This window comes from Xanthomonas albilineans (genome assembly GCF_002939705.1).
In the GTDB taxonomy this organism is placed as follows: Bacteria; Pseudomonadota; Gammaproteobacteria; order Xanthomonadales; family Xanthomonadaceae; genus Xanthomonas_A; species Xanthomonas_A albilineans.
In genome coordinates this window covers 228,593-340,340 of the sequence record NZ_MDCB01000003.1, presented here as the reverse complement: position 1 = coordinate 340,340, position 111,748 = coordinate 228,593, and the positions used below count along the sequence as shown (strand labels likewise).

The 111,748-nt window shown below is 62.9% G+C and carries 98 protein-coding genes and 5 pseudogenes (1 of these 103 only partly in view); 52 read left to right on the top strand and 51 right to left on the bottom strand.

From position 1 onward, the window contains the following. Positions 1-153: 153 nt before the first annotated feature. A complete protein-coding gene (locus XalbCFBP2523_RS04570; protein ID WP_045766418.1) occupies positions 154-771 on the bottom strand; it encodes a hypothetical protein in 618 nt (205 codons plus the stop codon). 470 nt (positions 772-1,241) lie between these two features. On the opposite strand from XalbCFBP2523_RS04570, the gene XalbCFBP2523_RS04565 reads away from it, so the two are divergent. Next, entirely contained in the window at positions 1,242-4,223 is a 2,982-nt protein-coding gene (locus tag XalbCFBP2523_RS04565) for a bifunctional diguanylate cyclase/phosphodiesterase (RefSeq protein ID WP_080928158.1), read from the top strand. Between the two features lie 163 nt (positions 4,224-4,386). Here XalbCFBP2523_RS04565 and XalbCFBP2523_RS04560 read toward each other — a convergent pair whose 3' ends face one another. From XalbCFBP2523_RS04560 to XalbCFBP2523_RS04540, 5 genes are all read right to left on the bottom strand, one after another. Further along, complete coding sequence (locus XalbCFBP2523_RS04560; protein WP_230595980.1) at positions 4,387-5,538, bottom strand: GGDEF domain-containing protein; 1,152 nt, start codon at positions 5,536-5,538, stop codon at positions 4,387-4,389. Between the two features lie 214 nt (positions 5,539-5,752). Next, entirely contained in the window at positions 5,753-6,454 is a 702-nt protein-coding gene (locus XalbCFBP2523_RS04555) for a glycosyltransferase (RefSeq protein ID WP_045766415.1), read from the bottom strand. Positions 6,455-6,481: 27 nt separating this feature from the next. Continuing rightward, positions 6,482-7,477: an aldo/keto reductase gene (locus XalbCFBP2523_RS04550; RefSeq protein ID WP_045766839.1), complete on the bottom strand. Its 996-nt coding sequence runs from the start codon at positions 7,475-7,477 to the stop codon at positions 6,482-6,484. A gap of 191 nt (positions 7,478-7,668) precedes the next feature. Continuing rightward, a complete protein-coding gene (locus XalbCFBP2523_RS04545; RefSeq protein WP_045761087.1) occupies positions 7,669-8,238 on the bottom strand; it encodes a flavodoxin family protein in 570 nt (189 codons plus the stop codon). A 106-nt stretch (positions 8,239-8,344) separates the two neighbouring features. Beyond that, entirely contained in the window at positions 8,345-9,253 is a 909-nt protein-coding gene (locus XalbCFBP2523_RS04540; protein WP_045766414.1) for a LysR family transcriptional regulator, read from the bottom strand. Positions 9,254-9,397: 144 nt separating this feature from the next. Between XalbCFBP2523_RS04540 and XalbCFBP2523_RS04535 the strand changes: the two genes are divergently transcribed. Beyond that, positions 9,398-10,192: a DODA-type extradiol aromatic ring-opening family dioxygenase gene (locus tag XalbCFBP2523_RS04535; RefSeq protein WP_045766413.1), complete on the top strand. Its 795-nt coding sequence runs from the start codon at positions 9,398-9,400 to the stop codon at positions 10,190-10,192. 372 nt (positions 10,193-10,564) lie between these two features. Here XalbCFBP2523_RS04535 and XalbCFBP2523_RS04530 read toward each other — a convergent pair whose 3' ends face one another. Continuing rightward, positions 10,565-11,233: a class I SAM-dependent methyltransferase gene (locus tag XalbCFBP2523_RS04530; protein WP_045761084.1), complete on the bottom strand. Its 669-nt coding sequence runs from the start codon at positions 11,231-11,233 to the stop codon at positions 10,565-10,567. A gap of 334 nt (positions 11,234-11,567) precedes the next feature. On the opposite strand from XalbCFBP2523_RS04530, the gene XalbCFBP2523_RS04525 reads away from it, so the two are divergent. Further along, positions 11,568-13,205, top strand: coding sequence for a Na+/H+ antiporter (locus tag XalbCFBP2523_RS04525; protein ID WP_012917422.1), 1,638 nt, complete (start codon positions 11,568-11,570; stop codon positions 13,203-13,205). Positions 13,206-13,342: 137 nt separating this feature from the next. Here XalbCFBP2523_RS04525 and XalbCFBP2523_RS17030 read toward each other — a convergent pair whose 3' ends face one another. Beyond that, entirely contained in the window at positions 13,343-13,396 is a 54-nt protein-coding gene (locus XalbCFBP2523_RS17030) for a hypothetical protein (protein ID WP_230596034.1), read from the bottom strand. A gap of 31 nt (positions 13,397-13,427) precedes the next feature. On the opposite strand from XalbCFBP2523_RS17030, the pseudogene XalbCFBP2523_RS04515 reads away from it, so the two are divergent. Then, positions 13,428-13,762, top strand: a pseudogene (locus XalbCFBP2523_RS04515) (DUF6630 family protein); the annotation flags it as partial. Between the two features lie 62 nt (positions 13,763-13,824). Here XalbCFBP2523_RS04515 and XalbCFBP2523_RS04510 read toward each other — a convergent pair. Together XalbCFBP2523_RS04510 and XalbCFBP2523_RS04505 are read right to left on the bottom strand one after the other, a co-directional pair. Next, positions 13,825-15,918, bottom strand: a complete 2,094-nt coding sequence (locus XalbCFBP2523_RS04510; protein WP_045766412.1) for a protease pro-enzyme activation domain-containing protein — start codon at positions 15,916-15,918, stop codon at positions 13,825-13,827. 597 nt (positions 15,919-16,515) lie between these two features. Beyond that, on the bottom strand, positions 16,516-16,758 hold the full coding sequence (locus XalbCFBP2523_RS04505; protein ID WP_045758891.1) for a DUF3297 family protein: 243 nt from the start codon (positions 16,756-16,758) through the stop codon (positions 16,516-16,518). Between the two features lie 147 nt (positions 16,759-16,905). On the opposite strand from XalbCFBP2523_RS04505, the gene XalbCFBP2523_RS04500 reads away from it, so the two are divergent. Further along, a complete protein-coding gene (locus XalbCFBP2523_RS04500) occupies positions 16,906-17,451 on the top strand; it encodes a DUF6630 family protein (RefSeq protein ID WP_045761082.1) in 546 nt (181 codons plus the stop codon). A 53-nt stretch (positions 17,452-17,504) separates the two neighbouring features. On the opposite strand, the gene XalbCFBP2523_RS04495 is transcribed toward XalbCFBP2523_RS04500, so the two are convergent. The 7 genes from XalbCFBP2523_RS04495 to msrB all read right to left on the bottom strand — a co-directional run bounded on the left by XalbCFBP2523_RS04495 (position 17,505) and on the right by msrB (position 23,913). After that, the gene (locus tag XalbCFBP2523_RS04495; RefSeq protein WP_045766411.1) at positions 17,505-19,622 is read right to left on the bottom strand and encodes a protease pro-enzyme activation domain-containing protein; all 2,118 of its coding nucleotides are present in this window, start codon (positions 19,620-19,622) and stop codon (positions 17,505-17,507) included. A gap of 312 nt (positions 19,623-19,934) precedes the next feature. After that, the gene (locus XalbCFBP2523_RS04490; protein WP_045766410.1) at positions 19,935-20,219 is read right to left on the bottom strand and encodes a DUF4031 domain-containing protein; all 285 of its coding nucleotides are present in this window, start codon (positions 20,217-20,219) and stop codon (positions 19,935-19,937) included. 9 nt (positions 20,220-20,228) lie between these two features. Beyond that, positions 20,229-20,741 (bottom strand): hypothetical protein, encoded by a 513-nt coding sequence (locus XalbCFBP2523_RS04485; RefSeq protein ID WP_045766838.1) that lies wholly within the window; start codon positions 20,739-20,741, stop codon positions 20,229-20,231. 104 nt (positions 20,742-20,845) lie between these two features. After that, a complete protein-coding gene (gene motB / locus XalbCFBP2523_RS04480; protein WP_012917413.1) occupies positions 20,846-21,997 on the bottom strand; it encodes a flagellar motor protein MotB in 1,152 nt (383 codons plus the stop codon). Between the two features lie 7 nt (positions 21,998-22,004). Then, the gene (gene motA / locus XalbCFBP2523_RS04475) at positions 22,005-22,859 is read right to left on the bottom strand and encodes a flagellar motor stator protein MotA (protein WP_012917412.1); all 855 of its coding nucleotides are present in this window, start codon (positions 22,857-22,859) and stop codon (positions 22,005-22,007) included. 145 nt (positions 22,860-23,004) lie between these two features. Continuing rightward, positions 23,005-23,415, bottom strand: coding sequence for a hypothetical protein (locus tag XalbCFBP2523_RS04470; protein WP_052687965.1), 411 nt, complete (start codon positions 23,413-23,415; stop codon positions 23,005-23,007). 33 nt (positions 23,416-23,448) lie between these two features. Beyond that, positions 23,449-23,913 (bottom strand): peptide-methionine (R)-S-oxide reductase MsrB, encoded by a 465-nt coding sequence (msrB, locus tag XalbCFBP2523_RS04465; protein ID WP_045766409.1) that lies wholly within the window; start codon positions 23,911-23,913, stop codon positions 23,449-23,451. 451 nt (positions 23,914-24,364) lie between these two features. Between msrB and XalbCFBP2523_RS16270 the strand changes: the two genes are divergently transcribed. The 7 genes and pseudogenes from XalbCFBP2523_RS16270 (at position 24,365) to alr (ending at position 31,554) form a co-directional block, all read left to right on the top strand. After that, positions 24,365-24,679, top strand: a complete 315-nt coding sequence (locus XalbCFBP2523_RS16270; protein ID WP_146084033.1) for a hypothetical protein — start codon at positions 24,365-24,367, stop codon at positions 24,677-24,679. 37 nt (positions 24,680-24,716) lie between these two features. Then, the gene (locus tag XalbCFBP2523_RS16265) at positions 24,717-26,489 is read left to right on the top strand and encodes a protein adenylyltransferase SelO family protein (RefSeq protein WP_146084032.1); all 1,773 of its coding nucleotides are present in this window, start codon (positions 24,717-24,719) and stop codon (positions 26,487-26,489) included. Beyond that, positions 26,479-26,961, top strand: a complete 483-nt coding sequence (locus tag XalbCFBP2523_RS04455; protein ID WP_080928157.1) for a toxin-activating lysine-acyltransferase — start codon at positions 26,479-26,481, stop codon at positions 26,959-26,961. Before XalbCFBP2523_RS16265 ends, XalbCFBP2523_RS04455 begins: the two co-directional genes overlap by 11 nt. After that, on the top strand, positions 26,958-28,532 hold the full coding sequence (locus XalbCFBP2523_RS04450; protein WP_080928156.1) for a S41 family peptidase: 1,575 nt from the start codon (positions 26,958-26,960) through the stop codon (positions 28,530-28,532). The genes XalbCFBP2523_RS04455 and XalbCFBP2523_RS04450 overlap by 4 nt, the downstream gene beginning before the upstream one ends. Continuing rightward, positions 28,528-29,061, top strand: a pseudogene (locus XalbCFBP2523_RS04445) (IS3 family transposase); the annotation flags it as partial. The gene XalbCFBP2523_RS04450 and the pseudogene XalbCFBP2523_RS04445, both read left to right, overlap by 5 nt. A 133-nt stretch (positions 29,062-29,194) precedes the next feature. Continuing rightward, positions 29,195-30,502: a D-amino acid dehydrogenase gene (locus XalbCFBP2523_RS04440; protein ID WP_045766407.1), complete on the top strand. Its 1,308-nt coding sequence runs from the start codon at positions 29,195-29,197 to the stop codon at positions 30,500-30,502. Then, positions 30,481-31,554: an alanine racemase gene (gene alr / locus XalbCFBP2523_RS04435; RefSeq protein ID WP_045766406.1), complete on the top strand. Its 1,074-nt coding sequence runs from the start codon at positions 30,481-30,483 to the stop codon at positions 31,552-31,554. Before XalbCFBP2523_RS04440 ends, alr begins: the two co-directional genes overlap by 22 nt. Positions 31,555-31,578: 24 nt before the next feature. Here alr and XalbCFBP2523_RS04430 read toward each other — a convergent pair whose 3' ends face one another. From XalbCFBP2523_RS04430 to XalbCFBP2523_RS17385, 3 genes and pseudogenes are all read right to left on the bottom strand, one after another. Further along, entirely contained in the window at positions 31,579-32,148 is a 570-nt protein-coding gene (locus XalbCFBP2523_RS04430; RefSeq protein ID WP_012917403.1) for a DUF3016 domain-containing protein, read from the bottom strand. Between the two features lie 96 nt (positions 32,149-32,244). Beyond that, positions 32,245-32,955, bottom strand: a pseudogene (locus XalbCFBP2523_RS04425) (transposase); the annotation flags it as partial. Between the two features lie 83 nt (positions 32,956-33,038). Then, positions 33,039-33,161: pseudogene (locus XalbCFBP2523_RS17385) on the bottom strand (transposase); the annotation flags it as partial. A 390-nt stretch (positions 33,162-33,551) separates the two neighbouring features. Here XalbCFBP2523_RS17385 and XalbCFBP2523_RS16260 point away from each other — a divergent pair. From XalbCFBP2523_RS16260 to XalbCFBP2523_RS04415, 3 genes are all read left to right on the top strand, one after another. Then, a complete protein-coding gene (locus XalbCFBP2523_RS16260; protein WP_146084031.1) occupies positions 33,552-33,971 on the top strand; it encodes a hypothetical protein in 420 nt (139 codons plus the stop codon). A gap of 385 nt (positions 33,972-34,356) precedes the next feature. Then, positions 34,357-36,357, top strand: a complete 2,001-nt coding sequence (locus XalbCFBP2523_RS04420) for a hybrid sensor histidine kinase/response regulator (RefSeq protein ID WP_045766405.1) — start codon at positions 34,357-34,359, stop codon at positions 36,355-36,357. Between the two features lie 323 nt (positions 36,358-36,680). Further along, on the top strand, positions 36,681-38,015 hold the full coding sequence (locus tag XalbCFBP2523_RS04415) for a PQQ-dependent sugar dehydrogenase (RefSeq protein WP_012917398.1): 1,335 nt from the start codon (positions 36,681-36,683) through the stop codon (positions 38,013-38,015). Positions 38,016-38,173: 158 nt separating this feature from the next. Here XalbCFBP2523_RS04415 and XalbCFBP2523_RS04410 read toward each other — a convergent pair whose 3' ends face one another. Further along, on the bottom strand, positions 38,174-38,437 hold the full coding sequence (locus XalbCFBP2523_RS04410; protein WP_045766404.1) for a hypothetical protein: 264 nt from the start codon (positions 38,435-38,437) through the stop codon (positions 38,174-38,176). Between the two features lie 142 nt (positions 38,438-38,579). On the opposite strand from XalbCFBP2523_RS04410, the gene XalbCFBP2523_RS04405 reads away from it, so the two are divergent. Both XalbCFBP2523_RS04405 and XalbCFBP2523_RS04400 read left to right on the top strand, forming a co-directional pair. Then, positions 38,580-39,653 (top strand): class I SAM-dependent methyltransferase, encoded by a 1,074-nt coding sequence (locus XalbCFBP2523_RS04405; protein ID WP_045766403.1) that lies wholly within the window; start codon positions 38,580-38,582, stop codon positions 39,651-39,653. After that, positions 39,650-40,348 carry a pseudouridine synthase gene (locus tag XalbCFBP2523_RS04400; RefSeq protein ID WP_045766402.1) on the top strand — a complete coding sequence of 233 codons (699 nt, stop codon included), beginning with the start codon at positions 39,650-39,652 and terminating at the stop codon, positions 40,346-40,348. Before XalbCFBP2523_RS04405 ends, XalbCFBP2523_RS04400 begins: the two co-directional genes overlap by 4 nt. Before the next feature lie 194 nt (positions 40,349-40,542). Here the strand turns inward: XalbCFBP2523_RS04400 and XalbCFBP2523_RS04395 are convergent, their stop codons facing one another. Beyond that, on the bottom strand, positions 40,543-41,097 hold the full coding sequence (locus XalbCFBP2523_RS04395; RefSeq protein WP_045766401.1) for a DUF1415 domain-containing protein: 555 nt from the start codon (positions 41,095-41,097) through the stop codon (positions 40,543-40,545). Between the two features lie 141 nt (positions 41,098-41,238). On the opposite strand from XalbCFBP2523_RS04395, the gene XalbCFBP2523_RS04390 reads away from it, so the two are divergent. The 5 genes from XalbCFBP2523_RS04390 to XalbCFBP2523_RS04370 all read left to right on the top strand — a co-directional run bounded on the left by XalbCFBP2523_RS04390 (position 41,239) and on the right by XalbCFBP2523_RS04370 (position 45,470). Further along, positions 41,239-41,721, top strand: coding sequence for a YajQ family cyclic di-GMP-binding protein (locus XalbCFBP2523_RS04390; protein WP_012917393.1), 483 nt, complete (start codon positions 41,239-41,241; stop codon positions 41,719-41,721). Positions 41,722-41,792: 71 nt separating this feature from the next. Further along, the gene (locus XalbCFBP2523_RS04385) at positions 41,793-42,689 is read left to right on the top strand and encodes a DMT family transporter (RefSeq protein WP_045766400.1); all 897 of its coding nucleotides are present in this window, start codon (positions 41,793-41,795) and stop codon (positions 42,687-42,689) included. 105 nt (positions 42,690-42,794) lie between these two features. Then, the gene (locus tag XalbCFBP2523_RS04380; RefSeq protein WP_045766836.1) at positions 42,795-43,802 is read left to right on the top strand and encodes a methionine ABC transporter ATP-binding protein; all 1,008 of its coding nucleotides are present in this window, start codon (positions 42,795-42,797) and stop codon (positions 43,800-43,802) included. Beyond that, on the top strand, positions 43,799-44,494 hold the full coding sequence (locus tag XalbCFBP2523_RS04375) for a methionine ABC transporter permease (RefSeq protein WP_045766399.1): 696 nt from the start codon (positions 43,799-43,801) through the stop codon (positions 44,492-44,494). Before XalbCFBP2523_RS04380 ends, XalbCFBP2523_RS04375 begins: the two co-directional genes overlap by 4 nt. A gap of 169 nt (positions 44,495-44,663) precedes the next feature. Then, positions 44,664-45,470, top strand: coding sequence for a MetQ/NlpA family ABC transporter substrate-binding protein (locus XalbCFBP2523_RS04370; protein WP_012917389.1), 807 nt, complete (start codon positions 44,664-44,666; stop codon positions 45,468-45,470). A gap of 112 nt (positions 45,471-45,582) precedes the next feature. Here XalbCFBP2523_RS04370 and XalbCFBP2523_RS04365 read toward each other — a convergent pair whose 3' ends face one another. Further along, entirely contained in the window at positions 45,583-46,215 is a 633-nt protein-coding gene (locus tag XalbCFBP2523_RS04365) for an OmpW/AlkL family protein (protein WP_012917388.1), read from the bottom strand. A gap of 152 nt (positions 46,216-46,367) precedes the next feature. Between XalbCFBP2523_RS04365 and XalbCFBP2523_RS04360 the strand changes: the two genes are divergently transcribed. Beyond that, complete coding sequence (locus XalbCFBP2523_RS04360; protein WP_045766398.1) at positions 46,368-46,934, top strand: DNA-deoxyinosine glycosylase; 567 nt, start codon at positions 46,368-46,370, stop codon at positions 46,932-46,934. Positions 46,935-46,937: 3 nt separating this feature from the next. On the opposite strand, the gene XalbCFBP2523_RS04355 is transcribed toward XalbCFBP2523_RS04360, so the two are convergent. Further along, positions 46,938-47,669: a hypothetical protein gene (locus XalbCFBP2523_RS04355; RefSeq protein ID WP_045766835.1), complete on the bottom strand. Its 732-nt coding sequence runs from the start codon at positions 47,667-47,669 to the stop codon at positions 46,938-46,940. Positions 47,670-47,901: 232 nt separating this feature from the next. Here XalbCFBP2523_RS04355 and aceF point away from each other — a divergent pair, with 232 nt between their 5' ends. The 12 genes from aceF to XalbCFBP2523_RS04295 all read left to right on the top strand — a co-directional run bounded on the left by aceF (position 47,902) and on the right by XalbCFBP2523_RS04295 (position 60,485). Then, positions 47,902-49,596, top strand: coding sequence for a dihydrolipoyllysine-residue acetyltransferase (gene aceF, locus XalbCFBP2523_RS04350; RefSeq protein ID WP_045766397.1), 1,695 nt, complete (start codon positions 47,902-47,904; stop codon positions 49,594-49,596). A 133-nt stretch (positions 49,597-49,729) separates the two neighbouring features. Continuing rightward, on the top strand, positions 49,730-51,529 hold the full coding sequence (lpdA, locus tag XalbCFBP2523_RS04345; RefSeq protein ID WP_045766396.1) for a dihydrolipoyl dehydrogenase: 1,800 nt from the start codon (positions 49,730-49,732) through the stop codon (positions 51,527-51,529). Between the two features lie 559 nt (positions 51,530-52,088). Next, positions 52,089-52,454, top strand: a complete 366-nt coding sequence (locus tag XalbCFBP2523_RS04340) for a hypothetical protein (protein ID WP_196297600.1) — start codon at positions 52,089-52,091, stop codon at positions 52,452-52,454. Positions 52,455-52,480: 26 nt separating this feature from the next. Beyond that, positions 52,481-53,275, top strand: coding sequence for a F0F1 ATP synthase subunit A (gene atpB / locus XalbCFBP2523_RS04335; protein WP_012917382.1), 795 nt, complete (start codon positions 52,481-52,483; stop codon positions 53,273-53,275). 82 nt (positions 53,276-53,357) lie between these two features. Next, on the top strand, positions 53,358-53,657 hold the full coding sequence (atpE, locus tag XalbCFBP2523_RS04330; protein ID WP_012917381.1) for a F0F1 ATP synthase subunit C: 300 nt from the start codon (positions 53,358-53,360) through the stop codon (positions 53,655-53,657). Positions 53,658-53,771: 114 nt separating this feature from the next. Further along, complete coding sequence (locus XalbCFBP2523_RS04325) at positions 53,772-54,242, top strand: F0F1 ATP synthase subunit B (RefSeq protein WP_012917380.1); 471 nt, start codon at positions 53,772-53,774, stop codon at positions 54,240-54,242. A 1-nt stretch (position 54,243) separates the two neighbouring features. After that, positions 54,244-54,771, top strand: a complete 528-nt coding sequence (locus XalbCFBP2523_RS04320; RefSeq protein ID WP_012917379.1) for a F0F1 ATP synthase subunit delta — start codon at positions 54,244-54,246, stop codon at positions 54,769-54,771. 147 nt (positions 54,772-54,918) lie between these two features. Then, positions 54,919-56,466 carry a F0F1 ATP synthase subunit alpha gene (atpA, locus tag XalbCFBP2523_RS04315; RefSeq protein WP_045766834.1) on the top strand — a complete coding sequence of 516 codons (1,548 nt, stop codon included), beginning with the start codon at positions 54,919-54,921 and terminating at the stop codon, positions 56,464-56,466. Positions 56,467-56,612: 146 nt separating this feature from the next. Continuing rightward, positions 56,613-57,476 (top strand): F0F1 ATP synthase subunit gamma, encoded by an 864-nt coding sequence (gene atpG, locus XalbCFBP2523_RS04310; RefSeq protein ID WP_045764772.1) that lies wholly within the window; start codon positions 56,613-56,615, stop codon positions 57,474-57,476. Positions 57,477-57,594: 118 nt separating this feature from the next. After that, entirely contained in the window at positions 57,595-59,001 is a 1,407-nt protein-coding gene (gene atpD / locus XalbCFBP2523_RS04305; protein WP_045766395.1) for a F0F1 ATP synthase subunit beta, read from the top strand. Between the two features lie 170 nt (positions 59,002-59,171). Then, positions 59,172-59,594, top strand: a complete 423-nt coding sequence (locus XalbCFBP2523_RS04300) for a F0F1 ATP synthase subunit epsilon (RefSeq protein WP_012917375.1) — start codon at positions 59,172-59,174, stop codon at positions 59,592-59,594. Positions 59,595-59,912: 318 nt separating this feature from the next. Next, positions 59,913-60,485: a chorismate mutase gene (locus XalbCFBP2523_RS04295; protein WP_045766394.1), complete on the top strand. Its 573-nt coding sequence runs from the start codon at positions 59,913-59,915 to the stop codon at positions 60,483-60,485. A gap of 86 nt (positions 60,486-60,571) precedes the next feature. On the opposite strand, the gene XalbCFBP2523_RS04290 is transcribed toward XalbCFBP2523_RS04295, so the two are convergent. After that, positions 60,572-60,955, bottom strand: coding sequence for a GtrA family protein (locus tag XalbCFBP2523_RS04290; RefSeq protein WP_045766393.1), 384 nt, complete (start codon positions 60,953-60,955; stop codon positions 60,572-60,574). A 135-nt stretch (positions 60,956-61,090) separates the two neighbouring features. Between XalbCFBP2523_RS04290 and glmU the strand changes: the two genes are divergently transcribed. Further along, a complete protein-coding gene (gene glmU / locus XalbCFBP2523_RS04285) occupies positions 61,091-62,458 on the top strand; it encodes a bifunctional UDP-N-acetylglucosamine diphosphorylase/glucosamine-1-phosphate N-acetyltransferase GlmU (RefSeq protein WP_045766392.1) in 1,368 nt (455 codons plus the stop codon). 31 nt (positions 62,459-62,489) lie between these two features. On the opposite strand, the gene XalbCFBP2523_RS04280 is transcribed toward glmU, so the two are convergent. From XalbCFBP2523_RS04280 to XalbCFBP2523_RS04245, 8 genes are all read right to left on the bottom strand, one after another. Further along, positions 62,490-63,857 carry a sensor histidine kinase gene (locus XalbCFBP2523_RS04280; protein ID WP_045766391.1) on the bottom strand — a complete coding sequence of 456 codons (1,368 nt, stop codon included), beginning with the start codon at positions 63,855-63,857 and terminating at the stop codon, positions 62,490-62,492. Next, positions 63,854-65,191 carry a sigma-54-dependent transcriptional regulator gene (locus tag XalbCFBP2523_RS04275; protein WP_045766390.1) on the bottom strand — a complete coding sequence of 446 codons (1,338 nt, stop codon included), beginning with the start codon at positions 65,189-65,191 and terminating at the stop codon, positions 63,854-63,856. Before XalbCFBP2523_RS04275 ends, XalbCFBP2523_RS04280 begins: the two co-directional genes overlap by 4 nt. 99 nt (positions 65,192-65,290) lie before the next feature. Beyond that, the gene (locus XalbCFBP2523_RS04270; protein ID WP_045766389.1) at positions 65,291-66,532 is read right to left on the bottom strand and encodes an ABC transporter permease; all 1,242 of its coding nucleotides are present in this window, start codon (positions 66,530-66,532) and stop codon (positions 65,291-65,293) included. A gap of 7 nt (positions 66,533-66,539) precedes the next feature. After that, entirely contained in the window at positions 66,540-67,871 is a 1,332-nt protein-coding gene (locus XalbCFBP2523_RS04265) for an ABC transporter permease (protein ID WP_045766388.1), read from the bottom strand. Between the two features lie 47 nt (positions 67,872-67,918). Continuing rightward, positions 67,919-69,133, bottom strand: coding sequence for an ABC transporter permease (locus XalbCFBP2523_RS04260; protein WP_045766387.1), 1,215 nt, complete (start codon positions 69,131-69,133; stop codon positions 67,919-67,921). 15 nt (positions 69,134-69,148) lie between these two features. Beyond that, complete coding sequence (locus XalbCFBP2523_RS04255) at positions 69,149-70,471, bottom strand: ABC transporter permease (protein WP_045766386.1); 1,323 nt, start codon at positions 70,469-70,471, stop codon at positions 69,149-69,151. A 30-nt stretch (positions 70,472-70,501) separates the two neighbouring features. Continuing rightward, positions 70,502-71,218 (bottom strand): ABC transporter ATP-binding protein, encoded by a 717-nt coding sequence (locus tag XalbCFBP2523_RS04250; RefSeq protein WP_045766385.1) that lies wholly within the window; start codon positions 71,216-71,218, stop codon positions 70,502-70,504. A 118-nt stretch (positions 71,219-71,336) separates the two neighbouring features. Further along, on the bottom strand, positions 71,337-72,605 hold the full coding sequence (locus tag XalbCFBP2523_RS04245; RefSeq protein WP_045761074.1) for an efflux RND transporter periplasmic adaptor subunit: 1,269 nt from the start codon (positions 72,603-72,605) through the stop codon (positions 71,337-71,339). A gap of 212 nt (positions 72,606-72,817) precedes the next feature. On the opposite strand from XalbCFBP2523_RS04245, the gene glmS reads away from it, so the two are divergent. Next, the gene (glmS, locus tag XalbCFBP2523_RS04240) at positions 72,818-74,650 is read left to right on the top strand and encodes a glutamine--fructose-6-phosphate transaminase (isomerizing) (RefSeq protein WP_045766384.1); all 1,833 of its coding nucleotides are present in this window, start codon (positions 72,818-72,820) and stop codon (positions 74,648-74,650) included. Positions 74,651-74,802: 152 nt separating this feature from the next. Here the strand turns inward: glmS and XalbCFBP2523_RS04235 are convergent, their stop codons facing one another. From XalbCFBP2523_RS04235 to XalbCFBP2523_RS04220, 4 genes and pseudogenes are all read right to left on the bottom strand, one after another. Then, the gene (locus tag XalbCFBP2523_RS04235; RefSeq protein ID WP_045766383.1) at positions 74,803-76,581 is read right to left on the bottom strand and encodes an ATP-binding protein; all 1,779 of its coding nucleotides are present in this window, start codon (positions 76,579-76,581) and stop codon (positions 74,803-74,805) included. Then, positions 76,578-77,720: an SIR2 family protein gene (locus tag XalbCFBP2523_RS04230; RefSeq protein WP_045766382.1), complete on the bottom strand. Its 1,143-nt coding sequence runs from the start codon at positions 77,718-77,720 to the stop codon at positions 76,578-76,580. Before XalbCFBP2523_RS04230 ends, XalbCFBP2523_RS04235 begins: the two co-directional genes overlap by 4 nt. A 167-nt stretch (positions 77,721-77,887) precedes the next feature. After that, positions 77,888-78,103: pseudogene (locus XalbCFBP2523_RS04225) on the bottom strand (HD domain-containing protein); the annotation flags it as partial. A 180-nt stretch (positions 78,104-78,283) separates the two neighbouring features. Continuing rightward, positions 78,284-78,784: a hypothetical protein gene (locus XalbCFBP2523_RS04220; protein WP_052687964.1), complete on the bottom strand. Its 501-nt coding sequence runs from the start codon at positions 78,782-78,784 to the stop codon at positions 78,284-78,286. A 156-nt stretch (positions 78,785-78,940) separates the two neighbouring features. Between XalbCFBP2523_RS04220 and XalbCFBP2523_RS04215 the strand changes: the two genes are divergently transcribed. Further along, positions 78,941-81,172, top strand: coding sequence for an NADP-dependent isocitrate dehydrogenase (locus XalbCFBP2523_RS04215; protein WP_045766379.1), 2,232 nt, complete (start codon positions 78,941-78,943; stop codon positions 81,170-81,172). Positions 81,173-81,371: 199 nt separating this feature from the next. On the opposite strand, the gene rho is transcribed toward XalbCFBP2523_RS04215, so the two are convergent. Together rho and trxA are read right to left on the bottom strand one after the other, a co-directional pair. Continuing rightward, positions 81,372-83,117: a transcription termination factor Rho gene (gene rho / locus XalbCFBP2523_RS04210; protein ID WP_045766378.1), complete on the bottom strand. Its 1,746-nt coding sequence runs from the start codon at positions 83,115-83,117 to the stop codon at positions 81,372-81,374. A 241-nt stretch (positions 83,118-83,358) separates the two neighbouring features. Then, positions 83,359-83,700, bottom strand: a complete 342-nt coding sequence (trxA, locus tag XalbCFBP2523_RS04205; protein ID WP_012917351.1) for a thioredoxin TrxA — start codon at positions 83,698-83,700, stop codon at positions 83,359-83,361. Positions 83,701-83,903: 203 nt separating this feature from the next. Here trxA and rhlB point away from each other — a divergent pair, with 203 nt between their 5' ends. From rhlB to rpoH, 6 genes are all read left to right on the top strand, one after another. Then, positions 83,904-85,607 (top strand): ATP-dependent RNA helicase RhlB, encoded by a 1,704-nt coding sequence (gene rhlB / locus XalbCFBP2523_RS04200; protein WP_045766377.1) that lies wholly within the window; start codon positions 83,904-83,906, stop codon positions 85,605-85,607. Between the two features lie 75 nt (positions 85,608-85,682). Then, complete coding sequence (ftsE, locus tag XalbCFBP2523_RS04195; RefSeq protein ID WP_012917349.1) at positions 85,683-86,369, top strand: cell division ATP-binding protein FtsE; 687 nt, start codon at positions 85,683-85,685, stop codon at positions 86,367-86,369. After that, complete coding sequence (gene ftsX, locus XalbCFBP2523_RS04190; RefSeq protein ID WP_045766376.1) at positions 86,366-87,310, top strand: permease-like cell division protein FtsX; 945 nt, start codon at positions 86,366-86,368, stop codon at positions 87,308-87,310. The genes ftsE and ftsX overlap by 4 nt, the downstream gene beginning before the upstream one ends. A 7-nt stretch (positions 87,311-87,317) precedes the next feature. Then, positions 87,318-88,142 (top strand): response regulator, encoded by an 825-nt coding sequence (locus XalbCFBP2523_RS04185; RefSeq protein WP_045766833.1) that lies wholly within the window; start codon positions 87,318-87,320, stop codon positions 88,140-88,142. 43 nt (positions 88,143-88,185) lie between these two features. Continuing rightward, complete coding sequence (gene ung / locus XalbCFBP2523_RS04180; RefSeq protein ID WP_012917346.1) at positions 88,186-88,926, top strand: uracil-DNA glycosylase; 741 nt, start codon at positions 88,186-88,188, stop codon at positions 88,924-88,926. A 213-nt stretch (positions 88,927-89,139) separates the two neighbouring features. Next, positions 89,140-90,018 carry an RNA polymerase sigma factor RpoH gene (rpoH, locus tag XalbCFBP2523_RS04175; RefSeq protein ID WP_012917345.1) on the top strand — a complete coding sequence of 293 codons (879 nt, stop codon included), beginning with the start codon at positions 89,140-89,142 and terminating at the stop codon, positions 90,016-90,018. Between the two features lie 284 nt (positions 90,019-90,302). Here the strand turns inward: rpoH and XalbCFBP2523_RS17020 are convergent, their stop codons facing one another. Continuing rightward, positions 90,303-90,479 (bottom strand): hypothetical protein, encoded by a 177-nt coding sequence (locus tag XalbCFBP2523_RS17020; RefSeq protein WP_249027710.1) that lies wholly within the window; start codon positions 90,477-90,479, stop codon positions 90,303-90,305. 75 nt (positions 90,480-90,554) lie between these two features. Here XalbCFBP2523_RS17020 and XalbCFBP2523_RS17015 point away from each other — a divergent pair, with 75 nt between their 5' ends. Continuing rightward, positions 90,555-90,815 (top strand): hypothetical protein, encoded by a 261-nt coding sequence (locus tag XalbCFBP2523_RS17015; protein WP_045766374.1) that lies wholly within the window; start codon positions 90,555-90,557, stop codon positions 90,813-90,815. A gap of 16 nt (positions 90,816-90,831) precedes the next feature. Here XalbCFBP2523_RS17015 and XalbCFBP2523_RS04165 read toward each other — a convergent pair whose 3' ends face one another. Beyond that, entirely contained in the window at positions 90,832-93,021 is a 2,190-nt protein-coding gene (locus XalbCFBP2523_RS04165; RefSeq protein ID WP_045766373.1) for a primosomal protein N', read from the bottom strand. Positions 93,022-93,447: 426 nt separating this feature from the next. Between XalbCFBP2523_RS04165 and XalbCFBP2523_RS17010 the strand changes: the two genes are divergently transcribed. The 3 genes from XalbCFBP2523_RS17010 (at position 93,448) to sppA (ending at position 98,359) form a co-directional block, all read left to right on the top strand. Then, a complete protein-coding gene (locus tag XalbCFBP2523_RS17010) occupies positions 93,448-94,866 on the top strand; it encodes a hypothetical protein (protein WP_052687963.1) in 1,419 nt (472 codons plus the stop codon). Positions 94,867-95,031: 165 nt separating this feature from the next. Beyond that, complete coding sequence (locus XalbCFBP2523_RS04155; protein ID WP_012917341.1) at positions 95,032-96,390, top strand: MATE family efflux transporter; 1,359 nt, start codon at positions 95,032-95,034, stop codon at positions 96,388-96,390. A gap of 76 nt (positions 96,391-96,466) precedes the next feature. Beyond that, a complete protein-coding gene (sppA, locus tag XalbCFBP2523_RS04150; RefSeq protein WP_045766372.1) occupies positions 96,467-98,359 on the top strand; it encodes a signal peptide peptidase SppA in 1,893 nt (630 codons plus the stop codon). Between the two features lie 82 nt (positions 98,360-98,441). Here sppA and XalbCFBP2523_RS04145 read toward each other — a convergent pair whose 3' ends face one another. Beyond that, positions 98,442-98,669, bottom strand: coding sequence for a hypothetical protein (locus tag XalbCFBP2523_RS04145; protein WP_012917339.1), 228 nt, complete (start codon positions 98,667-98,669; stop codon positions 98,442-98,444). A 66-nt stretch (positions 98,670-98,735) separates the two neighbouring features. Between XalbCFBP2523_RS04145 and XalbCFBP2523_RS04140 the strand changes: the two genes are divergently transcribed. Both XalbCFBP2523_RS04140 and XalbCFBP2523_RS04135 read left to right on the top strand, forming a co-directional pair. Beyond that, a complete protein-coding gene (locus XalbCFBP2523_RS04140; protein WP_045762023.1) occupies positions 98,736-99,509 on the top strand; it encodes an SDR family oxidoreductase in 774 nt (257 codons plus the stop codon). 148 nt (positions 99,510-99,657) lie between these two features. Then, complete coding sequence (locus XalbCFBP2523_RS04135) at positions 99,658-100,839, top strand: hypothetical protein (RefSeq protein ID WP_045766371.1); 1,182 nt, start codon at positions 99,658-99,660, stop codon at positions 100,837-100,839. Positions 100,840-100,937: 98 nt separating this feature from the next. On the opposite strand, the gene XalbCFBP2523_RS04130 is transcribed toward XalbCFBP2523_RS04135, so the two are convergent. The 9 genes from XalbCFBP2523_RS04130 to XalbCFBP2523_RS04090 form a co-directional block, all read right to left on the bottom strand. Then, positions 100,938-101,564, bottom strand: coding sequence for a hypothetical protein (locus tag XalbCFBP2523_RS04130; protein ID WP_045766370.1), 627 nt, complete (start codon positions 101,562-101,564; stop codon positions 100,938-100,940). Next, positions 101,564-102,316, bottom strand: coding sequence for a hypothetical protein (locus tag XalbCFBP2523_RS04125; RefSeq protein ID WP_045766369.1), 753 nt, complete (start codon positions 102,314-102,316; stop codon positions 101,564-101,566). The genes XalbCFBP2523_RS04130 and XalbCFBP2523_RS04125 overlap by 1 nt, the downstream gene beginning before the upstream one ends. 94 nt (positions 102,317-102,410) lie before the next feature. After that, positions 102,411-102,971 (bottom strand): L-threonylcarbamoyladenylate synthase type 1 TsaC, encoded by a 561-nt coding sequence (tsaC, locus tag XalbCFBP2523_RS04120; protein WP_012917335.1) that lies wholly within the window; start codon positions 102,969-102,971, stop codon positions 102,411-102,413. Positions 102,972-103,095: 124 nt separating this feature from the next. Next, positions 103,096-105,591 carry a DNA topoisomerase I gene (locus XalbCFBP2523_RS04115; protein ID WP_045766368.1) on the bottom strand — a complete coding sequence of 832 codons (2,496 nt, stop codon included), beginning with the start codon at positions 105,589-105,591 and terminating at the stop codon, positions 103,096-103,098. Positions 105,592-105,838: 247 nt separating this feature from the next. Then, entirely contained in the window at positions 105,839-106,642 is an 804-nt protein-coding gene (locus tag XalbCFBP2523_RS04110; protein WP_045766831.1) for an RDD family protein, read from the bottom strand. Positions 106,643-106,679: 37 nt separating this feature from the next. Further along, positions 106,680-107,396: a pilin gene (locus tag XalbCFBP2523_RS04105; RefSeq protein ID WP_045766367.1), complete on the bottom strand. Its 717-nt coding sequence runs from the start codon at positions 107,394-107,396 to the stop codon at positions 106,680-106,682. Positions 107,397-107,418: 22 nt separating this feature from the next. Next, positions 107,419-107,892 carry a DUF494 family protein gene (locus XalbCFBP2523_RS04100; protein ID WP_012917331.1) on the bottom strand — a complete coding sequence of 158 codons (474 nt, stop codon included), beginning with the start codon at positions 107,890-107,892 and terminating at the stop codon, positions 107,419-107,421. Between the two features lie 43 nt (positions 107,893-107,935). Next, positions 107,936-109,090 carry a DNA-processing protein DprA gene (gene dprA, locus XalbCFBP2523_RS04095; protein ID WP_012917330.1) on the bottom strand — a complete coding sequence of 385 codons (1,155 nt, stop codon included), beginning with the start codon at positions 109,088-109,090 and terminating at the stop codon, positions 107,936-107,938. Positions 109,091-109,171: 81 nt separating this feature from the next. Beyond that, positions 109,172-110,305, bottom strand: a complete 1,134-nt coding sequence (locus XalbCFBP2523_RS04090) for a LysM peptidoglycan-binding domain-containing protein (protein ID WP_012917329.1) — start codon at positions 110,303-110,305, stop codon at positions 109,172-109,174. Between the two features lie 138 nt (positions 110,306-110,443). Between XalbCFBP2523_RS04090 and def the strand changes: the two genes are divergently transcribed. Together def and fmt are read left to right on the top strand one after the other, a co-directional pair. Next, a complete protein-coding gene (def, locus tag XalbCFBP2523_RS04085; protein WP_045766366.1) occupies positions 110,444-110,956 on the top strand; it encodes a peptide deformylase in 513 nt (170 codons plus the stop codon). A gap of 104 nt (positions 110,957-111,060) precedes the next feature. Beyond that, positions 111,061-111,748, top strand: the 5' portion of a protein-coding gene (fmt, locus tag XalbCFBP2523_RS04080; protein ID WP_045766365.1) for a methionyl-tRNA formyltransferase. Its footprint extends 236 nt past the window's final position; the window shows 688 of its 924 coding nt (coding positions 1-688); the start codon lies at positions 111,061-111,063; its stop codon lies off the right edge, out of view.

The following is a 111,748-nucleotide window of genomic DNA, read 5'->3' as shown; positions in this document are numbered from 1 at the left end:
GGTTTGCTATCGAGACGCCTTGCGTGCGGCTACGGCGTCTGCGGTGACCGTCGCGATGGCCGGTCGTACGTCATCATCCAGCGCGATGGCCTACGCAGCGTGTCAAGCTGCGTAGGCCGGTTGTTGACTGCTGCACTAGGTCTTGCGACCAGGTTAGCTGGCGACGCGGAACACGCCGCTGTGGCCGCCGGGCGGCGTGCCTTCGAACTGGATCAACGAGGCGACCAATTCGGCATGCAAGCGGATACGGCCCATCTCGCGCATGATGCGGATGTCCTCATGGCGTAATTCGCGACGGGCCACCACCTCGCGCTTGTAGTCCAGGATTTCCGGATACTTGCGCGCCATGTTCAGTGCATCGGCGACGCACTCTACGGTGTCGGCGTCGGCGGAGAGCCGCTCGCGGCTATTGAACGCGGTGAGCCAGCGCTCGAAACCGGCCGTGCGGTCGAACATGTTGGCGATGAACCAGATCACGAACAGGATCGCGACCCACGAGGAGAAGACGATGACGATGCGCGAGAAGGTCAAGTGATAGTCGTGCTGCCACAACTGCGCGGTGATCACGCCGAGGAGGATCAGCGAGATCGCCTGCCAGCCGATGATCGATGCCACCAGCCACTGTTGCTTGGCCTTGGCCAGCAGCGCGACTTCCTCTTTTAGCTGTGCCTCGCTCTTGTGCTGCCAGTGCGCGACTTGTTCGGGAAACGAGCGCTGGTGCAGCGCATTGTCTTCGAGCAGCAAACCCAACCCTTTGAACAAAGCGATCATGACAGGCTCCTTGGTAGATGCGGTGACGGAGGCGGAATGTCGTTTTCGATCTTCAAGCACCTTCTTTCTAGCACAGTGGCCGGCAAACGCATGCTGCGACCGCACATGGGCGCGGCGCCTGGTCGCTGGTGAGACGCGTCATCACAGAGCGTCGATCCCTATTGAGACAGATCGCCGCATTGCGACGGTTAACTTGCTGCTTCGCCCACCCGACCCTTAGATCCGGTGCAGGTCCGCAGCGCATTCTCGGGCACGACGACGAGGGGTGGTCGTGCCGCTGAGGTCTTGAGTGCCGGTGTAGCGCTGTTGTCGCCGTATCGGTATCGGGCCACGGGGATTGGCACATCGGTCGCCGTGATCGGACAGGTCGTGATGCCTTTTTTACATGGCTGAACAAAGCCGTATTGCGCACAGTCAAGATACGTAATTTCAGGCCGTTGTATGCCATACCAATTCAGCGTCCAATCTTAATGCCGCACACTCTGATCGCTGACAGGAAGCAAGACATTCGCTTTGGGCACAGCCTGCGGCGTATCGTGCGTGCGCCATTGCGTGCGATCGTGGTCTGGGGGGCGTTACTGGCCGTGCTATTGGCATGCGCAATGGTGCTGGTATTGGCGCAGGATCACCATAACCGGCTGGCTACGGCGCAGCGGCAGAGCCTCGCCTTGGCGACCAGCGCCGACGGTCTGTTGCAGCTGGAATTGGCCAATCTCAGTCGGTCGCTGCGCGGCCAGGGTGTGAGCGCACAGACATTTCTGGCCGATGCTCCGACGCGTGCACCGGGCTTGATCGAGGCTTCGCTGCGCGGATTGCTGACACGGCATCCGGAGTTGCGCGCGGTGGCGGTGCTCGATGCTCAGGGACAGCGACGTTTCGGAGGCGCTGGCGATCGGCAACTTCCTACGTGGACCACGGGCGCGCACTGCGGCGGCAGCCGGGTGTGCGTCGGGCCGACGCAACGGTTGGCCGACAGCGAGGTCGTGCTGCCCATCGCGGTATCGTCGGCAGGCGGAAACTGGATTGTGGCGCAACTGCGTGTCGCTGCGCTGCAACACATCGTGCGCGATGTCGACATCGGACCCGATGGGGTGGTCGCATTGATCGACGCACAGGGCATGCCGCTGGTCACGAACCGTCCACGCGCCGACATGCAGGAACGGCTGCGACCGTTACTGCATGGGCGACTGACGCCGCGCGCCGCGCTGGGGGTGCGCGAGGAGGTGTTCGACGCCGAACCCAGGATGCTGGCGATCAGTGGAGGGCAGGCATATCCATTACGGGTGGTGGCTGGGTTGGGAGTGCGCGAGGCGCTGGTGCGTTGGCGTTGGTTCGTCGCTGCGGCCGCATCGGCCTATTTACTCTACTTGCTCGGTTTCGCTTACCTGCTGGGGAGCCTGCGTCGCGCTGAACGTCGTCAGCGGCACTTACTGCAGCGGCTGAGTCGTGGCGACGAAGAGCTGCGCCTGGCATGCGACATGGGCGGCATCGGCACCTGGCGCATCGATACGGAACGCCGTCTAATGTCGCTGTCCGAACCCACGGGAGCCATGTTCGGCCTGCAGCGGATGCAGCTGAGCGTGGATGAATTTCTCGCACAGGTACACGACGAAGATCGCATGCGGGTGGCGCAACTGTATGAAGATGCGGTGCATGGCCGTGGCGAATACAACGCCGTGTATCGCATCCACATGCCCGATGGCCGGGTGCGCTGGTTGGCCGCGCGAGGCGCGCTGGTGCAAACGCAAGACGGTCTGCGCATGACCGGTGCGGTACAGGACGTCACCGAGCGGCTCGCGGTGCAGGCACGCCTGCTCGATGCCGAGCGTCAGTTTCGTTTGATGTTCGATCGCAATCCGCTGCCATATTGTGTATTTGCAGTGGACAGTCTGCGCTTCCTGGAAGTGAATCGGGCCGCCGTCGGCCACTATGGCTACAGTCGCGATGAATTTTTGGGAATGAGCCTGCTCGATTTGCATCCGCGCGAGGATGCAGTGCGGTTGCTGTGCGATGTGCGGACGTCGCGGGTGGGCTTTAGCGCACCGGACGTATGGACGCATCGGCGCAAGGACGGCAGTTTGTTGTCGGTGTGCGTCCACAGTGCCGATCTGGAGTTCGCCGGCATGCCTGCGCGGCTGATTCTGGCAGAAGAGGTCACGCAGCGCCTGGAACATGAGCGCGAACTGGCGTTCCGCGCCAGTCACGATGTCGCTACCGGGCTGTTCAATCCGCACGCATTGGCCGAAGCCTTGCGTGCGCATAAGTGCCACGCCTATGCGATCGCCTACGTGCAGTTGCGCGGGTTGGCGCTGATCGGAGATACCCTGGGTCGGGCGACCGGCGACGCGGTACGCGGCGCGGTGGCCGAACGTCTGCGCGGCCTGGGGGAGCGCTTTGGCCTGGCCGCGCACCAGCCCGCAGAGTATTTCGTGCTGGCGGTACTGGAGCCGCAGGCGCTGGAGCAGGCGTTGCAGGCGCTGTTGGAGGCAATGTCGGCACCGGTGCAGGGCGGCGATTTTAGCTTGCAACTGCAGGCTCATATCGGCGTGGCATTGTGCCCGGAGGATGCCGTCGATGCCGAAGAAGCCATCGGTTGCGCCGCGCAGGCCGCACATGCGGCGCAGGCCGATGGGTGTGGCCTGGTGCGCTTCGACCGGTCCATGTCCGTGCGCATCGGCGAACGTCTGCGCTTGGCAGGACGTTTGCACGAAGCGATCGAGCGTGAGGAATTCGTGCTGTACTTCCAGCCGATCATGGATGCCGACAGCGGCGCGCCGCGTGTGCTTGAAGCCCTGATCCGCTGGCCGCAGGCCGATGGCAGCTTCATTCCGCCGGACCAGTTCATCCAGGTGTGCGAGGACACCGGCTTGATCCTGCCGCTGGGGCGCTGGGTGATGCGGACGGCGGCGCAGGCGCGCCGCGAGCTGGCGCGGCATGGCTGGTCGGATTTGCCAGTGGCGGTGAATGTGTCGGCACTGCAATTTTTCGATGGCGATCTGGTGGCGGACTTGGTACAGGCGTGCGCCGATGCCGAGTTGGGCATAGACGGCTTGCATCTGGAGTTGACCGAGAGCAGCCTGATGCGTCAGCCGCAGCAGGCGCGCGAAGTGTTGCAGCGGTTGCGCGCGCTGGGCGTGCGAGTGGCGTTGGATGATGTCGGTACCGGATTTTCCAGCATGGCCTATCTGCGCGATTTGCCCCTGGATACGCTGAAGATCGACCGCAGCTTTATCGACGGCGTGGATGGCGATGCGCGCAATGCGTCCATTTGCGATGCGTTGCTGACTCTAGGCAGCAGCCTGGGGCTTGAAGTGGTTGCCGAAGGTGTAGAAACCCAAGCGCAACTGCAGTGGCTGCGCGCACACGGGTGCGGCAGCGTGCAGGGTTACCTGCTCGGTCGTCCAGCACCGCTGGAGCAGGTGCTGCAAATGCTCGGTGCGGTTGCCGCATGAGGTTGATGCGGTGGTGGTCGGGGAGCGACAGCAATTCCGCCGGTCTATTAGCGGCGTGGCGGCTTGCAGAGTAGATCCACGGTGGTCGAAGCCCCGGGCATGCCGAGATAGCGTGGTAAATAGGACGATTGCCGTGCGCGCATGTGTCGATCTTGTTCGCCGCTCAGCTGAGGACCGTCCCCGTCACGCGATTGCGTCCGTTGCGCTTGGACGTGTATAGCGCCTGGTCGGCGGCCACGACCAGCGTTTGCCATTCGGCCTGCGCTTGGATGGAAATGCAGTAGCCGATGCTCACGGTACACGTCAGCGTGTCGCCAGATGGTTCGGGAACCGGCTGTGATTCGATGGTGCGCCGCAGGCGCTCGGCCAATGCGTGCACAGCCGCTTCGTCGCCATGGGGAACCAGGATCATGAATTCCTCGCCGCCGACCCGAGCCAACAGGTCTGGGCGATGGATCTGCTGTGACATTAAATTGGCGATCGTCACCAGGGCGATGTCGCCTACGGCATGGCCGTGGCGATCGTTGATGGCTTTGAAATTGTCGATGTCGACCATCAGTACCGCCACGGGCTCACTTTTGCGTCGGGCTTCCTGAGCGCTGGATTCGCCGTGTTGCCACATGACGCGCCGATTGGCGACCCCGGTGAGAGCATCTTGCGAGGCATGACGAATCAATTCGTCGTTCATCTTATGGGTCAGCATCCACAGAAAGCCGGGCGTGATGATGGAGGTCAGCACCATGCGCGAGAGCAGTCCGAAGGTGGAGGTAGGATCGTAGTCAATATCCGCATCGGGATGGGTCGACCACCAGCCGATGCGCGACAACAGCATCAGTGCCCAGAGAAAATGGAAGATGGCGGTGAAACGTGCTGCCATGCATGAGATCTTTCTGCCGTGGTGCCAGAGCATGATCCCGGTGGCGATAGTCAGCAGGCCGCGCAGGCTGCAGCCGAAGATCACCATGATGAAATAGTCTTTGTCCGATTTTTGCAGTAAGTAAACCTCGGCGACGCCGATTGCCGCGACGGGAAGCAGCACCCACCATTGCAGTAGCGGCCGGCGTAAGTAGGCGCTGACCGCGAACAGGGCCAGTATGGTGGCCATGTCTAGGGTGAGGTTGCCCACTATGTTCACATGCGGGAAGTCGATGCCGAACGCCGGCAGCATAATCACTCCGAAGCCGGCGGCGTATGCGGCATAACTCAAGCTGAGTATGAGTAGCCCCCTGACTCGTTGTACCTTGCGACCGGTCATGTACAGGGCAAGGAACATCAGGGACGAGACCGCCGCTAGCAACGCGTTGACAATAAACAACGTGTCATTGCTGACTAAATGCGTAATCCATTCCACAGGTGTCCCAGTCCGCGGCTGCGAGAAGATTCAGAATGAGGTCGATTATAGGGCAGTTTAGAGGCCCCAAAGGCTTGACTTGCCTGGTGTTTAGGGGGGTGGCTGGTCCCTCGGCATCACCTGTTCGTCACTGTCGCTGTGGCAGGGCATATCTGTCTCGACAGCCGTGGCTGTGCGCTCAGCGCCTGCGGCGAGGCCCGTACCAGAAGTCGAGTCCATCGCGTGAACGCAGCATGCCGCGGCCGTTGCGTAGCAGTTGCAGCAGTAATGCCATGTGTTCGCTCTTGCTGAAGCTGCGCAGTTTGCGATCGGAGCTGTACACCTGTTCGCGCAGGATTACGAAGCGTCCCTGCCGTGCCAATGTGCGGCTCAATGCCACGTCCTCGCCAGCGTAATAGCGCTCGTCGAAGCCCCCGGCGGCGAAGAACGCGCGACGCGTGCAGAACAGGAAGCAGCCGGGTGCGATGCCTGTGCAACGGAACAGCCAACCGAATGCGGCTAGCCCCATGCGCTCGTGCCAGGCGATGTCGCCGAGCATGCGTACCCGGGCGCCGCCGCCGACCGCACCGCTGTGCAGGGCACGCAACGCGGCCGCCAGCAGTGGCGTATTGACCTGGGTATCGGCGTCGACGAACACCAGGTGGTGGCCGTGGCTGGCTGCGGCGCCGGCATTGCGTGTTGCAGCGATATGCCGTAACTGCACCTCCAGCACCTGCGCGCCGTGCCGGCGGGCGATCTGTGCGGTGTCGTCGGAGCAGGCATCGGCGACGACCAGCGTCTCGTACTCCAGCCGCAACGCCTGCGCGGCGATGTGGAGCGAGGCGAGGGTGTCGCCGATCAAGGCGGCTTCGTCGTGGGCGGGGACGATGAACGAAATCACGTCGGTATGATGCGATTCGGCGACGCTTCAGCCCTGCAGCGTGGCCATCATGGCCGTCGGGTAGCGGGTGCCGGCGGCGGCGTCGGCCGGGAAGATCGTCTCGATCTGAGCCAGTTCTTCGGCGTCGAGTGTCACCTGCAGCGCTCCCAAGTTTTCCTCCAGGTAGGCCAGGCGCTTGGTCCCCGGGATCGGCACCAAATCCTCGCCTTGCGCCAGTACCCAGGCCAGCGCCAACTGGCCTGGGGACACGCCCTTGGCTATGGCCAGGGAGCGTACCTGTTCCACCAGTTGCAGGTTGCGGGCGAAGTTTTCGCCTTGAAAGCGTGGCGAATGACGGCGGTAATCGTCGGCCTCGAAATCTTCCGGCGTGCGAATCGCGCCGGTCAGGAAGCCACGGCCCAGCGGCGAGTAGGGCACGAAGCCGATGCCCAGTTCGCGCACGGTGTCGAACACGCCATCGTGTTCTGGATCGCGCGACCACAGCGAGTATTCGCTTTGGACGGCGGTGATCGGGTGCACTGCATGGGCGCGGCGGATGGTCGCGGCGGCGGCTTCGGACAGGCCCAGGAAGCGCACCTTGCCTTGTTCTACCAACCGCGCCATGGCGCCCACGGTGTCCTCGATCGGCACGTTCGGATCCACCCGGTGCTGGTAGTACAGGTCGATGTGGTCCACGCCCAGGCGGCGCAGGCTGGCTTCGCAGGCGGATTGTACGTACTGCGGACGGCCCTCGATGCTGCGCGTGGCGGGATTGGCCGGATCCAGCTTGATACCGAACTTGGTCGCCACGACGGCCTGCTCGCGGCGTCCGGTCAGCGCCTTGCCGACCAGCACTTCGTTGGTGTGTGGGCCGTACATGTCGGCGGTGTCGATCAGGCTGACGCCGCGTTCGAGCGCGGCATGGATCACTGCGATCGCGGCATTGTCGTCGCTGCGACCACCGTAAAAAGCACTCATGCCCATACAGCCGAGGCCGAGGGCGGAAACGCGAGGGCCGTTGCGGCCAAGGGCACGGGTTTGCATGCGGACGTACTCCTTTAGAGCAGGGGCGTGGTGTTGTGCTTGGATAATGCGCGAACGGCGGGTGGCGAGGTTGCGCATGCACTGGGCTTACCCGAGCATGGTCAATACGCAGGCCGCCGTGCCGCTGCAGCCGGCATGCCGCCGCGACGTGACCGTGCCGCGGCGGCGTGATGCGCGATCGGCCTTGTGGCTCAGTGCTTGAGCTTGGCCGCAAACTCCGCTACCCGCTTGCCCAGCAGGCGGGCGGTTTCCAGATCGCCGCGGCGTGGCGCCTCGTCCGGCGACGCGTCGGCTGGCGAGATCGCCAGTGCACCGCCGGAGCCGGCGGTCCAGTTCACATCGTCGGGACCGTGCGCCTTGGTGTTGGATGGCATTACGCCGGTACCGACCCAGAGTTGGCCGTGTTGCTGCGACAGCGTCCAGAAATAGGCGATGGTGGAGAACTTATCGCCGTTGACCGAGGCCGAGTTGGTGAAGCCGGCGGCGATCTTGTTCTTCCATGCCTGCGCGTACCAGGGTTTGGAGCTGGCGTCGGCGAATTTCTTGAACTGCCAGGCAGGGCCGCCCATGTAGGTTGGGCTGCCGTAGACGATGGCGTCGGCCTGGCCGATCGCCTCCCAGGCGCCATCGGGCAGGTTGCCGTCCTGGTCGATCCGATACAGCGTCGCCTCGCCGACGCTGGCGGCGCCGGCGTGCACGGCCTCGGCTTGTTTGATCGTGTGGCCGTAGCCGCTGAAATAGACGATTGCGATCTTGCTCATGGGGGGCTCCTGAGAGTGAAGGCGATATGCGCGCGCATTGTGCGCAACCGCAGTGGCCGCCATCATTGCTATCGGCGGAATATTGTGTTCGACCGGGGCGTGCGGTTCATGCACCTTGTGCGATGCGCATGTCGCGCTCGATGCCGACGTCGATCAGATAGTCGATGAAACTGCGTACTTTCGGTGCCAAATGGCTGCGGTTGGCGTAGACAGCGTACACCCCGGTTGGTCCGAGCTGGTGGTCTGGCAGCACCCGCACCAGACGTCCATCTTCCAGTGCGGCTTCGGCCATGAAGTCCGGTTGCGCCACGATGCCCATGCCTGCGATGGCCGCTTCGCGGAGTACGTCGCCGTTGTTGGCGCGTAGGCTCCCGTGTACCCGCACCTGGGTATCGCCGTCCGGGCCGTGCAGAATCAGGGTATCCAGCGGCATGTAACTGTAGTTGAGGAACGCGTGGTCGGCGATCTCGGTGGGCATGCGCGGTGTACCGGCACGCGCCAGATAGGATGGCGCTGCGCACAGGTACACCTGCGCTTCGCCGAGCTTGCGCGCGATCAGTGTCGGCGCCACGTGGCGGGTGATGCGAATTGCCAGATCGAAGCCCTCTTCGACGATGTCCACCACCCGGTCCGACAGCGACAGGTCCAATGCGACCTGCGGATAGCGCGCGCTGTAGCCGGCCAGACGCGGCCCCAGCCGGGCGATGCTGAAGCTGAAGGGGGCGTTGATCCGTAACGTGCCGGATGGGGTCAGCGCCTGCTCGCCGACCGCCGCTTCCATATCGTCGAACTCGGCCAGCAGCAGTTGGCAGCGCTGGTAGTACGCGGCGCCGACGCTGCTCGGGCTGACCCGCCGAGTGGTGCGGTTGAGCAGGCGCGATCCCAGCCGCTGCTCCAGCCATGCGATCTGGCGAGTGACGCTGGCGGTGGAGATGCCTAGCGCGTCGGCGGCGGCATTGAAGCTGTTGCGATCGACCACGGCGACGAACACCCGCATCGACTCGAGCGTATCCATTGTTACTGTTCCTGAGATAGATCGTTAGCCTGAGGGTAATTTATTTCCGCATAAGCCAGGGAATACTCTGCGTTCCTGCATGGGCGCACCGATGCTGCACTCCTGCGTTGCGCGTGTGGTGTCCCATCGCTTGGAAGCCTGTCCATGGTCCGTTTGCCTTCGCTGTACATTTCGCATGGTTCGCCGATGACCGCCTTGCAGCCCGGCCTGGTCGGGATCCGGCTGGCGGAACTGGCCGCGACCCTGCCGCGACCACGCGCGATCGTGGTTGCCTCGGCGCACTGGATGGAGAGGCAGCCGATGGTCGGCGCCGCGGCGCGGCCGCGGACCATCCACGATTTCGGCGGTTTTCCCGACGCACTGTATGCGATGCGGTATCCGGCGCCGGGCGCGCCGGCACTGGCGCAGACCGTCGCCAGGTTACTCGAACGCGCGGGTCTGCATCCTGGCATGGACGAGAGCCGTGGCTTGGATCACGGCGTGTGGGTGCCGCTGTCGCTGCTGTATCCGCAGGCCGACATCCCGGTGGTGTCGCTGTCGATCCAGCCGCAGTTGGGCCCGGCCCATCATCTGGCCCTGGGGCGCGCGCTGGCGCCGTTGCGTGCCGATGGCGTGCTGGTGATCGGCTCGGGCAGCATCACCCACAACCTGCACGACCTCGGTCGTTACGCCGAGGGAAAAGAGGCGCACTACGTGCGTCCGTTCATCGAATGGACCGAGCAGGCGTTGCGCCGCGACGACCTGGCGGCGCTGCTGGACTACCGCCGTCAGGCACCATTCGCCGAGCGCGCGCATCCCACCGACGAACATTGGTTGCCGATCTATGTGGCGATGGGGGCGGCCGGCACCGTCGGTCTGGGCGCGCAGCGCATCGATGCCGGCATCGATGTCGGGTTGTTGGCGATGGACATCTATCGCTTCGACGGCGCCTCGGCCTGAACGCGTCTCCAGCAACGTGCGTCGTGTGCGTGCCACCTCAGCCGGACTGGTCAAGCTGACGATGGAGTTCTACACGCGGTAGGACATCAAGGATTTGTTCTTCTCCAACAGTGGCATCATCCGCAACAGCGCTTATGCCCTGGAACAGATGTTGGAGGTGGTGAGGCAGTTGCGCCAGACGCATCGCTTCGCTTCCCGGTGCCGTGTTGGCATGGTTGGCTGCCGTCGACCGTCAGCGCGTGTCGAGGGCGGTGTGCGTGCTTATTGTGGTTTCGTCGAGGACTTGAACGCTGGTGCGGCCGGCGCAAACGCCATGCGTCGCGGTTGCACCGGAGCACCGCTGATCGCGACCGCGCGTCGTCGCACCATACCTCACAGGCGCTGCAGCACGTAGCTATTCTCGAACCCATGCACGCAGCCCAGCACGTGGAAGCCGTTGAAGTAGCCGGTCGCGCGCAGCAGGTCCACGGCGGGGCCGACTTCCGGCGAATATTCGTGGTCGCCGTAGTCGTCGAACACCACGAACCCACCGGTCACCACGCTAGGGCCATACAGCAGAAAATCCAGCAACACATTGCGTCCGGTGTGCCCACCGTCGATATGCAGCAACGCCACCTGCGGCGTCATGTTGTAGAAGTGTTGTGCGCAAAACTCCGAGTAGCCACGGATAAACAGTGCGTTGGGTAGCAGCAGCTGACGATAGTGGTTGAATTCCTCGAACTGGTTAGGCAGCGCGAACGGATCCAGGCCGATGATCCGGCGCTGGCGATTGCAGACCTCGTTCATCAGCGCCAGCGACTTACCTTTCCACACGCCGATTTCCACCAGATCGCCGGGTACGCCCTCCAGCAGCAGGCACAGGTAGGCCAGCAGTTGCACGTGGTCATGGAACGACAGTTCGCGTCGCTGCATCGCCTGTTCGGCCGGGAGGCTGGCCTGGGCGTGCTCGAAATTCTCGCCGATCAATTTCCAGATCTGCGTAATGCTGCCCTTTGCCGCCTGGGCGTCGATGAAACCATTGAGTTCTTGGATGGTCAGCATGTGGTTTCCGGTGGAGAGGCATTCGGCGCGCGGAGTTGGGCGTAGCAGCCCCATACTAGACGAAGCGTAAAAGACAGTGCATGCGCGGCGCGATTGGCTGCATGCGGGCAAGTGTGCATGTGCATTGCCGAGTTGCGCGACCACCGTCGCCGATACGGTGTCGTGTCCGCGCCGTGCGTGCGCAGGCCTCCGGTGCCACGACCAACCCGAATTCAGCACGCCACCTGACTCCACGCCGCCCCGCCACTGGACAGCGCGCCTGCGGTGCGCTTTGCTTGCATGCTCACTCATGTATGGACAGTGCTGTTGGCGCAGTGCTGATGTCTGGACGAGCATGCATTCGATCGAAGTAGTCTTGGCGATGCTGCTGGCGGTGGTGGCCAGCGGCTATCTGGTGCGTGTGTTGCCGTTTTCTTTGCCGTTGCCGCTGGTGCAGATCGGCTTGGGCGCGATCATCGCCGGCGTGTTCAAGAAGGGCTACGCGCTCGAGCCGGAACTGTTCTTCCTGTTGTTCCTGCCGCCGCTGCTGTTCCTGGACGGCTGGCGCATTCCCAAGCAGGGTCTGTTCCGCGACAAGGGGGCGATCCTGGAACTGGCGCTGGGGTTGGTCGTCTTCACCGTGGTCGGTGTGGGTTGCCTGATCCACTGGATGATCCCGACCATGCCGCTGGCAGTGGCTTTCGCGCTGGCTGCGGTGGTGGCGCCGACCGATCCGACGGCGGTGTCCTCGATCGCCTCGCGCGCGCCGATCCCCAGGCGGCTGATGCACATCCTGGAAGGCGAATCGCTGCTCAACGATGCCTCCGGCTTGGTTTGCTTCCAGTTCGCGGTGGCCGCGGCGACCACCGGCACGTTCTCGCTCGCCGCTGCTTCGCTGATGTTCCTGTGGGTGGCCTTGGTCGGCGTGGCGGCTGGTGTTGTGGTGGTCCTGGGCACTAGCTTGGCGCAGCGCTGGATCTGGCGGCAGGTTGGCGAGGAGCCGGGCGCGGCGATCCTGGTCAACTTGCTGCTGCCATTCGCCGCGTACTTGTTGGCAGAGTCGATCAACGCCTCCGGCATTCTCGCCGCGGTCGCCGCCGGCATCAGCATGAGTTACGTGGAATTGAGCGGCCGTGCCCCGGGTAGCATGCGTGTGCAGCGCTCTGCGGTGTGGGACATGGTCCAGTTCACCCTCAAGGGCATCATGTTTGTGCTGCTCGGCGAGCAGTTGCCGGGCATCGTGCAGGGGGCCATGCACAACATCGACGAAGCCGGGCACCTGAATCCATGGTGGTTGCTCGGCTATGCGCTGGCGATCTACATCGGCCTGTTGCTGTTGCGCTTCTTGTGGGTATGGTTGTCGCTGCGCTGGAATTTGCTCAAGGCGCGGCGTCGTGGCGAGCATCGGCGCAGTCCGCCGTGGCGTGTGGTGGTGGCGACATCTCTGGCTGGGGTGCGCGGTGCGATTACCCTGGCCGGCGTGCTGACGTTGCCGTTGGCCTTGCCCAGTGGTGCCGCGTTCCCGACGCGCGATTTGGCGATCTTCCTGGCCAGCACGGTGATCGTCACCTCGTTGTTGGTCGCCAGCTTGGCGTTGCCGCGGCTACTACGCGGCCTGGAATTGCCTGAAGAATCCAGCGACCGTCTGGAGGAGGATCTGGCCCGGCGCGAATCCTCGCGTGCGGCGTTGGCGGCGGTGGAAAAACTGCGTCAGCGGCTGGTGCAGGACAGCGAACATGCCGATCTCTACAACGAAGCGGCCAATCGGGTCAGCATGCTGTATCAGCGCCATCTCGACCATGGCGATGCGATGGAGAGCGATCCGGAAGAAGCGCGACGCCTGGACAACGTGCTGCGTCAGTTGCGCAATGCCGGCCTGCAGGCCGAACGTCAGGAATTGTTCAAGCTCACACGTCAACGCAAGATTTCCGACGAAATCGCGCGACGCTTGATCCGCAACCTGGATCTGCTGGAAGCCCGGCGCAAGAGTTGAACGGCCGGGGTATGCGGAAGCGGTAAACCGCACGAACGGATTGGTGGCGAACGTGGCCTGGATATCGGTTGCACGCCAACGCGGTTCGCCGGCCAGGCCGGTGGGTTTTTCCGCGTCCGCATCGCTCGGCCAGGCGCTTACTTGATTTCGAGCCAATACGCTTCGACGGTCCCCTTGATCTTCATCTTCATCGGATTGCCGCGGCGATCGCGCGATTTTCCTAAGGGCGCGATTGACTGGAGCGCAGGTTTCTACGTGGACTGCAACGATCGCGAGGCGCTGATCGGGGCGATCGATGAATTGGCCGCGCGCTGGAACCTGCGCATCGATTGGGAGGCGACGTCGACGACGAGGACTTGTCCGCGGGCCAGGATGCCGTGTCGCTGTTGACGCTGGCCGATGACCGCCTGCGCGGATACGGCGACAGCGTCTGGTGCTGGGACACAGGCAGTGAGTTCCGTGCCGGTTGGATGGCACGCAGCTGCGACGATCAGGAGATGCAGCGGCTGGCCGCGATGCTTGGAATCGACCTGTGCCCATGCAGCGAGCCGTTTTGATGGATCGAATGTGTTGGATCAGGTCCGGGCCGCGAACGGCCCGGACCGCCTCTGCCGAGGCCTCAGTTCTTGGCCGTCTTGGCGATCACCTTCGAACTTACCTTCGCCCCGCCCTTGTTGATGGACACGACCAGGAATTGGTAGGTCGTGTCCGGTGTGAAGCCTTGCAGCATGGATTGCGTGTCGCGGGTGACCGCATACGAGACGATTTGGCTGGTGGGGCTATAGGCGAGTATCAGGTAGCCGGTCGCGTTGGCCGCCGCGCTCCATTGCACCGTGCTGGTCGTCTTGGTGGTGCTGACGCTGACGCCGCGCACCTGACCGGGCGGTGGCGTGTTGCGGTCGTTGCCATGCAGCAGTGAGTTGAACAATAGCGACCAAGATGCCATCGAGCCCAGACCGGTCGTGTTGTCGTAGCCCAAACCGGCGGAAAAGCCGGCGACGCCGTTGAACAGGCTGGCGATGCCGTTGCTGCCTTCGAGGATATCGTGGGTGCCCGTGGAGACGGTACCCTTGACGTTGCTGTAGAGGAACGGATTGGCGAAGCCGATCCCGTCCAGGCCCGCGTACCGACGTGCCTGATTGGCGATGGTCATGAAACTTGCCCAGATCGGCGCCGAGAGACTGGTGCCGCCCACGATCCTCCAGCCGCCCTCCAGTTCGGAGTAGATTGCAATCGCCGTGGCTGGGTTGCCAGTGGCGGCCACGTCGGGGAAATTGCGCCGCGTGGACGAACCACCGTTAGGCGCGGCGATCGACACCTGCTTGCCGTTGCTGTCGGGGATCAGTTGGTAACCGGGAATCGGCCAGTAGCTGCTGACGCCGCCGCCGGTCGCGCCTAATTGCTCGCCGAGCAGATTCCAAGTTTCCTCGGCCAGATAGCTGCCGTCCTGTTGAGTGAACAGCGTGGTACCGCCCACCGAGGTGACCAGCGGTTGGGTGCCCGGATCCGCGCCGTGCAAGCCGTTGCCGGTGCGCCCGTAAGCGCCATGGTCGCCGGAACTGGCATAGACGCCCTGGCCTTGCGCCACCATCTGTGTCAGCACCTGGCCTTCCGCGGCCAGTGCCTGAGTGCCCATCAGCTCCTCATCCTGGCCGTAGGAAATGCTGACCGTCTGCGCCGTATTGTCGTCGGCCATCGCGCCTAATGCCGCCAGCAACGCCACCGGGTACGCGTCGTCGCCTTCCTCGTAGACCAGGATCTGCTGCAACTGCGGATTCACCGCGATCGCCGTGTCGATGTCTAGTGCTGTCTCGCCGGCCACGATTTCATAGCTGACCGCGCCGTTATAGCCGTTGACATTGCGCACCTTCACCGGCACGTTCGGCAGCCCGAAGGTCTTTTCGTAAGTGGCGATGTCGCTGCTCAGGAAGCCGCCTTGCGCGAAGATCGCCAGAGTCTCCGACTTGCCCGGCGCAAGTTGATTGGGGATGGTATAGGCCTTGCGGATGTCCTGCGGGCTGAAGCCGCCATTGGGGCCATGCCCTATGTTCTCGGGAACTGCCCGCAGGCCGTGCGCGGTGCGTTCCTGGTTCATGGCCGCGCGCGCCGCCGGATCGGTCGGTGCGTGGATGGCTAGCGTTCCCAAACGGTTGGCGTCGTGCAGTCCGACGATGCCGCCGACGTGGCCGACCAGTTCGCTGGGTAACTGTGGTTGCTGATCGGCTGAGAAGAAGGCCTTGCCGTCCTGATCCTGATAGCGGTTGAAGTTCACCCCGAGCTGCTTGGAGAAAGCGTCGGCGGGTGCGCTCACGGTGATCAGCGTACCTGCGGCACCGATACTCTTGATCCGCATGCCATGGGCTTGCGTGTAAGCTTTGACCGCATCGATGTCGTTCTGGCGCGCGCCGAAGCGCTTGGCGAATTGGCTGTTGGTGAGGTAATGCCCATAGAGCGGATCGCCTGGTTGCGAGACGTGCATCGCGTAGTCGTAGGCACCTGCGCCGTCCTTCAACGGCAGGGTCATCACCACGTTGATCGGCGTGCTTGGCGCCAGTGCGCCGAGTTTCTTCGCGCTCTGCAATTGCTTCGGCAGATGGGCCAACTCGGGCGTAATGGTCTGGTTTTGCTGTGATGCAGCGATCGCGTTCGTGGAAAGAATGGCCAGGAAGGCGATGTACAGGGGGAGGTGGCGTAACAGTGCAACATCTTTCATGCAAAAGTACCTTCGTGATGAGAGGGACTGCGAATCGCATTGCTGGAACGACATGCACAGGCACGCCGCAGCGCCGGCAGTACGGGATGCGAGGAGATGTATGGAGCGTGAAGAGTCGCGGTGACTCTGTTCCGAGTATAGGTATACGCCCGTCGCTAAAGTAGACAAATAGCGGGTGCGTTTGGACAGCGCATGCACAGCGAAATACTGCCCGAATGCACGCGTGGCTGGCATTTGATGTTGCGCATCGGATGTCGGCCTGTTGCTGTTGCGCTTTTTGTGGGCATGGCTGTCGCAGCCATTGACGCTGTTTAAGGCACGGCCGTGTGTTGTGCAATGCCGGCTTGCAGGCCGAACGTCAGGAATTGTTCAAGCTCACCCGTCAACGCAAGATTTCCGACGAAATCGCGCGCGCTTGATCCGCAACCTGGATCTGCTGGCAGCCCGGCGCAAGAGTTGAACGACCGCGGTGTGCGGGAGCGGTAAACCACACGAACGGATTGGTGGCGAACATGGCCTGGATATCGGTTGCACGTCGACGGGATTCGTCGGCGTGGCCGGTGAGTTTTTCCGCGTCCGCATCCCTCAGCCAGGCGCTTACTTGGTTTGGAGCCAGTACGCTTCGACGGCGCCCTTGATCTTCATCGTCATCGGGTTGCCGCGGCGGTCGCGCGATTTTCCGACTTGCACGCGGATCCAGCCCTCGCTGATCGAATACTCTTCCACGTTGTCACGCTCCACACCGTTGAAACGGATGCCGACACCACGCGATAGCGCCTCGGTATCGTGGAATGGGCTGTGCGGGCTGATGGCCAGGTGATCGGGGGGCGTCTCGGACATCGGGTCAGGTGGCGTGTGGCGGCGGACAGCGCCGTCTTCCGGTGGCGAAGCATAAACGCTCGCGGCGCGGTTGCCGAGTTCCGCCGCGCTTCCGTCGCCGCGCCAGGCACGGCACACTGGTGGTCCCGTGATGCCGATTGCACCGCCATGCCCGATAACAGTGTCGACTACGACGACCCCGAGGACGGGTTCGGCGATGTGGACGAGGACGACCCGGACACCCAGCAGGGGCTGATATGGAACTTGCTGTTGCTGATCAATCCTGGCGATGAGGAAAGCGCCCTGCGTCAGTTCGCTGCCTACCGCGAACTTGCTGGCGAGACTGAGCGCGAGGGCCAGGATTGGCTATGGGCGCTGAAGGACGCGATCGACTGGAGCGCTGGTTTCTACGTGGACGGCAACGATCGCGAGGCGCTGATCGGGGCGGTCGATGAATTGGCCGCGCGCTGGAACCTGCACATCGATTGGGGTGGCGACGTCGACGACGAGGACTTCTTCGAGGGCCATGATGCCGTGTCGCTGTTGACGTTGGCCGATGACCGCCTGCGCGAATACGGTTACAGCATCTGGTGCTGGGACACCGGCAACGCGTTCCGTGCCGGCTGGATGGCACGCAGCCGCGACGATCAGGATATGCAGCGGCTGGCCGCGATCCTTGGGATCGACCTGCGCCCGGGCAGCGACCCGTTTTGATGGAATGCGCTGGATCGGGTCCGGGCCGCGAACGGCCCGGACCGCCTTGCTTGTCAGTTCTTTGCCGTCTTTGCGATCGCCGCTTCGCTCACCCTCGAGCCGCCCTTGTTCACGGAGACGACCACGAATTGGTAGATCGTGTTGGGCGTGAGGTCCTGTATCGTGTATTGCGTGCCACGGGTGACGCCGTAGGAGGCGATGTCACCGGTGGTGTAGTTCTGCGCGACCACCACGTAGCCTGTCGCGTTGGCCGCAGTGACCCATTTCAGCGTGCTGCTCGCCTTGGTGGTGCTGATGTTGATGCCGCGCACCTCACTTGGCGGTGTCGTGCTCCTGTCTTTGCCATCCAGCAGCGCGCTGAATAATATCGGCGAGGACGCAATCGAACCCAGGCCGGTCGTGTTGTCGTAGCCTATGCCGGCGGAGAAGCCGGCGACGCCGTTGAACAGGCTGGCGTTGCCGTTGCTGCCATCGAGGATATCGCGGTTGATCGTGGAAGTATTGCCGTTGACGTTGCTGTAAAGGAACGGATTGGCGAAGCCGATCTGGTCCAGTCCAACGGTCTGGCGCGCCTGGCTGGCGATTGTCATGAAGCTGGCCCAGATCGGCGCCGAGACACTGGTGCCGCCAACGATGATCCAGCCGCCTTCCAGTTCGGAGTAGACCGCAACCCCCGTGCTGGGGCTAGCGATGGCGGCCACGTCGGGGAAATTGCGCAGCGTGGACGAACCGCCGTTGGGTAGGGCGATCGAGACCTTGTTGATTTTGCCGGGCATCCCGCCGTTGCTGCTGGGGACCATTTGGTAATCGGGGATTGGCCAGTAGTTGCTGAAGCCGCCGCCGGTCGCACCATATCCGATGCCAAGCAGATTCCAGGTTTCTTCGCCCTGATAGCTGCCGTCATGTCGAGTGAACAGCGTGGTGCCGCCGACCGAGGTAACTAGCGGTTGGCTGCCCATATCTTCGCCGCGCAAGCCAATACCGAGTTTACCGTAGGCGCCCGAGTCGCCGGCACTGGCGTAGACGCCCTGACCTTGCGCCACCATCTGTGTCAGTACCTGGCCTTCCGCAGCCAGGGCTTGAGTGCCCAGCAGCCCCTCATCCAGACCGTAAGAGATGCTGACCGTCTGCGCCGTATTGTCGTCGGCCATCGCGCCCAATGCCGCGAGCAGCGACGTCGGGTACGCGTCGTCGCCTTCCTCGTAGACCTGGATCTGCCGCAACTGCGGATTCACTCCGATCGCCATGTCGATGTCCAGTGCTGCCTCGCCAGCTATGCCTGGATTATTGACCGCACCGCCATAGCCGTTGACGCTGCGGACCTTCACCGGCACGTTCGGTAGCCCGAACGTCTTTTCGTAAGTGGCGATGTCGCTGCTCAGGAAGCCACCTTGCGCGAATATCGCCAGGGTCTGCGACTTGTCCGGCGCCAGTTGTTTGGGAATTTGATAGGCCTTGCGGATGTCCTGTGGGCTCAAGCCGCCATTGGGGCCATGCCCGGCGTCCTGAAGAACGGCTCGCAGGCCATGCGCGGCACGATCCTGAGCGATGGCTGCGCGTGCCGCTGGATCGGTGGGCGCTTTGATGGCCAGTGGTGCGAAGCGGTTGGCGTCGTGCAGTCCGACGATGCCGGCGACGTGGCCGACGAGTTCGCTGGGCAACTGCGGTTGCTGATTGGCCGAGAAGAATGTCTTGCCGTCCTGATCCTGATAACGGTCGAAGTTCACCCCGAGCTGCTTGGTGAAGGTGCCGACGGGCGCATTGAGGGTGATCAGCGAGCCGGCACCACCGATACTCTTGATCTGCATGCCATGGGTTTGCGCGTAAGCTTTGACCGCATCGATGTCGCTCTGGCGCGCGCCGAAGCGTGCGGTGAATTGGCTGGTGGTGAGGTAATGCCCGTAGAGCGGATCGCCTGGCTGTGAGACGTGCATCGCGTAGTCGTAGGCGCCAGCGCCGTCCTTCAACGGCAGGGTCATGACCACGTTGATCGGCGTGCTGGGCGCCAGTGCGCCGAGTTTCTTCGCGCTCTGCAACTGCGTGGGTAGATGGGTCAACTCGGGCGTGGCGGTCTGGTTGCCCTGTGGCGCGGCGATCGCGTTGGCGGAAAGTGCCGCCAGGAAGGAAAGGTATAGAGGGAAGTGGCGGAACAGGGCGACATCTTTTTTCATGCGGAAGTACCTTACTCAGGAGGGACTACGAATCGCATTGCCGGAATCGCATGCACAGGCACGCCGCAGCGCCGGCAAACCGGGATGCGAGGACATGGATATAAAACGTGAAGAGTCTCGGCGACTCTGTTTCGAGTATATGTCTACGCCTATTGATGCCGTAGACAAATGGTGAATTTGCTTGGATAGCGCATGCGCAGCGGAATACTGCCGGAATGTGCGCGTGGCTGGTGTTTGTGTTGCGCGCCGGCTGTCGGCCATGTTGCTGTGCGGTGCTTGGAGCGCGTTATGGCACTGTTGTCATGGCGATTTTCAATTGGCCTCGCCGCGGGCTTGCGCGCGGGCTTGGTGGATCAGTGCCTTCATCTGTTTGCGATGGGTGTGTCGCGACACCGGGATCGCGCCCAGGCGGATTACTTCCTCGCGCAGCGGGGCGGGGATGTCGTAGTGCGCGCCGCTGCGTTTGTTCTGGAAGGCGCGGCGGGGAATACCGAGTTGCGCCGCCATTGTGTGGAGTTCGTCCAGCGTATCGGCGAGAAGATGCCCCCAGCGCTGACCGCGCCAGGGATGCACCGCATCGTCGATGTAGACCGCCATCGCGTCCGCTCAGGTGTGGGGTTGCGTGTCGTCTGCATGCAATGCGTCGGTGGCGTTGCTCGCTGTTGCGTCTGCCCCTGCAATCGCATTCGCATTGTGCTCGGCACCAGCGTGGTCGTCATCGCTGCGCTGTGTGTTGTCTTGTTCGGCGAACTCGGCGACCAATGCGTCGAGGTACTCTGCTGCGGTCTTGCTTTCCGCGGCGGCCAGGACGTCGATCATCTGTTGCAATTGCGCTGAATAGTCGAGCGTGATGGTGTTGCCTTCCTGTTCCTGCAGGTTGGCTAGATGCTTGAGCATCGCCAGCATCGGCACCGGGTTGTCGGCGTTACCCATACTCTGACCACCGACCGCAAGCAGCCACTGCCGCCCCTGCAGGCCGATTGCGGCCAGCACGCGACCGTTCTCGTCCTGCAGCACGGCGTGGTTGGCGATGGGTTGCTCGCGATCCAGACGGGTGAAGGCGCGCTGCGGCTGCTGCTTCTTGCGCTTGTCGCGCTTGGCTTTGGAGGTTTTGGACACGGTGGTCTCGTCTGCGAAGTCGCGTCCATTGTAAACGCCGTTGCGCGGACGATCTCCACGTAGTGGCGACCGATCACGACGCCGTCGATGCAATTGCAGCGGGGTCAGCGTTGTGCGGTGGTCTCTGCGCTGGGGGTCTTTGTCACCGTGACGGTGCCGTTGATCGTGCGCAGCGCGTCGCGGGCGGCCGCAGCGGCGACTTCCGGCGAGGTGGTGCGCGGCGGCGCGGTTTGCACTTCCGGCTTGGCCGCCGTCGTGGGTGCTGCCGCAGGTGTGGCTGTCGGCGGCGTTGCGGGCACTGTGGCGGGGATGGCCGGGGCCGTACTCAGGTCCGGTACCTTGGTGTCGGCATCGGGTTGCAGTTTGCCAAGGGCGACGCTGTGGTCGGCGTCGGTGCTCGCGGCTTCTTCCGCATCTTTGGTCATCACCACGATGCTGATGCGGCGGTTGATGGGATTATTCGGCACCTGCTTGTCGAACAGCACCGAGGATGACAATCCGACTACGCGCGAGACTTTGTCTTCGCTCATGCCGCCGGCAACCAGTTCGCGTCGCGCCGCGTTTGCGCGGTCGGCGCTGAGTTCCCAGTTGCTGTAGCCGTTCTTGCCGCTGTATTGAGTGACGTCGGTGTGGCCGGTGATGCTGATGTGGTTGGGGACCTGATTGATAAACCCGGAAAGCTCGTGGAGGATGCCGCGTGTATAGGGCTTGAGCACCGCACTGCCGAGATCGAACATCGGGCGGTTTTCCTTGTCCACGATCTGGATGCGCAACCCGTCCGGGGTCAGGTCCAGCAGCAACTGGTCTTTGAATGGTTCCAGTGCTTGACTCTTGTCGATGGCTTCCTTCATCTCCTGCATCAGCGATTCCAGACGCTGTTTTTCTTTTTCGCGTTGCGAGATCTTGCTGTCGTCCCCCTTCAGACTCTTGCTGCCGAACGGATCCTTGTTGTTGCCACGTTGCAACTCCCCGGAGCCGCCGAGCTTAATCATCGAGGTGCTGGCGCCGCCGGGCCCGGCCATGCCGGGGCTTGGCGCTGGGCTCTTGCCGGCCAATGGGCTGGGATTGCGAAAATACTCGGCGATGGCCGCCCGCTGTTCCTTGGTGGTGGCCGCGACCAGCCACAGCACCAGGAAGAACGCCATCATCGCGGTCACGAAGTCGGCATAGGCCACTTTCCACGCGCCACCGTGGTGACCGCCGCCCTGGACCTTTTTGACCCGACGGATGATGACGGTGGATTTGGTCTCGGCCATGACCGCGTTACTTGATCGTCTTCAGGTGCGACTCGAAGTCGGCGAAGCTCGGACGCACGTTGGTCGGCAGGGTTTTGCGCGCGAATTCCAGTGCGATCTTCGGGTTGTAGCCGCGCAGGCAGGCCAGCAGCGCGGTCTTCACCGATTCGTAGATGCGCCCGTCTTGTTCGGCGCGCGCTTCCATCGCCGCCGACAGCGGCGAAACGAAACCATACGCCATCAAGATACCCAGGAAGGTACCGACCAGCGCAGCGCCGACGTGGTGGCCGATCTCCTCGATCGGGCCGCCGATCGAACCCATGGTGATGACGATGCCCAGCACCGCAGCGACGATGCCGAAGCCCGGTAGACCATCGGATACCTTGCTCAGTGCGTGCGCCGGCGCCAGTGCTTCGTGGTGGTGCTTTTCCAGTTCCAGTTCCAGCAACGGTTCGAGTTCGTGCGGTTCGATATTGCTGCCGATCATCAGCCGCAGACAGTCGGTGATGAAGTCGAGCAGGTGATGGTCGGCCAGCACTTTCGGATAATTGCCGAAGATCGCGCTGGAGGCAGGATTCTCGACATGGTCTTCCAGCGCCATGAAGCCATCGCGCCGAGCCTTGTTCAGCAGTTCGTAGATGAGGGTGAGGGTGCCGCGGTAGTCGTCGGCTTTGTACTGCGGTCCTTTGAACACGCCGATGATGCCGCTAATGGTTTCCTTGACGATCTTGCCCGGGGTGCTGACCAGGAACGCGCCCAACGCCGAACCGCCGATGATCATCAGCTCGTAAGGCTGCCACAGCGCGCCGAGTTTGCCGTGCGAGAGCACGTAACCACCGGCGACGCTGACGAGGACGACGATGAAGCCAACGATAATGAGCATGGCAGGGGGGCCTGCGGGCCGAAACGGGGATACTCTGATGTCGGCCCGGCGGCCTGTTTCTGAAGGTGCGACCGATGGCCGAAGCGGCGGCCGACCTTGGATGCGGGGCGGCGTTGGCCCCGTGTGTGCTCGCCGAGGCGGTGGTTCAGCCGATCGCGCCGCTGCCGCGGCGGACGCATTTGAGCGTTTCCCCCTGCCCGGATAAGGTCAGCGTGGCCTGGTCAGACAGGGGCTGCCAGAACGTGTTGCCGAGTGCATCGGCATAGCGTGCTCCCGGTTCGGTACCGGTCCCGGCACGGTGCAGGTCCAGGGTGATGCCACGCACCCGTAGGGTCAGGCGCTCGCCGGTTGCGTCGAGCGCGGCGGGGACGAGCTCCTCGCCGCAACGCCATTGCACGGGCAGGACGTCGGCCTGCCGTTCGACCGCCGTAGCCGGTGGCGGCGTGGTCGCTGCGGGCCCTGCCGGTTTGGCCTGCGGCGATGTCGGTGTGCGCTGGCAGGCGCTCAGCGTCAGCAACAGGGCAAGGTAGAGAGTGAAACGGAGTAACCCACGCATGCTGGTTCTCCCATGGGGTGGAGGTGTCGCGGATCAGGCAGGTTCGGTCTCCCCGCCGCTGCGGCGCAACGGATTGGGCAGCGCTTGGCCCAGCTCGGTGAATTGCAGCGAGACCGAATTCAGGCAGTGGCGTTCGCCGCTGGGGGGCGGACCGTCCGGAAACACATGCCCGAGATGGCTGTCACAGCGTGCGCAGACGATCTCGGTGCGGATCATGCCGTGGCTGGTGTCGCGCACCTCGCGCACGTGGTCCGGGTGGTAAGGCGCGAAGAAGCTGGGCCAGCCCGTGCCGGAGTCGAACTTGGCGCTGGAGCGGAACAGCGGCAATCCGCATAGCCGGCAGGTGTAGACGCCATCGCGCTTGTTGTCCAGGAACGCGCCGCAGAACGGTGCCTCGGTGCCATGCTGCAACAGGACCCACCGTGCTTCGGCATCGAGTCCGGCGATCAGACGCTCGCGTTCGGCGGCGCTGAGGGGCGTGAGGTCGAATTGGCGCATGGCATGGCCCGTGGCAGCGTGTGAGTGCAAAAGATGAGGGCTGTCGGCAGGGGATCAAGCCGTTGCCGGTGGCACCGACGCAGTGCCCAGCGGCGACGGGCACCGCATTCAGATGCTGGATCAGTCCGGGCGTGGACTGGCGCAGGACGATGGCCATCTGCAACGCGGTGCAGACCAGCTCGGCGGGCATGGTCGCATCCACACCCCACGACGATCTTGCGCGAATACAGGTCCAGTACGGCGGGCAGATACAGCTGGCCGCGTTCGGTGCGGATGTAGGGAGGAGGTCACCGAGTTCTTCAGGGTCGACCAAGTAGGGGGACGACGTGTGTGCTGGGCACACGTGTGTGTGCAAGTCGCTAATTTCTATGTCAAGGAGCAAATTTTTAGCTCTATGATCAATCGTCCCGTCGATAGTCGGCGGGACATAGCAGAAATATGGAGATCTCAAATGCGTGAGCTTACTGCAGTCGAGCTTGACCTGATTTCAGGCGGGGACGATATGTCCGGAGAACCTTATCCTTGGTATAGTAATCTTGGTAATTGGGCCAGGGATTTTTATAACAGCATAACCACCGAAACAGCGCACTCAACACCACCGACATACACCTCTGGTGATGTTAGTGGGTTTATGAATCAATGTCTAGCAGCAGGTGGTTCGGTGTCGTTAGAGCAAGTCAATGGCGAGATTAGTGGAGCCGGCATTGTTAGAGAGATAACAGCTGGCGGATCATTTAACTATTTTAAGCTGACGTGCAGTAGGTGAAAAACTCACCTGCAGAGAAGTCTGCAGGTGATTTAATATGAATGATATATGTAAAAATATCACCCCGAGCTTGGCTGAGCTGCATCAGTTGAGCAAGCATTTGCTCGTGCCATTTTTTACGAAAAAGCTGACCCGTGCGCGCGTAGTGTGGATGAATCACAGTTGGATGCGCATGCAAGGGCTAGATTTATCCAATCTCTCAGTAAAGGAAGAAGTGAAAGACTGGATACTCAGTGAATATGCAGTCTCATCAAATGGCATAGATCTAGGCGGCAATGAAAATGTGGTGGGAACAGTATTTTATGCGGACCGTTATGGTGCAAGCGAGGGATCCCTCCACGGAGGGAGCGGTCGTTGTGGCACCAGTGGGATGTTCAATGCCAAGGGCATAGGGAGAACGCCCCTGGTTTCTGCTGGAGTCGATTGGTCGCATTCGCATGGATTACTGACGCTTTGTGACGCGATCCGTGAGGTAATCGCCAGCGAGATTCTCTCTAGGGAAATGCCTCATGGCGCAATGCCTGTTGTTGCGATCATCGATACCGGCTTTGATCTCCCGATGGGCGAGAGTGAGTCACCAGTACGCTGCGCTATTCTCGTTCGGCCCAATTTTTTGAGAGTGGCCCACTTTGAGCGTAGCGTTTTTTTTGGAACTCGTGGATTTGAAGGTTCCGACCAATATTCTGACGAGAATAGGGTGCGGGAGATGTATTCCAATATAGAGCGCGCATATTGCAAAGAAGCCATAAGTGCTGAATGCGCGCTTGCCGAAACTTTTTCACGAATAGTATCTCAAGTTGGGCACAGCCAAGCGCACCGGATTTGGAATGGACGGCCGGGTAGCGATAGTTTTGCGATTGACGGATCGCTTCTTGATTTTGGAAATTTCAGGGCTTTGCCAGACTGGCGTAGCGCAGACGATGGAAATGGACAGATTTTTGGTCGCGATTTGTTCGAATTGATAAAAATAAGCGACTCGCTAGGTCATTATTTGTCTAAACATCGTGGTGGTGGTGCAATACGCCCACTTCAATCACCGCAAGTTATAAATGAAAATCTGAAGGCTGCTTTTATTCGCGGATGTCTTGTTGGGATAGGGTTGCCTTCATTCAGTCAGGGAGCGATTGCCATGGCTGGAGCTCTTTATGATGTATTTCGTGCCCAGCAAAGAATTAGGCATAGACTGGATTTGACCTTGGAGTCTCCTAGTGATGCCACTGTACAGAGCTCGTTTCGTCATTATATTGACTTGGTTTCAGCGCCCTTCATCGATGCTGTAGTTGAAGATCTAGCAGACGTGGCTCGTAAAGACTCTTGGCGCCACTCCCGCGCTACAAATTTCAGGAATGTTCTCAACGCTCAACTTGGCAGATGGCTAGAGCCAAGGGAGGATCTGTTTTTCATGAAATGCAAGTTTGCGATTCAAGCAGCAACCAAAGAAGCGATGACTTCTGATAATGCAGAGGATATATTAAGTGATTTCATTGCCCGCAAGGTGACGTCAGGCAGAAGAATATGGCCTGATCTTGCGAACGATAAAATACTTATTGGCTACTCTGTAACCAGGGACAGCGAACTGCAGTGCTCTTTCGATCTGAAGGAAGGATGTTTCATTACCACGCTAACGGCCAATAGCTCCACGCAGGAGATGGAATTTTTTGGGGCTAACCAAGATGATCGGCTGGAGGATGGAAGTTTTCAAATAAGAACAGTGCTCTGTCCGATCGGGGGAGCAAATCTAGCACGAGGCGCAAGTCCCAAGATATTTTTCGAGGCCGCTGAAGCAGTGGGGAAGTTAAATGCGCAATGAAGAGGAGGCAATCAGTGAGAAGTGCGGCGATGAAAAACTATGTCGCACTCAAGACGAATACATGACGGATGTTGGCAAGGCTATCCAGTTGTTGATGCGTACAGATAGAAAAAAGTTCAGTATTGCGGCCACCTACATGTGGTTATGGCCTGCGATTCGCTTGGGCCAGATAATGACATTGCAGACAAGTAGAGGGCTATGGGTTGCTTATGCTACCTGGGCTTATTTATCGCCCGAAATCGCTTCAAGACGTTGGAGTTGCGATCCGCCCTACTTACATATGAGCGAATGGAACGAAGGCAATGAGCTTTGGCTAATTGATTTTGTAGCTCCTTTCGGCAATGCGAAGGAGCTGGGTAAACTATTAAAGAGAAAGTTCGCTACGGAACATGAGCGAGTGAATTATGTTGCCCGACATTCTGCCGGCATAATCATGCAGTCGCGGTCGCTTGATTTTGGGAGGCGCAAATGACTAAATATGCATTTAAATGGCGACATCTTTTTGTTCTTATGGTGGTTGCCGTTTCATTTCTCGGAATTGCCATCTGGATTAATTACAGAATAAACCTCCATATGTTCGGGGCGGCTTGGTCGGCAGTCAATAATCTGTATTATGACGACCACTTTAATGGATACAATTGGAGTGAAGTTCGTGAGACCTACAAGAAGAAAATCCCGATAATGGATTTCAATCACGATAAAACAATAGATGTCGTTAAAGAAATGTTGGAGTTATTGGAGTCCTCGCATCTGACATATTTTACGCCTTCTGAGGCTGCCGTTAGCCTTCCCAAGAAGGCGGATATGGTGGGGCTGCTATGGCCGGATGTCTCGGTAGGAGCAGGGATGCTGATGTCAGAGCCTCGCTCAGCGCGATTTTCGGTTGTTAAGAACATAGAGCCAGCCTCTCCTCTCTATTTGCAAGGGGTGCGCGAAGGATGGCACATTTTGCTCGGCCCAGTAGCTGGTTCAGATTATAAAAAAGGAAGTGTGGATATAGGTGTTGACGCAATATCGCTGGACGGCGCAAAAAAATACTTTATCGTTTCCATTCCGATTGCTCCAAGTCTTCCCGATGACATTGAGAGGGAGCGGGGCGTAATTAAATTAAATAGATTCAACTCGGCTGTATTCGCGGAATTGATAAGAATGATAAAAAATAATGATGCTGCATTCGATGAAATTTTGTATCGGCCGTTGAAATTGACGATCACGAATTCCGATATTGGTAAGGATATAGGGGTAATAGACGTTCTTAACAGATCTAGCGCAGAGCGAGCAGGTGTTGAGCCCGGTGATGAGGTAATAGGAATCAAGCCCGCATCAGGATCGGGACAGAAATCACAAGCGCTGAATTTTAGTGTTAAAAATGCCAAGGGAGATATTATCAATCTAGTGGCAGAACCCAATGATTCCGATGTATCCAAGCGGCTGAATTTAAGGATTACTGAGCAAATCGCTTATGAGTTCAAGGGGTCATGGGTTATCAAATTCAACAGATTCAACACGAGTAACGCAACTTGGTTTATACAGCAAGTGCGCTCCCATCCAGGGAAGCCTGTCATTATTGATCTCCGATTCAATAACGGAGGTGTGGAAAGTTCTATAGGGCGTATAGCAGGAAACTTCCTGTCGCCTGGAATTTTGATTGGAACCAAGCAAGGGCGTGCGCCGTACAGTGATCTACGCATACCTACAGGGACACAGGCCACGCAAGCTCCCGTAGAAATACTCGTTAGTGAGGCGACAGCTAGCGCCGCGGAGGTTCTTGCTGCGACTTTGCAACACTATGGCCGGGCCCGAATTGTTGGCACAAGAACGTCGGGGCAGGTTCTGATCGCACGCTTGTACGATTTAGGAAGTGGGGCCTTCATTCATATACCCGTTGCTTCTTTTAAGGATCCGTCCGGAATTTCTTTAGAACGAAGAGGCGTGATGCCGGATTATAGCGTAATGAATTCATTGGCTGATATTCGAAGCGATCGCGACGCTGCCCTCGAATGCGCCGCTGCGCTGAATAATGGGATGGATTGTTCAAGGTGAACGTTGCAGTCGCCATCGGGTGCATCGGCTCATGCGCACGCAGGGGCTGTGTGCCCAGGTGGGCTATGGTCGCAAACCACGCTTCCATGCTGGAACGCCGTGCAAATCGGCGGCCAACCTGCTTGATCGGCAGTTCGAGGTGACTGAGCCGGACACCGCCTGTGCGAGCGATTTCACCTTCATCCGCACGCATGAAGGCAGGATGTACCTGGTGGTTGTGATCGACCTGTTTTCCCAGGCAAGTCGTCGGCTGGGCGATGCGCGATCGGGCCGATACCGAGTTGGTCGTGCAGGCCGTGTTGTTGGCGGTCTGGCGGCGCAAACCCGCATCCGGTTGTCTGGTTTACTCGGACCAAGGATCGGTCTACACGAGCAATGACTGGCGCAGTTTCCTGGCATCCCATGGGTTGATCTGCCGCATGAGTCGGCGCGGCAACTGCCACGAGCGCGAAGCCTGCCCTTGGGGCACAACGCCCCGGTGGAAAGCTTCTTCGGCCTGCTCAAACGCGAGCGGATCAGGGGCCATGTGTGTGAGTCTCAGTGTTTTAACCTACCGTGCGAGCCAAAATTGGGGGAAAATCCCGGGGGCGGCTGCCTAGACTGCGGCTAAACCCATCCATGGCGCTATTCAGCCAGGGATTTGATCCAGACGAGGTAGATGCATGCGGGTCTTGATTCTCGGCAGTGGTGTGATCGGTACGGCCACGGCGTGGTATCTGGTCCGCAGCGGTTGCGATGTGACCGTGGTCGACCGCCAGCCAGCGGCCGGGCTGGAGACCAGCTATGCCAATGCCGGGCAGGTCTCGCCTGGCTATGCCTCGCCCTGGGCTGCACCCGGTGTGCCGCTGAAAGCGTTGAAGTGGTTGTTTCAGCGCCACGCGCCGCTGGCGATCACCCCCACCGCCGATCTCAAGCAGTACCTGTGGCTGGCGCAGATGTTGCGCAATTGCACGGCTGAGCGCTATGCGATCAATAAGGCGCGCATGGTGCGCCTGTCCGAGTACAGCCGCGATTGCCTGGATCAGTTGCGCGCCGAGACCGGTATCGCCTACGAAGGGCGTCAGCTCGGCACCACCCAGTTGTTCCGTACCCAGGCCCAGTTGGACAGCGCGGCCAAGGACATCGCGGTGCTGCGCGAGTACGGCGTGCCCTACGAGTTGCTGGACCGCGCCGGCATTGCCCGGGTCGAGCCGGCTCTGGCCGACGCGCCCGCGACGCTGGTCGGTGCGTTGCGCCTGCCCAACGATCAGACCGGCGATTGCCACCTGTTCACCCAGCGTCTGGCCGCGCTGGCGGCGGCGGCGGGCGTGCAGTTTCGCCATGGCGAGACGATCCAGGCGTTGCTGGCTGATGGCGACCGCCTCGATGGCGTGCGCATTGGTGGCCGTGTGGAGCGTGCCGACCGCTATGTGGTCGCGCTGGGCAGCTATTCCCCGGCGTTGCTCGCGCCGTTGGGGATCCGCTTGCCGGTGTATCCGTTGAAGGGCTACTCGCTGACCCTGCCGATCCGCGATCCTGCACGGGCGCCCATCTCCACCATCCAGGACGAAACCTACAAGGTAGCGATCACTCGCTTCGATCAGCGCATTCGCGTCGGTGGCATGGCCGAACTGGCCGGCTTCGACCTGTCGCGGCCGGCGCGGCGCCGCGCCACTCTGGAGAAGGTAGTGCGCGAGTTGTATCCGTACGGAGGCGATCTGGCCGCCGCCGAATTCTGGACCGGGCTGCGCCCGGCCACCCCGGACGGCACCCCGGTGGTCGGCGCCACCAGCTACCGCAACCTGTTCCTCAATACCGGCCACGGCACCCTTGGCTGGACCATGGCCTGCGGTTCCGGCCGCTATCTGGCCGACTTGATTGCCTCGCGTCAGCCGCAGATCGACGGCGAAGGTCTGGATCTGTTCCGTTATTCACGTGCTGCCAGCGCACTTGCTGCGGAGGCTGCTGCGTGCGCCCAGCTCGTGCGCTGATCGATCTCGACGCGCTGCGCCATAACTATCGTCTGGCTCGGCGGCTCGGGGGCGGCAAGGCGCTGGCGGTGGTCAAGGCCGATGCCTATGGGCATGGCGCGGTGGCATGCGCGCGCGCGCTGGAGGCCGAGGCGGACGGGTTCGCGGTGGCCTGCATCGAGGAGGCGCTGGAACTGCGTCAGGCCGGCATCGCGGCGCCGATCCTGCTGCTGGAAGGTATCTTCGAGGCCGACGAATTGCCGCTGGTCGCCGCGCATCGGCTGTGGTGCGTGGTGGCCTCGCCCTGGCAGGTGGAGGCGATCGCCGCCTTCGACGCACCGCAGCCGCTGTGCCTGTGGCTGAAGCTGGACAGCGGCATGCACCGGCTCGGCCTGGCCCCGGACGCATTCCGTGCCGCGCATGCGCGGCTGAGCGCGTTGCCGCAGGTCGAGCGGCTGGTGCTGATGAGCCATTTCGCCCGTGCCGACGAATTGGAGAGCGCACGCACACTGGAACAGGTCGAGGTGTTCCGACAGGCCACCGCCGACCTGGCCGGAGAGATCAGTCTGTGCAATTCGCCAGCCTTGCTGGGCTGGCCGCAGGTGCACAGCGATTGGGCGCGTCCCGGTCTGATGTTGTACGGCGCCGACCCGTTCGCGGCGGCAGCGGCGCAACCGGGCGAACTGCGTCCGGTGATGACCCTGCAATCCAAGGTCATCGCGGTGCGCGATCTGGCGCCCGGCGAGCCGGTTGGCTACGGTGCGCGCTTCGTCGCGCCGCGGCCGACCCGGGTGGGGGTGGTCGCGATCGGCTATGCCGACGGTTATCCGCAGTTCGCGTCGAACGGCACGCCGGTGCTGATCGACGGGATGCCGGGCGAGCTGATCGGACGCGTGTCCATGGACATGCTGACCGTGGATCTGACCGAGCATCCGCAGGCCGGGCTTGGCAGCGTGGTGCAGTTGTGGGGCGCACAACCGCGGATCGATGCGCTGGCCGCACGCTGTGCTTCCAGTGCCTATCGCCTGCTGTGCGGGCTCAAGCGCGCGCCGCGCCACTACCTGGGCGGTTAGGGGGCGGCTCGCGCTCCCGCCGCATCAGCGCTCTGCAACGGTGGCATCCTTGCGCAACTCGCGATGCAGCCAGTCGTCGAGCATGCGCTTTTCGTAGCGCAGGGGATCGGTGTTCAGGCCGAGCGAGCTATTGAGCAGATAGCTGCCGTCCAACAGCTTGCGCTCGCCCTGTTCCACGACTTGGCCATTGGCACCATACAGGGTGAAGGTCAAATTGATCCGGGGCGGGTAGATGTCGCGCATCACCCGGACATCGCTCCATTGCAGGCCGTGCCAGGGCTCGTAGTCGCCAGCGCGCTTGATGTCGGTCAGCTCGATGTCCAGGCGTTGCCCGGGCTGCAATTGCTTGCTTGCCTGCTTCTGCAGGTATGCGGCCAGATCGTGTACCCAGTCGCCGCGCTCGGCGTCCCAGCGGTTGCGGCTCTGGCGCAGTTCGCTGAAGGTGGCCGGGTCGGCCCAGCCGACATGCACCGGGCTGTCGCCGGCGATGCTGCGCGCGGCCTGCGGATCGGTGACGTTGCGGACCTCGGCGCAGGCCCCGCCCGCCCACAGGCAGGCGATAGCCAGCGCCATCCAGGCAGAACGGATCGTCATGGCGGATCTCCAAGCACGTGTCGATCAAGTGTGCGCGCGTGCCGCCATGTCTGCAATCGCGGTGGCCGGTGCATGTAAAGGTAGTTTTCGCCTGTCTCATGCGGCAATTGGAGTCTGCGTCGTTGCCGCGACGACCGTATCTTTTTCAGGATTGAGCGTGACCGCCTGGATCCGTTCCCAGCTTCGCGTTGGGCCACTCCAACGCAAGGGATGGGCATGACGGGCCTGTTGATACAGTGCATGGCGTGCTTGCAGCAGGTCCACGTCCTGGCCGGTATGGCGTTGTTGTGGACTCACATACCCGATGCCGCTGTGCCGATGCGCGTGGTTGTACCACTGCACGAAGCTGGCCGCCCATTGGCGCGCAGCCTCCAGGTCAGCAAAGCCCTTGTTCGCAAACTCAGGCGGGTACTTGGCGGTGCGGAACAACGATTCGACGAAGGCGTTATCGTCGCTCACACGCGGGCGCGAGTACGAGGGCTTGATGCCCAGCCAGTGCAGCATCGTCAGCGCGCTGGTGGCCTTGAGCGCGGCGCCATTGTCGCCGTGCAGCACGGGGCGTTGGTCTGGTGCCTTGAGCGCGATCTGCTCGGCCAAGGCGGTGCGCCGGACCAGTTGGGTGGCGTGGTCGGCGCGGTCGCGCTCATAGACCTCCCAGCCGATGATCTTGCGGCTGTACACGTCCATGATCAGGAACAGGTAATACCAGTGCCCTACCACGTCGGTGGGCAGATAGGTCATGTCTCAGCACCAGACCTGGCCCGGCGCGGTGGCGATGTGCGTGCTCGGCGCTCGGCTTGGACGTGGCTCGCCGTCGTCAACACCGCATCAAACCGCGCCGCCGCCGTCCACACGCCGGCTCGCGGTGGCTCGGCCAACGATTGGCTCAGCCAGCGTTCCAGCGTCGCTTCCGAGACTCCAATCTCCCGCGAAAGCGCATCCACCGACGTACTCTCTGGCGACAGCAACCGCGCCACCGCCTTGTCCTTGAACTGCTGTCCGTATCGTGCCACGTCAACCTCTCGTTATCGCCCCCGCTGTAAATCCTATCCGGGCGACAACTACTCTGACATGGGGGGGCGTCGATGGCACGGCGGATTGTTCGCTGATTCATCTGTGCGCCGTCCGCACCCGTTTGGCGGCTGCGTAGTAGTTTTGTTAGCCGCTCTAAATGGTGTCCCCTGGCCCATATCCTGACAGGGCGGGGCGATGCGATCGTGTCTGGAAGCGTCGCGCTCAGTCCACTGTAAATATTTTGTGATACGAAACTCATTTCGTCGTTGCTTCATGGCGAACTACTACGAAGCCTGCCTAATAATGGCGAGTGTCTTGCATTAACAACCGGTCCCCCAACGGTTGGTCAGTGCATCGCATCCCCCGCCACATTATCAAGAGGCATCCTCATGTACACACATTCGACCATTCGGAATTTCCGCAAAGCCGCGATATGCACGGTGCTCGCACTGGCTGCCGGTGCTTCCACATCCGGTAGCGCACAAGTAAAAATCGTGTCTGCTATTACGAAAAATTATGACGTCGGGGCGAAATCACTGATGATACAAGTCACCGGTCATCATAGTAACACGCCGGGGTGTGTCCAGCTGGTTCCGCCGACAAATAATCAGCCCGGCTACGGCCGCGTTCCGATTCTATTAGTCGGTTCCACTTACGACGTGTATGCGATGCGAGATGATGCCTGTAATTCATATGTAATCGGATCATACGTGACTGGGTATAACGTGAATAGTACGCGCAATCTACTGATTACTATTTCGAAAGAATTATATGATGCAGGGACTTTAACGATCGAACCGTTGAAATAAACAATTAACAGCCGTTGATGTACGCGGCGGCCCACCGTGCTACGGGCCGTCGCGTTGCCGATGTCAGCGCTGCCGCGCACAATCCATCCAGCGGCGCGCATGATGTTCGTATCTCAGTCAAGGCGTTGCACACGCGCTGCCATACGCCCGACCCGCATGCCACAGATGGATTGCCGAAGGTGCCGAAGCGTTCGTGCAGAGCGTGTCGCTGCGTCTGCTAAGGCATGTGGCGCTTCTGGCCGGTTGCGGCCAAGGCTTGACGGCAGCCGGGCCGTTTCAACAAGATGGAGGTTCATCCTTGGTGTCCTGGCGTGCTGTCTGTGCTGGGGAGGCTGATCGCATCGCCCATTCGCCAACGCAGGCCGCGTCTAGAACAATTGCCGTCATGTATGCCAGTTCCGATTCTTCCTCGTCTCCACTCGCGCAGGCGAAGGATCTGCATTACCGCGAGATTTTCGACAAGATCGATTACGGCTTTTCGGTGGTCCAGGTGTTGTTCGATGGCCCGCGTGCGGTGGATTACGTGTTCCTGGAGGTCAATGCGGCGTTCGAACGCCAAACCGGCATGCACGACGTGGTCGGCCGACGCATGCGCGAGTTGTCGCCGGCTCATGAGGAGCTCTGGTTCCAGCGTTACGGCGAAGTTGCGCTGAGCGGCCGTTCGGCCAAGTTCGAGAGCTTTGCCGCCGAGCAGGGCCGTTGGTGGGCGGTGGATGCGTTTCGTATCGGCGCGCCAGAGCTGTGCCAAATCGCCGTGCAGTTTCTCGACATCACCGAGCGCAAACGGGTGGAGCGCGATCTTGCCGAAAGCGAGGCGCGCTTCAGCGCGCTCGCCGAGGGCTTGCCCATGCCGGTGTGGGTGCTGGATGTCAGCGGCGAATTGCGTTTCACCAATACCGCCTACGCGGAATTCTTCGGCATCGATATGCAGGCCGACGATGCACGTCCGAGTTGGAGCAATGTGCTGCATCCTGAGGATGCAGGCGTGTTCGCTTTCGAATTGCGGAATGCGTTGTGCGATCAACGCAACCTGCGTGCGCTGGTGCGTGCGCGCCGCCATGACGGCCAATGGCGATGGGTCGAGATGACCGCAGTGCCGCGTTACTCCGCCGAGGGTCAGTTCATCGGTCTGGCCGGCAGCAGTCCGGACGTCACCGAACGCCGCGATATTGAACTGGCGCGTGAGCAACTGCTGGAATCCGAGCGTACTGCGCGTAACGCTGCCGAGAGCATGGCACGGCTGAAAGACGAATTTCTGGCCACCTTGTCGCACGAGCTACGTACGCCGCTGACCACCATCCTCGGCTGGAGCGACTTGCTGTTGCAGCGATTGCCGCCGGATGATCCCAGCAGCAAGGGGCTGTCGGTCATCGCCAGTAGCGCGCGTGCGCAGCAGCGGTTGATCTCGGACATGCTCGATCTCAGCAGTATGCTGCTGGGCAAGGTGCAGTTGGAAGTAGAAGCGCTGGATCTGGCCGAGCAGGTGCGCGAGGCGATGCGCGCGCAGGAGCCTGTGGCCGATGGCAAGGACCAGGCATTGACCCTGCAGGCACCATCGCAGCCGTGCATGGTGCTGGGCGACGCCACGCGTTTGCAGCAGGTGTTCTGGAATCTGTTGTCCAATGCGATCAAATTCACGCCTGCGCATGGGCGCATTGCCTTGACGATCGAGGTGGATGCAGACGGCGAGCACGTCAACATCGCGGTGCGCGATTCCGGCGATGGCATTTCTGCCGATTTCCTGCCGCATCTGTTCGGTCGGTTTCGCCAAGCCGACAGCACCACCACGCGCCTGCATGGCGGGCTGGGTCTTGGCTTGGCGATCGTGCAGCAATTGGTGGAGATGCACGGGGGACAGATCAGCGCGGCCAGCGAGGGTCGCGGTTGCGGCGCGGTGTTCACCGTGCGCCTGCCGTTGCACCGCGATGTATCGTGCAAGCGTCCGTTGCGCGAGGTGCGTGCGTTCGCGACGTCCGAGAAGGTGGTCGAGGCTTATGCGCTCAAGGGCATGCGTCTGCTGGCGGTGGAAGATCAGCCGGATATGCTCGATTACCTGCGGCGCTTGCTTGAAGCGCAGGGGGCGGAGGTCGTCGTGGCCGGTTCCGCCAGCGAAGCGCTGGAGGTGCTCGATGATGGTGGCCATACCGCCATCGACGTCTTGGTCACCGATATCGGCATGCCGGGCATGGACGGCTATGGCCTGATTCGCACCGTGCGCGAGATCATGTGCCTGGGTGCGGCCGAACTGCCGGCGGTGGCGGTGACCGCGCTGGCGCGCGACGACGATCGTCGCCGCGCGTTGCAGTCCGGGTTTCAGGAGCATCTGGCCAAGCCGTACAGCGTGGCGCAGTTGGTGTCGGCGGTGCGCTTCGCGCGGCAAGCTTGAGTCGCGTTGCAGGTCGATGTGCGTCGCGGGTGCGATGATGGGGGCGTGTGCCCCGGCACGCTCTCGATTGTGCATGGGATACAGGCGTTGCGTGGCGCAGACGGTGGTGAAGGTGGTGCTGCTCAGGGGCGCATTGAACCTGGGCGATCCCGTCGATGCGGCATGAATTTTCTGGTTGCACGAATCCGCATGGTGTGCCGATGGTCGTGGCGGTTCTGGTGCCGTGATCGTCGCGCCGCCGCTTCTTGACATGGCTTTCACTTTTTCTGTGGCGGGGCTGTGCATCATCGTCGTCCGCCCGATTTCCTGGATCTCTACGACGCATGTCCATGTTTTCGTCGATTCGTGCCCGCTGGGTGGTGTGCTCCCTTGCGGTTGCGCTGCTCGCCGCTTGCGGCGACACCGCCAAATATTCCATCGAGGATGGCATGGGGCCGGATCCAGTATTGCCCGATCCGGTGAAGCAGATGATTCCCACTGTGAAGATCGCCGAGGTCAAGGGCTGGGTCGACGGTGCCATGCCGGTACCGGCCGCTGGCCTGGCGGTGCATGCATTCGCGCGCGATCTGGATCATCCACGCTGGCTGTATGTCCTGCCCAACGGCGATGTGTTGGTGGCCGAGACCGCGGCACCTCCAGCGCCGGATACGCAAGGCGGTGGCCTGCGCGACAAGATTCAGAGTGCGATGATGGCCAAGGCAGGTGCCGCGGTATCCAGTGCCAATCGCATTACCTTGCTGCGCGATGCCGACGGCGATGGCGTGGCCGAAGTGCGCACGCAGTTTCTGAAGGGCCTGTATTCCCCGTTCGGGATGGCCCTGGTTGGCGATCGCCTGTACGTTGCCAATGCCGATGCGCTCGTCAGCTTCCCCTACAATGATGGCGATACCCAAATCAGTGCTGCACCCAGTTTCGTCGCCAACCTGCCCGGCGGCATCAATCACCACTGGACCAAGAGTCTGTTGGCCAGTCGCGATGGTAAGAAGCTCTACGTTGGCGTGGGTTCCAATAGCAACGTTGCCGAGAATGGCATGGAACAGGAGCTCAACCGCGCGGCGATCCTGGAAGTGGATGTGACCAGCGGCGCCACCCGGGTATTCGCCAGTGGCCTGCGTAATCCGGTGGGGTTGGCTTGGCAGCCCGGCACCGACACGCTGTGGACGGTGGTCAACGAGCGCGACGAACTCGGCAGCGATCTGGTCCCGGACTATATGACCTCGGTGCGCGAGGGTGGTTTTTACGGCTGGCCCTATAGCTATTACGGCCAGCATGTGGACGAGCGGGTGCAGCCGCAAAATCCGCAGTTGGTAGCGAGCGCGATCAAGCCAGACTATGCGCTTGGCGCACATACGGCGTCGCTGGGCCTGGTCTTTTACGAAGGTACGTTGTTGCCGCCGGCTTATCGTGGTGGCGCCTTCGTCGGCCAGCACGGCTCCTGGAATCGCGATCCGCCCTCCGGTTACAAGGTCATCTACGTCCCCTTTGTCGGTGGCAAGCCCATTGGCAAGCCGCAGGATGTGCTGACCGGTTTTCTCGACGTCGAAGGCCGCGCGCAAGGCCGCCCGGTGGGTGTGGCGGTGGACAAGCCGGGCGCGTTGCTGGTTGCCGACGATGTCGGCAACGTGGTCTGGCGGGTCACGCCGAAGATGGGCAGATAGGCATGAGCGGTTGCCGCACTCCCACGCGGAGTAACTAACAAAACGACTGCGTCGCCGCTGGACGGACGCTGACAGTGCTCGGAATTTTCATGTCCTCCGCGCTGCCCGCCACTGCCCGACAGCAACTCGCGACGTTTTGTGAGCCACCTTTAGAGCGCTCAATGCGCCACCAGCGCCGGTTCCACTCCGAAGCGGCGCGCATAGCCGCGTTCGTTGAACACGCGCTTGACCTCGGTGCCGTCCAGTCCTGGTGCGGCGTAAATGGCGTAGACCACTCGGCCGTCGTCGCGCTCTCCACGCTGGTGCAGACGATAGCGCAGGCGTTGACTGTCGGCGCTGTCCGGATAGTGCAACGGCGGTTGGTTGCCATCCAGTTCCACTTCGCTGTTGTCGACGACGCCACCGATGAAGACTGCGCGCATGTTGCTTCTCCAAGCATTGGGTGCATCCCACACTAGGCGCGCGCATGTTGCCGGCGCATCAAAGCGACGTTGGATTCGCGCAAAGTCCAGTCAACTGTCGCACTCCCGGTAGAATGCGCGTCCCACCCGAGTGCGATTCCCGATGCCGGCTGTGCAAGATGCTCCCCTCGACACGCTGTTCCTGCCGTTCGCCCAGGGCAGCCTGCGTTGGCCGGACGGCAAGGTGCTGTTCTTGCGCGCGCGCGAGGGTTGGGCGCTGCGCCAGCATGCGCAGGCGACGCAACTGGTCTGCGAACAGGATTACCGCCCATTTGCCACGGCTTTGCAGCAGGGTGGCTGGGAGGTTCGTGCGGAGCAGGTTGATAGCCACGACGATCCTGGCGGTTATGCGCTGGTGCTGGTGTTACCGCCACGCCAGCGCGAGGAGGCGCGGGCCCTGCTGGCACGTGCGTTGGCGCTGGCCGCGCCCGGTGGCGTGGTGGTCGCCTGCCAAGCGAATAATGAGGGCGCGCGCTCCGGCGAGGACGACCTGCGGCAATTGGCTGGCCTCGGCGGCAAGCTGACCAAGCACCACTGCCGGGTGTATTGGACCGCGCCCCTGCACCAGACGCACGACGCCGCTTTGCAGCAGCGCTGGGCGGCCCTGGACGCGCCGCGGCCGATCCTCGACGGGCGCTTCCGCAGCCGTCCCGGTGTGTTCGCCTGGGACCGCATCGACCCGGCTTCGGCGCTCTTGGCCGCGCATCTGCCGGCGGACTTGCGCGGCCGTGCCGCCGATCTCGGTGCTGGCTACGGTTATCTGTCGGCCGAATTGCTGGCGCGCTGTCCACAGATCACGGCGTTGGATCTGTTCGAAGCCGATGCGCGCGCGTTGGCGTTGGCGCGCCACAACCTGGCACAGACCGCGGCCACGGTGGCGTTGGGTTTCCACTGGCACGATGTGACCGTGGGATTGCCTGCGCACTACGACGTCATCGTCAGCAATCCGCCGTTCCACGCGCCCGGGCGGATGGAACGGCCGGACATCGGTCGCCGCTTTATCGCGGTGGCCGCGCAGGCGCTGACGCCCGGCGGGCGCCTGTATTTGGTCGCCAACCGACACCTGCCCTACGAAGCGGTGCTGGATGCCAGCTTCGGCGCGACCGAGGTGGTCGCCACCCGCGACGGTTTCAAGCTGATCTGTGCAGTGCGCAGTCGCATGACGGAACGTCGATGAAGCTGGTCAAACACCTGGCCAACCTGGGCTACGGCAGCCGCAAGCAAGTGGCGCTGATGTTCCGTGAGGGACGCATCACCGATGCCGATGGCGATGTCCTGTATGCCGACGATCAGGTCCCGCACGCGGCGATCCGGGTCGATGGCGAGGTGCTGGATCCGCCGCCGGGGCTGATCCTGGCGTTGCACAAGCCGGTCGGCTACACCTGTTCGACCAAGGACCCTGGACGTATCGTCTACGACTTGTTGCCAGCGCGGTTTCGCCTGCGGTCGCCGCTGCTGTCCACGGTCGGACGCCTGGACCGCGATACCAGCGGTCTGCTGTTGATGACCGACGATGGCGCCTTGCTGCATCGCATCGTCTCGCCGAAGTCGCGTCTGGCCAAGATCTACGAGGCGACCCTGGCCGAGGATCTGCGTGGCGATGAGGCCGCGCAGTTCGCCAGTGGCACGTTGTTGCTGGATGGCGAAACCACGCCCTTGCTGCCGGTGCAATTGGAGGTGCTGGGGCTGCGTCAGGTGCGCGTTGTCTTGCACGAGGGCCGTTACCACCAGGTGCGACGCATGTTCGCCGCGTTCGGCAACCATGTGCTCGCGCTGCACCGTAGCCGTATCGGTGGCCTGGCGTTGGACGCACTACCGGCCGGGCAGTGGCGTGCGCTGGAGCCAATGGAGCTGGCGCAGGTATTCGAGTAGCCGTCTGGATTGCGCAAAGTGCGCATGCCTTGCGCCGGGAACATCCTGGGTTCAGGAAAACCACGATACGCGATGTGCGCTGAGAGTGGCAGACGTGACGGGATAAGCTGTCGCGATTGGTCCTGCTCCTGCAATGGTCGATCCTTGCCGGAGGAAAACGCCCGGATCGGCGGCAGACCTGGATGATCGACGGCTTATCCGAACAATGTTTTCCAGCCGTCCACGCCCAGTGTCTCCAGCGTCTGCAGATTGCGTTCCACGATCACGTCCGCGTCCGGGAACGCGGCCACGGCACGTTCCACGCTGTCCTCGCGCAGCAGGTGCAGGGTGGGGAAGGGGGCGCGATTGGTGTAGTTGCCGATGTCGTCCGCTGCGGTGCCGGCGAATTGATAGTGCGGGTGGAAACTGGCGACTTGCAGGATACCCAGCAGTTCCAGTGCGTCGACCGCCGCGTCGGCGTTGTCGAGGAAGTCGTTGTAGTCCAGGAAATCCTGCAGCACTTGCGGATGCACGATCAGCGTGGTGTCGATCTGTTCGGCTGGGGTATCGCGCAGCAGCAGCAGTTCCTCGGCCAATTCTTCGAGCAGGGCCTCGGGCGTGGTCGCATCGCTGAGCACGTAGCGCACTTGCTGCTTGACGTACACCGCCTTGGCGAACGGACACAGGTTCAGACCGATCACCGCGCGTTCCAGCCACTGGCGGGTCAGTGCGATGGGATCGGCGGTGTGGGGGGCGGGCGTGGGGTCCATGGCGGCGGCGACGTTGTGTAGAGCGCGGGCGGGCAAGTGTATGCCGGATGCGGGGTGTCCCGATGCGGCGGCTGGCACGGTGCGGGCAGCAGCGCGGCAACGACATCGGTAGGATAGACGTTCTTTTTTCGAGGAATTGCCATGCCGTCCTTCGACGTCGTTTCCGAAGTGGACAAGCACGAATTGACCAATGCGGTGGACCAGGCCAATCGGGAACTGGCCACGCGCTTCGACTTCAAGGGCGTGCAGGCCGCGTTCGAACTGGACGATCAGGTCATCGCCCAGTCCGCGCCCAGCGACTTCCAACTCAAGCAGATGACCGACATTTTGCGCGCGCGCCTGCTTGCTCGCGGCATCGACGTGCGCTGCCTGGAGTTTGGCGATGTGGAGACCAATCTGGCTGGCGCGCGGCAGAAAGTCACCGTCAAGCAAGGCATCGAGCAGAAGCTGGCCAAGAAGATCGTCGCCACGCTCAAGGAGGCCAAGCTCAAGGTGGAAGCCCAGATCAACGGCGAAAAACTGCGTGTCAGCGGCAAAAAGCGCGACGATCTGCAGGATGCGATCGCCTTGCTGAAAAAGAGCGATTTCGAACTGCCGTTGCAGTTCGACAACTTCCGCGATTGATCCCAAGGCGGTGCGTGGGCAACGCCGCATGCGCATAGGCATCCGGCGTCGATTGCGGCGATAATCCGCGCATGCCCCGTTCCCGTACCAATGCTGTAGCTGCAGCGTGGATGATCGCTGCGGTCGCGTTTTTCTCGCTGATGGACGTGGCGATGAAGTTGCTCGGCGCGCATTATCCGGCGCTGCAGATTGCAACGCTGCGCGGCGCCGCCTCGCTACCGTTCGTGTTGCTGTGGGTGCTGCTCAGCGCCGGGCCACGGGCGATCATGCCGGTGCGCTGGGGACTGCATCTGCTGCGCGGTATGCTTGGTATCGCGATGATCGCCTGCTTCGCCTGGGCTTTGCGCCACCTGTCGCTGTCCACCGCGTATACCATCTACTTCGTTTCGCCGCTGCTGGTGGCGGCGCTGTCGGTGCCGTTGCTTGGCGAACATGTCGGCCCGCGGCGCTGGGCCGCGATCGGCATCGGCTTGGTGGGCGTGTTGGTGGTGCTGCGGCCGGGTGTGGGAGGGCTGGTCTCGCTGCCAGGTCTGATGGTACTGCTGGCGGCCGGTGCCTATGCGGTGGCGACGATCCTGGTCAGCCTGCTGGCGCGCAGCGATACGCCGCAGTCGCTGGTGGTCTGGTTTTTATTGCTCATGGCATTAGGCGCTGGCGCGTTGGCGCTGCCGGAATGGACGCCGCTGTATCCTCGCGATGCGGGCTGGATCGCCACCATGGGCCTGGCCGGGGCGCTGGGCCAAGTCGCGCTGACCCAGGCATTCCGCCGCGGCGACGCCTCCCTGATCGCGCCGCTGGAATACAGCGGCCTGCTGTGGGTGATCCCATGGGATTGGCTGCTGTGGCGCACGCTGCCCGATATCTGGACCTGGGTGGGCGGTGCGATCATCGTCGCCAGTGGCCTGTACCTGCTGCATCGCGAACGGGTACGCGCCGTACCCCATCCGCCGCCGCAGATGCACCCATGACCTGGTCGGTGCCGGCCACGCGATGCGGGGGTTAGAATCCGATGGAATAACACCCGCCATCCTGGCCTGTTAGGCTTTGTCCCCCTTTGCTGATGGCACCGTGTGGTGATCCAGTTCGAGCGCCTGCATAAGTCCTATTGCGTTGCCGGTCAGCCGGTCGTGGCGCTGCATCCGCTCGATCTGCGGATCGAGGCCGGCGAGGTGTTTGGCATCATCGGCCATTCCGGCGCCGGTAAATCCACCCTGATCCGGCTGATCAACCGGCTGGAGGAGCCCAGCGGCGGATGCTTGCGCATCGGGGGCGAGGACGTCACCGCGCTGGACCGTGCCGGGCTGCGGACGCTGCGCCAGCGCGTGGGCATGATCTTCCAGCACTTCAATCTGTTGTCCTCGCGCACGGTCGCCGGCAACGTCGCCTTCCCGCTGGAACTGGCGGGCACGCCGCGCGCGGACATCGACTTGCGGGTGGCCGAACTGCTGGCTCGGGTCGAATTGACCGAACACGCCGGCAAGTATCCGGCGCAATTGTCGGGCGGACAGAAGCAGCGCGTCGGCATCGCCCGCGCACTTGCCACGCGGCCGCGCATCCTGCTGTGCGACGAGGCCACCAGCGCATTGGATCCGCAGACCACCGCCTCGGTGCTGGCGTTGCTGGCGCAGATCAACCGCGAGTTGGGCCTGACCATCGTGCTGATCACTCATGAAATGGAAGTGATCCGCCGGGTCTGCGATCGCGTGGCGGTGCTCGATGCCGGGCGTCTGGTGGAAATCGGAGCGGTGACCGATGTATTTCTGCATCCGCAGCATCCGACCACCCGCCGTTTCGTCTCCGAAGCCGAGCATGTGGACGAGAGCGAACTGCATCGCGACCTTGTCGCGGTGGCCGGGCGCGTCTTGCGGCTGACCTTCCTCGGTGCCGACACCTACGCGCCGCTGCTCGGGCATATCGCCCGCACCACCGCAGTGGACTACAACATCCTGTCCGGGCGCATCGACCGGATCAAGGACACCCCGTATGGCCAGCTCACCCTGGCCCTGGTCGGTGGTGACATTGAGGCGGCGCAGGCCGCATTCGTCGCTGCCGGCGTGCATGTGGAGGAACTGCGCCGATGACCTGCTTCGCGATCGCTACCGGTGGCTTATTCCGGCATCTCGATGCCGATAAATGGAACGAGATCGGCCGTGCCACGCTGGATACGCTAATCATGCTGGTTGGCGCGCTGCCGCTGACCTTGCTGATCGGCTTGCCGCTAGGCGTGCTGTTGTTTCTGGTCGGACCGCGCCAACTCCATCAGCGACCGTTGCTGTACGGCATGCTGGCGCTGGCGATCAATATGCTGCGTTCGGTTCCCTTCATCATCCTGATGATCGCGATGATTCCGCTGACTCTGTGGGCGATGGGCACTTCGTTGGGGGTGCGCGGTGCGATCCTGCCGCTGGTGGTGGGCGCGGCACCGTTCTATGCGCGCTTGGTGGAGACGGCGTTGCGCGAAGTGGAGCGTGGCGTGGTCGAAGCCAGTCTTGCGATGGGCGCGACCACCTGGCAACTGGTGACGCGGGTGCTATTGCCGGAGGCACGACCTGGCTTGATCGCCGGTGCCACCGTCACCACGATTGCGCTGATCGGCTTCACCGCGATGGGGGGCGCGATCGGTTCCGGTGGCCTCGGTGACCTAGCCTACCGCGATGGCTATCAACGCTCGCATGCCGACGTGGCGCTGGTCACGGTGTTGTTACTGCTGGTATTGGTGCAGGCGTTGCAGATGCTTGGCGATCGTCTGGTTGCTCATTACAGCCGGCGCTGAGTGCAGTTGTCGCAGCGGCTTCAGCCGCGCATGCGTTTCATGCAATCCCCCGATTGCGGCGAAAATCGTTCTGACGCCGTGGGTGTTCCGTACGCTGCAGCCAGTCTGCTAGCGTGCGTTCATTGCGGTTGCTAGCCACACTTCTTTTTCACGTTTTTGGATTCCTGCCATGACCAGACTCCCGTTTCGTCTCTTGCTCGCCGCAGCTGCCGTGCTTGCACTGGGTGCCTGTGCCAAGTCCGATTCCGCTGCCGACGTGTCGCACCTCAGCATTGCCGCCACGGCGGTGCCGCATGCCGAGATTCTGGAGGTGGTCAAGCCGATGCTGGAGCAGCAGGGTGTGATTTTGGACGTGCGCGTGTTCAACGATTACGTGCAGCCCAACGACCAGGTGGTGCAGAAGCAAATAGACGTGAACTACTTCCAGACCGAGCCATATCTGCAAGCCTATAACCACGACCGCAAGAGCGATCTGGTCACCGTGGTCGGCGTGCATATCGAGCCATTCGGCGCCTATTCGCGTCGTTTCAAGTCGCTGGCCGAGTTACCGCAGGGCGCCGACGTGGTGATTCCCAACGATCCCAGCAACAACAGCCGTGCGTTGATCCTGCTGGACAAGGCCGGGGTCATTAAGCTCAAGGATCCGGGTAACGCGCTCTCGACTCAACGCGACATCGTGTCCAATCCCAAACAGTTGAAGTTTCGCGAACTGGATTCGGCGATGCTGCCACGGGTGCTGGAGCAGGTCGATCTGGCGTTGATCAACACCAACTACGCGCTCGATGCGGGGCTCAATCCGACCCGTGACGCGCTGGCGATCGAAAGCAAGGATTCGCCATACGTCAATTTCCTGGTCGCTCGGGCCGACAATAAGGACGATCCGCGCGTGCAGAAATTGGCCAAGGCGTTGACCAGTCCGGAGGTGAAGGCTTTCATCCTGCGCAAGTACCAGGGCGCGGTGCTGCCTGCATTCTGATGCGGGTGCTGGTGGTCAGGAAGTTGTGATCTTGTCTGTCGGCGTGTGGTGTCGCGACAAAAACAAACGGGCCCGTTCGGGCCCGTTTGCGTCTGCGATGCAACTCCGATGCTTAGAAGCGCGCACCGACACCGAAGCTGACCAACCACGGATCCAGCTTCAGCTCCTGACCGGTGCCGCTGCCGGCAACCTCCACTTCCGGACGCGAGCGCATGTAGCGGGCGTCGGCGCGGGCGAACCAGGTGGAGTTGATGTTCATGTCCACGCCGACGGTGCCGATCGCACCCTTGGCGGTGTCCAGACTCACGTGGTTGCCGGTGGCCGAGAGCGCATCGATCTTTTCGTGGCTGAAGTTGGACTGGTAGTAGCCGACGCCGACGAACGGACGGAACACGTTGTCCGCCGCACCGAAGTGGTACTGGCCGCTCAGCGCCACCGGCTGCTGCTTGACGTTACCGACCTTGCCGACGGCATCGGTGCGTACGCGGTGGCTGAACTTGTCTGGCGCGCCCCACAGTTCGACCGCCCAGTTGTCGTTGATCAGCCAGCTGGCGCTGATGGTCGGCGCCGGGCCGCCGTCAACGTGCAAGCCATTGGCAGGCTTGGAGTGCGGATCCAGCAGGGTTGCACTGCCGACGACGGAAAAGTGCTTGCCGGATGCGGTGTCGTCATCCTGCGCGAATGCGGCAGGCGCAAACGCAAGGGCGGAAAGCACAGCCAAGCTCAAAATTTGAATGGACCGCATGGGAATCTCCTCATTTTTCTTGTTGGCCACGGGAAGTGGGCGGGGACACCGTATCGATGGAAAGATGAATCCTCGCCGACCCTGGTCGGGCGAGTGCGGATGACGTTCAGGCACGTCCCTGCGACGCCTCAAATAACGAGGTTTTAAGACTTATGAGTGTTCAATTATGTGAAGATGATGTGAAGGTTTTGCCATTATTGCAGGGCTTGCCTGCGCAGATCCGCGACGATTGTCGGGTGCTCGTGCTTGGCTCGATGCCTGGTGCGGCTTCCTTGCAACAGGCGCGCTACTACGCGCATCCGCGCAATCGGTTCTGGCCTCTGATGGCGGCGCTGTGCGGTTTCGATCCGGCCCTGGACGACGTGCAGCGCCTGCGCGCGCTGCACCTGGCTGGCATTGGTCTGTGGGACGTGATCGGTCAATGCCAGCGCCATGGCAGCCTGGACGCGGCGATCGTGCGCGGCAGCGAAGTCCCCAATCCTTTGCCTCAGCGCATCGCGCAGTTGCGGCAGTTACGTGCGATTGCCTGCAACGGAGCTGCCGCAGCGCAGGCGTTCGCCCGTTTCGTGCACCCGCAGTTGTTGCCACGCGATCCACCGTTGCACCTGTTGAGATTGCCGTCCACCAGCCCGGCCAATGCGGGTTTTGCCCTGCCGCGCTTGCTGCAAGCGTGGATGCCGCTGCAGTCGTGGCTGATGTTGCCGCCGGCGTCGCGCTGAACATCAGCGCCGCGCGCGCAACCACAGCGTCTGTGCCAGCAGTGCCGCCGCCAGTGCCAGTGCTGCCCAGGCCGCGCTGTAAGCCCCATCCAGGGGGCTGCCGATCTGCTTGACGTAGACCGCCGCCAGCGCCCACAGCGCGGCGGCGGCGTAGACCGGGTTGCCGCGCATCGCATGGTTCATGCTCAGTAGCAGTGCGGCGGCCAGTGCGAGCAACACCAGGCTCCATGGCAACATGTGCGTGGTCGACAGCCAGCGGTAAGCCACGATCACCTGCGCGGTGTTCAGGAAAACTGCCAGCGAGAGCCAGCCCGCATGTAGCGACAGTGGCAGCCACGCCCACGTCGTCTGCCTGGGTTCGGCAGCTCGCGTACGCGACAGCCGCAGCGCCGCCAGCGCGAGGCTGCCCAGCGCGGCCCAGATCACGGCCAGCGCCAGCAGGAAATGCTGTTGCGAAAACACCGGCATCCAGGCCGCAGTGAGCGCGAATCCCAGCGCCGTCGGCCATCGCACCCGTGGCAGGGTGCCGTCGCGTCGCGGTGTCAGTTGCCACAGGCCGAAGCCCACGTCGAGCAGGAAGATCAGGCCCCAGATCGCGAAGGCGTAGCCGGCGGCGACGATCAGAGTGGGGTAGCCGTCCGAGATCGCGCCGTTGCTCGGGCCGAACGTGCCACGTTGCGAAAACCAGGCGACCAAGGGCATCGCCAGCGACATCAACAGCACTAGGACCCGCATGACCATCCTCACAAGAACCTGAGGGGATGCTAGAGATGCCCTTGTGAAGGCAGTGCGCCGTCGCGCGCGGTGCATCGGCGCAACATGCGCCAGCGTACAGTCCATTGTCGACGTTGTTTGCGTCGCTCCGCAGGCGTGCCATGATGGTTTTTGCTCCGGCAATGGTTGGCGCTGCGGCTGCATGCGGCCACAATAGGGGTTTCTACTCATCAAAGTTGCCGGAGTTCCCCGCATGGCCGAAATCAAGGAAGCACGTGTCCCCGATATCGGTGACTACAGCGACGTCCCGGTAATCGAAGTGCTGGTGGCGGTCGGCGACACGGTGAAAAAGGATCAGAGCCTGGTCACCCTGGAGTCGGACAAGGCAACCATGGAAGTGCCCTCGCCGTTTGCTGGCGTGGTCAAAGAGGTCAAGGTCAAGGTGGGCGACAGTCTGTCCGAGGGCAAGCTCGTGGCGCTGATCGAGGTGGCCGCAGCGGGCGCTTCCAGCGCGCCTGCGGCCCCGGCCGCCGCCAAGGCGCCGCCCGCGCCGGCCAAGCAGGACGTCGCCCCGGTTGCTCCCATCAAGCAGGAGACGGCCACGCCAGCACCTGCCGCGGCGGGCGGGGTGGTCGAGGCGCGGGTGCCGGACATCGGCGACTACAGCGATGTGCCGGTGATCGAGGTGCTGGTGGCGGTCGGTGACATGGTGAAGAAGGACCAGAGTCTGGTCACCCTGGAGTCGGACAAGGCGACGATGGAAGTGCCCTCGCCGTTTGCCGGTGTCGTCAAGGAGCTTAAGGTCAAGGTGGGCGACAGCCTGTCTCAAGGCAAGGTGGTGGCGCTGATCGAGGTGGCCGCCGCCGCTGCGCCGGGCGCTGGTGCGGTGCAGCCCAGCGCTCAAGCCGCTGGCGGTGCGTCGGTGCCGGCGGCAGCGGGCACGCAGGCTCCGGTCAGGGCCGCCGCGCCGGCCGCGACGCAGAGCAGCCCACCAGTGGAATTCAATGCCGACAGCGTGCTGCCGCAAAAAGTGCCCTATGCCAGTCCGGCGGTGCGGGTGTTCGCGCGTGAGCTGGGAGTGGATCTGTCCCTGGTCAGTGGTTCCGAGCAGGGCGGCCGCATCAGCAAGGACGATGTGCAGCGCTACGTCAAGGCGGCGCTGTCCGGCGCCGTCCCGGTCGGTGCCGGGGCGGCGGCCGGCGGCAACGGCCTGAGCCTGTTGCCGTGGCCGAAGGTGGACTTCGCCAAATTCGGCGAAGTCGAGGTCAAGCCGTTGTCGCGGATCAAGAAGATCTCTGGTGCCAATCTTGCCCGCAACTGGGCGATGATTCCGCACGTGACCCAGTTCGAGCAGGCCGACATCACCGATCTGGAAGCGCTGCGCGTGTTGCTGAACAAGGAGAACGAGAAGGCTGGCATCAAGTTGACCATGCTCGCCTTCCTGCTCAAGGCCAGCGCTGCGGCGCTGAGACAGTTCCCTGATTTCAACGCTTCGCTGGACGCCAGTGGAGAGAACCTGACCCTGAAAAAATACGTCCACATCGGTTTTGCCGCCGATACCCCGAACGGATTGGTGGTGCCGGTGATCCGCGACGTGGACAAGAAGGGTGTGGTCGAATTGGCACGCGAGAGCGGCGAGCTGGCCAAGAAGGCCCGCGATGGCAAGCTCGGCCCGGCCGAGATGAGCGGCGGCTGTTTCTCGATCAGCTCGCTCGGTGGCATCGGCGGCACCGCGTTCACTCCGATCGTCAATGCGCCGGAAGTGGCGATCCTGGGCGTGTCCAAATCGTCGATTCAACCGGTCTGGAACGGCAAGGAATTCGCGCCGAAATTGCTGCTGCCGCTGTCGCTGAGCTACGACCACCGGGTCATCGACGGTGCCGCAGCCGCACGCTTCACCACGTATCTGAGCCAGGTGCTGGCGGACATGCGCCGCGTGCTGCTGTAACGCTAGCTGCGCCGGCGCCGCGCTTGCCGCGGCGTCCGCTCCCCCTTACCTGCGTGCGCCGCGCTCAAGCGCGGTGCGTGCCGACGAACTGCAAATGCCCATCGCTGTGCCGGTGGGTCACAGGAGAAGCTGCATGGCGGTCATTGAGGTCAAAGTCCCGGATATCGGCGATTACCACGACGTTCCGGTCATCGAGGTGCTGGTCGCCGTCGGCGATGTGGTGAAAAAGGATCAGGGCCTGGTGACACTGGAGTCGGACAAGGCCACGTTGGAGGTGCCGTCCCCGGCGTCCGGCGTGATCAAGGAATTGAAGGTCAAGCTCGGCGACACCTTGTCCGAAGGGTCAGTGATCGCGCTGTTGGAAGCCGAGCAGGCCAGTGCCGCGTCGTCGGCAGCCACGCCCGCCGGCAAAACCGAGGCGCCTGCCAGCACGCCGCCACGGGCGTCTTCGCAGCGTGCCCCGGCCGAGCCGTCGGCGCCAGCGATGTCCAGCGGCAAGCCTGCCGATATCACTTGCAAAATGGTGGTGCTCGGCGCCGGCCCTGGTGGCTACACCGCCGCGTTCCGGGCCGCCGACCTGGGGTTGGACACGGTGCTGGTCGAGCGCTATCCCAGCCTCGGCGGGGTCTGCCTCAATGTCGGTTGTATCCCCTCCAAGGCGCTGCTGCACGCGGCGGCGGTGATCGATGAGGTTGCGCATGCTGGCGAGTTCGGCGTGGATTTCGGCGCGCCCAAGATCACCCTCGATCGGTTGCGCGGGTACAAGGAAAAAGTGGTTGGCAAGTTGACCGGCGGCCTGGCTGGCATGGCCAAACAGCGCAAGGTCCGCACTGTCACCGGCGTGGCCAGTTTCGTCTCGCCCAATGAGCTGGAGATCGTCGGCAGCGACGGCAAGACCCAGTTGCTGCGCTTCGAGTATTGCGTCGTCGCCGCCGGCTCGCAGGCGGTGAAGCTGCCGAACTTCCCGTGGGACGACAAGCGGGTCATGGATTCCACCGACGCACTGGAATTGCAGGAGATCCCCAAGACCCTGCTGGTGGTCGGCGGCGGCATCATTGGTCTGGAAATGGCCACGGTGTACAGCGCATTGGGCAGCAAGGTTAGCGTGGTCGAGTTCATGGACCAACTGATGCCGGGTGCCGACAAGGACCTAGTCAAGCCGCTGGCCGACCGGCTGAAGCAGCAGGGGGTGGAGATCCACCTCGGGACCAAGGCGGCGACGGTTAGGGCCGAGAAGAAAGGCATCACGGTGACGTTCGAGGCCGCTGCGGCGGGGGCGGCGCCAGCATTGGCCGCGACCACCTACGACCGTGTGTTGGTCGCGGTGGGGCGCGCGCCCAATGGCAAGAAAATCGGCGCCGACAAGGCCGGCATCCACGTCACCGAGCGCGGTTTCATCCCGGTCGATCGGCAAATGCGCACCAACGTGTCGCATATCTTCGCCATCGGCGACATCGTCGGGAACCCGATGCTGGCGCACAAGGCTACCCACGAAGGCAAGCTGGCCGCCGAAGTGGCCGCCGGTGAAAAGAAGGAGTGGGTGGCGCGGGTGATCCCATCGGTGGCCTATACCAATCCGGAGGTCGCCTGGGTCGGGGTCACCGAGACCGAAGCCAAGGCCAAGGGGCTGAAGGTGGGCGTGGCCAAGTTCCCGTGGGCAGCCAGTGGTCGCGCCATCGGCATCGGCCGCACGGAGGGCTTCACCAAGTTGATCTTCGACGAGCAGACGCATCGGGTCATTGGCGGCGCCATCGTGGGTGTGCATGCCGGCGACTTGCTGGCCGAAATCTGCCTGGCGATCGAGATGGGAGCCGAGGTCGAGGATATCGGCCATACCATCCATGCGCATCCGACCCTGAGCGAGTCGGTCGGGATGGCGGCGGAGATCTACGACGGCACGATTACCGATTTGTACATCCCGAAGAAGAAATAGCAGCCAGGCCGCGCCGTTTCCTGATCGCGCTGAAACGGCGCATGGAGCCATCGGCAGGTCGCGCGCTGCGCAAGAAAGCTGCGTCGGCATGAGAAGGCGGCACCATCGGCCGACAGGCAACATGCAGCGAAGGGTGAGTTGGTTGTCTAACTGCTTCAGGTCGGTCGGTTGTCGTGGTGCCGCGATAAGTGCTCGCCATTCGCAGGAGTATGTGGCCGCGCTTGCCGCGCAGAGGATAAGCACAAGGGCAGGAAAAAGAGCCCCGGGGCGACCGGGGCTCCGTGGGTCTGCGCGCTGGTGACGACGAGGATGAGCGCAGTCCCTATGTCATAGACAGCAGGTGCGATCAAACGTTCCCTGCAGATTCTTGTTGCGTTGCGACAATCCGGGGCCGATACCGCACGTTCTGCGTGTTATGGTGCTCCACCCCGCCCGTGGCTGATGTCGGGGGCGGTAAAGGGCCGATGGCGGTTGTCTGGCAAATTGTCCCATTGCTATAATTCTGCGTCTCGATGGACGCCAAAACGTCCTCAATCCACCACCAACTGCAGGTTTTTCCGTGCTGAACTCCGTTGATGCGAGTCGGCGGCTGATGCTGCGCGCAGCGATTTACCCATTGGTGGCGGTGGTTGTGGTGTCCCTGGCGTTTTCGTGCCTGGGGATGAAATACGCCATCGGTGCCGCTGTGACCGGGCTGGCGACTGTGGCAGGGGGGGGGGTGGCGGCACGCACGGCGCTCGGTGGCGGTGTGCAGGCAGCGGGTTCGGCGATGGCGCGGTTGATCGTGGCCATGGTGTTCAAATGGGTGTTGGTGTTCGCGGTACTGGCGCTGGGTTTTGCCTGGTGGCGGTTGCCCCCTATGGCCCTGTTGGCGGGTATCGCCGTCGGGTTGATGTTCCAGGTTCTGGCTTTGGCCAGGCGTTGATCGAATCGAAAAAAGGCTCAGGACTCATGGCGGGCGAGGCAGCAACCCCTACCTCCTACATCCAGCATCACCTCAAGAACCTCACCTTCCAGGTGCAGGAAGGCGGTTTCTGGCAATTGCATATCGACACGCTGGTGATGTCGTTGCTGATGGGCCTGCTGATGGTGTTTGCCTTCTGGATGGCCACGCGCAAAGCCACCGCTGGCGTGCCGGGCAAGTGGCAGGCGTTCGTGGAAATCATGCTGGAGTTCGTCGACCGTCAGGCCAAGGACACCTACCACGGCACCAGCAAGTTGGTGACGCCGATCGCGATCACGCTGTTTTTCTGGATCTTGATGATGAACCTCATCAAGCTGATCCCGGCGGACTTCATCGCCAAGCCGCTGGAGTTGGCTGGCGTGCATCACTGGAAGCCGGTGCCCACGGCCGACGTCAATGCCACGCTCGGCATGTCGATCAGTGTGTTCTTCCTGATGGTGTTCTTCTCGCTGCGCTCCAAGGGCGTGGGCGGGATGGCCAAGGAATTCCTCACGGCGCCGTTCGGCAAGTGGATGCTGCCGTTCAACCTGATTCTCAACATCGTCGAATGGCTGAGCAAGCCGGTGTCGCTGGGGATGCGATTGTTCGGCAACATGTTTGGCGGCGAGATCGTGTTCCTGCTGATCTGGGTGCTGGGCGGTGCCGGCATCTTCGGTGCGTTGGCCGGCGGCGCGTTCGGCTTCGGTTGGATGCTGTTCCACCTGCTGGTGATTCCGTTGCAAGCGTTCATTTTCATGATGCTGTCCATCGTGTACCTGAGCCTGGCGGAAGACAGCCACTAACGTTTCGTTTTCTGTTTCACCTGTTTCTGTAACCCTTCGTTCGCTTCACCATCCTCAAGCAACTTTGTTCCTGGAGAAAACCATGTTCTTTGCCGTTCTGACCAACCTCGCCCAAGTCCAGAGCTCCACCATCCTCGCCGTCGGCATCATGATCGGCTTGGCCGCGCTGGGTGCTGGCCTCGGTTTGGCCATCATGGCCGGCAAGTTCCTGGAGTCGGCCGCGCGCCAGCCGGAATTGATCCCGGTGTTGCAGGTCCGCATGTTCATCACCGCCGGCCTGATCGACGCCGCGTTCATCATCAGCGTCGCGGTCGGTCTGCTGTTCGCGATCGCCAACCCGATGATCGGCGAGTTCGTCGCGCGTCTGCCGCAGGTCGGTTGATCCCGTCGCACCGGCACGCGGTCGCCTCAGGCGGCCGCCGTTGCGGAGGAAGGTTCGGACGTGTCGCCGTGCTGGCGGCGCGCCCACCACGTCATCTTTGGTTGAGCGTACCCCATGAATATCGGTCTCACCCTTTTTGCCCAGGCGCTGGCCTTCGCCGGTCTGATCTGGATCGTCGCGACCAAGATCTGGCCGCCACTGATGCAGGCCATCGAAGCGCGTCAGCAGAAGATCGCCGAAGGTCTTGCCGCGGCCGATCGCAGTCAGAAGGATCTGGCGCAGGCGCAGGAAAAGGTCAACGAAGCGTTGAAGGACGCGCGCAGCAAAGCTAACGAGATCATCGACCAGGCCCACGCGCGTGCCAACCAGATCGTCGAGGCGGCCAGACACGAAGCGGTTGTCGAAGCCAACCGGCAGAAGGAGCTGGCGCAGGCCGAGATCGAGGCGGCGGCCAATCGTGCGCGCGAAGACCTGCGTCGCCAGGTCTCGCTGCTGGCGGTGAGCGGTGCCGAAAAGCTGCTCAAGCGCGAAATCGATGCCAATGCGCACAAGACGCTGCTCGACGCGTTGGCGGCGGAGCTCTGAGATGAGTCAGTCCCTCACACTTGCACGTCCCTACGCCCGTGCCGCGTTCGCTGCGGCGAGCGATGCCGGCAAGCTCGTGCCGTGGTCGCAGGCGCTGGCGTTCTCCGCCCAGGTCGCGGCCGATCCACGCGTGGCCGCGTTGTTGCACAACCCGCAGTTGCAGCGCGAACAGGCGGTGACGCTGCTCGCGCCGGAGCAGGCCGACGAGCAGTATCGGCGCTTTCTGAGCCTGCTGGCGGAAGGTCAGCGCCTGCCGCTGCTGCCGGAGATCGCCGGGCTGTACGATCAGTTGCGTGCCGACGCCGAGCGCGTGGTCAAGGCCAACGTGACTTCCGCCGCCGCCCTGAGCGATGCGGAAGTGGCCTCGTTGAAGCTGGCATTGCAGCAGCGTTTCGGCCGCGAGGTCGAGATCGCCACGATGGTGGACGCCTCGCTGATCGGCGGTGCGGTGATCGACGCGGGCGATGTGGTCATCGATGGCTCGTTGAAAGGCAAGCTATCGCGTCTGCAATCCGCATTGGTCCACTAAGAACCGGGAATGGCGAAGAGAGAAGAGACAACCCGGCCTGGCGACGATGCCCTGCGCGATTTCCGATTCTCCATTCCCGATTCTCAAAAAAGCTAACCACACGTCGCCATTCGCCGCTGTGCGATGGACGATACGAAGGAAACCAAGATGGCAACCACGCTCAACCCCTCCGAAATCAGCGAACTGATCAAGAACCGCATCGAGCAGGTCAAGCTGGCCGCGGAGTCGCGCAACGAAGGCACGGTCACCAGCGTGTCCGACGGCATCGTGCGCATCTTCGGCTTGGCCGACGTGATGCAGGGCGAAATGATCGAACTGCCGAACGACACCTATGCCCTGGCCCTGAACCTGGAGCGTGACTCGGTCGGTGCCGTGGTGCTTGGCGACTACGAGAACCTGCGCGAAGGCGACATCGCCAAGACCACCGGCCGCATCCTGGAAGTGCCGGTGGGCAAGGAGTTGCTGGGCCGCGTGGTCAACGCGCTGGGCGAGCCGATCGACGGCAAGGGCCCGCTGGGCACCCGTGCGACCGCGCCGGTGGAGCGCGTGGCGCCGGGCGTGATCTGGCGCAAGTCGGTGGATCAGCCGGTGCAGACCGGATACAAGTCGGTCGATGCGATGATCCCGATCGGCCGCGGCCAGCGCGAGTTGCTCATCGGCGATCGTCAGACCGGCAAGACCGCGCTGGCCATCGACGCGGTGATCAACCAGAAGACCACCGGCATCAAGTGCGTGTACGTGGCAATCGGGCAGAAGGCTTCGACCGTCGCCAACATCGTGCGCAAGCTGGAAGAGAACGGCGCGCTGGCGCACACCATCGTGGTCGCCGCGACGGCCTCCGAATCGGCGGCGATGCAATACATCAGCGCCTACGCCGGCTGCACCATGGGCGAATATTTCATGGACCGCGGCGAAGACGCGCTGATCGTGTACGACGATCTGTCCAAGCAGGCCGTGGCCTACCGGCAGATTTCGTTGCTGTTGAAGCGCCCGCCGGGTCGCGAAGCGTATCCGGGCGACGTGTTCTACCTGCACAGCCGTCTGCTGGAGCGCGCCGCGCGCGTGTCCGAGAAGTACGTGGAGCAGTTCACCAAGGGCGAGGTCAAGGGCAAGACCGGGTCGCTGACCGCGCTGCCGATCATCGAGACCCAGGCCGGCGACGTATCCGCGTTCGTGCCGACCAACGTGATTTCGATCACCGACGGCCAGATCTTCCTGGAAACCGACCTGTTCAACGCCGGCATCCGCCCGGCGGTGAACGCGGGCATTTCGGTGTCGCGCGTCGGTGGCGCCGCGCAGACCAAGATCATCAAGAAGCTCTCCGGCGGTATTCGCATCTCGCTGGCGCAGTACCGCGAGCTGGCGGCGTTCGCGCAGTTCGCCTCGGACCTGGACGAAGCCACCCGCAAGCAGCTCGAGCGCGGTCAGCGCGTCACCGAGTTGATGAAGCAGAAGCAGTACCTACCGATGTCTATCGCCAACCAGGCCTTGTCGATCTACGCGGTCAACGAGGGTTACCTGGACGACGTGCCGGTCAACAAGATCGGTGGGTTCGAGGAAGGCCTGCACGCGCACTTCGCCAACACCGCCGGCGAGTTGATCGCCAAGGTCAACGAGACCGGCGACTGGAATGGCGAGATCGAGGCGGCGTTCAAGAAGGGTATCGGCGAATTCAAGACCACCGGTAGCTGGTAAAGCGCCGGGACCCGGAATCCGGGACCCGGGACCCGCGCAAGCGGAGTCCCAGGGACCGTGACCTGGGCGCCGGGTGACAATAACGAGTCGTGATCCAGGGCCTTTACCGGGTCCCGGATTCCGGGTCCAGAGTCCCGAGAAGAGAAATGGCAGGCGGACGCGAAATCAAATCCAAGATCAAGAGCGTGCAGAACACCCGCAAGGTGACTCGTGCGCTCGAGATGGTCTCGGCCTCCAAGATCCGCAAGGCGCAGGATCGGATGAAGACCTCGCGGCCCTACGCGCAGGCGATGAAGCAGGTGATCGGGCATCTGGCGCAGGCCAGCACCGAGTACACGCATCCGTTCCTGGTGCAGCGCGAGACGGTCAAGCGCGTCGGTTATATCGTGATCTCCTCTGATCGCGGCTTGGCCGGTGGCTTGAACAACAACCTGTTCCGCAAGATGCTGGGCGAAGTGCGCCAGTGGCAGGACCAGGGCGCTGAGGTTGACGTGGTCACCATCGGGCAAAAGGCGTCGGTGTTTTTCCGCCGGCTCAAGGTGAATATGGTCGGCAGCGTCAGCCACCTTGGCGATGTGCCGCACCTGGAACAGTTGGTCGGTGTGATCAAGGTCATGCTGGACGCGTTCACCGAGGGCACGCTGGATCGCGTGTATCTGGTCTACAACCACTTCATCAACACGATGACGCAGAAGGCCAGTTTCGACCAGTTGCTGCCGCTACCAGCGGCGGAATACAAGGTCGCGCACCACGACTGGGATTATCTGTACGAACCCGATGCCGCGACTGTGCTGGAGCATGTGATGCGCCGTTACATCGAGTCGCTGGTGTACCAGGCGGTGCTGGAGAACGTGGCCTCCGAGCATGCGGCGCGCATGGTCGCGATGAAGGCGGCCAGCGACAACGCCAGCAAGCTAATCAGCACCTTGCAGTTGGTTTACAACAAGGCACGTCAGGCGGCGATTACCCAAGAAATTTCCGAAATCGTCGGCGGCGCGGCCGCTGTGTAGCCGGGAATCGGGAAAGATGCCGGAGTGCTCGCTGCCGTAAGCCGTTCCTCCCGCGCCAGATTCCCCGTTCCCCATTCCCGATACCAGATTCGCATAGACATTAAGTGGAGTTACCCAAATGAGTCAGGGCAAGATCGTTCAGATCATCGGCGCGGTCGTCGACGTCGAATTCGCACGGGCCGATGTGCCGAAGATTTACGACGCGTTGAAGGTCGAAGGCACCGCCATCACGCTGGAAGTACAGCAGCAGCTGGGCGATGGCGTCGTGCGCACCATTGCCCTCGGCTCCACCGATGGCCTCAAGCGCAATCTGGTCGCGACCAACACCGGCCGCGCGATCGCGGTGCCGGTCGGCGCGGGCACGCTGGGCCGCATCATGGACGTGCTGGGCCGTCCGATCGACGAAGCCGGCGAGGTGAAGGCCACCGACCATTGGGAAATCCACCGCGCTGCGCCGACATATGAAGATCAGTCCTCGGCCACCGAATTGCTGGAAACCGGCATCAAGGTCATCGACCTGATGTGCCCGTTCGCCAAGGGCGGTAAGGTTGGCCTATTCGGCGGCGCCGGTGTCGGCAAGACCGTCAACATGATGGAACTGATCAACAACATCGCCAAGGCACACGCGGGCTTGTCGGTGTTCGCTGGCGTGGGCGAGCGGACCCGCGAGGGCAACGACTTCTACCACGAAATGAAGGACTCCAACGTCCTGGACAAGGTCGCGATGGTGTACGGCCAGATGAACGAGCCGCCGGGCAATCGCCTGCGCGTCGCACTGACCGGCCTGACCATGGCCGAGTACTTCCGCGACGAGAAGGATGCCTCGGGCAAGGGCAAGGACGTGCTGCTGTTCGTCGACAATATCTACCGCTACACCCTGGCCGGTACCGAAGTGTCGGCGCTGCTGGGCCGCATGCCGTCGGCGGTGGGTTACCAGCCGACCCTGGCCGAGGAAATGGGCGTGTTGCAGGAGCGCATCACCTCCACCAAGAACGGCTCGATCACCTCGATCCAGGCGGTGTACGTGCCCGCGGACGACCTCACCGACCCGTCGCCGGCGACCACCTTCGCCCACCTCGACGCCACCGTCGTGCTGTCGCGTAACATCGCCTCGCTGGGCATCTATCCGGCGGTGGACCCGTTGGATTCGACCAGCCGCCAGCTCGATCCGAACGTGATCGGCCACGAGCATTACGACACCGCGCGCCGCGTGCAGTCCACCTTGCAGAAGTACAAGGAGCTGAAGGACATCATCGCGATCCTGGGCATGGACGAACTGTCCGAAGAGGACAAGCAGGCCGTGTCGCGCGCGCGCAAGATCGAGCGCTTCTTCAGCCAGCCGTTCCACGTGGCCGAAGTGTTCACCGGCTCGCCGGGCAAGTACGTGTCGCTGAAGGACACCATCCGCGGCTTCAAGGCGATCGTCGATGGCGAGTACGACCACCTGCCGGAGCAGGCGTTCTACATGGTCGGCGGCATCGAGGAAGCGGTCGAGAAAGCCAAGAAGATGGCCGAAAAGGCCTGATCTGTGCAGCCGGCTGCACGCGGTCGGCGCACGCATCCGCACGTCAGTTGTCAGCTATCGTCAAGGTGGGGCGCAGGACATCGAAGCACCGGGCAAGTCACGCGACCGTTGAGCCGCCTGGCCAATTCCGCCGCCGCAGTCCAGCGTCCCACCTCATCCAGTGAGGCACCATGAGCACCATCCGTTGCGACATCGTCAGCGCCGAGAATGAGATCTACCACGGCGAGGCGACCCTGGTGGTCGTCACCGGCGAGCTGGGCGAGTTGGGCATCGCACCCAAGCATGCACCGCTGATCACTCGGCTCAAGCCCGGCAAGGTGGTGGTGACCACCGCCAGTGGCGAACAGTTGGACTTCGCCATTTCTGGCGGCATTCTTGAGGTGCAGCCGCAGGTGGTCACGATCCTGGCCGACACCGCGATCCGTGCGCAGGATATCGACGAGGCGTCCGTGCGCAAGGCCAAGGAAGAAGCCGAGCGTTTGCTGGCCGGTCGCGGTGAAGGCATTGATGTGGCCGAAGCACAGGCGAAGCTGGCGCAAGTGACCGCCCAGTTGCAGGCGTTGGAACGCCTGCGCAGGAATCTCAGGCACTGAGTGTCATGTGCGGCCGATGGGCGGTCGCATGCGCGATGAAGACGCCGGCGGTTGCCGGCGTTGTCGTGTCTGCGCGATGCCATGTCGCTGTCGCTTCAAGCCGCAGGACTGCGACGGGGATTCTGGAGACGCCTGCTGTATCGCTGTCGTGGTGGATTGTGACGGAAGCATGCTTCTGGCTTTATCGTTGCTGACTCGATGGCGGTGGCGAGAGACAACATGGCGTTGTGTCATTGCATGCCTCAACGGCTGCGGCAAGATGTCGGCCCGATCTGCGCATCCTTCCCCTCGCCTGCAGACGGTTCTCGGAGACTCACGATGACCACAACCGCTTCCTCTTCCCTTGCGCATGCCCTGACGGCGCTGCTGGCCGGTGCCGCTTTGATGGGGTGTGCGATTCCCGCCCGCAGCTCGACCCCGCTGGAGCCGCTGCTCGATCGCATCGTCGCGCGCAATGCCATCGGCGACCAGGTGGCGCTGAGCAAATGGGATAGCGGCAAGCCGGTGCTGGATAGCGTACGCGAGGCCGCCGTACTGGCGAAGGTGCGCGAACAGGCGCCGGCGCATGGTGTGGATCCCGACGATGCGGCGCGCTTTTTCAGCATGCAGATCGAATCCAACAAGCTGGTCCAGTACGAATTGTTGTCGCGTTGGCACCTGCGTGGTCGCGCGCCCGAGCGTCCGCGCCCTGACCTGACTACCCTGCGCACACGCCTGGATCAGTTGCAGGGCGAGATGCTCGATGCCTTGCAGGCCAGCGCGACGCTGCGGCAGGCGTCGGACTGTCCGGCCACGACCGCCCGTGCCGCAGAAGTCTATGCGCAGCGCTGGCAGTTGGATCAACTCCACCGCACCGCGCTGGTTCGTAGCCTGGGCGATTTCTGCCACTGAGTGTGCATCGGTTGCGCTGTTGCATGAACAAGCGCGTGCGATGGCGTCTTGCCATCGCACGCGCTTCAGCGCCGCATGCCGATGGGTTAGCGATACACCAACTGTCGGCCGAGAAAGAACGACACCACGGACAGCATGCCTTCGACCAGCGGCTTGCCTAACCAGGCTAGACGCAGACCCAGCGCGTTCGCGCACAGGGACACCAGCCAAGTGCTGAGGACGGTGAGCGTCAGCCACATGGCGGCGAAGCGAGCGAAGCGCTGCCAACCCAGGCGGGGGACGTTGCCGTTGGCGAAGGTGATGCGGCCGTTGAGCCAGAACCCGAGCATGGCTCCGCAGATGCGGCCCAGCACGTTGCCGGGAATCGGTGGCATGCCCGCGGCGGTCGCCCCGACGAACACGCTCCAATCGACCAGCAATTGCAGCAGGCCGATCAGCATAAATTGGCTGCTCTGTCGCAGGAGACTCATGCACATCCAGGGTGAGGGGCTGACCGCGCATGCTAGCGGTTGCCGTACCGAGATACACTCCTGCCTCGTGCAGGGCACAGCGCACGGCACGGCAAGCCTTTAACATTGCCCATCGTCCGAAACGGAAACCGCCGCATGAGCCTGCCACTGCACGTCGTGATTCTCGCCGCCGGCGCGGGCAAACGGATGAAGTCGGCCAAGTCCAAGGTCCTGCACTGCATTGCCGGCCGCCCGATGCTGGCGCACGTGATCGAGGCCGCACGCCAGTTGCAGCCGCAGGCGATCCACATCGTCTACGGGCATGGCGGCGACGCGGTGCGGGCCGCCTTCGCCGAGCAGACGGATTTGCTGTGGGCCGAACAGGCCCAGCAATTGGGAACCGGCCATGCAGTGCGGCAGGCGATGGAGGCGGTGCCGGATGCGGCCACCGTATTGGTGTTGTATGGCGACGTGCCGTTGATCCGTACCGACACGTTATTGCGCCTGTTGCACGCGCCGGGCCGTTTGGCGGTGCTGGTGGCCGAGCCAGACGACCCGACCGGCTATGGCCGGATCGTGCGCGATGCAGCCGGCAAGGTCGCGGCGATCGTCGAACAAAAGGACGCTGACGATGCGCAGCGCCGCATCCGCACCGTCAACACCGGCATCATCACCGCCGAATCCACGGCATTGCGACGCTGGTTGGCGGGGCTGCGCAACGACAACGCGCAGGGCGAGTATTACCTAACCGACGTGTTCGCCGCCGCCGCTGCCGAGTTCACCCCGGCGGAGATGGTGCTGGTGGACGATCCGATCGAAGCCGAAGGCGCCAATGATCCATGGCAACTGGCGCAGTTGGAGCGCGCCTGGCAGCTGCGCGCGGCACGCGCGCTGTGCGAACAGGGCGTGCAGGTGCTGGACCCCAATCGCCTTGACCAGCGTGGTCGCGTGCGCGTGGGCCGCGATGTGCGTATCGATGTGAATGTGATCCTGGAAGGCGAGGTGGAGCTTGGCGACGATGTCAGCATCGGCCCATTCGTCCGGCTGAAGGATGTGGTGCTGGGGCCAGGCACCGAGGTGCGCGCGCATTGCGATCTGGAAGGCGTGGTCGCCGAAGGCGCGGTGCAGATCGGGCCGTTCGCGCGGCTGCGGCCGGGCACCGTGTTGGCCGATGGTGTGCACATCGGCAACTTCGTCGAGACCAAGCAGGCGGTCCTCGGTGTCGGCAGCAAGGCCAATCACCTGAGCTACCTGGGCGATGCGAAGATCGGCAGCGGGGTCAATCTCGGCGCGGGTACCATTACCTGCAACTACGATGGCGTGAACAAGTCGCAGACCATCATCGGCGATGGCGTGTTCGTCGGTTCCAACAGCGCGCTGGTGGCGCCGCTGGAGATCGGTGCTGGCGCCACCATCGGTGCCGGCTCGGTGATCACCCGCAGCGCGCCGGCCGGCAAGCTGAGCGTGGCCCGCGTGCGCCAGGAAACCATCGAGGGCTGGAAGCGCCCGAGCAAGCGTGACTGAGTCGGCGGCGTGGGGTATCGTGAAGCGCGACTCAGCCCAGGCTGTTGATCGAGGTGGTGACTGGCAGCGCAATGGTCACGCATAGCCCGCCGGCATCGCGGTTGTGCAGCGACAGGCGGCCGCCGTGCGCTTCGACGATTTCCCGGGTTAATGCCAAGCCGAGGCCGGTGCCATTGCGCTTGGTCGAGTAGAACGGCATCAGCGCGTGATGCAGCACCGCTTCGCTCATGCCGCTGCCGCGGTCCAGCACCTCGATGCGCAGCCAGTCCGGACGCGTGGACACGCGCACGCGCACGCCGTCGGCTGACATCAACTGCTCGGGGCTGGATTCGTGTGCGTTTTTGAGCAGATTGAGCAGCGCCTGCTGCAGTTGTGCTGGATCGACTCGGCTGTGCAGATCCGGCGCTTCCAGGTCCAGTGCGAACGGAATCTGCTGCTGGAGTCCGGCCAGGAATTGCGCCCAGTGCACGCTCTGCAATTGCGGCTGGGGTAGTTTGGCGAAGTGCGCGTAGCCGCGGATGAAGCCCTCTAGGTGTCGTGCGCGTTCCTCGATGGTGCCGAATACTTCTTCTAGTCGCTCTACTTTCTGTCGCCGTACCAACTCGGCGCCGGAATGCGCCAGCGAGGCGATCGGAGCCAGCGAGTTGTTCAGTTCGTGGCTGATGACCCGGATCACTTTTTTCCAGGTATGCACTTCCTGTCGGCGCAGTTCGGCGGTGAGCAGGCGCAGCAGTAGCAGTTCGTGCGGACGCCCGTTGAGATGGAAGCGACGCCGCGATACGTGGTAAATCTGTTCTTCCTCTGCATCCTGCTTGTGGTCCTCGATCGAGAACAGGCTGTCGCCGCCGCGCGCGATGGCGTCGCGCAGCGGCGCCGGTACAGCCAGCAGCAGATCGTCCAGGCGTTGTCCTTCCAGCTTCCAGCCGCCATGCAGCAGCTTGCGCGCGGCCAGGTTGGAGAAAATCACACGGTGCAGGCCATCGCCGCCCTTGCAGGTCAGCAGCATCGCCACCGGGGTGTTCTGCACCATGGTGTCGAGCATCAGCTCGCGCTGTATCAGTGCTTGTCGTTGCTCGCGCAGGATCTCGCCGAGCTGTTGGTGCGCTGCCACCATTTTCCCCAATTCGTCGTCGCTGCGCCATGACACGCTGACGTTGTACTCGCCGTCGCGGTAGCTGCCGATGATGCTGGCCAGGGCGCGGAACAGCGAACGCATCGGCGCGGTGGCGTGGTGCAGGGCCAACCACGTCAGTGCGATCAGCACCAGGGCCGACAGCGTCATCGTTTCCCAACGGCGTTCCATCCAATGCGCCAGCAACCACGGCAATGTCGCCGCCAGCGCCAGCAGTGGCAGCAGGCGCAGGAACAACTCGGTGGTGAAGGAAGGGCGCAGTTTCATTCGCGTGGGATGCCGTAGCGATCCATGCGTCGGTACAGCGCTTGCCGGCTCATGCCCAGTTCGGCCGCCGCCTGGGCGATGACACCGTGAGCGCGCCTCAGCACGGTCACGATGCGCTCGCGGTCCGGTTCGTCCGTGTGGCTGCTGCGTTGCGGCGCGGGCCTGGGCAGATTGAGGTCGGCGGACTGGATCTGTGCGCCGCTGGCCAGTAATTCGGCACGTTGGATTACGTTGCGCAGCTCGCGCACGTTGCCGGGCCAGGTATGCCGTTGCAGTGCCTGCGTGGCGCCGATCGACAGCGTCTTGGTGCTGGATAGAAACGCTTCGGCCAGCGGCAGGATATCCCCAGGACGCTCGGCGAGCGCCGGCAGCGACAGTTCCACCGCATTGAGCCGATAGTACAGATCCTCGCGGAATGTACCTGCGCGGATCATCGCGCTCACGTCGGCATTGGTCGCGCTGATGACCCGGACCTTGACCTGCCGTTCGCGGTTGGAACCGAGCCGCTCGAAGCGACCGGTCTCCAGCACGCGCAGCAGTTTCATCTGCCCGGCCAGCGATAGATTGCCGATCTCGTCTAGGAACAGCGTGCCGCCATCGGCGGCCTCGAACTTGCCTTCGCGGGCCTTGGTGGCGCCGGTGTAGGCACCGGCCTCGGCGCCGAACAGTTCGGCTTCGATCAGTTCGGCTGGAAGCGCAGCGCAGTTCAGGGCTACGAATGGGCCGTCTCGCACCGGCGAGTTGGCCTGGATGATCTCGGCGATCTTTTCTTTACCGCTGCCGTTGGGCCCGGTGATGAGCACCGGCAACGCCGAGCGTGCGATTTGGCAGGCCAGGGCGATGGCGCGCGCGCTGGCGGGATCGGCGAACACGGCGCCGCGTAGATCGTAGCGCCGGGCCAGATCCGCGCGATGGCGGCGCTCGCCGTCGCGACGCCGCTCCAGTTCGCGGTGGGTTTCGGATAGCTCCAGCAAATTGTTGACCGTGGTCAGCAGCTTGCGATCGTCCCAGGGCTTGGCCAGGTAGTCGGCGGCACCCGCCTTGACCAGCTCCACCGCGCTGCTGAGTTGGGTCCAGGCGGTCAGCAGGATCACCGGCAGGTCCGGGTGGCGTGCGCGGATCGCAGCGAACAATGCGGCACCTTCCTCGCCGGAGGTGGTGTCGGCGCTGAAGTTCATGTCCTGCAGCACCAGATCGATGCCGCCATCGTCCAGGCGTTGCAGGCCGGCCTGCGGGCTGTCGGCGTAGGCGGTCTCGATCTCGTGCAGGGAAAACAGCACTTCCAGCGCAGTGGCGACGGCGGGGTTGTCGTCGATGATCAACAGGCAGGGCATCGTGAACCTTGAAGGCGGGCCGGCATGCTGACGCCGGCAGATGGACAAAATGGCATCATCGCAGCCCGTGCCAGACTTGTCGTGTGGATTGCCGCGCTATCAGGCATGACGGGTGGCGATGGCCGGCGGCATGGCGGCGGCGCGACGTGCCGGCCCGAACACGGCGAGCTGACCCATTATCAACAAGACACCCACCCCGATCGGCAGGCAGATCGCCGGTAAGCGCGTCAGTTCGTAGTGCTGCATCAGCCACAGATTGGCGGCGTAGGCCATGGGGATGCCCAAGACCAGCCCGGTGCCGATAATCAGCAGGTTCTCCAATTGGAACTGGTGCAGGATCTGCGTGCGGGTCGCACCGAGTGCGCGGCGGATGCCGATCTGGCGCGTGCGTTGCTGGATCCAGAAACCGCTGAGGCTGGCGATGCCGATCAAGGTGATGGCCGTGACCAGCACGCTCACCGAGCCGAACAGCCACACAGCGGCGCGGCGTGGTTTCAGGCGTGCGTTGCGCTGTGATTCGTAGTCACTGACCTTGGGTTCGGTGCCGTGCATCAGGTCTGCACCGAGTGCGCGCTTGAGCTGTGGCGCGATCTGTGCAATCACTGCATCGCGTTGTTCCGGCGCGACGCGCACGGCATAGTTCAGAATGGGCGTGTCGGTGATTTTGCCGGGTGTCAGCATCGAGAACTCGGCTTTGCCATCGTCGAGTTCGTCGAGCTGGTAGCGCAGCAGGTGCCGGACCAAGCCGACCACCACGAAGTGATCGGTGTCTTGCGGATCCCTGCCGGTGAGGATGCCACCCAAGGCCGGGCCCGCGCCGAACAGCCTGCGCGCCAGCGCCTCGGTGAGGATGACGGGGGTGGTACCTTTGTTGAGCATGGGCGACGTTGACAGGTCGATGTTGTACATTTCATCGTGGCTGAAGCGGCGGCCAGCGCTGAGCTCCAAGCCCAGCGCATCGAATGCGGTGTCGCCGCTGTACAGGCTTGGGATTTCCGATCCGGCGGGACCTTTCAGCAGGATCGTCACTGTTAACGAGGAACTCATCGGCAATCCAATCATCGGTGACACCGCCTTGACGCCAGGGATCTTGCGTAGCGCATCGGTTGCCGTGAGGATCTGCGCGGCGTTCCAGTTGCCGGCCTGGTTGATCACTTGGTCCACGATCACCAGCTCCCCGCGTGGGATGCCATCGGCGACCAACATCGGTGCGAGCTTTTGCCAGAGCAGAAACAGCACGTTGAGCAGAATCGCGCATGCCACGGTGGTTTGTGCGATGACCAGTAGCGGCATCAGCGGATGTCGTCGTAACGGAGCGAGATAAGGACGCAGAACAGACATAAGCACCTCAGAGGCTCTTGACTTGCATGGCCGGTGAAAGTCGCGACGCGCGCCATGCGGGGATGAGGCCGACCAGCAGGCCGGTGCCGATCGCCAGCAGCAGCAACAGGCCGAATAGATCAGCCCGGAACTGGGCCAAGTCGCTGTACGTCGTGCTCTGTATGCGCACTACCCACAGACCGAATAGCGTCGCCGGCAATGCCAATATGCCGCCCAGCAATCCGATCAATCCGGACTCGGTCAGGCAGCGCACAAACACCGCGTGGCGCGGCGCGCCCAGCACACGATGGATACCGATTTCGTTAGCGCGGCGCAGGAAGCGCGCCGCGAGCAGGCCGGCGACGTTGAGAATACACAAGCCTAGTAGTGCCAGGGCCAGCCAGAGGTTTAAATGCACGGTATCGGGCACGATGCGATTGGCGGCCAGCCATGCGGACACGTTGTACAGCATGGCTTTCGGAGCTCGTGGAAATACACCGGCAGTGTGCCGTGCCTGTGCGAAGGCCAACAATGCGGAGCGGTAGTTGTCTACTTGTGCCTCGGTCTGCAACTGCGCCCACAGCATCAGCCAGCGGCAGGCGTGCAGATTGATCTCATTGAAGCGCATGCCACCGGGGCTATTATCGTCACACTGCATCCCCACCGATGGTGGGGCATCGGCATCGAGCGCGGCTTGCGCCGGGACAAAGAATTCGATCGGTAAGTTGCTCCACGCCTGATCCAGTGATTGCAGGAAGTAGAACCCCGGCCTCGGTCCCCAATCGTCGCTGATGCCGATGATCCGAAACAGATGTTTGCCCAAGCGCAGTTGGTGGCCCAGCCCATGTTCGGTGCCGAACAATCGCAGACTCTGCCGATGGCCGATGATCGCCACCGGCACACGGTCGCGCTCTTCCTGCTCGGTCCAATAGCGGCCTTCGCGCAGTGGCACGCCAAAGATGCGGGGCATCGGACCCAATGCCGCCACGCCACCAACAGATGCGCTCTGGCGCTGATCTTCGTTGGTGATCGTGAACTGGCTGGAAGCCAGTGCGGTCTGTGGGATGTCCGGATGTGACGCCATGAAGCGTTGAACATCGGCTATTTTCCACTGTGATGGCGGCAGTGGGTGTGGTTCGTCGAGCGTGTTGTCGGTGGCGGCCTCGCGCGAATCCACCCAGCCCAGATACAACTGCTGGCTGAGTCCTGGTAATGGATCGGCGGAGAGCACCTTCAGCAGTGTCAGCATCGTCATCACCGCAGCCAGGCCGAGCGCGAGCGTCAGCATGGTCAGTAGCATGGTGCGCGGATGGCGACGTGCGCCGCGTATTCCGAGTTCAACGGCGTATGGCAGTGGCATCAGTGGATCCGCGAGGATGGAGATGGAAAAACATCGCGTACTTCTGCTTACGCGCTGCGCGTAGCGATGGCCGGTGGCACGGCAGCGGCGCGCAGCGCCGGGCCGAGGACGGCGAGTTGGCCGAGTGCGCACAGTAGTACGGCGCCGACAGGTAGATCGCCGACCGGCAAGCGCTCTACTTCGAAGAACCGCATCAGCAGCACGTTCCCGCTATAGGCCAACAACATGCCCAGCGCCACGCCCGCACCGACGATGAGTAGGTTCTCGATCTGGAAGTAGCGCAGGATGTCGTGGCGGGTTGCGCCGAGCGCGCGGCGGATGCCGATCTGCTTGGTGCGTTGCTGTACCCAAAAGCTGGCTAGGCCGATGATGCCGAGCGCGGTGACCAGCAGCATCGCGACGATGACGGCGACCAGCAAGCGGGTCATCGCACGGTCGTTCTGGAAATAGACTTGGCGCAGTTCGTCCAGCGGTCGGCTGTACACGTTGTCCAGGACTGCGTCGGGCGCCGCACGTGCCACTGCGGTGCGCGCCTGCGCGAGGACGCGCGGCAACGCATGCGGATCGGCGCGCAGCACGTACATGCCCGATTGCGCCGCCTCGCTTACCGGGATCAGCACCGACCAGTCGCTGCCGATTGCGCCATCTTCGCTGCGGCCTGGATCGGGTCGGGCCAGGTGATCGAGGATGCCGATCACCCGGAAGTGGCTGCTCGACCAGAATTCTCGGCCCAACGGATCCTGCCCTGGCCACAGGTGTTCGGCCAGCGCGCGGGTGATCCAGACGTCGGCCTGTGCCGGGGCGAAATGCTCGAACGGTTGATAGTCCGCGTCGTTGAACTCGCGACCACTGCTGGGGTGCAGGCCCAGGGCGGCGACCGCGCCAGGGTTGGCGGTGTAGAAGTGCGGCACTCCACCGTTCGTGGTGCAGTCTCGATCCAGGCACACGCCGTTATTGCCGGTCGGCGGGACGAAGGGCACGCTGTTGATGCTGCCTGCCGCGCGCACGCCGGGCGTGCGGCGAATGGCATCGAGTACCCGCGCGTCCAGATCCATCGTGTTGCAGCCGTCGCAGCCGTGAAGGGACACCAGCCCCAGCGCGGCTTCGTCGATACCGCTATGCAGATGCACCAACTCCAGGCGGTTGCCGATCAGCAAGAAGGCATTGCACAGCACCGCGCAGGCCAACGCGATTTCCAGCCCGATCAGCATTGCGGCGATGCGGTGGCGGAACAGGGCGGACAGAATGGGTCTGATCTGCATCGGATGTTCCCTCGCTTACAAGCTCTTGAGTTGCAGGGCCGGCGCGATGCGGCTGGCACGCAGCGCGGGAAACACGCCGGCAGCGAGGCTGCAGGCCACGGCCAGGACGAAGGTGCCGGCAAACATCGGCACGTCCAAGTGCGCCAGATCGGCGTAGGCGGTGGGTTGCTGGCGCACGCTCCATAGCCCGATCAGGGTCAGCAGCCAGCCGCCGCTGCCACCGATGATGCCGATCACGCTGGCTTCGACCAGGCACTGGGCGAAGATCGCGCGCCTGGATGCACCCAGCGCGCGGCGCACGCCGATTTCACCGCCACGGCGCAGGAACTTCGCCAGTAGCAGGCCGACGCTGTTGAACAGACACAGGCCCAGAAACGCCAGCGCCAGCCAGTTCTGTAGGCGCACGTCGTCGGGTACGACCCGGTTGTGGTCCAGCCATTGCGGCAGGGATAGCAAGCGTGCCGTGTCGGGGTGGCCGATGCGTCCAGCGGCGTGTTGTTCGGCGGCGTAATCGGCGAGCAGGCGACGGTAGGCGGCGACCTTGTCGGGCGAGTCCAGTTGCACCCACAACTGTAGCCATACGCATGGTGCGCTGCTCAGATCCAGTGGCTGCGTCGGAATACCGAAACAGGTCCACGGCTGTAGATTGCCGGCGTTGATCTCCAGGCTGCTGGACAGCGGCATGAACACGTCCTGCGGCTTGCCGTAGAAGCTGGCGGTATCGCCATGTGCGAAGCTGCCGCCGGCCAGTGTGTAGAACTGCGGCGAGGGCCGCCAGGGCGCCAGTACGCCGACGATGCGCACAACGGTGCCGCGCACCAGCAGGTGCTGGCCGACGCTGTTGCGGCCCTGGAACAGCTTGGTATTCAAATCGTCCGAGATCACCGCTACGCGCGCATGGTCGCGGTCATCCTGCGCGCGCCAGCCACTGCCGTCAGCGAACGGCACCTGGAACATCGGGAAAAAATCCGCTTGCGTGGACAACAGTTGGGTCATGAACGCTGGGCCGTTGCCATCGGATGGGCGCAACTTGATCTCACTCTCGGCGACCATGGCCTGGCGATCTGCGGGTACGTTCTTCCACAGATCCATCGCGGTGAGGTAGTCGAGTTTGTCGAGAGGCTGCCGGGCTTGGCTGCCGGGCGGGCGCGGGTCGATCTGCGGATAGAAGATCTGCTCGCTGCGTCCGGGCAGCGGATCGCCGGACAGCAAGCGCATTACCGTCAGCGTGGTCATGGCTGCCCCGATGCCCGCGGCGATGGACAGTACCATCAGCGCGGTGAGCACCGGGCTGCGGCGCAGGCTGCGTAGCGCCAGATGCAGGTAATAGCCGAGCATGGGTTTTCTCTTGGTCCGTTGCCGTGCCGGTTACGCGTTCGCCGCCGCGCCGTTGCCGGCATCAGTTAGCATCGGTTCGCGCAGCAGGTCGGTGGCCTGGCCGTCGACGATATGCACGTTGCGCTGCGCGCGTGCGGCCAGGTCGGGGTCGTGGGTGACCATGACGATGGTGGCGCCCTGTGTGTTGATTTCCTCCAGCAGCTCCATCACCCCGCGCGCCATCTGCGAGTCGAGGTTGCCGGTCGGTTCGTCGGCCAGCAACAGACGCGGGCTACCGGCCAGCGCACGCGCGATCGCCGCGCGCTGCTGCTGGCCGCCGGAAAGTTCGGACGGGTAATGTTTCATCCGCGACCCCAGCCCGACCCGGCCCAGCGCGTCTTCGATACGTCGCTTGCGTTCGGCGGCGGCCATGCGGCGATAGCGCAACGGCACATCGACGTTGTCGAACAGGTTCAGATCGGGGATCAAGTTGAAACCCTGGAAAATGAAACCGATTTTTTGGTTGCGCATGCGCGAGCGCGCATCGTCGTTGATATGGCTCACGTCCTGCCCGTCGAGCAGATACTGGCCGCTGCTGAAGGTTTCCAGCAGCCCGGCGATGTTGAGGAAGGTGGTTTTGCCGGAGCCCGATGGCCCGGTCACGGCGACGAATTCGCCTTCGCGCACATGCAGATCCAGCGAGCGCAACGCATGCGTCTGGACCTGTTCGGTACGAAAAACTTTGGAGACGGAGTGCATTTGCAGCATGACGGTGTTCCTTGAAAGGGGAGTGGTGTGTGGAGTCGGGATTTGCAAACGCCAACGTATTCGATTCGCTTGTGCCGTTGCTGTCGATGTTTCGTTTGCATGTTCCGAATCGCAGATGTCAGTGGATCGTCACGCGCGGCGCATCCCCGAACAAGTCGCTGCCGGAGACCACGACCCGGTCGCCCACCTGTAGGCCCGAGCGCACTTCGACTTCGCTCAGGCTGGTGACGCCCAATTGCACCGGGCGGCGGACTGCGGAGTCGCCGTCCATGACGTAAGCGAAGTGGCCGCCGGATTGTTCGACGAACGGACCGCGTTCGAGTTTGAGCACGTTGTGGCGGGTGTCCAGCAACACTCGCGCGCTCATCCGCTGGCTCTGGCGCAGGCCCGGCGGTTGTGTGTCGGTGAAACGAATGCGTGCGTTGACCTCGCCGTTGACCACTTCCGGGGACACCGCCGAGAGTGCGCCGGCGAACGGTTCGCCGGCGCCGCTGGTCAACTGCGCCGGCATGCCGATCGCCAGGTCGCGGGCAAAACTTTCCGGCACTTTGATCTCCAGTTCGAACTTGGACAGATCGACTACGCTCAACACCGGTGCGTTGGCGGCGAGGTTGGTGTGCTGCGACACCTGCACCTGGCCGACCTGACCATCGAACGGCGCGCGCAAGGTCAGCAGATCCACCTGGCGCTGCACCTCGGCGACCACCGCGCGTTGGCGCTCGGCCAGCAGGCGCTTGTTGCGCGCGTCCAGGCTCGCGCCGCGGCTCTGCAGATCGGCGTCTTTTTGCGCGTGGCGCATCGCGATATCGGCTTTTTTCAAGGTGTCCTCCGCCTTGGCCAACTCCACCTGCGGCACCGCGCCGCCAGCGTAACCGCGCTGGTAGCGCTCCAGATCGCGGCTGGCGGCCTGACGCTCGATCTGCGCCTGGTCGATGGATTTGCTGGCGTTGGCACGCGCCAGCACCGCATCCAGATCGGCGCGGCTTGCCTCCGCCTCCAGGCCGGCCAGCGTCGCTTCTTCCTGGGCCAGCTTGCTGCGCAGTTCCGGACTGTCGATCTCGGCCAGTTCCTGATCTTTTTTGACCACGTCGCCGGCGACTACTTTCAGCGTTACGGTGCCGGCGGAGATCGCGTACAGGATGGGACTGTTGGCGGCAATCAGGCGACCGTCGGCGGAGATATCGCGGACCAGGTCGCCGCGATTGACCGTGGCGATGCGGACCCGTTGCGCGTCGAACGAGCGGCTGCCGGCGATCCAGCCACGCACGGCGAAGCCGATGCCCAGCAGTAACGCCAGCCCGATCAGTCCCGGCCATAGCCAACGGCGCCAAGCGACGGTGCGGGGGAGGGTGAGGACCTGATCCTGGGCGGAGGTGTCGCGGATCATCGAGTGGTGGCAGCGTGGTAGTGAGGATGGTCCATCCCAAGCACGGCTTGTGCCAGATGCAAATAATTGAATTACATAGAATTTGTGCGGGCGAGATGGGTGTCCGGCTGTCCGCGGACGTGTTCGCGGACATCTTGTCCATTCGACGTCAATGACGAGACATTTCGTGGACACGGCGAATAAAATGCATGCTTTCGGTAAAAGGGGTGGCTATGTGCGGAATCGTCGGTGCGATTGCGGATCGCGATGTCATCGCGCACCTGATCGAGGGGCTCAAGCGCCTGGAATACCGCGGCTACGACTCCGCCGGCATCGCCGCGATTGCCGATGGTCGCGTGCATCGGGTGCGTCGTACCGGTCGCGTGGCGGAAATGGAAAGCGCCGCACTCGCTGACGGATTGCGGGCCACCGTGGGTATCGGCCACACCCGTTGGGCCACCCATGGCGGCGTCACCGAGGCCAATGCGCATCCGCACGTGAGCCATGGCGATCTGGCCCTGGTCCACAACGGTATTATCGAAAACCACGAACAGCAGCGCGAACGCCTGCGTGCGCTGGGTTATACGTTCGAATCGCAGACCGACACCGAGGTCATTGCGCACCTGATCCACCATCACATGGCCCAGGGCCGCGATCTGCTCGGCGCGTTGCAGGCGACAGTGAAGGAACTGACCGGCGCCTATGCGCTGGCGGCGCTCAGTAAGGCGTATCCAGATGTGCTGGTTTGCGCGCGCATGGGCTGCCCGTTGCTGATTGGCTTGGGCGAAGGCGAACATTTCATCGCTTCCGACGTTTCAGCGGTGATCCAGGCCACGCGCCGGGTGATTTTTCTGGAGGAGGGCGACACGGCGCTGCTGCGCCGCGATGGCGTGCAGGTGTACGACGCGGCCGACCATGCGGTGCAGCGCGAGGCGCACGTCTCCGACGTCTCGCTGGCGTCGCTGGAACTGGGGCCCTACCGTCACTTCATGCAGAAGGAAATCCACGAACAGCCGCTTGCGTTGGCCGACACGTTGGAAGCGTTGTGCGATGCCGGCAGTTTCGATAGCGCGCTGTTCGGCGCCAACGCCGACGCGCTGTTGGCCGATGTGGACGGCGTGCAACTGCTGGCTTGCGGCACCAGTTACTACGCCGGGCTCACCGCGCGTTACTGGATCGAAGCCATTGCCGGCGTGCCGTGCAGCGTGGAAATCGCCAGCGAATACCGCTATCGCGACGCCTGCGCCAACCCGCGGCAATTGATCGTGACCATCTCCCAGTCCGGCGAAACCTTGGACACGATGGAAGCGCTGAAATACGCCAAGTCGCTGGGCCATACCAAGACCTTGTCGATCTGCAACGTGCCGGAGAGCGCGATCCCGCGCGCCAGCGCATTGGTGATGTACACCCGCGCCGGCGCCGAGATCGGCGTGGCCTCGACCAAGGCGTTCACCACCCAATTGGCGGCGCTGTTCCAACTTGCCTGTGTGCTGGGCAAGCAGCGCGGACGGCTGAGCGCGACGCAGGAAGCCGACTACCTGGAGCAACTACGTCATCTGCCGGGCAGCGTGCAGCACGTGCTCAACCTGGAGCCGCAGATCGCGGTGTGGGCCGAGCGTTTTGCCGACAAGCACAATGCGCTGTTTCTCGGTCGCGGACTGCATTATCCGATTGCGTTGGAGGGCGCGCTCAAACTCAAGGAAATCACCTATATCCATGCGGAAGGCTATCCCGCTGGTGAACTCAAGCATGGCCCATTGGCGTTGGTGGACGCGACCATGCCAGTAGTGGTGATCGCGCCCAACGATGCGCTCCTGGAAAAGGTGAAATCCAACATGCAGGAAGTGCGTGCACGCGGTGGTGAACTGTTCGTCTTCGCCGATCAGGACAGCAATTTCCATGCCTCCGAAGGCGTGCACGTGATCCGCACGCCGCGTCACGCTGGCCTGCTCAGCCCGGTGCTGCACACCGTGCCGGTGCAATTGCTTGCCTACCACACTGCGCTGGCGCGCGGCACGGATGTGGACAAGCCGCGCAATTTGGCTAAGTCGGTGACGGTGGAGTAGTTTTCGGTGGTATTGCGGGGTGCTGTTATTCACGTTGCCAATAAAGTTAGATGCCGAAGACGCGATATCTACGATGCTTGTAATCGAAGCGATTCCTTCGGCTTGGTCTTAAATCTATTGGCTGCCTGAGTAATGCCCGAGCGTGGTCCTGGTCAAAGTTCGTCTGGCACTGACCAAAGCTCTTCAAGGTTCACATCGTCACTGCTGGGCCGGTGTTCCTTGAGGAGCGGATCAATCTTCAGGATCATGGGTAGGTCGAATGCCGTGCCCGTGACGACGCAGCAGCCCTTGGTCAAGGTCGGGATGAGGGCCTTTGAACTCGAATCCAGAGTGCTGATGGTGTTGTCCAGCAGAATGAGGTCGCGCTCGTTCACTAGTCGGTGGATAAAGAAGTTGTGGATCTGGGAAATGATAGTAGGAGAGATGTCGGCTGGTCGCTGACTGGAGAGTGTCAGGTAGACCCCGTACTTGCGTCCCTCTTTGATAATTTCTTCAAAGAGTTCCAGTCGATAATCCTTCCAGATTTCATGCTCACGGGTGGACTGTTCTGACAGGATGTTGTGTGCTTCATCAATGATAAAGTGAAGAGTATTGCTTGGTGGACTCTTCAGGTTTTCCGATTCCTTGTGATTGGTATAGAAGTTTTTGGCGATGAGCAATGGCAAAATTTTCTTTATCTCGTTTTTGCATTTCTTCAGAGAGATTACCTGCAAGTGATGTTTTTCTGGAATATTATTTGTAATTTTAATCACTTTGCTAAGGCCAGTGATGGATGATTTGGCTCTGGCAAGCACTGGTTGAATGTGCTCGTACTGGGCATAGCCGAGCACGACATCTGAGCATAGTTGGAGGTAGCACCTCAAGATAAATTCGTCGAGCTGATCTATTTTATCTATGCCTACATGATTATTAATGATGGGGAGGATATCGTTTCTAAAGACATCACCATTTGAGTTAAGGTAATTGCCATTCTTGTGCCTGAAGTATTTATCTTTGTTGTAGTATGTGATGTCATTTAAATAGTCCTGTAGCTGTGTGCATTTAATTATCCGTGCAATTTCGCGGGTTGTGTCCAATGCATCTGGCTTGGCTTCACCTGCGCTAAAGACTTTTGAAAAAACATTTTTAACATATTCCTTCAATGGTTGATCTTTGAACTTTTCCTTACCAGAAATAACGCGTCGCAAGAATGGTTGCTGTGTATTGGTGGTTGCTTGGAAAAGAAGGCTCAGTGTTTCGACATCCCAAAAGTGAACTGCTTCAATTTCGAATTTGTCCTTGGATTTTTGTGAATTCAATACAATTATCTTTTTTTCCTCAGTGGGTAAGATCTGGTTTTCAGTGTATTCGCCATTGAAATCAATGATGACGAACTGGCTCTTGTTCTTCAGTGCCGTTAGTTTCTCGTTGAAGAGAGTCGTATATAGCTTCGTTAGTGTGTTGGACTTGCCGCTTCCAGTGTTGCCAAAAATACCAAGGTGGCTGTTGAAAATTTGGGTCCATGGAAGGCTGATAGTCACGTTTTCTTTGAGCATCGATCCAATGGAAAAACTGCTCTTGCCCTCCGTCCCATAGATTTTTCCGACCATGAGTTCGCTGAGCAGTGATGCCTTGTCCCTGATCATCGGCATGTACTTCACGCCCTCAAAGAACTTGTCATCCACGATGTAGCCGATGGGGCGTACATCTACCTTTCGAATGTACTGGGTCTTCTCCGCATTAGCCTCTAGCTTCTTTTCGTCCAGAAATTCGCCTTCAACAAGGCAGACAATGTCTATGAAGCCGCGCTGGATGGAAACATGTTCCCTGAGTGAAACTCCGCGATACTTCACGCCTTCATAGAAGATGGTTTCTTGGCTGGAGTCTTCAAAAATTCGAAGGGATATGCGTACCCCGCTGACTGCGATAACTTCGCCTACGACGATGCTCATTGTGTATCCTTGTCTTCAGCTGGAGGCTCGTATTTCTCAGCCTTGAGAGAGAAAATGTACTTATTGAAGTTGGTGAAGTCGATGTTCAACTCTTTAGGCGGCCTAATAACCTCGACGTTCTTCCAGGGTTTGAATTCGCCCGACATCGTGTCCGCACTGCTTTCGCTATAGCAGCAGATGAAGGTCTGAAGTTGCGGGTTGGAAAGTGAGCGTTGTACGAGCTTCAGAATATGCTCATCGGCAAACGAAAAGCCGAATGTGATGAGTACGGAATTTGGCTTCTCAAGCTCGTAGCTTAATAGCCTGAGCATCTGATAGTAGTGTTCTTCAAATACAGTCTCGTGAAACTTCCACTTAGTAGGATTTACAATGGGGAGTTCTTTGTATTTAACCCAAAATGTGTCCATCTGTTTTTTGCTTAACGGAAAGTGCGGGATGTTTTTGGTCTCGTTGCCATTTGTGGTAAGGAATGATGAATATTTATTTAGTTTTCCGATGCAGCTTTTTGTCAGGATGTTTTTAAAGTCATTGTGGTAATCGACTTTAATTTTCTCTCCGCTTTTAGACCAATATACAGAACCGTGAAGATGGATGATATTGACCTGTGGGATGCCGTAGTTGTTGCGTTCAAATACTCCGGCTTGGCACTGGAATGTATTGAAGTTCTTGGGATGCAGGTACCTTCTATGAAATCCTGAAGTGCCATCGTTCACGACGAAATCATGCGATCCCTTCGTGAGAATACTGTCAGCCGTATAAGCCAAGCATCCGTCGTAGTTGGTCGTGAAGATGTTGATCTTGCGGTTGAGATCTTTCCTTCTGTCGAGCAGCCCTAAAAGGGTTGTCAAGAATGTCTCATAGTTATTGAGATTTTCTTTATCTGGGCCTGATTTAACGGATTTTGGATCGAAGGTCTGAACTGGGAAAATGCACGTATTGTAGTAGTGCATGAACAGCGGAGTTAGCTTTTCAGTAGAGTCTTCAAAATTTGTGGCGAGAGTCTCAATCGTTTCGTTGGTCCCATCGGCTTTCTTGATGGCAAGCGCAAGTGTTGGGAATAATTCTGCTGAGGCGCCAGAGCCAATGAGAATGTTGATGTTTTTGTTGTATATGTCTCCTGGGTCAATCGATTTAAACATATTTACTCCTTTTTTAAATTTTGTACCGGGCCGAGCCTAGACTTTTCAGTACTCCAAATCCTCACGCCTTACTGGCGACTTCAGTAGCGAAGCAGTTTAGATGCACTGGTGATGGTAGTGGATGCTAGGTGCACAGCGTTGACGTTCTGGTCCGGCTTGCCGGACATGCGCGCACAAGCAATCCGGGCCCCCCAAGTGGCGTGATCCACCTTTTCGGTGTATTTGCCGAGATCGTGCAATTGCCCCGCGACCCGGGCCAGCAGTTGTCCGCCGAAGGGTTCGGCGTGGCGCGCGGCACGCTCGCCGACGCCGTTCAGATGATCGGCCAGACCTTGCCAGTCGCGACGATCGCTGCGTTCGGTCGAATGCGCATAGAACGCCATCGTGTCTCCCTGTCTCCATTCCATAGAGGGCGTGCCCTGGAACCGCCGCCGATGCGCCGAGCATACGCTGGCCGTGCGTGGGGGATGCAGACAAATCGCAGGAGCATGCTGGGGTCGTGCCGACCGCTACCAAGCGCCGTGCGGCGGCCTTTGGGCAGGCGCACGGCACGGCGCTTTACCTCATCGCGTGGGCGGTGTTGCGGTCGCGGGGAAACGCTGGTCCAGCAATTCGATCAAGTTACGTTTGCGTTGATAACGCTGCCGCAGTTGCGCAAGGTAATGGTCGAAGCGGGTTGGGTCGCCCTGGTGGCGATAGATCCGTTGCAGCGTCGGTAACAAGTCCACTGCCGCCAGATACTCTTGGTGCTGGGTGCGCGCGATGGCGGTTTCGATCAGGTGCTCGCAGATCGGCAGGGTGGCGGTTGGATCGAGTGCTTCTGCCTCGGTCAGCAGGTACGTCAAGGTTCGGGACGAGAACGTCGGGATGTGTCCTTGCGCCATGTCCAGGGCGTGCTGCGCTTGTCCTTCGGGAAGCAACAGGCAGATGCGCAGCTCACGCACACTGGTACCCCAGCGCCGCGCTGTGCGGTCATCGAGTGCTTCCAACGCACGTTCGCGCCATGGCGCCCAGGGGGCGAGTGCCAGTGCGGCTTCGCGCAGTGCCAGGTAGGTGCTTTCCATCGGCCGCTGGCGCTTTGCCCGCGGCCTAAAGACACGCGACAATGCACGGTATAGCCGATGTTCGGCGTTCCTCGGTTTCGCGCTCATTGGTCGGAACATACGTCGCCGCACTGTCGGCCCTGCTTTCTTCTCCTGTCAGAGGTCATCCATCGCGTCATGTCGAATACGCCCAAAATCCTTTACACGCTCACCGATGAAGCTCCGTACCTGGCGACGCAGTCGCTGCTGCCGATCGTCGCGGCGTTTGCCGGTACCGCGGGCATCGCGATGGAGACGCGCGACATCTCATTGGCCGGTCGTTTGATCGCGCAGTTTCCGGAGTCTCTGCGCGAGGACCAGCGCATCGCCGACGATCTTGCCGAATTGGGGCAGCTGGCCACCACGCCGGAAGCCAACATCATCAAGTTGCCCAACATCAGCGCCTCGGTGCCGCAGCTCAAGGCGGCGATCAAGGAACTGCAGCAGCAGGGCTATGCGTTGCCCGATTACGTGGACGAGCCGAAGAACGCGCAGGAGCGCGACGCCAAGGCGCGCTACGACCGGGTCAAGGGCAGTGCGGTCAATCCGGTGCTGCGCGAGGGCAATTCCGACCGCCGTGCGCCAGCGTCGGTGAAGCAGTACGCGCGCAAGCATCCGCATCGCATGGGCGCGTGGAGCGCGCAGTCCAAATCGCATGTGGCGCATATGGACGCCGGCGATTTCTACGCCAGCGAGCGCTCGGCGCTGATCGAACAAGCCGGCAGCGTCAAGATCGAGTTGATCGGCAAGGACGGCACGGTGTCGGTGTTGAAGGAAAAGACCGCGGTGCAGGCCAGCGAGATCATCGATGCGGCGGTGATGAGCAAGCGTGCGCTGGCGGCCTTCGTGCAGGCGCAGATCGCCGATGCCAAGCAGCAGGGCGTGTTGTTCTCGCTGCATCTGAAGGCGACGATGATGAAGGTCTCCGACCCGATCATGTTCGGCGTGGTGGTGGAGGCGTTCTATCGCGACGTGCTGGACAAGTACGCGGCCACGCTGAAGCAGGTGGGCTTCGATGCGAACAATGGCATCGGCGATCTGTATGCGCGCATCGCGGCGTTGCCGGACGCGCAGCGCGCTTCCATCGAGGCCGATCTGCAGGCCCTGTACGCGCAGCGTCCGAGCTTGGCGATGGTCAACTCCGACAAGGGCATCACCAATTTGCACGTGCCCAGCGACGTGATCGTCGATGCCTCGATGCCGGCGATGATCCGCGACTCGGGCTGCATGTGGAACGCGCAAGGCAAGCTGCAAGATACCAAGGCGGTGATTCCGGACCGCTGCTATGCCGGTGTCTACCAGGCGGTGATCGAGGACTGCAAGCGGTATGGCGCGTTCGATCCGGCGACGATGGGCAGCGTGCCCAACGTCGGCCTGATGGCGCAGAAGGCCGAGGAATACGGTTCGCACGACAAGACCTTCCAGATCGCCGCCGATGGCGTGGTGCGGGTCAGCGCTACCAGCGGTCAGGTGCTGTTGGAGCATGCGGTGGAAGCCGGCGATATCTGGCGCATGTGCCAGACCAAGGACGCGCCGATCCAGGATTGGGTCAAGCTGGCGGTCGAGCGCGCGCGCCTGAGCGCGACCCCGGCGGTGTTCTGGCTGGATCCGCAGCGTGCCCACGATGCGTTGATGATCCAGAAGGTGGAGCGTTACTTGCGCGATCACGACGTGACTGGCCTGGATATCCGTATCCTGCCGCCGGTGGAGGCCACCGCGTTGTCGTTGCAGCGCATTCGCAAGGGCGAGGACACCATTTCGGTGACCGGCAACGTGCTGCGCGATTACCTCACCGACCTGTTCCCGATCATGGAACTGGGCACCAGCGCGAAGATGCTGTCGATCGTGCCGTTGATGGCCGGTGGCGGCCTGTTCGAGACCGGTGCCGGCGGTTCGGCGCCCAAGCACGTGCAGCAGTTCGTCGAAGAGAATTATTTGCGCTGGGATTCGTTGGGCGAGTTCCTGGCCCTGGCCGCGTCGCTGGAACATCTGGGTCAGCGTCACCACAGTGCCACCATCGGCGTGCTGGCGCGCACCCTGGATCAGGCCAACGGTCGGTTCCTGGACACCGACAAGTCGCCCTCGCGTCAGGTGGGGGGGCTGGACAACCGTGGCAGTCACTTCTACCTCGCGCTGTACTGGGCGCAGGCGCTGGCCGCCCAGCACGAGGACGCCGCGTTGCAGGCGCGCTTCGCGCCGCTGGCCAAACGGCTGACCGAGCAGGAAGCGACCATCGTCGCCGAACTCAACGGCGTGCAGGGCCAGCCGGTGGACATCGCCGGTTATTACCGCCCGGACCTGGCCAAGGTGGCCGCTGCGATGCGACCGAGCAAGACCTTCAACGACGCGCTGGCGTTGTTGTCGGCCTGAGTCGTCGCACGTCACGCACCCGCTGCCGCAGATCGCGGTCGCGGGTGTGTGTGGGGCCGTTGTGCTGCTGCGTGCGTCGTGACGCCGCTCGATAGACAGACGCTCGGATCGTCCGCTGCGCAGCGTCGGCGGGCATTGACCGCCAGAAACGCAAACGCCCCGCCGAAGCGGGGCGTTTGGGGCGAAGCGGCGCCGGACTTCAGCGCTTCATCGAGCTGAAGAACTCGTCGTTGGACTTGGTGTTCTTCATCTTGTCCAGCAGGAATTCCATCGCGGCGATCTCGTCCATCGGGTGGAGCAATTTGCGCAGGATCCAGATCTTCTGCAGCAGTTCCGGATCGATCAACAGGTCTTCGCGGCGGGTACCGGAGCGGTTGATGTCGATGGCCGGGTACACGCGCTTCTCGGCGATGCGGCGGTTCAGATGCACTTCGCTGTTGCCGGTGCCCTTGAACTCTTCGTAGATCACCTCGTCCATCTTGCTGCCGGTCTCCACCAGCGCCGTGGCGATGATGGTCAGCGAACCGCCTTCCTCGACATTGCGCGCCGCGCCGAAGAAGCGCTTCGGACGGTGCAGCGCATTGGCGTCGACGCCGCCGCTGAGTACCTTGCCGGAGGACGGCACCACGTTGTTGTAGGCGCGGGCCAGGCGGGTGATCGAGTCGAGCAGGATCACCACGTCCTTCTTGTGCTCGACCAGGCGCTTGGCGCGCTCGATCACCATTTCGGCGACCTGCACGTGGCGCGCGGCCGGTTCGTCGAAGGTGGAGGAGATGACCTCGCCGCGCACGGTGCGCTGCATTTCGGTCACTTCTTCCGGGCGTTCGTCGATCAACAGCACGATCAGGTGCACGTCCGGATGGTTGGTGGTGATCGCCGTGGCCACCTGCTGCATCAGCATGGTTTTACCGGCCTTGGGCGGGGACACGATCAGCGCGCGTTGGCCTTTGCCTTGCGGCGCCATCAGGTCGAGGATGCGGCCGGAGATGTCTTCGGAGGAACCGTTGCCGCGTTCCAGGGTGAAGCGCTTGCGCGGGAACAGCGCGGTCAGGTTCTCGAACAGGACCTTGTTCTTGCTCGCTTCCAGCGGCTCGCCGTTGATGGTGTCGACGATCGACAAGGCGAAATAGCGTTCGCCGTCCTTGGGAAAACGGATGCGACCGGAGAGATGGTCGCCGGTGCGCAGGTTGAAGCGGCGGATCTGGCTGGGCGAGATGTAGGTGTCGTCCGGGCCGGCCAGGTAGCTGGCCTCGGCCGCGCGCAGGAAGCCGAAGCCGTCCGGCAGGATCTCCAGCACGCCGTCGGCGGCGACGCCTTCGCCGTGGCGGGTGAGCACCTTGAGCAGCGCGAAGATCACATCTTGCTTGCGCGCACGCGCCACGCCGTCTTGGATGTTGAGTTGTTCGGCGATGTCGAGCAGCTTCTGCGCCGGCATCCGCTTCAGGTCGCTCAAGGAGTAGATCGGGAAGCCTTCAGGCACGCTGGCGTGCACCCGCGGGACGAAGACTTCGTTGGCGCCGTTGTCGCTGGGCAGGCCGTTGTCCTGGAAGCGCTCGCGGTTGCGGTCGCGGCGATTGCGGAAGCGGTCGCGGCGATTGCCCTGCTGATTGTTGTTCTGGTTCTGATTGTTGAAGCGCGGGTTGCCGCCTTCGCGCGGCTCTCCGCCATCGTTGGCGTTGCTGGCGTGTGGCGGCGGAGCCGGTTGCTCGCCGTTGCTGGCTGCGCCGCCATGGCTGGATGGCGCCGGTGCATGTTCTTGGGCAACTGGGCGGGGCGCATCGGCCTGGACCGGCGCAGCGGGCAGCGGCAGGTTCGGCTGCGCAGGCGTACCGTGGTCGGCGCCACCCTCGGTGTCAGCCGTGGCCCTGTTGACGCGCGGCTTGCGCACGCGTTTCTCGGCGGGAGCGTCGATGCTCCCGGGTTCGGAGATGGTGTGATCGGACAAAGTGGTGGTTCCTCGCTTAAGAGTGCGAGCACCCAAACGTAGGGAGCAAATGGATTGGGAGCGGGTCTGGGAGAGAAACTTCCAGAGGGGGTGCGGTGCGCGAATGCCACCGGATGCGCCGACACTATCACCGCCGTGTAACCACGGCAAGCCCGCGCTTGCAGGCGGTTCAGCTACCAGCGTAAGGCCATCGGCGTACCCGCGTGCCGCTACGGAACGGAGCGGCTCGCCACGGCGGGCGTCAGGCGGCTGCGCCGCCCAGAGTCTTGTCGATCATCTGGGTCAGCTGGCCCTTGCCGACCGCACCGATCTGGGTGGCCTGGATCTGGCCGTTCTTGAACAGCAGCAGCATCGGAATCGAGCGGACGTGGTACTTGATGGCCGTGGCGCGGTTCTCGTCCACATTGATCTTCGCCACCTTCAGCCGGCCGTCGTAGGCCTCGGCGAGATCGTCTAGGACCGGCGCGATCATCTTGCACGGGCCGCACCATTCGGCCCAGAAATCCACTAGGACCGCCTCGTCCGATTGCAGCACCGCGGTATCGAAATCGGCGTCGCCGACGTGTAGGACCTTGTCGCTCACTTTGGAAAATCTCCTGGGTCAATGCGAGCGACCGGACCGGGTGGCCGCCGCATTGCGGTAAACTGGGGTATTGCGCGTCGAAATCAAGGGATTCCCCCTGTCGCGCGACCCGGTATGGAAGACGCCAGTGTGCGACGCTGCCGGGACCGACGCAAGCTGCGACCTTACGCCTTGGGCGGGGGTGGCCCCAAGAAGATGGAAAGATGAGCGACAAACCGCTGACAGATTTGACTTTTTCCGCGTTCGACCTGCAACCGGCGCTGCTGGCAGGGCTAGAAGGCGCTGGCTTTACCCGCTGTACGCCGATCCAGGCGCTGACCCTGCCGGTGGCCTTGCCGGGCCGCGACGTGGCCGGGCAGGCCCAGACCGGCACCGGCAAGACACTGGCGTTCCTAGTGGCGGTGATGAACCGTCTGCTCAGCCGCCCGGCGTTGGCCGATCGCAAGCCGGAGGACCCGCGTGCGCTGATCCTGGCGCCGACCCGCGAACTAGCGATCCAGATCCACAAGGACGCGGTCAAGTTCGGCGCCGACCTCGGTCTGCGTTTTGCGCTGGTCTATGGCGGTGTGGATTACGACAAACAGCGCGAACTGCTGCAGCAGGGCGTGGATGTGATCATCGCCACCCCTGGGCGGCTGATCGACTACGTCAAACAGCACAAAGTGGTGTCCCTGCACGCCTGCGAGATCTGCGTGCTGGACGAAGCCGACCGCATGTTCGATCTGGGTTTCATCAAGGACATCCGTTTTCTGCTGCGGCGCATGCCCGAGCGCGGGACTCGGCAGACCTTGCTGTTCTCGGCCACGCTCAGCCATCGCGTGCTGGAGCTGGCCTATGAGCACATGAACGAGCCGGAAAAGCTCGTTGTCGAAACCGAAAGCATCACCGCCGCGCGCGTGCGCCAGCGCATCTATTTCCCCGCCGACGAGGAGAAGCTGACCCTGCTGCTGGGCCTGCTGTCGCGCAGCGAGGGCGCGCGCACCATGGTGTTCGTCAACACCAAAGCGTTCGTCGAGCGCGTGGCGCGGGCGCTGGAACGCAACGGCTACCGGGTCGGCGTGCTTTCCGGCGACGTGCCGCAAAAGAAGCGCGAGACGCTGCTCAACCGCTTCCAGAAGGGCCAGTTGGAAATCCTGGTGGTCACCGACGTGGCCGCGCGCGGCCTGCATATCGACGGGGTCAAATACGTCTACAACTATGACCTGCCGTTCGACGCGGAGGATTACGTGCACCGCATCGGCCGCACTGCGCGGCTGGGCGAGGAAGGCGATGCGATCAGTTTCGCCTGCGAACGCTACGCGATGAGCCTGCCGGACATCGAGGCCTACATCGAGCAGAAGATCCCGGTCGAGCCGGTGACGGCGGAGCTGCTGGTGGCACTGCCACGCACCCCGCGCGTGGCGGTGGAAGGCGAGGCCGAGGGTGATGACAGCATCGGTGAGATCTTCCGCGAGGCGCGCGCTCAGCGCGAGGCCGACGAGCAACGTCGCGGCGGCGGCAAGTCCGGCGGTGGCCGTAGCGGCCCTGGTGGGCGCGGTGAATCGCGCGGTGCCGATGGCAACCCACGACGCCGGCCACGCACCCCGCGCCCAGTCGACGCCGCCGCAGTGACCGATGCTCCTGCGCCCGCCGTACCGAAGCCTGCCCGCGTGGCCGCCGAGGGCGTGCCGCTGGTAGAGGGCGAGCGTCCGCCGCGTAAGCGCCGGCGCCGTCGCGGTGGGCGGCCACTGGACGCAGCCGAGGGCGTGCAGTCCGGCAACGTCGCGGTGTCGGCCAAGCCGGTGCAGGTCGTGGCTACGCCGGTCAAGGCCGCACGCCAGGGCGAGCGCGCGGCGGCGTCGGTCAAGAACGATTCGTTCTTGACCCGTCTCGGCCGCAAGCTGCGTTCGCTGGTCTCCGGTTCCTGAGCCGCGGCGTCCGTCCGCCGTGCGCTGTATGTGTTCGGTGGACGAATACCCTGGGCGCTCCGGCATAATCGTCTGATGAGCGTTCTACGATTCGACAATGTCAGTAAACAATACGCCGGCGGCCATACGGCGTTGGTGGATGTCAGCTTCCAGGTGGAGGAGGGCGAGATGCTGTTCGTCACCGGTCATTCCGGTGCGGGCAAGAGCACCTTGCTCAAGCTCATCCACCTCAGCGAGCGGCCCACCCACGGTGCGGTGCTGTTCGATGAGCGTAACCTGCTCAAAGTGCGTGGGCGGCGCGTGCCGTTGCATCGGCGCGAGGTCGGCGCGGTCTACCAAGACCATCGCTTGCTCAACGATCGCAGCATCGCCGAGAACGTTGCACTGCCGTTGATTCTGCGCGGCACCCGCCGCGCCGAGATCGGCAAACGCGTGCGCTCGGTGCTCGAACGCATGGGCCTGGGGCATCGCGAGAAAGCCTTGCCCTCGCAGTTGTCGGCCGGCGAACAGCAGCGCGTTGGCATCGCCCGGGCGATGGTCGGCGAGCCGCGGTTGCTGGTTGCCGACGAACCCACCGGCAACCTCGACCCGACCCTGTCTGCCGAGATCATGCAACTGTTCGCGCAACTGCCGGCGCGCGGTACCAGCGTGCTGGTGGTCAGCCACGATCTGGCGCTGCTCAGACAGATGCGCAAGCGCGTACTGATCCTGGATCATGGCCGTCTGGTCGACGATATTTCTCCGCAGGATCTGGCCGAATGAGCGCACGCAATACCGGCGCCACCGCGCCATCGCGTCTGGGCGTGTGGTGTGACCACCACCTGCATAGCATCGTCTATAGCCTCGGCCGCGCCATGCGCAAGCCATGGGCCACGCTGTTGACGATGGCGGTGATGGCCCTGGCTTTCACCCTGCCATTGGGGTTGTCGATCGCGCTGGATAACCTCAAGCAGTTCGCCGGCACGGTGCAGCAGTCGCGCGAGATCAACGTGTTCCTGAAGACCAATGTGGATGTCGCCGCAGCACAGACGCTGGCGCAGACGTTGCGTGGGCGTGTCGATGTCGCCGCAGTGAACTTGCGTACACCTGCGCAGGGCATGGCCGAACTGCGCGATAGCGCTGGGCTGGGGGAGGCGCTGGATGCCCTGCACGACAATCCATTGCCGACATTGCTGACCGTGATCCCCGCCGTAGCCGACGACACCCCGCTGGCGATGGCGTTGAGCGCCTTGCCGCAAGCCGATTTGGTCCAGCACGACGCGCTGTGGCGTAAACGCCTGGACGGTTGGCTGCATTTCGGTCAGCGCCTGGTGCAGGTGTTGTCGCTGCTGCTCGGCGTTGGTGCGGTGCTTGTGGTCGGCAACACCGTGCGCCTGGATATCCAGGCGCGGCGCGAGGAAATCGGCGTGCTGCAATTGCTCGGCGCCAGCGATGGCTTCATCCGTCGCCCGTTCCTGTACCTTGGGGCCTGGTATGGCTTCGGCGCCGGTGTGTTGGCGCTGGCATTGCTTGCCGTCGCCGGTGCGGCACTGGGGCCGTCGCTGGCGGCGCTGGCGGACAGCTACGGTAGCCATTTCCTGCTGCATGGACTGGACGTATTACACGTGCCGCTGGTTCTGCTCGGCACCTTGTTGCTTGGCTGGCTCGGCGCCTGGCTGGTGACTGGCCACTTCCTGCGTCAGACACGGCCCACCGATACGTGAAGTGCGCATGTCTGTGCACGAGTTCAAGCACCTGATCAACGCCGCCCCGCGGGTGATGGTGGTCGATGGATCCAAGCTGGTGCGCAAGCTGATCGCCGATGTGTTGCACCGCGAGTTGCTGGATGTCGAGGTGGTCGGCTGCGCCAGCATCGCCGAGGCGCGTGCGGCGCTGGAGGCTGGCCCGGTCGATCTGGTCACCACCTCGCTGGCGCTACCCGATGGCGACGGCCTGGCCTTGGCGCGCAGCGTGCGCGAGGTCGCTGGGCAGGCTTATGTGCCAGTGATCGTGGTTTCTGGCGATGCTCAGCGGCATTTGGTGGAGCGGCGATTTACCGAATACGTCACCGACTATTTCGACAAGGCCCTGGGCCACAAGGCGTTGGCGACCTTCGTCCGCGGCTATGTGCAGCCGCAGCCGATGGTTGGGGCAACCGTCCTTTATATCGAGGACAGCCGGGTGGTGGCCGAGGCGACCAAGCGCATGCTCGAGCGCCAGCGATTGCAGGTGCTGCATGTCTTGAGCGCCGAGGAGGCGTTCGTTTTGCTGACCGCCGAATCCCTTGGTCACACCACGCACCGCATCGATCTTGTGTTGACCGACGTCACCCTCAAGGGTGAACTCAACGGTCGCGACGTGGTCCAGCGGATCCGCTTGGATTTTGCCTACGGCAAGCGGCGCATGCCGGTGTTGGTGATGACCGGCGACAGTAATCCTTACAATCAGTCCGCGCTGCTGCTTGCTGGCGCCAATGACTTGGTGCAAAAGCCGATCGAAGAGCGTTTGCTGGTGACCAAGGTGTTGTTCCAGTTGCGTCTAGCCAGGCTCAATTAGGAACGCGGTGACCTTTTGACTTGACGTGCCGAGTCCGTATGCAATGACCAACAACGAAGACGAGAGCCGGATCCAGTTGGAGCCGTCGTGGAAGGCGCAGGTCGGCGACTGGCTGTTGCGCCCGGAAATGCGCGAGTTGGCCGCCTATCTGCGCCAGCGCAAGGCGGCCGGCGCACACGTGTTCCCGCCGGGACGGCAGATCTTCGCCGCATTCCAGGCTACCCCGTTCGATGCGGTGAAGGTGGTGATCCTGGGCCAGGATCCTTACCACGGGCGTGGTCAGGCGCATGGCTTGTGTTTCTCGGTGCTGCCCGGCGTGCCGGTGCCGCCATCCCTGCTTAACATCTACAAAGAGATCGAGGACGACTTGGGCATCCGCCGTCCCGATCATGGCTGCCTGCTGCCCTGGGCGCAGCGCGGTGTGCTGCTGCTCAATGCGGTGCTCACGGTCGAGGAAGGCCGTGCCGGTGCCCACCAGGGCAAAGGCTGGGAAGGCTTCACCGACCACGTGGTGGAGACACTCAACCGCGAGCGCGAGGGGCTGGTGTTCCTGTTATGGGGGAGTTATGCGCAGGCCAAGGGCAAGGTCATCGATACCCGGCGCCACCGGGTGCTGAAGGCGCCGCATCCCTCGCCGCTGTCCGCGCACCGTGGTTTCCTGGGCTGCAAGCATTTCTCCGCCGCCAACGAATACCTGTGCCGTCGGGGGAGCGCCCCGATCGACTGGAGCCTGCCGGCGCGCGTAGATCTGGAAGCGCGGGGTTACCCGATGCCTGAACTGTGATGGGATGTCGCGTCGACACGGGGGCTGTATGGACGCCATTTTCGCGAAGCGGGTGCTAAATTCGTAACCCAAACGGGCTGCTTCATTGTTCCGTCCGATCGTTGCAATATCTCTGTCATGGCATTTTTTTTGACTCGAATGTTTCATAAACAGAACGAAGGAACTTTTTACTGAACCCGGCAGTCCAATTAGTTGACTGCTAAGATGACCACTATGAGCCAGACTCTTCCTACCACCGCATTGGTGGCCAACAATCTTCCGATTCCCAGTCCGCTCGGTTCGCTGGATGCCTACATCGGCGCCGTGCACCAGATCCCGGTGCTGACGTCCGAGGAGGAGCACGCCTTGGCGGTGCGCTACCGCGACCAGGAGGACCTGGATGCGGCCCGCGAACTGGTCCATTCCCACTTGCGCTTCGTGGTCCATGTAGCCCGCGGCTACAACGGCTATGGTCTGCCGCTGGGCGATCTTGTTCAGGAGGGCAACATCGGCCTGATGAAGGCGGTCAAGCGCTTCGACCCGGACATGGGCGTGCGTTTGGTCAGCTTCGCGGTGCACTGGATCCGTGCCGAGATGCACGAATACATTCTGAAGAACTGGCGTATCGTCAAGGTCGCTACGACCAAGGCGCAGCGCAAGCTGTTCTTCAACCTGCGCAAGTCCAAGACCCGCCTGGGCTGGATGAACGCGGCAGAAGTGACGGCGGTCGCTAAGGACCTCAACGTGTCCGAGCGCGAGGTGCTGGAGATGGAATCGCGTCTGTCAGGTCGCGACATCGGCTTCGACGCCCCGTCCGACGAGGACGACGATCATGCGCCGCCCTCGCCGGCTGCCTATCTGATGGCCAACGAGGAAGATCCTTCGCAGGCCTACGAACGTGCCGACAGCGATGACAATCAACTGCAACTGTTGCGCGAAGGCTTGGCGGAATTGGATGCGCGCTCGCGCGACATCATCGAGCGTCGCTGGTTGGACGCGGACAGTAAGATCACGCTACAGGAACTAGCCGACGAGTATGGCGTTTCGGCCGAACGCATCCGCCAGATCGAGGCCAACGCGCTGAAGAAGATGAAGGCGCTGTTCGTCGCCTGATACGCCTGCACGCCGCCCGAATCCGGAAGGCATAAACGCCCGTTTTGGCCCCATGACAGCCGGTTAAAGCTGCCGTTGGCTTGAGACGCAACTGGACTAAGCTTGGATCGACAAGCGCAGCCTAACAAGCCCGCCCGCCAGCGCTTAGGCGAAGCATCTGGCGGAGCGTTTCTAGCCTGCTGAGACTGGTCCCGTACCGAACCGGCAAGGCGCGGGCAGGCATCGCTGTCACTCCGATCTGCCGATGTGCGTGCCACCTAGCGCGCGGCCCTGGCGCAGGCGCGTCACTGGATTACCCCGCACCGCGAGTTGCTGGCGCTTGCGGATGGACGTGGCATCGCGCTGGCCTGGCAGGTGCCGGCGCTGCCGGCAGTCCCGGCCACGCCTATTGCCATGGTCGAAGACACTGCCGAATGCGCCACACCACGGGTGTTGCTGGCCGCCGCCTCGCTGGCGCGCAAGGGCGCGTTCGAACTGCGCGAGGCGCTGCGTGGTCTCCCGCTGCAATTTTACTGCCGCCTGGTGCGCAGGAAACGATGGATTTCTGGAGCGGCTTCGACGTGCGCCGGGTGGCCTCGATGGCGGCGGGCGTGCATGCGGCGACCATCGTGGTATTGCCTGCCTGGATCGAACAGCAGCCGCGCGGGCTGCTGTTGGCGTTGGTCGCTGACAAACCGGTGGTGGCCACCGCCGCCGGCGGCCTTGGTACGGATGCCGGCCTCTGGCGCTGCGTGGAGGCTAGCGACTACGCGGCGCTGCGCGTGCAGCTGCTGCTGGCGTTGCAAGGCGGCAGCTGAGCAGCGCGCTGGCGCTTCAATACAGATCCTGCGGGTCCACGTCCAGCGACCAGCGTACCCGCCGTGCCTGCGTTAGTGCATGGATTGCCGGCACGGCCGCATCCAGCAGGCGATGCAGTGCACGCCGGGTACTGGCCGAGAGCAGCAGCTGGGTACGTTGGAAACCTGCGCGGCGTGGCATTGGCGCCGGCATTGGGCCGAAGCGCTGTACCTGATCGTGCGCTGGCAGCAGCGCACGCACTGCGGCGAGAAAGGCGTTGGCGTGATCGACCTGCTTGGCCTCGGCGCGCAGCAGTGCCAGATGCGCGAATGGTGGGAAGCCGGCGGCTTCGCGCTGCGCCAGTTCCGCTGCGGCGAAGGCGTGGTAGCCGCCGTGCACTAAGATTTCCAGTAGCGGATGACCGGGATGGTGGGTCTGCAACCAGACGTCACCGGGGCGTGTGGCGCGGCCGGCGCGGCCGGCGACCTGGATCAACTGCTGCGCCAGTTTCTCGCTAGCGCGGAAGTCGGCTGAAAACAGCCCTTCGTCGATTCCCACCACCACGACTCGGCTCAGTTGCGGCAGGTCGTGCCCCTTCGCCAGGATCTGCGTGCCGACCAGGATCCCAGGAGCGTTGCCGAGTGTGGCCAATTGCGTTTCCAGCCCATCGCGGCGCTGGGTGGTGCCGCGGTCGATGCGCAGCACCGGCACCTCCGGAAAGGCGTGCACCAGGCGTTCTTCCAGACGTTCGGTCCCGATGCCTTGCGGTTGCAGGGCTAGGCTGCCGCAGTCCGGGCAGGCCAGCGGTGCTGGTTGCCGCGCACCGCAGTGGTGGCATTGCAATCGCCTGCCGCCGGCATGCACGGTCATCGGCGTGGTGTGCAGCGGTGTGCTGCAGCGCTGGCACGGTGCGGTCCAGCCGCAGTCATGGCATAGCAGCACTGGCGCGTAGCCACGGCGGTTTTTGAACACCAAAACCTGGCCGCCCTCGGCGAGCGTGGCGCCGATGCCGGTCAGCACCTCCGGCGACAGCCCGTCCTGCAGGGGCCGCTTGCGCACGTCGAGCACGCGCACCGTCGGTGGTCGCGCGTCGCCGGCGCGATGGGTCAGGCGCAGGTGCGTGTAGCGGCCGCTGTTGGCGTTGTGCAGGCTCTCCAGCGACGGCGTGGCGCTGCCCAGCAGCACCGGCACGTCCAGCGCCTTGGCGCGGACCAGGGCGAAATCGCGAGCGTGGTAGCGGATGCCGTCTTGCTGCTTATAACTGCCGTCGTGTTCTTCGTCGATCACGATCAGCCCGGCCTGCGGCAACGGCACGAACACCGCCGAGCGGGTGCCGACCACCACCCGTGCTTCGCCGCGCCAGGCGGCGGTCCAGACCCGCGCGCGTTCGTTGTCGTTGAGTCCGGAATGCAGCGCATGCACCGGTACCCCCAGACGTGCGCGGAACCGTGCCAAGGTCTGCGGAGTCAGGCCGATCTCTGGCACCAGCACCAGCGCCTGACGGCCGCGCGCCAGACAGGCGGCGATTGCCTGCAGGTAGACCTCGGTCTTGCCGCTGCCGGTGACGCCGTCGAGCAGGAACGCGGCGAAGCCCTGGGTGGCGTGGAGGGTGTCGATCGCGGCTTGCTGCTCTGGGTTCGCCATCGGTCCGGTTTGCGGCTGCGGCGCGCTGGCGTCGGCGGGTACCGCGATCCGTTCGGCGTGATCGCGCTTGGCCAGCGCCCGCGCGGCGCTGCGCCAGTCGTGCATCGCCTGATCCAACTGCTCCTCGTGCAGCGGTCCGGGCGCGAGCAGTTCGGCCAAGCGATGCGGGCGGGTACCAGGGCGGGTGCGGTGACCGGCGCCGGCTTCGGTCAGGCGCCAGGCCCATGCATGGGTGTCGGGTAATGGTTCGCCGCGGCGCAGGGTCACCGGTAGCGCGGTCGCCAGCACTTCGCCCAGCGGCGCGTGTCTGTAGCGAGCCAGCCAGCGCAGCGAGTCGGCCAGTTCGCCGTGCAGCAGTGGCACTGGGTCCAGCCAGGCCAGCGCTGCACGCAGACCGGGGCTGTGCTCGGCCTCGCCAAGCGCAGCCACCACTCCGCTCATCTGGCGATTGCCGAACGGCACCTGCACGCGTCGGCCGATGTCGCCTTGACTGGGAGCGCTGCCTTGCGGGGGCAGGTAGTCGAACAACTGTGGCAACGGCAATGGCAGGGCGACGCGGAGTGTGACGGCGGGAGCTGGCATCGGCCTAGTCTAGCGGTCGGCGTGGGCCGTTACGGCCCACGCGTTGCCGACGATCCCTGCCAGTAAAGCGCTAAACAGGTTGTAAATAGCCGCCGTAATTAAAGAATCAAGTTTATCCACATGCACTGTGGATAAAGCTGTGCATGAGCACGATGCTCCACGCTGTGAAGACGGACTCACAAGCCTCTGCAACGAGTTGGACAAAAAAGCGCCAATCACATTTATCTCTTTATAAACATACACTTATCCGTGAAACATGGATGCAACACAGTGTTGTGATGACTTGACAAGGAAGGAGATGGCCGATTTGGGGCGCTGTGTACAACCTGCTATTGCGATTGTGACCGGAGCATTGATTTGTGGCCTGCTGTCAAGCGCGCGGCCTGACGCGCGTCTCGCTATCATCACGCCGATGATGGAGTTCCGATGACCGTTGTGTTCCCCTCCGGCGGCGCCGCTGCGCCGACTGCGCTGTCCGCGTTCTTGCGTGGCATCGAACGCCGCGTCGCGGTGCTGGCTGAACTGCAGAGCGGCAGCCTGGAAAGCGGTGCCCCGGCTCTGGCCGCCGCGATGCGTGCCTTCGGCCGTCATGCCGCGGCCCTGCCCATGACCGATTGGCCGCTGCATTTCTGGAAGCTGCTTGCTGCGGTGCCGATGCTACGCCAGGCCACGGTGACGACCGGTGGTGCCTGGCCGGCGCCGTTTGCACATCTGGCGACGTTGCAGCCAGCAGACCGCCTGGCATTGCTGCTGCGTATCGTGGCCGGGCTGGACGAGCCGCTTGCCGCACAGGTGCTGCAACTGTCCATCGCGGATTATCAGCAGGCACTGGCACGGGCGTGTCCGCGCGATGATGGCGGTCATCCGGATGCCGCCGCGTGGCGCGCATTGGCCGAGGCCGCGCAGCAGCATCTGCGTGATCTGCCGTCGGCAAGGTTGCAGATGCTGGGGCAACTGCGCGATGCGGCGATCATCGAGACTGCGTCGCCTGTGCTTGTCCCATCTCGGGCCCTGCCAGCGCCGCCTGTGCGGCGCGCAGGCAAGCGTGGCGCAAGCCGTGCGCGCTTGGCTGCCGCAGTGATCGTGGTGGTGGCTGTGGCGCTGGTCGGGACCCTGTGCTGGGAGCATCTGCCGTCGCGGCATGCCGTTGCCGCAGTGGGCGACGACCCGCACCAGATGCTGGGCGATATCGGCCCGGTCCGGGTGGAAGCGCTGCCGCCGGAATCGGACACTGCCACCGCCCCGCCGCTGCCGGTTGCGGCACCTGCTTCATTGCCGGAACCTGTGGTTGACGATCTGGATTTCTATGCGTGGTATGCCGCCAGCGCCCCTTCGGCGCGGATCGAGCGCAGCCCTCCCAGTGCAGCTGATCTTGCCGATGCCGCAGCTGCGGCAGTCGTGATCGCCCCATCCTCCACGCTGTCTTCTACATTGACCCCCGTGCAACTTCACGAGCGTCAGGTTGCATGGCAGGCATTTGAGCCAGCCACGCAGGCGCGCCTGCGTCAGGCGGCCACCACGTTCGCCGCATTGCCAGTGGAGCAGCAGCACGCATTGCGTGCGCAATTCGCCGAGATGGACGCCCTCGAGCGCCGCGGTTGGTTACTTGGCCCGGAGTTGGGTGCGGAGTTCTGGGCGCTGCAACCGCTGTTCGGTTACGTGCCCGGCGTGCAGCGCCAGGCATTGTTGAATCTGCTGCGCCGCATGCCGGCTGAACAGCGTACCCATCTGGTGCTGCTGTCGCAGCGTACCCCGCCGCAGGACAGGGCTGTGTTGCTCCGGGATTTGCTGGCGCAGAGCACCGACAGCCGCGACACCTGGTTGCGCCAACATGTGGCCCGTTGATCGGCCTGCAATGGGGGGCGGTTAGCGGGCTGTTGCCTGCACCTGCGTAATCTAGGTTCCGATTCTCTGCAATATTCCACCGTCACGCGTAAAATGCCGCTACTCCGTCGCCCCGTGCCGGCGCTTTCCGCGTAGTCGCAGTGGCGGGATCGCTAGAGTCTTGCAATGGTTTTGTCTTCCAACACGCTGATGGTCCGGGGCGGCGAGCTGCGCAGTACCGCGCAGCTTGCCCTGCCACTGGTTCTGGGCCATGTCTCCACCGGTCTGATCAGCTTTGTCGACAACGTGATCGCCGGTCACCATGGCACCGGCACGCTGGCTGCGGTGACTGTCGGCACGGGCTTGCTATGGCTGCCGATGATGATTCCGATCGGTACCCTGATCGCCCTGACAGCGTTGGTGTCGCAACTCGACGGCGGTAAGCGCTTCGCGCAGATCGGGCCGCTGTTCCGCCAGGCGCTGTGGTTGTCGCTGGGCATGGGCGTGCTGATGTTCGCGTTTCTGAGCGTGCTGCCGATGGCGCTGCCACAAATGGGCATTGCGACGGAAATCGTGTCGGGCGCGCACGATTTTCTGTATGCGATTCGCTGGGGCGTGCCGGCGCTGGTGTTGTACTTCTGCATGCGCTATCTGAGCGAAGGCATGCACTGGACTTTACCGACGATGTTGCTTGGTTTCGGTGGCCTGCTGTTGCTGGCGCCGCTGGGCTACGTGTTGACCTTCGGCTTGTTCGGTCTGCGCGCGCGTGGTGCCGGTGGCCTGGGAATGGCGTCGGCGATCATGATGTGGGCGCAGGTGCTGTGCTTTGCCGTCTATCTGGCGCGGGCCAAGCGCTTCGCGTCGTTACGCCTGTTCGCGCGGTGCGAGGCACCGGATCTGCGCGTGATCGGTGGATTGCTGAAGACCGGGATGCCGATCGGCGTCACCATCCTGATGGAAGGGGGGCTGTTCATCGTCACCGCGCTGCTGATCGCGCGGCTCGGCGCGGTGCCGGCGGCCGCGCACCAGATCGCGATCAACGTGGCGCAGTTGTGCTTCATGCTGCCGATGGGCGTGGCCGAGGCGACCACGGTGCGGGTGGGCCGCGCCGCAGGTGCCGGCGATGCGGTCGGCGTGCGTGGCGCGGCCTGGGCCGGTTACGCCATCGTGCTTGGCACCCAGGCGCTGTCGGCGCTTGTGTTGCTGTTGGGTCACGACGCCATTGTCGGCATCTACACGCGCGACATCTCTGTGGCGACGTTGGCGTCCACGTTGCTGCTGTACGCGGCCACCTTCCAGTTCCCCGATGGCGTGCAGGTGCTGTCCGCTGGGGCACTGCGTGGACTCAAGGATACCCGTGTGCCGATGTTGCTGGCGCTGTGTGCCTACTGGGGCCTGGGCATGCCGCTCGGTGCCGGTCTGGGTCTATGGCTGGGCTGGGGGCCGCAAGGCATGTGGGTCGGTCTAATTTTGGGCCTGACGGCGGCGGCGGTGATGATGGCCGCGCGTTTGCGTTGGAGCTGTGCGCGTCTGTTCGCCCCCTGACTTCAGACGGATGTGCGGCGCTTGATGCAGCCGGTATGCTGCGCAGGCGCAAGATGCCTTCCTTCCGGAGCTTTCCATGAACCAACCCGTGCGTCGCAGCCCCATCGTCAGCTTCTTCGTCGGCTTGTGGGATGTGATGAATTTTACCCGCCGGCTGATCCTGAACCTGGTGTTCTTCGGCTTCCTTTTCGTGCTGCTGTTGTTGTTGGTGTTCGCGATGGCGCGCGGCGATGGCGCCAAGGCCTTGCGCGACCGCACCACGCTGTTGATTGCACCGGAGGGCAAGCTCGTCGAGCAGTTCAGCGCCGATCCGTTCAGTCGTGCGCTGGCCAAGGCGATGAGCGACAAGGGCGCGCAGGAGATCCAGTTGCGCGATCTGGTACGGGCGATTGAAGCGGCCAAGACCGACCCGAAGATCGAGCGGGTAGCACTGCGTCTGGACAAGCTGCAGCCGAGCGGCTTCGCTTCGATGCGCGAAGTGGCCGCGGCGCTGGAGGATCTGCGCAGTTCGGGCAAACAGATCGTGGCCTATAGCGACACGCTGAATCAATCGCAATATCTGCTGGCCGCGCAGGCCAACGAAGTCTATCTGGACCCGATGGGCTCGATGGTGCTGGAAGGCCTTGGCCACTATCGCCAGTATTTCCGCCAGGGCTTGCAGGACAAGCTCGGTGTGGACGTGCATCTGTTCAAGGTCGGCGAGTACAAATCCGCAGCTGAACCGTATGTGCTCGACGCCGCGTCGCCTGCGGCCAAGGAAGCCGACCTGTTCTGGATGAACGATGTGTGGCAGCGCTACTTGGCTGACATCGCCAAGGCGCGCAAGTTGTCGCCAGTGCAGATCAGCGCCGGCATCGACAGCATGCCCGAGGGTATTGTTGCGGCTGGTGGCGATATGGCCAAGTTCGCACTGCAGCAGAAGCTGGTGGATGGGCTCAAGACCCGCGATGAAGTCGAACAGCTGCTGGCCAAGCGTGGCGTCGCCGATGCCGATACCATCTTCCGCAAGGTCGATCTGGATGGCTATCTGCAGCAATTGGATCTACGCCGTTCGCCGATGGATGCGCGGCCGCAGGTGGCGGTGGTGGTCGCGGCGGGCGAAATCAGCGCCGGCGAACAGCCAGCCGGTCGCATTGGTGGCGAATCGACCGTGCAATTGCTGCGTCAGGCACGCGAGGACGATGCGGTCAAGGCGGTAGTGTTGCGGGTGGATTCGCCAGGTGGCGAGGTATTCGCCTCCGAGCAGATCCGCCGCGAGGTGGTGGCGCTGAAAGCCGCTGGCAAGCCGGTCGTGGTGTCGATGGGCGACTATGCCGCCTCCGGTGGCTACTGGATCAGCATGAATGCCGATCGCATCTACGCCGATCCGTCGACGATTACCGGCTCGATCGGCATCTTTGGCATGGTTCCCAACATCGCCCGCGCGCTGGACAAGATTGGCGTGCATACCGATGGCGTCGGTACGACCCGCTACGCCGGTGCATTCGACATCTCGCGGCCGATGGATCCGATCGTGGGACAGCTGATCCAGTCGGCCATCAACAAGGGCTATGCCGACTTTACCGGTAAGGTAGCACAGGCACGCGGTAAGTCGGTCGAGGCCATCGATCAGGTCGCGCGGGGCCGTGTCTGGAGTGGCGCGCAGGCCAAGGAGCGTGGGCTGGTCGACGCGTTCGGTGGCTTCAAGGATGCGGTGGCCGACGCCGCCGCGCGCGCCAAGCTTGGCGGCCAAGATAAATACCGAGTGCGTTACATCGAAAAGCCCGCTTCGCCATTCGCACAGTTCGTCAACGGTTTCGCCGGTAGCCGCATGGGCGTCTGGATGCTGGGCGACTCCGCGCTGGGACACGCACTGTTGCTGCGCAGCTTGCCGGAATTGGACACGCAGTTGCATTTCGTCAAGGACGCGGCCGATACGCGTTCGGGCGTGCCGGTGAAGGCGCTGGCCTACTGTTTCTGCGGTTTATGATCTAGCACTGAAGCTGCTTCTGCGCGCCCATGATGGGCGCGTCGTGCGAGGCTTTAACGCCGGCCATGGTGGCCGGTGTTTTTCATTGTGCGGTGGCAGCGTCGATTGCGGCGTTCTGCGCTGCGGCGGCGCGTTCGACCGTAGCCTGCGCCTGCTTGGCGCGGTCCAGCGGCTGTGCGATGGCGGTGCGCAGTGCGGTGGCCTGCGGTGCTGGCGGTGCGTCGGCCGGTTTGGGTGGTTCCGGCTTGCATGCGGCCAATATTGACAGCAGCGGCAGTGCCAACATCATCCCGCGCAGTGGTGTGGACATGGCGGCGACCTCATCGAAGGTGGGGGTATTATCCTACGCCTCTCCCGTAGCCAAGCAGGCAGGACCATGCAGCACCGTTGGCGGCTGGACGGACAGACCGCGCTGATCACCGGCGCCAGTGCCGGCATCGGGCTAGCCATCGCAAGCGAATTGCTCGGTTTTGGTGCCGACCTGTTGCTGGTGGCGCGCGATCTCGATGCACTGGCCGCCGCCCGCGATGAACTGAGCGAGGCCTTTCCCGAGCGTCGCATCCTGGCGCTGGCCGCCGACGTGTCCGACGATGAGGATCGTCGCGAGATTCTGGACTGGGTCGAGGATCATGCCGACGGCCTGCACCTGCTCATCAACAATGCCGGCGGTAACGTCAGCAAGGCGGCGGTGGATTACACCGAGGAGGAGTGGCGCGGTATCTTCGAAACCAACCTGTTCTCCGCCTTCGAGCTGTCGCGTTACGCCCATCCGCTCCTCGCGCAACATGCCGCCTCGGCGATCGTCAATGTCGGCAGTGTGTCCGGGCTGACCCATGTGCGCAGCGGTGCGCCCTACGGCATGACCAAGGCGGCGTTGCATCAACTCACCCGCAACCTTGCTGCCGAGTGGGCCGAGGATGGCATCCGGGTCAACGCGGTGGCGCCATGGTATATCCGCACCCGCCGTACCTCCGGCCCCCTCTCTGATCCGGACTACTACGAGCAGGTGATCGAACGCACGCCGATGCGCCGGATCGGCGAACCGGACGAGGTGGCCGCCGCAGTAAGCTTCCTGTGCCTGCCGGCGGCCAGCTACATCACTGGCGAATGTATCGCGGTGGACGGGGGGTTCTTGCGCTACGGGTTCTAGGTTCGCCTGTCGCGTTTATGTTTGGCTGGCCTCGCGTCGTTTCGCGAGTCCTTTGCCGCGGTGCGCCGCATACGTTTCGTCATTTCTATGCCGGAGCGATTTCGCCTGCGATACGCTACGATGTTGTGGTTCTAATAGGGGCACAGTGATGACTGAGACCGCGCAGAAAATCACCATTCTCGGGCAGCGTCTTGCCGACGCAATGAATAGTGTAAGCGCCATTCTCAGTACTACAGAGGGCGATGCGGTTCGATCCAGCCAGCTTATGCACATGCGTAGTCTTATCGAGTACGTGCAATCCCGCTTACAAAGTACGGATTTAAGCCTCGCCTTGTCGGCGTCGTTAGACAATGTTGATGGCTCAATCAACACTGCCTTGGGTGAGCTGAACTCGTATCAGGTCAACGGCAACGTCGGTCACCTGACCAATGCCACGAACAATCTGTTCAATGCGCTCCGTCACGCCGATGAGCTGCCATTGCCGATGGCCCTGATGGGCGAGACCTACCCCGCGCAGGCAGTCGAGAGCCTGCGCGCGAGTGCTGAGCAGGCCCTGATCGCACTAGGTAGCACCCACGAGACCATTAGGCGCGACTTCGCCCAGTTACAAGGCAAGGTTGCCAGCTTGACTCAGCAGGTCGAGAACCAGAACACTCGGCTCGATAAGGCTATGGCCGACCAGCAGGGAATTTTCCAGAAGGCTCAAGAAGATCGACTTACCACTAACGCCGCCGCGATGGCCGAGTTAGCCGAGAAAGCCCAGGGCTTCCGTAATCAATTGAGCCAAGATGCTTCGGGCGTCATTAGCGAAATCGAGCACATGCGCGATCAGGCGAGAGATCTCCTGCAAATTATTGGCAACACCGGCATGGCCGGCGAGTACACCAAGACCGCCAACCGTAGCCTGTGGGTCACTTGGGCCTGGCAAGTCATTGCTGTACTTTCCCTCCTAGCTCTAGTCTGTTTTGCGTTCCATGCATACAGCGCGATTACCGACATGGCCGCTGACATCAGCCATATTCTCGGACGTGTATTTGTTGCCGCTACCTTCGGTGTGCTGGCAGCTTATGCCAGCCGCCAAGCCGACCAAGCAAATCGCATCGAGGAGCGTAATCGGCGATATGCATTGGTGCTTTCCTCGATCGATCCATACTTGGCGAACCTGGAGCCAGAGCAGCGCACCGCCGTGAAGATCGACTTGGCGAAGAACCTGTTCACCCAGCCGGTTGGCGAGCCGGGCGCCGTCACTGATGGAAATTTCGATGGAAATGCCAAGGATTTTATGCAGCTACTTATCCAGCTGACCAACGCCTTCAAGTCCGTCAAGTAAGTGTCGGTGGCGCATTTACTGTGCTCCATGAGCGAAGCTTAGACTCAACTTCAAGTGCAACACCTAGGGTGAGTCCTGATCCGGCGTCGGATCGTGTGTTACGGCGACGTGGCGCAGTCGCTCGCCTGCAACAACTGCTGGCGGCGCTGGAACTCCTCGCGCAGCGCCTCGGTATGTTCCGGGATGGCAAAACGCCAGTGGGTTTCGGCCTCGGCCACGTAGGCCTGCCAGGCTGTGCACAGCCCGTCGCTGGGCAGTGCCTGACATTGATCGTGGACGACCTCGCAGGCGCTGCCGCCGGCGCGGTCGGGGCTGCCGTCCAGACCCTGGGTGGGCAAGGGGATGCAGCGTGGTGGTGGCTCGGCCACTTCACCGGTGTAACGCTGCTGCTCGCGCGTTGTGCAACTGTACAGCGCAGGGGGCGGGGGGCGTGGCGCCGCGATTGGCGCGGGTTCTGCGGTGGTGGTTGGAGACGCGGTCGCTGCAACCGGTGGTGGTGCAGCGGATGCCGCTGGCGGCGGCTGTTTTGTGGCCGGTTCGGGGGGCGGCGGAGCGCTGCTGACACCTTGCATGATCTTCTTTTGTTGGCGCATGCCTTTGGGGCACGGCTGGTTCTGCACGGTCAGGTTGTCCTGCGCGTCGGTGCAGCGATAGAACACGACCGGCTCGGCGTGTGCCAACCCTGCCCAGCTCAGCAATGCGATCAAATAACCTGTGTGGCGCATCAGTTGCCACCGCAGTCCCGAGCCAAGCGCGCATCGATGCCGCGCTGTTCGGTTTCCATCGCGCGGCGCTCGCTCTGTAACGCGCTGTTGTAGCGGCGGATCAATTCCCAGCGGCGGTCGGTCAAGCGCGCGCAGACCTCTTGCCGCGGCAGCGCGGTGCAGGTGTCGCGGACCAGAGTGCTGCCTGCCGGCACGATCACGCCAGCGCCTGGATAGACCACATGCGGCGGCGGAGGTGGTCCAGGCGAGTGCGGCGCGCCGGACGGCGGCCCGGGTGGCCCGGGGGGGCGGCTGTCCGGACCGCGTCCGCGTGGCCGTCCGTCTTCGTCGTCTGCGTAGCCGAATGCCCACAGCGGGACCCAGCGCGGATTGCCGGCATTGTCGTCGCTGGTGTAGCGCTGGCCGTCGCTGGTGACGCACTCGTACATCGGTTGTGGCGGTTGCACGCTGACGATGCGGATCTCGCGCTGCGGTAGTGGTGCCGGCGCCGCTGCGGCACGCGCTGGATCGGTGCTGAGCGTTGTAGTCGGGCGTGTCAGCGGATCGCGCGGCCGCTGCATGTCCAGCACCTGTTGCGGGCGCCCGCTTTCGCACGGAATGCTTTGCAGGCTGGTCGTGCCGGAGGTGGTGATGCAGCGGTAGATACGCACGTCTCCACTGCTGCCGTCGCTGCGCACACTCTGCGCCCAGGCGCTGCCGGTCGAGGACAGCAGCAGGCTCAGCAACATAAGCAAGCGTGGTAGGACGGACATGGGCGCATCTTGCGCGCCTTCTTCGGTCGGGGAAAGAGCGGATGCGCCATCGCATCCGCTGGATGACGTCAAGATGCGACCAGGGCAGCCGGTCTCAGGCGCGCAGGATCTCGCCGCTGATAGCGTCGCGGATCGGGGTCGGTTGGGCCAGGCCACCCGTTTCGCCGTGGAGCAGGCCGTCGAGTTCGGCCAGCAATTGCGGATCCAGTTCCTCGCGTTGCCGTGCCGGTGGTTCGCCGCCGCGGTTGGCACTGGTGGAGACCAGCGCGCCTGCCCAGTGTCGGCACAGTGCGGTCACCAGTGGATGTGCACTGATGCGCACGGCGATGCCGTTGTGGGTGCCGGTGATCCAGGGCGGGGCCTGCGCGGTGGCGGGCAGGATCCAGGTATGCGGGCCTGGCCAACTGGCCAGTACCGCAGCGAGCCGCTCTGGCGGCAGTGCCGACAGGTCGAGTAGCGGGTGCAGTGCATCGAGTTCGGCGGCGACCACGATCAGGCCCTTTTCCACTGGGCGTTGCTTGATGCGCAGCAGGCGGTTCACTGCCGCCGCGTCGTATGGATCGCAGCCGAGGCCCCAGACGGCTTCGGTGGGATAGGCAATGATGCCGCCCTGGCGTAGGGCAGTGACGGCTTGGCTCAGCGACAGATCGGTCATGTGTGCATCATGCGGTACGTGCCGGTGTTCGAACAATGCGCGCGTCTGCGGTGTGAGTGAGTCTCGTGGCGCGACATCGCCGGCGTGCGTCATGCGGCGCGCGCCGATGCCTGGGCGGCTTGGATCAGGCCCCCTTGGCGACCTTGGCGACGGTTTTCTTGGCCGCTTTTTTCACTGCCTTCTTGACGGTTTTCTTCGTGGCTTTCTTGACCGCCTTCTTCGCGGCCGGCTTGGTGGGCGTATCGGCGACGGTCTTCTTGGCCGGGCTCTTCTTCGGCGCGGCTTCCTTCTTGGCGGCGACCTTCTTGGCGCCGAATCCGCGGCGCACCGGCTTGCCGGTTTCCTCCAGCAGCTTCTGTACCTCGTCCAGGGTCAGGGTGGAGGGTTCGCGGTCCTTGGGGATCTTGCCGTTGAGCTTGCCATCGCTGATATACGGGCCGAAACGGCCGTTGAGCACCTGAATATCGCTGTCGGGGAATTGCTTGATGATGCGGTTGCGGGCGATTTCTTCCTTCTCCTCGATCAGGAACACGGCGCGTGCCAGATCGATGGTGTAGGGGTCGTCTTCCTTCTTCAGCGAGGCGTAGACGCTGCCACGCTTGGCGAACGGGCCGAAGCGGCCGATGCCGACGCTGACGTCATCGCCCTTGTCCTGGCCGAGCAGGCGCGGCATCAGGAACAGCTCCAGCGCCTCCTCCAGGGTAATCGTGTGCATGCTCTGCCCCGGACGTAGCGAGGCGAACTTGGGCTTGTCCTCGGCGTCCTCGGCGGTGCTGCCGATCGCCGCATACGGCCCGAACCGGCCCAGGCGCACGCTGACCGGTTTGCCGGTCTTGGGGTCGGTACCGAGCTCGCGCGCGCCGGTGGCCTCGGAGCGGTCCACCGATTCCTTTTTCTCCTCGACCAGTTCCTTGAACGGACCCCAGAACTTCTCCATCAACGGCCGCCATTCTTCCTCGCCACGCGATACCGCGTCGAGGTCGTCCTCGAGCTTGGCGGTGAAGTCGTAGTCGACATAGCGGGTGAAGTGGCCGGACAGGAACTTGCTTACCGCGCGGCCGACGTCGGTCGGTCGGAAGCGGCGCGCGTCCAGTTCCACGTACTTGCGGAACATCAGGGTCTGGATGATGGAGGCGTAGGTCGAGGGACGGCCGATGCCGTATTCCTCCAGCGTCTTGACCAGCGAGGCTTCTGAGTAGCGCGGCGGCGGCTCGGTGAAGTGCTGGTCGGCGTGGATACGGTCCAGTGGGATGCGGTCGCCGGGCTTCATCGCCGGCAGCTTGCGGCCTTCGTCCTCGTCCTCGGCGGCCTTCTGATCCTTGCCTTCTTCGTACACCGCCAGGAAGCCCGGGTCGATCACCGTGGTGCCGCTGGCACGGAAGCTGTGCTCGCTGCCGGCGGCCAGTTCCACGGTGACGGTGTTCATCGTTGCTGGCACCATCTGGCAGGCCACGGCGCGCTTCCAAATCAATTCGTACAGGCGGCGGCCATCGTCGTCCAGGTACTTGGCCATCTGTGCCGGCGTGCGCAGTGCGCTGGTCGGTCGGATCGCCTCGTGCGCTTCCTGCGCGTTCTTGGACTTGGTCTGGTAGGTGTTGGGCTTGTCCGGTAATGCGCCGGTGCCGAAGTCGCGCGCGATCACGTCGCGGATTTCCACCAGCGCATCCTGCGACAGGTTCACTGAGTCGGTACGCATGTAGCTGATCAGGCCGACGGTGCCCTCGTCGCCGACGGTCACGCCTTCGTACAGTTTCTGCGCCACGCGCATGGTGCGGCTGGTGGTGAAGCCGAGCTTACGCGAGGCTTCCTGCTGCAAGGTGGAGGTGGTGAACGGTGGCGCGGGGCGGCGCTTGCGTTCCTTGCTGGTCACGTCGGTGACGTGCAGTGCGCCTTGTGCGGCCTTTTGCAGGCGCATCCGCGCGTCTTCGGCGGTGGCACCGTCGGTGATGGTGAATTGTTCGAATTTCTGTCCGTCGAGCTTGACCAGTTTGGCGGCGAACGGCTGCGACGGATGCGCGCATTCGGCGCCGATGGTCCAGTACTCGCGTGCGAGGAAGGCTTCGATTTCCTCCTCGCGCTCGACGATCATGCGCAATGCCGGCGACTGCACACGACCGGCGGATAGGCCGCGCTGCACTTTGCGCCAGAGCACCGGCGAGAGGTTGAAGCCGACCAGGTAATCCAGTGCGCGCCGCGCCTGTTGCGCATCGACCAAGTCGCCGGCGATCTGCCGCGGGTGCGCCATGGCTTCCTTGATCGCGCGCGGGGTGATCTCGGTGAATACCACGCGGTGCAGCGGCTTGCCCTTGAGCAGGCCACGTTCTTGCAGAATTTCGGCGATGTGCCAGCTGATTGCTTCTCCCTCGCGATCCGGGTCGGTCGCCAGATAGATGTCGTCGGCCGCCTTGGCCGCCTTGGCAATGGCATCGACGTGTTTTTCGTTCTTGTCGATCAGCGCGTAGCGCATCGCGAAGCCGTCGTCCGGATCGACCGCGCCTTCCTTCGGAATCAGGTCGCGCACGTGCCCATACGAGGCCAGGACATGGAAATCCTTGCCGAGGTATTTGTTGATCGTCTTGGCCTTGGCGGGCGATTCGACGATGAGCAGGTGCTTGGACATGGTGTGTCGGGCTTCGATAGGCGGGGCGGTGGACGCCCCAGGGGGCGGTAGGGTGGCGCAATTGCTCTGGTTAGTGAAGCGCTGAGGTGTCGCACAGAGGCTGGTACTCGGGGCAGACACCCCGAGCGTTCAGCTAAGGTGCTTATTTATTAGTGGTCATGTCTGGCGCCTGCTGTCAAGCTGGGGCGGTTGCGCCGTGCGGCCTGGTGCCCCGTTTCAGTGGCGCTGTTGCCACAGGGCGTCGCGCTCAGTGCAATTTGCCTCGGGCGGCTAGGCTGATCACCAGCAGCACCATCAGCAGCACCGCCGCCGTTATCAGGACGCCGAACAGCACCAGGGTCACCACAGTGACCGTGCCGAGTTTGCGTTGCTGCCGCTCTGGATGGTCGGTGTATGCCCATTTGTCCACGACCAGCGTATCGCAGAGCATGTCGTGCAGGGCTTGCTTGCGCTTGGTGAAGGCGGCCAGCAGGAAGCCGGCGATGGTTATGCTGCTCAGCATGAAGCCGAAGTAGCGACCGATGGCCCGGACAAAGGTGATGCGGCTGCCATCGCCGCCAGCGGCGGTCGAAAGATTAGGGGGATTGCGAAAACCGCGAGCGCCAAAGATGGCGAGCATGACCACGAACTGGATCACATTGGCGACGATGCTGACCAGCACACTGTCGATAAAGTTGGCGGCGACGCGCTTCCAGAAGCCGGCCTGCACCACCTCGCCGTTGTTCACGACTCGCGAGTCACCGTTTGACCATGCGCTGGGGGCTGTGTAGGTCGATTGTGCCCCGGCAGGTTTGGCCGCTTTCCAGGCATCGGGTAGCGACGGTTCCGACGGCGGGGCCGTTGGCGGTGTGTCGGCCATGGCGTGCGCCGGCGGCTGGATCAGGCCAAGTTCGTCGGCGCACTCGGCCAGCGTGCGCCACTCGCTGAGGCCATCCCGCCAAACCAGGGTGGATAGATCGATCTCGCCGCGCTGGAAGCACTGTTGCAAGTTGGTGGCTGGCATCGGTCCATGTTGCTGCTGCGCCGCATCGGCGTAGTACCACTCACTCATGTGTATCCCCGGATTGTTGTCGAAAAAAGTGTGCTGTTCACGCGCCATGGCACTGAGCAGGTAGGTCGCGCTGGTTCAGGTTGGAGCGGCAGTGCCACGTGGAGGTTCGCGCATCGTAGTCCAGCCACAGTGCTTTGCCATCGAGTCTGATGCGATTGGGCGCGCGCAGTGTGGCTTCCAGACCGCAATGGCCGTTGTCGAAGCGGCCAATGCGGACCTGGCCGATGAAGGGGCTGGCGTCGTGTTGTGGCATGCCGAAACCAGTGTCGCTATTCGTTGCGCAACGCTGATGTTGTGCAGCGAACTCGGCGATTTCGGTCTGTAGTGGCGCCAGGCTGTCGAGTGCCAGGGTGACCTGTGAGCGTGCCAGATAGCTCTGATAAAGGGGTATGGCGATGGCGGCGAGGATGCCCAATACCGGTATCAGTGCGATGCCCGTACCCACTGCGAAGATAGCGGCGATAGCGCAACCAGGCAAACCACGGTGACGTGCAGGTGCGTTCGTCGTCGGGGTGGATGTGCGTGCATCCGGTAGCGGCAATGGTGGTGGTGTCGCCGGGAGGCATAGCTCAAGTTGCAGAGCGACGGTATGCAGTGGCTGCCACCAGATCATGCCCTCGCGCCAGACCAAGTTGTCGCGAGTCAGTAGGCCCTCGTCCAGCCGTGCGCGCAGCGTTTGCGCAGTCAGTGGGCCGTGCGGCTCGCGCGCTGCGTCGATGTAATACCAGATGGTGTTGGGGTCTTCTGTGTGCATCCGTGCAATGGCCGTCAGCGTCTCAGTGCAGTGGCTCGGGCTCGTCGACGAACATCTGCGTCTCCATCCATGCGTAGGCCGCCTCGGCGCCGGGCTGGTTGAACAGGACCATCAGCACCACCCATTTCAGGTCGTCCAGATCCAGTTCGTCCTGGTCCAGGGCCATGGCGCGGTCCAGCACCAACTCGCGCTGGTCGCTATCCAGGATGCCGTGTTGTTCCAGGAACAGCAGAAAGCCACGGCATTCCACGTCCAACTTATCCAGCTCCGGTCCGTGATAGAGCCGGATCGGGCCGTCGATGCGAGATTGCGCCACCGCCGGGCGCTGATCTGCCAGAGCGTCTAGCCAGTCGAACGCCTTGCTGATTTCGGTGGGGCTGAAACCTGCTTGGATTAAGCCATTCTGGAGGGAGTCGCGATCACGCACCGGGTCGGCGTCTTCGCTGAAATAGTGTTCGAACAGGTACAGCAAGACATCCAGAATGCTCTCTTTCATTGCCCCTCGGCCTGCGTCGGCAGACGCTGTGGAGGTGAAGAAACTAGGGTTTGCGGGTGTAACGACCGCGTTCAACCGCCACGTAGCCATCCAGTTCCATGGTTAGCAGCATGGAGGACACCGCTGCAGCCGTCAATCCGCTGCGTGTGATGAGGGAATCCATACAGAGTGGGTCGTGCCCCAGCGCCTGCCACAAGTTCTGGTAGTCCGGGTTGGGGAAGTCTGGCGTGGTGCGTCGCTCGACGGTAGTTCCTTGAGTGGGGGGGGATAGACGCGTGCGCAAGGCGTCTGCCAGTTGGGCGGCTAACGGCCCGATACCGGCGATCACCTCCTCGGCGCTTTCCACCAGCCCGGCGCCATCGCGAATCAGGCGATGGCAGCCGCGTGCAAGCGGGTTGTGGATCGAGCCGGGAAGTGCGAACACCTCGCGCCCTGCCTCGGCGGACAAGCGCGCTGTGATCAGTGCGCCCGAGCGCGTGGCGGCTTCGATGACCAGGGTTGCCAGGCTCAGTCCGGCGATGATTCGGTTGCGGGCCGGGAAGTGGCCGGCCCTAGGCGGGGTGCCGGGCGGATGTTCGCTGATCACCGCGCCATGTGTCGCAATGCGTTCTCGCAGTTCCGCGTGTTGGCGCGGGTAGGCTAGGTCCGCCCCGGTGCCGACCACTGCGAGGGTGAGGCCGCCCTGGTGCGATAGGGCCGCCGTGTGCGCTGCCGCATCGATCCCGGCGGCCATGCCGCTGGTCACCGCGATTCCAGCGGCCGTCAGCGCCAGGGCGAAGCATGCGGCATTGTCGCGTCCGCCTGCGCTAGGGGCGCGGCTGCCAACGATAGCCACAGCCGGATGCCACAGTATGGACGGGTCGCCTTCCACATAAAGCGCTAACGGTGGGTTCGGTGTGCGTAGCAGTAGTGCCGGGTAATCCGGGTCGTGGCAGCCGAGCAGATGCCGGCGTGGCCCTGCCAGCCAACGTTGCGCGTTGTCGAGTGCGTCGTAATCGGGCTGGCGTAGCGCCGCGATCTGCGCGGGCTCCAGGCCAGCAGCGCGCCAGGCGATGGGCCCCGCATCCAGGGCGGTGGCAGGACTGCCGTGGCGTTGCAGCAGGCGCCGACGTGGGGCGCAGGCGCCTCCGGCCAGCGAGAGTGCCAACAATGAGGTATCGCCGTCGTCCGAGTTGGAAAATTGGGGCGCATGGGACATCTACCCAGGCTAGGCCGCAAAGGCAGACGGCGCCATCGGGCGCCGCCTGTTTCGATCGTAGGACTACCCCGCGTGCGCGGGTCAGTGTGCGTCCGGATGCTTGGCGTCGTAGCCGATGCGGGTCGGCTTGATGCCGTCCATCACCAGCGCGTAGCTGACCTTGTCGAAGGTGCGGAACACCATGGCGTGGGCGGCGTATTCGTCCGGCAGGGCCACGCTGCCGCTGCCGCCGGTGAATCCGTCGTCGGCGCGCGAGGTGTTGGGGCGCCGCAGGCGGTCGTTGACCCGTGTTCCATGGCGCCACAGCGAGACCACGCTGCCGTTGTCGATGCCCTCGCGGCGGCCGCCGGACAGGGCGATCACATCGCGTGGGCCGGCCGCACTGAACGCGTCAGCCACCGCCAGTACCCGCATCCCGGCCGCCAGTGCCTGCTTGGATGCTGGATGCGGGACGAATTGCAGGTCGTAGGGTTGCGCCTCGACCGCGATCAGACGGTCGCCGGCGCGCACTTCGCGCGCGCTGTCCTGCAACAGCAGGGTGGTGGCCTGGTTGTCGTTGCCTGATGCGCGAGTGACGGTGCCGATGTTGACCTGGGCCAGTTCGTAGCCGAGTGACTCGCGGCGCTTGTCCGGCGGCACGAAGGTCTGCCAGAGGTTGCCGCTCCCCGGGATGCTGCGGCCTGCGGCGTCGAGGTCGTCGCTGAGCTTGGGCAGTACGTAGCGCACGGTCGGGCGCACCACGGCATACCGCTGCCCGACCTGGGACGTGCCCAGCCCGACGGCGTAGACCAGTTGTCCGGTGGTCGCGCGCATGCGGTTGTCCTCAAGGCCGACCACGTAGGGCAGGCCGTCGATACGGTCGACCACGCGCAGATTCTTCAGGAACGGCTCGATCTGGGACAGAGGGATCGTGTCGATCGGCGCCTCCTGGCGCGGGCCTGGCTTGATCTCGGCGTGCGCTACCCGGTCTAGGTAGGCCAGGCTGAGGACGTCGCCGGGATAGATCAGGTGCGGGTTCTGCACCTGCGGGTTGGCCTGCCAGATTTCCGGCCACAACCATGGCTTGCCGAGGAAGCGTCCGGCGATGGCCCACAGGGTGTCGCCTTTGCGCACCACATAGGTATCGGGATGTTCGGCGGCCATGCTCGCCGAGACGGCATAGGTCGCTACGGTGAGCATCGCGACGGCGACGACCGTACGGAGTCGATTGAACATGAGTGAGCAGCCTGATTCCCCAACAGGTTGGCGCACTATAGTCTAGAACCCTGGGCGTGGCGCAAGCGCCGGATTCAGAAACGGGTAGAATCTGCTGGTCTTGCCGAATTGTTTCGTGCCCCCATCCTGGGTACCGCCATGGCCCTGCTCACAATCCTCGAGTTTCCCGATTCGCGCCTGCGCACCAAGGCCGAGCCGGTCGATCCTGCCGAAGTCGCCAGTGTGGCGTTCCAGCGTCTGCTCGACGATATGTTCGACACCATGTACGCGGCCCCCGGCATCGGCCTGGCGGCCAGTCAGGTGGATGTGCACAAACGGTTCATGGTGATCGACGTGAGCGAGGAGAAAAATGCCCCGCAGGTGTTCGTCAATCCGCAGATCGTGCAGCGCGAAGGCGAGCAAGTGCACCAAGAGGGCTGTCTGTCGGTGCCTGGGATCTACGCCGATGTGACCCGCTCCGACTCCATCACCGTGCGCTACCTGGACCGTCAGGGCCAGTCGCAGGAGTTGACCACCGATGGCCTGCTGGCGGTGTGCGTGCAGCATGAGATGGATCACCTCGACGGTAAGTTGTTCGTCGACTACCTGTCCCCGCTCAAGCGTGAAATGGTGCGCAAGAAGCTAGTCAAGGCGCGCAAGCACGTGGCCTGAGAGCCTGGCGTTGCGCGACCGGGTGGTGGCGCCGCAATGCCGCTGTTGGGTCGGCCGCTGTCTACCAGGCGCATTCCTCTTTTTCTTTTTCGACATCCTTGCCAATGAGAATCGTCTTTGCCGGTACGCCGGACTTCGCCGTGCCGTCGTTGCGTGCTGCCGCGCAGCGCCATGAGGTCATCGCGGTTTACACGCAGCCCGACCGGCCTGCTGGTCGTGGTCGTGGTTTGACGCCGTCGCCGGTCAAGTTGGAAGCGGTGGCACGCGGTATTCCGGTGTTGCAGCCGAATACCCTGCGTGCACCGGAGTCGCTGCAGGCGCTGCGCGTGCTGCAACCGGATTTGATGGTGGTGGTGGCCTACGGCTTGATCCTGCCAAAGGCGGTGTTGGCCATCCCGACTTACGGCTGCTGGAACGTGCATGCCTCGCTACTGCCGCGTTGGCGTGGCGCCGCGCCGATCCAGCGCGCGATCGAGGCCGGGGATGCCGAGACCGGGGTGTGTCTGATGCAGATGGACGCCAGCCTGGACACCGGTCCAGTGTTGCTCTCCCAGCGCACTCCGATCGACGAGGCCGAAACCGGTGGGCAATTGCATGATCGGCTGGCGGCCCTCGGCGCACGGGTGTTGTCCGACGGTCTAGGTCTGCTGCGCGCGGGATTGCGCCCGGTGGCGCAGCCGCAGTCCGCGACCGGCGTTACCTACGCGCACAAGCTGGACAAGGCGCAGGCACGGCTGGACTGGCAGCAGTCGGCAGCGCATCTGGCACGGCAGGTGCGTGCCTTCACTCCGT

What these genes read in the sequence shown, in the direction of transcription:
- XalbCFBP2523_RS04570 (WP_045766418.1), bottom strand. Translation starts at nt 771, where the DNA reads ATGATCGCTTTGTTCAAAGGGTTGGGTTTGCTGCTCGAAGACAATGCG.
- XalbCFBP2523_RS04565 (WP_080928158.1), top strand. Translation starts at nt 1,242, where the DNA reads ATGCCGCACACTCTGATCGCTGACAGGAAGCAAGACATTCGCTTTGGG.
- XalbCFBP2523_RS04550 (WP_045766839.1), bottom strand. Translation starts at nt 7,477, where the DNA reads ATGCAAACCCGTGCCCTTGGCCGCAACGGCCCTCGCGTTTCCGCCCTC.
- XalbCFBP2523_RS04545 (WP_045761087.1), bottom strand. Translation starts at nt 8,238, where the DNA reads ATGAGCAAGATCGCAATCGTCTATTTCAGCGGCTACGGCCACACGATC.
- XalbCFBP2523_RS04540 (WP_045766414.1), bottom strand. Translation starts at nt 9,253, where the DNA reads ATGGATACGCTCGAGTCGATGCGGGTGTTCGTCGCCGTGGTCGATCGC.
- XalbCFBP2523_RS04535 (WP_045766413.1), top strand. Translation starts at nt 9,398, where the DNA reads ATGGTCCGTTTGCCTTCGCTGTACATTTCGCATGGTTCGCCGATGACC.
- XalbCFBP2523_RS04530 (WP_045761084.1), bottom strand. Translation starts at nt 11,233, where the DNA reads ATGCTGACCATCCAAGAACTCAATGGTTTCATCGACGCCCAGGCGGCA.
- XalbCFBP2523_RS04525 (WP_012917422.1), top strand. Translation starts at nt 11,568, where the DNA reads ATGCATTCGATCGAAGTAGTCTTGGCGATGCTGCTGGCGGTGGTGGCC.
- XalbCFBP2523_RS04510 (WP_045766412.1), bottom strand. Translation starts at nt 15,918, where the DNA reads ATGAAAGATGTTGCACTGTTACGCCACCTCCCCCTGTACATCGCCTTC.
- XalbCFBP2523_RS04505 (WP_045758891.1), bottom strand. Translation starts at nt 16,758, where the DNA reads ATGTCCGAGACGCCCCCCGATCACCTGGCCATCAGCCCGCACAGCCCA.
- XalbCFBP2523_RS04500 (WP_045761082.1), top strand. Translation starts at nt 16,906, where the DNA reads ATGCCCGATAACAGTGTCGACTACGACGACCCCGAGGACGGGTTCGGC.
- XalbCFBP2523_RS04495 (WP_045766411.1), bottom strand. Translation starts at nt 19,622, where the DNA reads ATGAAAAAAGATGTCGCCCTGTTCCGCCACTTCCCTCTATACCTTTCC.
- XalbCFBP2523_RS04490 (WP_045766410.1), bottom strand. Translation starts at nt 20,219, where the DNA reads ATGGCGGTCTACATCGACGATGCGGTGCATCCCTGGCGCGGTCAGCGC.
- motB (WP_012917413.1), bottom strand. Translation starts at nt 21,997, where the DNA reads ATGGCCGAGACCAAATCCACCGTCATCATCCGTCGGGTCAAAAAGGTC.
- motA (WP_012917412.1), bottom strand. Translation starts at nt 22,859, where the DNA reads ATGCTCATTATCGTTGGCTTCATCGTCGTCCTCGTCAGCGTCGCCGGT.
- XalbCFBP2523_RS04470 (WP_052687965.1), bottom strand. Translation starts at nt 23,415, where the DNA reads ATGCGTGGGTTACTCCGTTTCACTCTCTACCTTGCCCTGTTGCTGACG.
- msrB (WP_045766409.1), bottom strand. Translation starts at nt 23,913, where the DNA reads ATGCGCCAATTCGACCTCACGCCCCTCAGCGCCGCCGAACGCGAGCGT.
- XalbCFBP2523_RS16270 (WP_146084033.1), top strand. Translation starts at nt 24,365, where the DNA reads ATGCGTGAGCTTACTGCAGTCGAGCTTGACCTGATTTCAGGCGGGGAC.
- XalbCFBP2523_RS16265 (WP_146084032.1), top strand. Translation starts at nt 24,717, where the DNA reads ATGAATGATATATGTAAAAATATCACCCCGAGCTTGGCTGAGCTGCAT.
- XalbCFBP2523_RS04455 (WP_080928157.1), top strand. Translation starts at nt 26,479, where the DNA reads ATGCGCAATGAAGAGGAGGCAATCAGTGAGAAGTGCGGCGATGAAAAA.
- XalbCFBP2523_RS04450 (WP_080928156.1), top strand. Translation starts at nt 26,958, where the DNA reads ATGACTAAATATGCATTTAAATGGCGACATCTTTTTGTTCTTATGGTG.
- XalbCFBP2523_RS04440 (WP_045766407.1), top strand. Translation starts at nt 29,195, where the DNA reads ATGCGGGTCTTGATTCTCGGCAGTGGTGTGATCGGTACGGCCACGGCG.
- XalbCFBP2523_RS04430 (WP_012917403.1), bottom strand. Translation starts at nt 32,148, where the DNA reads ATGACGATCCGTTCTGCCTGGATGGCGCTGGCTATCGCCTGCCTGTGG.
- XalbCFBP2523_RS16260 (WP_146084031.1), top strand. Translation starts at nt 33,552, where the DNA reads ATGTACACACATTCGACCATTCGGAATTTCCGCAAAGCCGCGATATGC.
- XalbCFBP2523_RS04420 (WP_045766405.1), top strand. Translation starts at nt 34,357, where the DNA reads ATGTATGCCAGTTCCGATTCTTCCTCGTCTCCACTCGCGCAGGCGAAG.
- XalbCFBP2523_RS04415 (WP_012917398.1), top strand. Translation starts at nt 36,681, where the DNA reads ATGTCCATGTTTTCGTCGATTCGTGCCCGCTGGGTGGTGTGCTCCCTT.
- XalbCFBP2523_RS04410 (WP_045766404.1), bottom strand. Translation starts at nt 38,437, where the DNA reads ATGCGCGCAGTCTTCATCGGTGGCGTCGTCGACAACAGCGAAGTGGAA.
- XalbCFBP2523_RS04405 (WP_045766403.1), top strand. Translation starts at nt 38,580, where the DNA reads ATGCCGGCTGTGCAAGATGCTCCCCTCGACACGCTGTTCCTGCCGTTC.
- XalbCFBP2523_RS04400 (WP_045766402.1), top strand. Translation starts at nt 39,650, where the DNA reads ATGAAGCTGGTCAAACACCTGGCCAACCTGGGCTACGGCAGCCGCAAG.
- XalbCFBP2523_RS04395 (WP_045766401.1), bottom strand. Translation starts at nt 41,097, where the DNA reads ATGGACCCCACGCCCGCCCCCCACACCGCCGATCCCATCGCACTGACC.
- XalbCFBP2523_RS04390 (WP_012917393.1), top strand. Translation starts at nt 41,239, where the DNA reads ATGCCGTCCTTCGACGTCGTTTCCGAAGTGGACAAGCACGAATTGACC.
- XalbCFBP2523_RS04385 (WP_045766400.1), top strand. Translation starts at nt 41,793, where the DNA reads ATGCCCCGTTCCCGTACCAATGCTGTAGCTGCAGCGTGGATGATCGCT.
- XalbCFBP2523_RS04375 (WP_045766399.1), top strand. Translation starts at nt 43,799, where the DNA reads ATGACCTGCTTCGCGATCGCTACCGGTGGCTTATTCCGGCATCTCGAT.
- XalbCFBP2523_RS04370 (WP_012917389.1), top strand. Translation starts at nt 44,664, where the DNA reads ATGACCAGACTCCCGTTTCGTCTCTTGCTCGCCGCAGCTGCCGTGCTT.
- XalbCFBP2523_RS04365 (WP_012917388.1), bottom strand. Translation starts at nt 46,215, where the DNA reads ATGCGGTCCATTCAAATTTTGAGCTTGGCTGTGCTTTCCGCCCTTGCG.
- XalbCFBP2523_RS04360 (WP_045766398.1), top strand. Translation starts at nt 46,368, where the DNA reads ATGAGTGTTCAATTATGTGAAGATGATGTGAAGGTTTTGCCATTATTG.
- XalbCFBP2523_RS04355 (WP_045766835.1), bottom strand. Translation starts at nt 47,669, where the DNA reads ATGCGGGTCCTAGTGCTGTTGATGTCGCTGGCGATGCCCTTGGTCGCC.
- aceF (WP_045766397.1), top strand. Translation starts at nt 47,902, where the DNA reads ATGGCCGAAATCAAGGAAGCACGTGTCCCCGATATCGGTGACTACAGC.
- lpdA (WP_045766396.1), top strand. Translation starts at nt 49,730, where the DNA reads ATGGCGGTCATTGAGGTCAAAGTCCCGGATATCGGCGATTACCACGAC.
- atpB (WP_012917382.1), top strand. Translation starts at nt 52,481, where the DNA reads ATGGCGGGCGAGGCAGCAACCCCTACCTCCTACATCCAGCATCACCTC.
- atpE (WP_012917381.1), top strand. Translation starts at nt 53,358, where the DNA reads ATGTTCTTTGCCGTTCTGACCAACCTCGCCCAAGTCCAGAGCTCCACC.
- XalbCFBP2523_RS04325 (WP_012917380.1), top strand. Translation starts at nt 53,772, where the DNA reads ATGAATATCGGTCTCACCCTTTTTGCCCAGGCGCTGGCCTTCGCCGGT.
- XalbCFBP2523_RS04320 (WP_012917379.1), top strand. Translation starts at nt 54,244, where the DNA reads ATGAGTCAGTCCCTCACACTTGCACGTCCCTACGCCCGTGCCGCGTTC.
- atpA (WP_045766834.1), top strand. Translation starts at nt 54,919, where the DNA reads ATGGCAACCACGCTCAACCCCTCCGAAATCAGCGAACTGATCAAGAAC.
- atpG (WP_045764772.1), top strand. Translation starts at nt 56,613, where the DNA reads ATGGCAGGCGGACGCGAAATCAAATCCAAGATCAAGAGCGTGCAGAAC.
- atpD (WP_045766395.1), top strand. Translation starts at nt 57,595, where the DNA reads ATGAGTCAGGGCAAGATCGTTCAGATCATCGGCGCGGTCGTCGACGTC.
- XalbCFBP2523_RS04300 (WP_012917375.1), top strand. Translation starts at nt 59,172, where the DNA reads ATGAGCACCATCCGTTGCGACATCGTCAGCGCCGAGAATGAGATCTAC.
- XalbCFBP2523_RS04295 (WP_045766394.1), top strand. Translation starts at nt 59,913, where the DNA reads ATGACCACAACCGCTTCCTCTTCCCTTGCGCATGCCCTGACGGCGCTG.
- XalbCFBP2523_RS04290 (WP_045766393.1), bottom strand. Translation starts at nt 60,955, where the DNA reads ATGAGTCTCCTGCGACAGAGCAGCCAATTTATGCTGATCGGCCTGCTG.
- glmU (WP_045766392.1), top strand. Translation starts at nt 61,091, where the DNA reads ATGAGCCTGCCACTGCACGTCGTGATTCTCGCCGCCGGCGCGGGCAAA.
- XalbCFBP2523_RS04280 (WP_045766391.1), bottom strand. Translation starts at nt 63,857, where the DNA reads ATGAAACTGCGCCCTTCCTTCACCACCGAGTTGTTCCTGCGCCTGCTG.
- XalbCFBP2523_RS04275 (WP_045766390.1), bottom strand. Translation starts at nt 65,191, where the DNA reads ATGCCCTGCCTGTTGATCATCGACGACAACCCCGCCGTCGCCACTGCG.
- XalbCFBP2523_RS04270 (WP_045766389.1), bottom strand. Translation starts at nt 66,532, where the DNA reads ATGTCTGTTCTGCGTCCTTATCTCGCTCCGTTACGACGACATCCGCTG.
- XalbCFBP2523_RS04265 (WP_045766388.1), bottom strand. Translation starts at nt 67,871, where the DNA reads ATGCCACTGCCATACGCCGTTGAACTCGGAATACGCGGCGCACGTCGC.
- XalbCFBP2523_RS04260 (WP_045766387.1), bottom strand. Translation starts at nt 69,133, where the DNA reads ATGCAGATCAGACCCATTCTGTCCGCCCTGTTCCGCCACCGCATCGCC.
- XalbCFBP2523_RS04255 (WP_045766386.1), bottom strand. Translation starts at nt 70,471, where the DNA reads ATGCTCGGCTATTACCTGCATCTGGCGCTACGCAGCCTGCGCCGCAGC.
- XalbCFBP2523_RS04250 (WP_045766385.1), bottom strand. Translation starts at nt 71,218, where the DNA reads ATGCTGCAAATGCACTCCGTCTCCAAAGTTTTTCGTACCGAACAGGTC.
- XalbCFBP2523_RS04245 (WP_045761074.1), bottom strand. Translation starts at nt 72,605, where the DNA reads ATGATCCGCGACACCTCCGCCCAGGATCAGGTCCTCACCCTCCCCCGC.
- glmS (WP_045766384.1), top strand. Translation starts at nt 72,818, where the DNA reads ATGTGCGGAATCGTCGGTGCGATTGCGGATCGCGATGTCATCGCGCAC.
- XalbCFBP2523_RS04235 (WP_045766383.1), bottom strand. Translation starts at nt 76,581, where the DNA reads ATGAGCATCGTCGTAGGCGAAGTTATCGCAGTCAGCGGGGTACGCATA.
- XalbCFBP2523_RS04230 (WP_045766382.1), bottom strand. Translation starts at nt 77,720, where the DNA reads ATGTTTAAATCGATTGACCCAGGAGACATATACAACAAAAACATCAAC.
- XalbCFBP2523_RS04220 (WP_052687964.1), bottom strand. Translation starts at nt 78,784, where the DNA reads ATGGAAAGCACCTACCTGGCACTGCGCGAAGCCGCACTGGCACTCGCC.
- XalbCFBP2523_RS04215 (WP_045766379.1), top strand. Translation starts at nt 78,941, where the DNA reads ATGTCGAATACGCCCAAAATCCTTTACACGCTCACCGATGAAGCTCCG.
- rhlB (WP_045766377.1), top strand. Translation starts at nt 83,904, where the DNA reads ATGAGCGACAAACCGCTGACAGATTTGACTTTTTCCGCGTTCGACCTG.
- ftsE (WP_012917349.1), top strand. Translation starts at nt 85,683, where the DNA reads ATGAGCGTTCTACGATTCGACAATGTCAGTAAACAATACGCCGGCGGC.
- ftsX (WP_045766376.1), top strand. Translation starts at nt 86,366, where the DNA reads ATGAGCGCACGCAATACCGGCGCCACCGCGCCATCGCGTCTGGGCGTG.
- XalbCFBP2523_RS04185 (WP_045766833.1), top strand. Translation starts at nt 87,318, where the DNA reads ATGTCTGTGCACGAGTTCAAGCACCTGATCAACGCCGCCCCGCGGGTG.
- ung (WP_012917346.1), top strand. Translation starts at nt 88,186, where the DNA reads ATGACCAACAACGAAGACGAGAGCCGGATCCAGTTGGAGCCGTCGTGG.
- rpoH (WP_012917345.1), top strand. Translation starts at nt 89,140, where the DNA reads ATGAGCCAGACTCTTCCTACCACCGCATTGGTGGCCAACAATCTTCCG.
- XalbCFBP2523_RS17015 (WP_045766374.1), top strand. Translation starts at nt 90,555, where the DNA reads ATGGATTTCTGGAGCGGCTTCGACGTGCGCCGGGTGGCCTCGATGGCG.
- XalbCFBP2523_RS04165 (WP_045766373.1), bottom strand. Translation starts at nt 93,021, where the DNA reads ATGCCAGCTCCCGCCGTCACACTCCGCGTCGCCCTGCCATTGCCGTTG.
- XalbCFBP2523_RS17010 (WP_052687963.1), top strand. Translation starts at nt 93,448, where the DNA reads ATGACCGTTGTGTTCCCCTCCGGCGGCGCCGCTGCGCCGACTGCGCTG.
- XalbCFBP2523_RS04155 (WP_012917341.1), top strand. Translation starts at nt 95,032, where the DNA reads ATGGTTTTGTCTTCCAACACGCTGATGGTCCGGGGCGGCGAGCTGCGC.
- sppA (WP_045766372.1), top strand. Translation starts at nt 96,467, where the DNA reads ATGAACCAACCCGTGCGTCGCAGCCCCATCGTCAGCTTCTTCGTCGGC.
- XalbCFBP2523_RS04145 (WP_012917339.1), bottom strand. Translation starts at nt 98,669, where the DNA reads ATGTCCACACCACTGCGCGGGATGATGTTGGCACTGCCGCTGCTGTCA.
- XalbCFBP2523_RS04140 (WP_045762023.1), top strand. Translation starts at nt 98,736, where the DNA reads ATGCAGCACCGTTGGCGGCTGGACGGACAGACCGCGCTGATCACCGGC.
- XalbCFBP2523_RS04135 (WP_045766371.1), top strand. Translation starts at nt 99,658, where the DNA reads ATGACTGAGACCGCGCAGAAAATCACCATTCTCGGGCAGCGTCTTGCC.
- XalbCFBP2523_RS04130 (WP_045766370.1), bottom strand. Translation starts at nt 101,564, where the DNA reads ATGCGCCACACAGGTTATTTGATCGCATTGCTGAGCTGGGCAGGGTTG.
- XalbCFBP2523_RS04125 (WP_045766369.1), bottom strand. Translation starts at nt 102,316, where the DNA reads ATGTCCGTCCTACCACGCTTGCTTATGTTGCTGAGCCTGCTGCTGTCC.
- tsaC (WP_012917335.1), bottom strand. Translation starts at nt 102,971, where the DNA reads ATGACCGATCTGTCGCTGAGCCAAGCCGTCACTGCCCTACGCCAGGGC.
- XalbCFBP2523_RS04115 (WP_045766368.1), bottom strand. Translation starts at nt 105,591, where the DNA reads ATGTCCAAGCACCTGCTCATCGTCGAATCGCCCGCCAAGGCCAAGACG.
- XalbCFBP2523_RS04110 (WP_045766831.1), bottom strand. Translation starts at nt 106,642, where the DNA reads ATGAGTGAGTGGTACTACGCCGATGCGGCGCAGCAGCAACATGGACCG.
- XalbCFBP2523_RS04105 (WP_045766367.1), bottom strand. Translation starts at nt 107,396, where the DNA reads ATGCACACAGAAGACCCCAACACCATCTGGTATTACATCGACGCAGCG.
- XalbCFBP2523_RS04100 (WP_012917331.1), bottom strand. Translation starts at nt 107,892, where the DNA reads ATGAAAGAGAGCATTCTGGATGTCTTGCTGTACCTGTTCGAACACTAT.
- dprA (WP_012917330.1), bottom strand. Translation starts at nt 109,090, where the DNA reads ATGTCCCATGCGCCCCAATTTTCCAACTCGGACGACGGCGATACCTCA.
- XalbCFBP2523_RS04090 (WP_012917329.1), bottom strand. Translation starts at nt 110,305, where the DNA reads ATGTTCAATCGACTCCGTACGGTCGTCGCCGTCGCGATGCTCACCGTA.
- def (WP_045766366.1), top strand. Translation starts at nt 110,444, where the DNA reads ATGGCCCTGCTCACAATCCTCGAGTTTCCCGATTCGCGCCTGCGCACC.